Origin of the sequence: Paenibacillus sp. TAB_01, from assembly GCF_043945595.1 — a bacterium.
Taxonomy (GTDB): domain Bacteria; phylum Bacillota; class Bacilli; order Paenibacillales; family NBRC-103111; genus Paenibacillus_S.
In genome coordinates, this window is record NZ_JBIFNP010000001.1 from 6,475,172 (window position 1) to 6,589,499 (window position 114,328).

General features: G+C 55.4%; 100 protein-coding genes and 10 pseudogenes (2 of these 110 cut by a window edge). 40 read left to right on the top strand and 70 right to left on the bottom strand.

Features of this window, described 5'->3' with window-relative positions; translation table 11 throughout:
• From ACHHV8_RS31620 to ACHHV8_RS31635, 4 genes are all read left to right on the top strand, one after another.
• Positions 1-800 carry the final stretch of a hypothetical protein gene (locus ACHHV8_RS31620; RefSeq protein ID WP_395163166.1) on the top strand. The gene continues 802 nt to the left of window position 1, outside the view, so only the last 800 of its 1,602 coding nucleotides appear in the window; its start codon lies beyond the left edge, outside the window; it ends in the stop codon at positions 798-800.
• Positions 797-2,419 (top strand): SNF2 helicase-associated domain-containing protein, encoded by a 1,623-nt coding sequence (locus tag ACHHV8_RS31625; RefSeq protein ID WP_395163167.1) that lies wholly within the window; start codon positions 797-799, stop codon positions 2,417-2,419. Before ACHHV8_RS31620 ends, ACHHV8_RS31625 begins: the two co-directional genes overlap by 4 nt.
• A complete protein-coding gene (locus ACHHV8_RS31630) occupies positions 2,343-4,034 on the top strand; it encodes a DEAD/DEAH box helicase (protein WP_395163677.1) in 1,692 nt (563 codons plus the stop codon). The genes ACHHV8_RS31625 and ACHHV8_RS31630 overlap by 77 nt, the downstream gene beginning before the upstream one ends.
• A 70-nt stretch (positions 4,035-4,104) precedes the next feature.
• Positions 4,105-4,902 (top strand): ABC transporter ATP-binding protein, encoded by a 798-nt coding sequence (locus tag ACHHV8_RS31635; protein WP_395163168.1) that lies wholly within the window; start codon positions 4,105-4,107, stop codon positions 4,900-4,902.
• Here ACHHV8_RS31635 and ACHHV8_RS31640 read toward each other — a convergent pair.
• Positions 4,899-6,095, bottom strand: coding sequence for an EAL domain-containing protein (locus tag ACHHV8_RS31640; protein ID WP_395163169.1), 1,197 nt, complete (start codon positions 6,093-6,095; stop codon positions 4,899-4,901). The two genes, ACHHV8_RS31635 and ACHHV8_RS31640, sit on opposite strands and share 4 nt — an antisense overlap.
• 111 nt (positions 6,096-6,206) lie before the next feature.
• On the bottom strand, positions 6,207-7,688 hold the full coding sequence (locus tag ACHHV8_RS31645) for a SulP family inorganic anion transporter (RefSeq protein WP_395163170.1): 1,482 nt from the start codon (positions 7,686-7,688) through the stop codon (positions 6,207-6,209).
• A 260-nt stretch (positions 7,689-7,948) separates the two neighbouring features.
• Between ACHHV8_RS31645 and ACHHV8_RS31650 the strand changes: the two genes are divergently transcribed.
• Together ACHHV8_RS31650 and ACHHV8_RS31655 are read left to right on the top strand one after the other, a co-directional pair.
• Entirely contained in the window at positions 7,949-10,294 is a 2,346-nt protein-coding gene (locus ACHHV8_RS31650) for a histidine kinase dimerization/phospho-acceptor domain-containing protein (protein ID WP_395163171.1), read from the top strand.
• The gene (locus ACHHV8_RS31655; protein ID WP_395163678.1) at positions 10,222-10,830 is read left to right on the top strand and encodes a response regulator; all 609 of its coding nucleotides are present in this window, start codon (positions 10,222-10,224) and stop codon (positions 10,828-10,830) included. The genes ACHHV8_RS31650 and ACHHV8_RS31655 overlap by 73 nt, the downstream gene beginning before the upstream one ends.
• A 331-nt stretch (positions 10,831-11,161) precedes the next feature.
• Here the strand turns inward: ACHHV8_RS31655 and ACHHV8_RS31660 are convergent, their stop codons facing one another.
• From ACHHV8_RS31660 to ACHHV8_RS31690, 7 genes and pseudogenes are all read right to left on the bottom strand, one after another.
• Positions 11,162-12,025: a transglutaminase family protein gene (locus tag ACHHV8_RS31660; RefSeq protein ID WP_395163172.1), complete on the bottom strand. Its 864-nt coding sequence runs from the start codon at positions 12,023-12,025 to the stop codon at positions 11,162-11,164.
• A complete protein-coding gene (locus tag ACHHV8_RS31665) occupies positions 12,022-12,975 on the bottom strand; it encodes an alpha-E domain-containing protein (protein ID WP_395163173.1) in 954 nt (317 codons plus the stop codon). The genes ACHHV8_RS31660 and ACHHV8_RS31665 overlap by 4 nt, the downstream gene beginning before the upstream one ends.
• Positions 12,976-13,024: 49 nt before the next feature.
• A complete protein-coding gene (locus tag ACHHV8_RS31670; protein ID WP_395163679.1) occupies positions 13,025-14,482 on the bottom strand; it encodes a circularly permuted type 2 ATP-grasp protein in 1,458 nt (485 codons plus the stop codon).
• Positions 14,483-14,988: 506 nt separating this feature from the next.
• Positions 14,989-17,195 (bottom strand): annotated as a pseudogene (locus ACHHV8_RS31675) (methyl-accepting chemotaxis protein).
• Positions 17,196-17,360: 165 nt separating this feature from the next.
• A complete protein-coding gene (locus tag ACHHV8_RS31680; protein ID WP_395163174.1) occupies positions 17,361-18,965 on the bottom strand; it encodes a UDP-glucose--hexose-1-phosphate uridylyltransferase in 1,605 nt (534 codons plus the stop codon).
• Between the two features lie 144 nt (positions 18,966-19,109).
• Entirely contained in the window at positions 19,110-20,096 is a 987-nt protein-coding gene (gene galE / locus ACHHV8_RS31685) for a UDP-glucose 4-epimerase GalE (RefSeq protein ID WP_395163175.1), read from the bottom strand.
• A 70-nt stretch (positions 20,097-20,166) separates the two neighbouring features.
• A complete protein-coding gene (locus ACHHV8_RS31690) occupies positions 20,167-21,342 on the bottom strand; it encodes a galactokinase (RefSeq protein ID WP_395163176.1) in 1,176 nt (391 codons plus the stop codon).
• A 208-nt stretch (positions 21,343-21,550) separates the two neighbouring features.
• On the opposite strand from ACHHV8_RS31690, the gene ACHHV8_RS31695 reads away from it, so the two are divergent.
• Positions 21,551-22,420 (top strand): AraC family transcriptional regulator, encoded by an 870-nt coding sequence (locus ACHHV8_RS31695; protein WP_395163177.1) that lies wholly within the window; start codon positions 21,551-21,553, stop codon positions 22,418-22,420.
• Positions 22,421-22,629: 209 nt separating this feature from the next.
• Here ACHHV8_RS31695 and ACHHV8_RS31700 read toward each other — a convergent pair whose 3' ends face one another.
• On the bottom strand, positions 22,630-22,752 hold the full coding sequence (locus ACHHV8_RS31700) for a hypothetical protein (RefSeq protein ID WP_395163680.1): 123 nt from the start codon (positions 22,750-22,752) through the stop codon (positions 22,630-22,632).
• A complete protein-coding gene (locus ACHHV8_RS31705) occupies positions 22,694-24,700 on the bottom strand; it encodes a sensor histidine kinase (RefSeq protein WP_395163178.1) in 2,007 nt (668 codons plus the stop codon). The genes ACHHV8_RS31700 and ACHHV8_RS31705 overlap by 59 nt, the downstream gene beginning before the upstream one ends.
• 170 nt (positions 24,701-24,870) lie before the next feature.
• Between ACHHV8_RS31705 and ACHHV8_RS31710 the strand changes: the two genes are divergently transcribed.
• Complete coding sequence (locus tag ACHHV8_RS31710; protein WP_395163179.1) at positions 24,871-25,572, top strand: response regulator transcription factor; 702 nt, start codon at positions 24,871-24,873, stop codon at positions 25,570-25,572.
• Positions 25,573-25,713: 141 nt separating this feature from the next.
• Here ACHHV8_RS31710 and rluF read toward each other — a convergent pair whose 3' ends face one another.
• Positions 25,714-26,412 carry a 23S rRNA pseudouridine(2604) synthase RluF gene (gene rluF, locus ACHHV8_RS31715; RefSeq protein WP_395163180.1) on the bottom strand — a complete coding sequence of 233 codons (699 nt, stop codon included), beginning with the start codon at positions 26,410-26,412 and terminating at the stop codon, positions 25,714-25,716.
• A gap of 179 nt (positions 26,413-26,591) precedes the next feature.
• Between rluF and ACHHV8_RS31720 the strand changes: the two genes are divergently transcribed.
• On the top strand, positions 26,592-26,984 hold the full coding sequence (locus ACHHV8_RS31720) for a hypothetical protein (protein ID WP_395163181.1): 393 nt from the start codon (positions 26,592-26,594) through the stop codon (positions 26,982-26,984).
• On the opposite strand, the gene ACHHV8_RS31725 is transcribed toward ACHHV8_RS31720, so the two are convergent.
• Positions 26,970-27,131, bottom strand: coding sequence for a hypothetical protein (locus tag ACHHV8_RS31725; RefSeq protein WP_395163182.1), 162 nt, complete (start codon positions 27,129-27,131; stop codon positions 26,970-26,972). The two genes, ACHHV8_RS31720 and ACHHV8_RS31725, sit on opposite strands and share 15 nt — an antisense overlap.
• A 150-nt stretch (positions 27,132-27,281) precedes the next feature.
• Between ACHHV8_RS31725 and ACHHV8_RS31730 the strand changes: the two genes are divergently transcribed.
• From ACHHV8_RS31730 to ACHHV8_RS31745, 4 genes are all read left to right on the top strand, one after another.
• A complete protein-coding gene (locus ACHHV8_RS31730) occupies positions 27,282-27,740 on the top strand; it encodes a hypothetical protein (protein ID WP_395163183.1) in 459 nt (152 codons plus the stop codon).
• 301 nt (positions 27,741-28,041) lie between these two features.
• Positions 28,042-28,560: a transglycosylase domain-containing protein gene (locus tag ACHHV8_RS31735; RefSeq protein ID WP_395163184.1), complete on the top strand. Its 519-nt coding sequence runs from the start codon at positions 28,042-28,044 to the stop codon at positions 28,558-28,560.
• Positions 28,484-29,269: a transglycosylase domain-containing protein gene (locus ACHHV8_RS31740; protein WP_395163185.1), complete on the top strand. Its 786-nt coding sequence runs from the start codon at positions 28,484-28,486 to the stop codon at positions 29,267-29,269. The genes ACHHV8_RS31735 and ACHHV8_RS31740 overlap by 77 nt, the downstream gene beginning before the upstream one ends.
• Complete coding sequence (locus ACHHV8_RS31745) at positions 29,193-30,275, top strand: transglycosylase domain-containing protein (RefSeq protein WP_395163186.1); 1,083 nt, start codon at positions 29,193-29,195, stop codon at positions 30,273-30,275. The genes ACHHV8_RS31740 and ACHHV8_RS31745 overlap by 77 nt, the downstream gene beginning before the upstream one ends.
• Before the next feature lie 189 nt (positions 30,276-30,464).
• Here the strand turns inward: ACHHV8_RS31745 and ACHHV8_RS31750 are convergent, their stop codons facing one another.
• The 4 genes from ACHHV8_RS31750 to ACHHV8_RS31765 form a co-directional block, all read right to left on the bottom strand.
• A complete protein-coding gene (locus tag ACHHV8_RS31750) occupies positions 30,465-30,800 on the bottom strand; it encodes a hypothetical protein (RefSeq protein WP_395163187.1) in 336 nt (111 codons plus the stop codon).
• Positions 30,801-30,904: 104 nt separating this feature from the next.
• Positions 30,905-31,426 carry an alpha/beta fold hydrolase gene (locus tag ACHHV8_RS31755; RefSeq protein ID WP_395163188.1) on the bottom strand — a complete coding sequence of 174 codons (522 nt, stop codon included), beginning with the start codon at positions 31,424-31,426 and terminating at the stop codon, positions 30,905-30,907.
• A gap of 218 nt (positions 31,427-31,644) precedes the next feature.
• Positions 31,645-32,670 carry a hypothetical protein gene (locus ACHHV8_RS31760; RefSeq protein WP_395163189.1) on the bottom strand — a complete coding sequence of 342 codons (1,026 nt, stop codon included), beginning with the start codon at positions 32,668-32,670 and terminating at the stop codon, positions 31,645-31,647.
• 94 nt (positions 32,671-32,764) lie between these two features.
• A complete protein-coding gene (locus tag ACHHV8_RS31765) occupies positions 32,765-33,325 on the bottom strand; it encodes a hypothetical protein (RefSeq protein WP_395163190.1) in 561 nt (186 codons plus the stop codon).
• A 235-nt stretch (positions 33,326-33,560) separates the two neighbouring features.
• On the opposite strand from ACHHV8_RS31765, the gene ACHHV8_RS31770 reads away from it, so the two are divergent.
• The gene (locus tag ACHHV8_RS31770; RefSeq protein WP_395163191.1) at positions 33,561-33,710 is read left to right on the top strand and encodes a hypothetical protein; all 150 of its coding nucleotides are present in this window, start codon (positions 33,561-33,563) and stop codon (positions 33,708-33,710) included.
• A 306-nt stretch (positions 33,711-34,016) separates the two neighbouring features.
• Here the strand turns inward: ACHHV8_RS31770 and ACHHV8_RS31775 are convergent, their stop codons facing one another.
• The 16 genes and pseudogenes from ACHHV8_RS31775 to ACHHV8_RS31850 all read right to left on the bottom strand — a co-directional run bounded on the left by ACHHV8_RS31775 (position 34,017) and on the right by ACHHV8_RS31850 (position 49,792).
• The gene (locus ACHHV8_RS31775; RefSeq protein ID WP_395163192.1) at positions 34,017-34,673 is read right to left on the bottom strand and encodes a DNA-deoxyinosine glycosylase; all 657 of its coding nucleotides are present in this window, start codon (positions 34,671-34,673) and stop codon (positions 34,017-34,019) included.
• A gap of 69 nt (positions 34,674-34,742) precedes the next feature.
• A complete protein-coding gene (locus ACHHV8_RS31780) occupies positions 34,743-35,642 on the bottom strand; it encodes a DMT family transporter (RefSeq protein ID WP_395163193.1) in 900 nt (299 codons plus the stop codon).
• Positions 35,643-35,687: 45 nt separating this feature from the next.
• On the bottom strand, positions 35,688-36,623 hold the full coding sequence (locus ACHHV8_RS31785; RefSeq protein WP_395163194.1) for a hypothetical protein: 936 nt from the start codon (positions 36,621-36,623) through the stop codon (positions 35,688-35,690).
• A gap of 10 nt (positions 36,624-36,633) precedes the next feature.
• Entirely contained in the window at positions 36,634-36,852 is a 219-nt protein-coding gene (locus ACHHV8_RS31790) for a glycosyltransferase (RefSeq protein ID WP_395163195.1), read from the bottom strand.
• Between the two features lie 4 nt (positions 36,853-36,856).
• Positions 36,857-37,150 carry a hypothetical protein gene (locus ACHHV8_RS31795; RefSeq protein ID WP_395163196.1) on the bottom strand — a complete coding sequence of 98 codons (294 nt, stop codon included), beginning with the start codon at positions 37,148-37,150 and terminating at the stop codon, positions 36,857-36,859.
• Positions 37,147-39,012, bottom strand: a complete 1,866-nt coding sequence (locus ACHHV8_RS31800) for a hypothetical protein (protein WP_395163197.1) — start codon at positions 39,010-39,012, stop codon at positions 37,147-37,149. The genes ACHHV8_RS31795 and ACHHV8_RS31800 overlap by 4 nt, the downstream gene beginning before the upstream one ends.
• 440 nt (positions 39,013-39,452) lie before the next feature.
• Complete coding sequence (locus ACHHV8_RS31805) at positions 39,453-40,274, bottom strand: SDR family oxidoreductase (RefSeq protein WP_395163198.1); 822 nt, start codon at positions 40,272-40,274, stop codon at positions 39,453-39,455.
• 25 nt (positions 40,275-40,299) lie between these two features.
• A complete protein-coding gene (locus tag ACHHV8_RS31810) occupies positions 40,300-41,517 on the bottom strand; it encodes a glucose-1-phosphate adenylyltransferase (RefSeq protein ID WP_395163199.1) in 1,218 nt (405 codons plus the stop codon).
• A gap of 409 nt (positions 41,518-41,926) precedes the next feature.
• Positions 41,927-42,505 carry a DUF1003 domain-containing protein gene (locus tag ACHHV8_RS31815; RefSeq protein ID WP_395163200.1) on the bottom strand — a complete coding sequence of 193 codons (579 nt, stop codon included), beginning with the start codon at positions 42,503-42,505 and terminating at the stop codon, positions 41,927-41,929.
• Between the two features lie 120 nt (positions 42,506-42,625).
• Positions 42,626-44,390 (bottom strand): annotated as a pseudogene (locus ACHHV8_RS31820) (alpha-glycosidase).
• A gap of 339 nt (positions 44,391-44,729) precedes the next feature.
• Positions 44,730-45,936 (bottom strand): annotated as a pseudogene (locus tag ACHHV8_RS31825) (class I SAM-dependent methyltransferase).
• Between the two features lie 141 nt (positions 45,937-46,077).
• A complete protein-coding gene (locus ACHHV8_RS31830; protein WP_395163201.1) occupies positions 46,078-46,515 on the bottom strand; it encodes a Dps family protein in 438 nt (145 codons plus the stop codon).
• 239 nt (positions 46,516-46,754) lie between these two features.
• Positions 46,755-47,531: a sporulation protein gene (locus ACHHV8_RS31835; protein ID WP_395163202.1), complete on the bottom strand. Its 777-nt coding sequence runs from the start codon at positions 47,529-47,531 to the stop codon at positions 46,755-46,757.
• An 88-nt stretch (positions 47,532-47,619) separates the two neighbouring features.
• Entirely contained in the window at positions 47,620-48,297 is a 678-nt protein-coding gene (locus ACHHV8_RS31840) for a serine/threonine-protein kinase (RefSeq protein ID WP_395163203.1), read from the bottom strand.
• Between the two features lie 263 nt (positions 48,298-48,560).
• On the bottom strand, positions 48,561-48,839 hold the full coding sequence (locus tag ACHHV8_RS31845; protein WP_395163204.1) for a hypothetical protein: 279 nt from the start codon (positions 48,837-48,839) through the stop codon (positions 48,561-48,563).
• 107 nt (positions 48,840-48,946) lie between these two features.
• Positions 48,947-49,792: a DUF72 domain-containing protein gene (locus ACHHV8_RS31850; protein WP_395163681.1), complete on the bottom strand. Its 846-nt coding sequence runs from the start codon at positions 49,790-49,792 to the stop codon at positions 48,947-48,949.
• 237 nt (positions 49,793-50,029) lie between these two features.
• Here ACHHV8_RS31850 and ACHHV8_RS31855 point away from each other — a divergent pair, with 237 nt between their 5' ends.
• Positions 50,030-51,847, top strand: coding sequence for an APC family permease (locus ACHHV8_RS31855; protein WP_395163205.1), 1,818 nt, complete (start codon positions 50,030-50,032; stop codon positions 51,845-51,847).
• Between the two features lie 211 nt (positions 51,848-52,058).
• On the opposite strand, the gene cls is transcribed toward ACHHV8_RS31855, so the two are convergent.
• A complete protein-coding gene (cls, locus tag ACHHV8_RS31860; protein ID WP_395163206.1) occupies positions 52,059-53,519 on the bottom strand; it encodes a cardiolipin synthase in 1,461 nt (486 codons plus the stop codon).
• A 217-nt stretch (positions 53,520-53,736) separates the two neighbouring features.
• On the opposite strand from cls, the gene ACHHV8_RS31865 reads away from it, so the two are divergent.
• Both ACHHV8_RS31865 and ACHHV8_RS31870 read left to right on the top strand, forming a co-directional pair.
• Positions 53,737-54,012, top strand: a complete 276-nt coding sequence (locus ACHHV8_RS31865) for a hypothetical protein (protein ID WP_395163207.1) — start codon at positions 53,737-53,739, stop codon at positions 54,010-54,012.
• Positions 54,013-54,284: 272 nt separating this feature from the next.
• Positions 54,285-55,010, top strand: a complete 726-nt coding sequence (locus ACHHV8_RS31870) for a 3D domain-containing protein (protein ID WP_395163208.1) — start codon at positions 54,285-54,287, stop codon at positions 55,008-55,010.
• 71 nt (positions 55,011-55,081) lie between these two features.
• On the opposite strand, the gene ACHHV8_RS31875 is transcribed toward ACHHV8_RS31870, so the two are convergent.
• Positions 55,082-55,282: a hypothetical protein gene (locus ACHHV8_RS31875; protein ID WP_395163209.1), complete on the bottom strand. Its 201-nt coding sequence runs from the start codon at positions 55,280-55,282 to the stop codon at positions 55,082-55,084.
• A gap of 213 nt (positions 55,283-55,495) precedes the next feature.
• Between ACHHV8_RS31875 and ACHHV8_RS31880 the strand changes: the two are divergent.
• Positions 55,496-57,176, top strand: a pseudogene (locus ACHHV8_RS31880) (glutamine--tRNA ligase/YqeY domain fusion protein).
• 442 nt (positions 57,177-57,618) lie between these two features.
• On the opposite strand, the gene ACHHV8_RS31885 reads toward ACHHV8_RS31880, so the two are convergent.
• The 5 genes and pseudogenes from ACHHV8_RS31885 to ACHHV8_RS31905 form a co-directional block, all read right to left on the bottom strand.
• Complete coding sequence (locus ACHHV8_RS31885) at positions 57,619-58,791, bottom strand: response regulator (RefSeq protein ID WP_395163210.1); 1,173 nt, start codon at positions 58,789-58,791, stop codon at positions 57,619-57,621.
• Complete coding sequence (locus ACHHV8_RS31890; protein ID WP_395163211.1) at positions 58,788-60,746, bottom strand: cache domain-containing sensor histidine kinase; 1,959 nt, start codon at positions 60,744-60,746, stop codon at positions 58,788-58,790. Before ACHHV8_RS31890 ends, ACHHV8_RS31885 begins: the two co-directional genes overlap by 4 nt.
• Positions 60,747-60,859: 113 nt before the next feature.
• A complete protein-coding gene (locus ACHHV8_RS31895; protein WP_395163212.1) occupies positions 60,860-61,744 on the bottom strand; it encodes a carbohydrate ABC transporter permease in 885 nt (294 codons plus the stop codon).
• A 36-nt stretch (positions 61,745-61,780) separates the two neighbouring features.
• Positions 61,781-62,671: pseudogene (locus ACHHV8_RS31900) on the bottom strand (carbohydrate ABC transporter permease).
• A gap of 180 nt (positions 62,672-62,851) precedes the next feature.
• Positions 62,852-64,044: pseudogene (locus ACHHV8_RS31905) on the bottom strand (extracellular solute-binding protein); the annotation flags it as partial.
• Positions 64,045-64,431: 387 nt separating this feature from the next.
• Here ACHHV8_RS31905 and ACHHV8_RS31910 point away from each other — a divergent pair.
• Together ACHHV8_RS31910 and ACHHV8_RS31915 are read left to right on the top strand one after the other, a co-directional pair.
• Complete coding sequence (locus ACHHV8_RS31910; RefSeq protein ID WP_395163213.1) at positions 64,432-65,205, top strand: DODA-type extradiol aromatic ring-opening family dioxygenase; 774 nt, start codon at positions 64,432-64,434, stop codon at positions 65,203-65,205.
• Between the two features lie 95 nt (positions 65,206-65,300).
• Entirely contained in the window at positions 65,301-65,555 is a 255-nt protein-coding gene (locus ACHHV8_RS31915; RefSeq protein ID WP_395163214.1) for a hypothetical protein, read from the top strand.
• Positions 65,556-65,700: 145 nt separating this feature from the next.
• Here ACHHV8_RS31915 and ACHHV8_RS31920 read toward each other — a convergent pair whose 3' ends face one another.
• Positions 65,701-66,117 (bottom strand): winged helix-turn-helix transcriptional regulator, encoded by a 417-nt coding sequence (locus tag ACHHV8_RS31920; protein ID WP_395163215.1) that lies wholly within the window; start codon positions 66,115-66,117, stop codon positions 65,701-65,703.
• 135 nt (positions 66,118-66,252) lie between these two features.
• Between ACHHV8_RS31920 and ACHHV8_RS31925 the strand changes: the two genes are divergently transcribed.
• From ACHHV8_RS31925 to ACHHV8_RS31935, 3 genes and pseudogenes are all read left to right on the top strand, one after another.
• Positions 66,253-67,473: an MFS transporter gene (locus ACHHV8_RS31925; protein ID WP_395163216.1), complete on the top strand. Its 1,221-nt coding sequence runs from the start codon at positions 66,253-66,255 to the stop codon at positions 67,471-67,473.
• 118 nt (positions 67,474-67,591) lie between these two features.
• A pseudogene (locus ACHHV8_RS31930) lies at positions 67,592-68,435 on the top strand (aldo/keto reductase).
• 289 nt (positions 68,436-68,724) lie between these two features.
• Positions 68,725-70,131 carry a discoidin domain-containing protein gene (locus ACHHV8_RS31935; protein WP_395163217.1) on the top strand — a complete coding sequence of 469 codons (1,407 nt, stop codon included), beginning with the start codon at positions 68,725-68,727 and terminating at the stop codon, positions 70,129-70,131.
• Positions 70,132-70,300: 169 nt separating this feature from the next.
• On the opposite strand, the gene ACHHV8_RS31940 is transcribed toward ACHHV8_RS31935, so the two are convergent.
• From ACHHV8_RS31940 to ACHHV8_RS32020, 17 genes and pseudogenes are all read right to left on the bottom strand, one after another.
• The gene (locus ACHHV8_RS31940) at positions 70,301-71,158 is read right to left on the bottom strand and encodes a carbohydrate ABC transporter permease (RefSeq protein WP_395163682.1); all 858 of its coding nucleotides are present in this window, start codon (positions 71,156-71,158) and stop codon (positions 70,301-70,303) included.
• A 56-nt stretch (positions 71,159-71,214) separates the two neighbouring features.
• Positions 71,215-72,112, bottom strand: a pseudogene (locus ACHHV8_RS31945) (carbohydrate ABC transporter permease).
• A gap of 164 nt (positions 72,113-72,276) precedes the next feature.
• Positions 72,277-73,638 (bottom strand): ABC transporter substrate-binding protein, encoded by a 1,362-nt coding sequence (locus ACHHV8_RS31950; RefSeq protein ID WP_395163218.1) that lies wholly within the window; start codon positions 73,636-73,638, stop codon positions 72,277-72,279.
• 418 nt (positions 73,639-74,056) lie between these two features.
• Entirely contained in the window at positions 74,057-75,361 is a 1,305-nt protein-coding gene (locus ACHHV8_RS31955) for a helix-turn-helix domain-containing protein (protein ID WP_395163219.1), read from the bottom strand.
• Positions 75,362-75,379: 18 nt separating this feature from the next.
• Positions 75,380-75,460: pseudogene (locus ACHHV8_RS31960) on the bottom strand (hypothetical protein); the annotation flags it as partial.
• Positions 75,435-75,680: a response regulator gene (locus ACHHV8_RS31965; RefSeq protein ID WP_395163220.1), complete on the bottom strand. Its 246-nt coding sequence runs from the start codon at positions 75,678-75,680 to the stop codon at positions 75,435-75,437. The gene ACHHV8_RS31965 and the pseudogene ACHHV8_RS31960, both read right to left, overlap by 26 nt.
• Complete coding sequence (locus tag ACHHV8_RS31970; protein WP_395163221.1) at positions 75,667-77,118, bottom strand: sensor histidine kinase; 1,452 nt, start codon at positions 77,116-77,118, stop codon at positions 75,667-75,669. The genes ACHHV8_RS31965 and ACHHV8_RS31970 overlap by 14 nt, the downstream gene beginning before the upstream one ends.
• Positions 77,115-77,444, bottom strand: coding sequence for a hypothetical protein (locus ACHHV8_RS31975; protein WP_395163222.1), 330 nt, complete (start codon positions 77,442-77,444; stop codon positions 77,115-77,117). Before ACHHV8_RS31975 ends, ACHHV8_RS31970 begins: the two co-directional genes overlap by 4 nt.
• Before the next feature lie 378 nt (positions 77,445-77,822).
• The gene (locus ACHHV8_RS31980) at positions 77,823-78,368 is read right to left on the bottom strand and encodes a glutathione peroxidase (protein WP_395163223.1); all 546 of its coding nucleotides are present in this window, start codon (positions 78,366-78,368) and stop codon (positions 77,823-77,825) included.
• Positions 78,369-78,372: 4 nt separating this feature from the next.
• Positions 78,373-78,822 (bottom strand): MarR family winged helix-turn-helix transcriptional regulator, encoded by a 450-nt coding sequence (locus ACHHV8_RS31985; protein WP_395163224.1) that lies wholly within the window; start codon positions 78,820-78,822, stop codon positions 78,373-78,375.
• A 408-nt stretch (positions 78,823-79,230) separates the two neighbouring features.
• Entirely contained in the window at positions 79,231-80,058 is an 828-nt protein-coding gene (locus tag ACHHV8_RS31990; protein WP_395163225.1) for a sugar phosphate isomerase/epimerase family protein, read from the bottom strand.
• A 1-nt stretch (position 80,059) separates the two neighbouring features.
• Positions 80,060-81,055 carry an ABC transporter substrate-binding protein gene (locus ACHHV8_RS31995; RefSeq protein WP_395163683.1) on the bottom strand — a complete coding sequence of 332 codons (996 nt, stop codon included), beginning with the start codon at positions 81,053-81,055 and terminating at the stop codon, positions 80,060-80,062.
• Positions 80,937-81,371, bottom strand: coding sequence for an extracellular solute-binding protein (locus ACHHV8_RS32000; RefSeq protein WP_395163226.1), 435 nt, complete (start codon positions 81,369-81,371; stop codon positions 80,937-80,939). The genes ACHHV8_RS31995 and ACHHV8_RS32000 overlap by 119 nt, the downstream gene beginning before the upstream one ends.
• A 231-nt stretch (positions 81,372-81,602) precedes the next feature.
• Entirely contained in the window at positions 81,603-83,207 is a 1,605-nt protein-coding gene (locus ACHHV8_RS32005; protein ID WP_395163227.1) for a response regulator, read from the bottom strand.
• Entirely contained in the window at positions 83,185-84,948 is a 1,764-nt protein-coding gene (locus ACHHV8_RS32010; protein ID WP_395163228.1) for a sensor histidine kinase, read from the bottom strand. The genes ACHHV8_RS32005 and ACHHV8_RS32010 overlap by 23 nt, the downstream gene beginning before the upstream one ends.
• 132 nt (positions 84,949-85,080) lie before the next feature.
• Positions 85,081-85,927: pseudogene (locus ACHHV8_RS32015) on the bottom strand (carbohydrate ABC transporter permease).
• Complete coding sequence (locus ACHHV8_RS32020) at positions 85,924-86,883, bottom strand: carbohydrate ABC transporter permease (protein WP_395163229.1); 960 nt, start codon at positions 86,881-86,883, stop codon at positions 85,924-85,926. Before ACHHV8_RS32020 ends, ACHHV8_RS32015 begins: the two are co-directional and overlap by 4 nt.
• A 260-nt stretch (positions 86,884-87,143) precedes the next feature.
• Here ACHHV8_RS32020 and ACHHV8_RS32025 point away from each other — a divergent pair, with 260 nt between their 5' ends.
• The 3 genes from ACHHV8_RS32025 (at position 87,144) to argC (ending at position 88,803) form a co-directional block, all read left to right on the top strand.
• Positions 87,144-87,734: a MerR family transcriptional regulator gene (locus ACHHV8_RS32025; RefSeq protein ID WP_395163230.1), complete on the top strand. Its 591-nt coding sequence runs from the start codon at positions 87,144-87,146 to the stop codon at positions 87,732-87,734.
• The gene (locus tag ACHHV8_RS32030) at positions 87,694-87,855 is read left to right on the top strand and encodes a hypothetical protein (RefSeq protein WP_395163231.1); all 162 of its coding nucleotides are present in this window, start codon (positions 87,694-87,696) and stop codon (positions 87,853-87,855) included. The genes ACHHV8_RS32025 and ACHHV8_RS32030 overlap by 41 nt, the downstream gene beginning before the upstream one ends.
• Before the next feature lie 93 nt (positions 87,856-87,948).
• The gene (gene argC, locus ACHHV8_RS32035; RefSeq protein ID WP_395163232.1) at positions 87,949-88,803 is read left to right on the top strand and encodes an N-acetyl-gamma-glutamyl-phosphate reductase; all 855 of its coding nucleotides are present in this window, start codon (positions 87,949-87,951) and stop codon (positions 88,801-88,803) included.
• Between the two features lie 364 nt (positions 88,804-89,167).
• Here argC and ACHHV8_RS32040 read toward each other — a convergent pair whose 3' ends face one another.
• On the bottom strand, positions 89,168-89,500 hold the full coding sequence (locus ACHHV8_RS32040; protein ID WP_395163233.1) for a hypothetical protein: 333 nt from the start codon (positions 89,498-89,500) through the stop codon (positions 89,168-89,170).
• A complete protein-coding gene (locus ACHHV8_RS32045) occupies positions 89,497-90,531 on the bottom strand; it encodes an LLM class flavin-dependent oxidoreductase (RefSeq protein WP_395163684.1) in 1,035 nt (344 codons plus the stop codon). Before ACHHV8_RS32045 ends, ACHHV8_RS32040 begins: the two co-directional genes overlap by 4 nt.
• Before the next feature lie 400 nt (positions 90,532-90,931).
• Between ACHHV8_RS32045 and ACHHV8_RS32050 the strand changes: the two genes are divergently transcribed.
• From ACHHV8_RS32050 to ACHHV8_RS32085, 8 genes are all read left to right on the top strand, one after another.
• Positions 90,932-91,243 carry a copper amine oxidase N-terminal domain-containing protein gene (locus tag ACHHV8_RS32050; protein WP_395163234.1) on the top strand — a complete coding sequence of 104 codons (312 nt, stop codon included), beginning with the start codon at positions 90,932-90,934 and terminating at the stop codon, positions 91,241-91,243.
• 2 nt (positions 91,244-91,245) lie between these two features.
• Entirely contained in the window at positions 91,246-91,689 is a 444-nt protein-coding gene (locus tag ACHHV8_RS32055) for a DL-endopeptidase inhibitor IseA family protein (protein WP_395163235.1), read from the top strand.
• A gap of 105 nt (positions 91,690-91,794) precedes the next feature.
• Positions 91,795-92,154, top strand: coding sequence for a polysaccharide deacetylase family protein (locus ACHHV8_RS32060; protein WP_395163236.1), 360 nt, complete (start codon positions 91,795-91,797; stop codon positions 92,152-92,154).
• A complete protein-coding gene (locus ACHHV8_RS32065; RefSeq protein ID WP_395163237.1) occupies positions 92,072-93,391 on the top strand; it encodes a PdaC/SigV domain-containing protein in 1,320 nt (439 codons plus the stop codon). The genes ACHHV8_RS32060 and ACHHV8_RS32065 overlap by 83 nt, the downstream gene beginning before the upstream one ends.
• Before the next feature lie 22 nt (positions 93,392-93,413).
• Positions 93,414-93,551, top strand: coding sequence for a hypothetical protein (locus ACHHV8_RS32070; RefSeq protein ID WP_395163238.1), 138 nt, complete (start codon positions 93,414-93,416; stop codon positions 93,549-93,551).
• A gap of 300 nt (positions 93,552-93,851) precedes the next feature.
• Entirely contained in the window at positions 93,852-94,328 is a 477-nt protein-coding gene (locus ACHHV8_RS32075; protein ID WP_395163239.1) for a MarR family winged helix-turn-helix transcriptional regulator, read from the top strand.
• Between the two features lie 60 nt (positions 94,329-94,388).
• Positions 94,389-96,122: an ABC transporter ATP-binding protein gene (locus ACHHV8_RS32080; protein ID WP_395163240.1), complete on the top strand. Its 1,734-nt coding sequence runs from the start codon at positions 94,389-94,391 to the stop codon at positions 96,120-96,122.
• Positions 96,123-96,232: 110 nt separating this feature from the next.
• Entirely contained in the window at positions 96,233-97,990 is a 1,758-nt protein-coding gene (locus tag ACHHV8_RS32085) for an ABC transporter ATP-binding protein (RefSeq protein WP_483874899.1), read from the top strand.
• A 496-nt stretch (positions 97,991-98,486) separates the two neighbouring features.
• On the opposite strand, the gene ACHHV8_RS32090 is transcribed toward ACHHV8_RS32085, so the two are convergent.
• A complete protein-coding gene (locus ACHHV8_RS32090; RefSeq protein WP_395163242.1) occupies positions 98,487-99,254 on the bottom strand; it encodes a sugar phosphate isomerase/epimerase family protein in 768 nt (255 codons plus the stop codon).
• A 102-nt stretch (positions 99,255-99,356) separates the two neighbouring features.
• The gene (locus tag ACHHV8_RS32095) at positions 99,357-101,150 is read right to left on the bottom strand and encodes a glycoside hydrolase family 36 protein (protein WP_395163243.1); all 1,794 of its coding nucleotides are present in this window, start codon (positions 101,148-101,150) and stop codon (positions 99,357-99,359) included.
• Positions 101,151-101,390: 240 nt separating this feature from the next.
• On the opposite strand from ACHHV8_RS32095, the gene ACHHV8_RS32100 reads away from it, so the two are divergent.
• The 3 genes from ACHHV8_RS32100 (at position 101,391) to ACHHV8_RS32110 (ending at position 103,420) form a co-directional block, all read left to right on the top strand.
• Positions 101,391-102,281: an AraC family transcriptional regulator gene (locus ACHHV8_RS32100; protein ID WP_395163244.1), complete on the top strand. Its 891-nt coding sequence runs from the start codon at positions 101,391-101,393 to the stop codon at positions 102,279-102,281.
• Between the two features lie 114 nt (positions 102,282-102,395).
• On the top strand, positions 102,396-102,884 hold the full coding sequence (locus ACHHV8_RS32105; RefSeq protein WP_395163245.1) for a hypothetical protein: 489 nt from the start codon (positions 102,396-102,398) through the stop codon (positions 102,882-102,884).
• Complete coding sequence (locus tag ACHHV8_RS32110) at positions 102,881-103,420, top strand: hypothetical protein (protein WP_395163246.1); 540 nt, start codon at positions 102,881-102,883, stop codon at positions 103,418-103,420. Before ACHHV8_RS32105 ends, ACHHV8_RS32110 begins: the two co-directional genes overlap by 4 nt.
• 44 nt (positions 103,421-103,464) lie before the next feature.
• Here the strand turns inward: ACHHV8_RS32110 and ACHHV8_RS32115 are convergent, their stop codons facing one another.
• The 7 genes from ACHHV8_RS32115 to ACHHV8_RS32145 form a co-directional block, all read right to left on the bottom strand.
• The gene (locus ACHHV8_RS32115; protein ID WP_395163247.1) at positions 103,465-103,662 is read right to left on the bottom strand and encodes a hypothetical protein; all 198 of its coding nucleotides are present in this window, start codon (positions 103,660-103,662) and stop codon (positions 103,465-103,467) included.
• A 150-nt stretch (positions 103,663-103,812) separates the two neighbouring features.
• Positions 103,813-104,700, bottom strand: coding sequence for a carbohydrate ABC transporter permease (locus ACHHV8_RS32120; RefSeq protein WP_395163248.1), 888 nt, complete (start codon positions 104,698-104,700; stop codon positions 103,813-103,815).
• A gap of 21 nt (positions 104,701-104,721) precedes the next feature.
• Positions 104,722-105,600, bottom strand: coding sequence for a carbohydrate ABC transporter permease (locus ACHHV8_RS32125; protein ID WP_395163249.1), 879 nt, complete (start codon positions 105,598-105,600; stop codon positions 104,722-104,724).
• Positions 105,601-105,717: 117 nt separating this feature from the next.
• Positions 105,718-106,881: an ABC transporter substrate-binding protein gene (locus ACHHV8_RS32130; protein ID WP_395163685.1), complete on the bottom strand. Its 1,164-nt coding sequence runs from the start codon at positions 106,879-106,881 to the stop codon at positions 105,718-105,720.
• The gene (locus ACHHV8_RS32135; protein WP_395163250.1) at positions 106,799-107,068 is read right to left on the bottom strand and encodes a hypothetical protein; all 270 of its coding nucleotides are present in this window, start codon (positions 107,066-107,068) and stop codon (positions 106,799-106,801) included. The genes ACHHV8_RS32130 and ACHHV8_RS32135 overlap by 83 nt, the downstream gene beginning before the upstream one ends.
• A gap of 81 nt (positions 107,069-107,149) precedes the next feature.
• Positions 107,150-108,730 carry a response regulator transcription factor gene (locus tag ACHHV8_RS32140; protein WP_395163251.1) on the bottom strand — a complete coding sequence of 527 codons (1,581 nt, stop codon included), beginning with the start codon at positions 108,728-108,730 and terminating at the stop codon, positions 107,150-107,152.
• On the bottom strand, positions 108,705-110,516 hold the full coding sequence (locus ACHHV8_RS32145; RefSeq protein ID WP_395163252.1) for a cache domain-containing sensor histidine kinase: 1,812 nt from the start codon (positions 110,514-110,516) through the stop codon (positions 108,705-108,707). The genes ACHHV8_RS32140 and ACHHV8_RS32145 overlap by 26 nt, the downstream gene beginning before the upstream one ends.
• A gap of 161 nt (positions 110,517-110,677) precedes the next feature.
• Between ACHHV8_RS32145 and ACHHV8_RS32150 the strand changes: the two genes are divergently transcribed.
• The 3 genes from ACHHV8_RS32150 (at position 110,678) to ACHHV8_RS32160 (ending at position 113,071) form a co-directional block, all read left to right on the top strand.
• Positions 110,678-111,175: an AraC family ligand binding domain-containing protein gene (locus tag ACHHV8_RS32150; RefSeq protein WP_395163253.1), complete on the top strand. Its 498-nt coding sequence runs from the start codon at positions 110,678-110,680 to the stop codon at positions 111,173-111,175.
• Entirely contained in the window at positions 111,060-111,674 is a 615-nt protein-coding gene (locus ACHHV8_RS32155) for a helix-turn-helix domain-containing protein (RefSeq protein ID WP_395163254.1), read from the top strand. Before ACHHV8_RS32150 ends, ACHHV8_RS32155 begins: the two co-directional genes overlap by 116 nt.
• 134 nt (positions 111,675-111,808) lie before the next feature.
• On the top strand, positions 111,809-113,071 hold the full coding sequence (locus tag ACHHV8_RS32160; protein ID WP_395163255.1) for a hypothetical protein: 1,263 nt from the start codon (positions 111,809-111,811) through the stop codon (positions 113,069-113,071).
• A 565-nt stretch (positions 113,072-113,636) separates the two neighbouring features.
• Here ACHHV8_RS32160 and ACHHV8_RS32165 read toward each other — a convergent pair.
• Positions 113,637-114,328, bottom strand: the 3' portion of a protein-coding gene (locus ACHHV8_RS32165) for a mandelate racemase/muconate lactonizing enzyme family protein (RefSeq protein WP_395163256.1). It continues 478 nt past the right edge of the window; 692 of the gene's 1,170 nt are visible here — the last part of the coding sequence; its start codon lies beyond the right edge, outside the window; it ends in the stop codon at positions 113,637-113,639.

Consider the following 114,328-nt stretch of genomic DNA (forward strand, 5'->3'; position numbering starts at 1 on the left):
GGAAAGATTCTCCTCTCGATTGGCTGCTCGCCTACCGCAGTATTTGGTGGCGCCTTGGCGGCGACCCGCAGCGCGTGCAGAAGGAACGGTCACGGCTGCTCCGGCTGGCCGACAGAGCTTCGATGATGCCGCGCAAGCGGGATGCGCTCCTGGTGGCTCTCGCCCATTTTGATGTGATGGACGGGAACGACGAGGCGGCAAGAGAACGGCTGGAGCAGCTCTCCAAGCGCGAGGCACGCGATTATTTCCTATATTTGAACCACTGCTACGAACAGCGGCAGTGGGCCCGGATGCTGGCTTGGCTGCGCTGGATGCTGCCGTCCATGCAGCGGGCCCAGCAGGATGAGCTGTGCACCTTCTGCACTTACTGGATGGAGGCGGTGAGCCGCCAGCCGGATGACGGGGAATGGGTCGATGTGATGATCGCGCTGCTGCCCCGCACCTACTATTTCTATACCGGCTATTTGCTGAAAGCGCACCGGTTTAAGGCATGGATCGATCTGCAGCTGTCCAATCGGGTTTCGCCTCTCGATCTGTACACGCTGAACCTGAAAACGGTGGAGGAGTACGATCCCTCGCTGCTGCTGCCGCTGTATCATCAGGCGGTGGAGCGAAGCATCGCCGAGAAGAACCGCAACGCTTATCAGATGGCCGTCCGTCTCCTGAAAAAATTGCAATCCTACTACAAAAAGCTCGGTCAAACGGACACGTGGGAGGATTACATCTACCGCCTGTCGGCACGCTATTCCCGCTTGCGCGCACTGCAAGAGGAGCTGAGGAAAGGGAAGTGGATTCCATGATCGAACCGTCTGCGATAACCATCCATGCCCGATGGACCGCTCCGGGCTGCTTCTTCTTGTGGGGTACGCGCCACAAGGGCGGCGTGTGCGACGCATACGACTTAAAAAGCCTGCTGTTTGCCTGGCATCAGCCTTCTTTCTACGGTACGTTCATCGAGGTCACCGAATCGCTGAACGTGGAAGGGCTTCAGCTCGCCGCGCTGGAGGCGCTGGACTACTTCTGCGCTCCCGGCGCGGTCGAGCATACGAAGCTGGAATGGGACGCTGAAGTGCAGGAGCTGCTTCGCCTCGCGCCACAGATGAAAGAGGCGCTGGTGCAAGGGCGCTGCATGCCCGATTTCGCCAAATGGAAAGCGGGCGAGCTCGGCTGGAAGCTTCAGCTGCCGGAGGCCGTGACGGCGCGGGGCCTTTCGCCCTTGGCGCAGCAGTGGATGCACCGGCTCATTCCGGAATGGGCTGAGGAAGACGGTACGCTGCGCCAAAGCATCCGCCAGCTGGAGCTGACCTATCCGCTCATAGCGCGCGGCAAGCTGCCGACCGACCTGTGGATGGACGAAGAGGATTGGCTCGTCTCGATCGGCTGGCAGACGGACGGCACGCCGTTCCGTACGTGCCTGCAGCTGAGCGAGCCGCCGCAGGGCCGCGGCAGCTGGCCGCTGCGCGTCGTCCTGCAGGACCGCGCCGACAAAGCGCAGCTGCATGAGCTCGACCCCCGCGCGGTCGCATCGCTGGCCGCTCTTGCCGAGCGCAGCGATGCTGCAGTGCAGGCCGCGGACGGCCACCCAGCGCAGGCTGGCAGCGGCCTGACGGCCGAAACGGCGGGCGGCGACGCACCGGCGGCAGCGCCCGAGGACGCCCTGCTGGCCGCGGAGCCGCAGCCTGCCGCAGCTCCAGCCGTAGGCGGGCCCGCCGCGGCAGCTGCGAGCACGCCGGAGGCGACAGCCGCGAGCGCACTAGCTGCGGCGGACGTACCCGAGGCGCTCGCCGGACTGCCTGCCGCATGGCAGCCGCAGCTGCTGCGCGCTGCGCGGGACCTCGCCAAGTGGGAGCGCATCCTGCCTTGGCTGGCCGGCAGCAGCGGCGGGCTGCGCAGCGAGCTGACCGCCGACGAGGCGTGGCGGCTGATGAGCGACGGCAGCCTCCGCCTGATGGAGGCAGGCTATTCCGTGTTCCTGCCCGCCTGGTGGGAACGGCTGCGCCGCACGAAGCCCCGCTTGAAGGCGAAGATCAAATCGTCCGTCGGCTCCACTCCGCAGGCCATGTTCGGCCTGCAGCAGCTGATGGAATTCGATTGGAAGGTCGCGCTCGGCGATATTGAGCTGACCGAGGAGGAATTCCGCGCGCTGCTGGAGGAGAACCGCCGGCTCGTGCAGATCCAGGGGCAGTGGGTTCAGCTCGGACCCGGATCAGCTGCTTCAGCTGCAGCAGGTCATCGCGCAGGTTCAGAAAAAAGAAGGCCTGTCCCTGCGGGACGTCCTGGAACTTCATCTGTTGGGTTCCTCCGAAGGGGAGGACGAATTCGGCTTCGAACGCTCCCTGCAGATGGAGGTCGAGCTGAACGAGCAGCTGCAGGATATGGTCGATCTTCTGAACCATACCAAGCAGGTGCCTATTATTGAACCGCCGGCTTCGTTCCTCGGCACGCTGCGGCCTTACCAGGTGGAGGGCATCTCCTGGCTGCTCTTCCTTCGCGGCGCCGGACTCGGCGGCTGTCTGGCCGATGACATGGGGCTCGGAAAAACGATTCAAATGATTACTTACCTGCTCTGTATCCGGGAGCAGGCACTCTCTGCTCAAGGGGGCCGCGATGCTCGTCCGCCCCTGCTTCGTTCGGGCGATGCGCAGGAGACGGCTCTCAAGGAGCCGCCTGCCGCAACAGTCAGAGCACGCGGCCTAAAACCGGCCGAGACGGCACGGCAGAGCGAAGCGCCGACGCCCCCTTCCCTGCTTATTTGCCCGACGTCCGTGCTCGGCAACTGGCAGAAGGAGCTGGAGCGTTTTGCGCCTCTGCTCAACATTTATTTGCATTACGGTCCGAACCGGGCCAAGGGCGATGCGTTCCGCGATGCCGTCCAAGGCTATGATTTGGTGCTCACCACTTATACGCTCTCGCATCTGGACGAGACAGAATTTACTTCCGTGGAGTGGAACGCCATCTGTCTGGATGAGGCGCAGAACATCAAGAACGCTTATACGAAGCAGGCGACCTCTATCCGCAGCTTCCGCGGACGTCACCGCATCGCGATGACCGGGACGCCGATCGAGAACCGGCTGACCGAGCTGTGGTCGATCTTCGATTTTCTCAACCCGGGTTATCTCGGCACACTGCGCGATTTTACGCACCGGTACGTGAGTGCTATCGAGCGGTCGAACGATCCCGAGCTCGTCTCGAAGGTGCAGCGCCTGATTCGGCCGTTTCTGCTGCGCCGGGTGAAAAAAGATCCGGCTATCCAGCTGGATTTGCCGGATAAGTATGAATACAAAACCTTCGTCTCGCTTACAGCCGAGCAAGGCATCCTGTACGAGAACTACATTAAAGACATGTTCGAGCGGCTGGACCGCTTGAGCGTCATGGAGCGCCGCGGGCTGATTCTTGCCGCGCTGACGAAGCTGAAGCAGATTTGCAATCATCCTTCGCTGATGCTGAAGGAATCGGCCGGCGCCCCTTGGCAGCAGCGTTCGAATAAAGTAGAACGGCTGCTCGAAATGGTGCACGAGCTGCGCCAGGAAGGCGACAAGTGTCTGATCTTCACCCAGTTCGTGGAGACGGGCCATCTGCTGCAGCGCATTCTGGAGCAGGAGCTCGGGTCGCCTGTAGCCTTCCTGCACGGCGGTACGCCGAAGCTTGCCCGCGACCGCATGATCTCCCACTTTCAGGATGAAACGCTGCCTGCGGAGGAGCAGACCGGTATTTTCCTGCTGTCGCTGAAGGCCGGCGGTACCGGATTGAATTTGACAGCTGCCAATCACGTATTTCACTTCGACCGCTGGTGGAATCCCGCCGTCGAGAACCAGGCTACGGACCGGGCTTTCCGGATCGGCCAAACCCGCCACGTGCAGGTGCATAAGTTCGTTACGCTCGGTACGCTGGAGGAACGGATTGACGAGATGATCGATAAGAAGCAAGGCTTGAGCCAGCAAATTGTCGGCAATGGGGAGCAATGGATTACGGAGCTGTCGACGGAGGACTTAAAAGAATTGTTCGCGCTCCGCAACGAATGGGTAGAGACGTAAGGGCCGGGGCCTGTTTCTTCGGGCCCTTGCGTGCAGTTCACATTAAACTGAGGAACCGAGGTTATCTGCGATGAATCCAGTCATTGAAATCGAAAACGTATCCTTTCGGCGCGGCACGCTGGAGCTGCTGCACCAGATCAATTGGACCATCCGTAAAGGGGAGCATTGGGCTCTACTTGGTCTGAACGGTTCAGGGAAAACAACCCTGCTCAACATCATTACAGGCTACCAATGGCCGACGTCCGGCAAAATCTCCGTGCTGGGCCACCCGTTCGGCGAAACCGATTTGCGCGAGCTGCGCCAATCCATCGGCTGGGTCAGCTCCTCGCTGCAGGAGAAGCTTTACGCCGGAGATGCTGCCCAATCGGTCGTCATCAGCGGCAAATTCGCTACGATCGGTCTTTACGATAAACCGACCGACGAAGATTTCAGCATGGCCCGCCATCATATGGAATCATTAAATTGTCTGCATTTATGGGATCGCGAATACCGGACGTGCTCCCAAGGAGAGAAGCAGAAGCTGCTGATCGCCAGAGCGCTGATGAGCCGCCCGGCTCTGCTCATTTTGGATGAGCCGTGCAACGGTCTCGATCTGTTCTCGCGGGAAAAGCTGCTGCAGAGCATCCAGGATCTGGCCCGTCGCGAAGACAGCCCTACACTGATTTACGTCACGCATCATACGGAAGAAATCGTGCCGATGTTTAGTCACACCCTGCTCCTGCGCAGCGGCGCCATATTTGAGTCGGGTCAAACAAAAGAACTGCTGAGTACCGATAAGCTAAGCTCATTTTTTGGCCATCCGGTCTTTGTAAATTGGAATCGAGGCCGCGCTTGGACGCAATTGGAGGAAGAAGGCTGGGAGGCTTAAACGCTCAAATCCAAAAACAAGTAGTTCGATCCGCCGATGGGGCAGGAATACGTCTGCATCAGCCGGGAAGTATCCAGGTCCGTATATTCCTGAGAGATCATGCCCTGCTGCTGGCTGCTCATGCGGAGCATGTTGGGGATGAAATAGGGCCGCCAAATCCAATTGGACCCTTGATACCGGCTATCCCGCTGCCAGCCCCCGTCGGCGGAACGAACATAGTTGGACGAAATTTGGCAGCCGTCCTCACTGCAGATATAAACGCGCTCCACACTGCCCGTCACCCCCGAGAGAAGACTTTCAATCACGGCATCCGCTTCATGGGCTGAGGAAACGTTCACATCCGATGTAACAAGTCCGCTCAGGCTGTCCTGAATGGAGAACAGCGAACGGTAACGCGTTACCTCCTGCTCGGTGTAATGGCGGATCTCCTCCTTGAGCAGCCGCTCATAGGCTCCCGGGTCCTGCAAGCCCGGCTGCGCCTCCGAGAACAAGAAGCCTTGAACATATCTGGCCCCCGCCTTCATCGCATAATAAAGATCCTGCTTTGTCTCCACCCCTTCCACAAGCAGCGATGAGCCCATTTGTGAGGAGAGGATGGAGAACGAATTCAGCAGCGCTTTGTATCCGTCATGCAGCGCGCTTTGTTTTAACAGCTTCAAATCTATCTTCAATATATTCGGTTTAATAGAAGCAATCCTGTCATAGTTGCTGTAGCCGCTGCCAATATCGTCGATCGCAACCAGACACCCCCGCTCCCGGTATACGTTAATAATGGCGGACAGCTCGTCCAGACGTCCGTGGAACTCTTCCTCCGTAATTTCGATGACGACCCTCGACGGGTCCAGTCCATGCTTCTCTAAAAGCTGCAATGTCGGCAGCTGTCCTGTTTTTTTATACATGCGGTAAATCCAGGAAGGCTTCAAATTAAGGAACAGCAGCGCCTCCGATTCCTTCTGTACCTGTGCCATGACGGCAATAGCCTTCTCTCTGAGCAAACGATCGACATTCAGGTGCTGCTCCTCCCCGATCGTATGATCGTGAAAAAACGGCCCCAGGCTATAAACGCGCCCCCCATCGATTCTCCGGCCCAAGGCTTCGTAGCCCAGAATGCTTTGTGTCTGCAACGACAAAATAGGCTGGAAATAAGGTTCCAGCCTATGCTCCTGCGATGTTTGTCGCGCTTCTGTATTCATACCCGCTCGCCTCCTGATGACAACCACGTAAGGTCAATGGAAAATTTCCTGACATTCATTACGCTTATTGTAAGTCAGATTCGGAAAACAGGCAATTCTTTTCATCGAAAATTAGTGCGACGATACAAAAGAGAATCCGGCCTTGTCCACAACCGTCTGGCTTTCCTGATTCAAGCCGATGATCGTTACCTTTTTGCCGGCCTCGGCATATTTCTGCACGACCTTGGCAATCGCGTTGGCGCCCGACTGATCCCATACATGGGATGAAGCCAAATCAACCGTGATATGCTCGGGATCCCGCTGTACATCGAATAGTTGGATAAAGTGCGACATCGTCCCGAAGAACAGCGGTCCGCTCACGGTATACCGTTTGCCGCCGGTATCGCTTGCCGTCGTGTGGACCTGCAGCTTCGCCATTTTCCACGCAAAGCTGACCGCGCTCATCAGAATGCCTGCTACAACCCCGATCGCCAGGTCGGAGGTAATAACTACAATAATAACCGTAACTACCATCACAACCGCATCCCCGCGAGGCACTTTGTGCAGGGTGCGCAGGGAGCTCCAATCGAACGTCCCGAACGAAACCATGAACATAACGCCGACCAGCGCGCCCATCGGAATTTGCTTGACGACATCGCCCAGCACCAGAATAAGGAAAAGCAGAAACACGCCTGCAATCAGCGTAGACAGCCGTTTCCGTCCGCCCGATTTGACGTTGATTACCGTTTGCCCGATCATTGCGCAGCCCGCCATCCCGCCAAAAAAGCCGTTGATCACGTTCGCAATGCCCTGCCCCCGGATCTCGCGGTTTTTATCGCTTTTCGTATCCGTCAATTCATCTACAAGCGTAGCCGTAAGCAGCGATTCGGTGATGCCGACAATCGACAGCGCCAGCGAGTACGGCAGAATCGTCAGCAGCATGTCCCAGGACAGCGGCACTTGCGGCCAATGAAAGAACGGCGGCGTCTGGCTGATCTCCCCCATATCGCCTACCGTGCGCACATCGGCTCCGGTGATCGCCGCAATGATCGTCATGACGATAATGGCCACCAGCGCGGAAGGCACGGCCTTGGTCAACCGGGGCAGCCCGTAAATGATGAGCAGCGAGCCTGCCAGAATCAAATACATCGGCCAGGACTCTCCGCGGAAATTCGGCAGCTGCGCCATGAAGATGACAATGGCCAGTGCATTGACAAAGCCGATAATGACCGAGTGAGGCACGAAGGTAATGAAGCGGCCGAATTTGCAGATGCCGAGAATCCACTGCAGCACGCCCGTCAGCACTGTTGCCGCGAATAAATATTCTACGCCGTACTTGGCTACGATCGGACCCATCAGTGAGGCCATGGCTCCAGTTGCTGCGGAGATCATGCCCGGGCGCCCGCCAAAGAACGATATCGTCACCGCAATCGTGAAGGAGGCGTACAGCCCGACCATCGGGTCTACTCCCGCCATAATGGAAAAAGCGATCGCTTCGGGAATAAGCGCGAACGCGACGGTCAGTCCCGAAAGCACGTCTTTTCGGACATTGCCAAAAAAGCCTTGCTTCAAATATTGAAAAAACAAGATGAATCCACTCCTATTCTTTTTCATTGACGCTCCACTCTCAGGATTGTCGGGGCCGATAGTCACTGTTTTTGATTATAAGCGGAACAACTCCTAATTTCTACCCTTCTGTGCATATTTGTAAAAAAGGAGCCCCGTTCTAAAAGGGTTTGTCCCGATTTTGTCGAAATATGTTATAGCGTTAGCCTTTTTTTAAAAATCATAGCACCCGACCGGTTGCCTGCATGCTTTGAGCGAAATGACAGGGCACTCCATATGTTTTTCAATATCCAACAAGGTGGTTAGGTATGCATTTATCCCGTTCCCGTATTTCATTGATTTATGTTTCTCTAATTATCTTCCTGCTCGCTGCCGTAAGTATCTCAAGCTATGTGGCCTCTACTCACGTCGAAGCTGAATTGAACAGCGTCGTCAAAGAGGTTATCCCCTTATCCGAGGTTGCCGAAAATATATTAGCCGATACCGTCAACATGGAGACGGGCGTCCGCGGACTGGAGCTTACGAACGACAACCGGTTCCTCGAGCCTTACGATCTGGGGAAAGCCCAGCTCACCAGCGATCTGAATGAGATGGCCGCCTATCAGCAGATGTATCCGAGCTTGAAAAGCTTGATGGAAGGAGATATTCTCCCCCAGATCAAACGGCTGGATGCGTTTTATACGACTCAGATCAGTCTGCTTCGTTCGGGTCAGTTGGAGGAAGCCCGCAAACGCAGCGACTCGGGCAAAGCTTTGATGGACCGCTTCCGTCAGCTTCATCTTAAGATTCGTACCGAGATCGAGGTTATCACTTCCGAAGCATATAATAAAGCCTCCCTCTCCGGGCAGAGAACCCGGATCATCATCGGTACCGGCGGCGCGCTCGCCATCCTTATAGGCGGGCTTGCCATCTTCATCTTCCGCCGGGCCAACGATGCCGAGAGCGCGCTGAGGAAGAGCGAGGAAACGTACCGTTTCATGGCCGAGAGCCTGGAGGCGCAGAACGAAGAAATTATCGCCCAGCAGGAAGAGCAGGAGCAGACGCTGGAGAAGCTCTCCCAGCGCGAGCATGAGCTCGAAGCGATCAGCAATTACCAGGAAAAGCTGACCGGCTCGCTCGATATGCACGCTTTTTTGAATGCGGCCATTCCCGCGCTCCTGGCTTCGCTCCAATTGGATGCCGCACTGCTTGCGGTCAAGGCCGCGCCGCCGGACGAAGCTTCTCAAGCCGCTCCTGCCGCTTTCGAGGTGCTGTATGCATCCGGTTATCCCGCGGAGCTTCCGCAGCGCCTTGAGCAGGCGCTGTACGGCCCTGCGCTTCGCGTCTTTACGGAGAAACAGCCGATCGAGTGCCGGCGCGATCTTTCTCCTTCCGAACGAAGCCTGCATCAGCTCGACGCCGCGGTACTGGATCAATATTTCCCGCTGTTCGACGACCACCAGGAAGTGATCGGCTTCCTCCTGCTGACAGGATACTTGACAACGCAGAACGAACAGAGACAGCGGGTTGCCAAAGGATTAGCCCGCCAGTTCAGCCTCGCTTTTCTCGCGCAGCATATAAATGAGGAAAGACTGCACCAGTCCTACCGGCTGGCCGAGCTGAACGAGCAGCTGACCAAGGAAAAGATGCTGATCGGCAACATTCTGGAAGCTACTCACGAAGGCATGATGTACTGCGATTTATCGGGCGTCATTCAATTTACGAACCACAGAATGAACGAAAAATTCCGCCTCAGCCGCCATGTCGGAGAAAACTGGCTCGAGCTCTGCTCGGTCATCGAGCAAAGGAACCCGTCGTTCCTGCCCGTACGCCAGTCCATAGCCAGTTTGCTGCAGGACTCGCTTGACCAGCTGAACGAACGCTTTACTTTAATCGGCGAGGACGAGCAGCTTCACTTCATTGAGCTTTATGCCACGAAGGTCAGAAGCAGCGATGCCGGAGAGCAGGGCTATCTGTTCGTCTTCCGCGACCGAACCGAGGAAGAAAAAGCCGATGAGATGAAGAATGAATTCATCAGCATCGTTTCCCATGAGCTGCGGACTCCGCTGGCCAGCGTGCTCGGTTTTATCGAGATCCTGCTGCACCGGGAGCTGTCTCCAGACAAGCAGCAAAGGTACCTGCAGACGATTTATAAAGAAGCCAACCGCCTGTCGGCATTGATTAACGACTTTCTGGATCTTCAGCGCATGGAGTCCGGGAAGCAGGCCTACCACTTCGCTCCCGTCGAGATGACCCAAGTAGTCAGGGAGGTCGCCGACCAGTGGAGGGAGAAGCAGAGCCACGATATCCGGCTGTTCGCTCCGAACGACGATCTGTGGGTGCGTGCCGATGTCGACCGGCTCAAGCAGGTGGTTCATAACCTGTTAAGCAATGCCATTAAGTACTCGCCCCAATCGAATCAGGTCGATGTATTTATTGATCGGGTCGGCACAGACCGGATTGCGCTGAAAGTAAAGGACTATGGATTAGGCATTCCCGAAGAGGCCAAGGATAAGCTGTTCACCAAGTTTTACCGGGTCGATAATTCGACCGCCGTCAGATCGGCGGTACCGGACTGGGTCTTGCGATCGTCAGAGAAATTATCGAGGCGCACAACGGAACCATCTCTTTCGAATCCGCTATGGGCGCAGGCACCACGTTCAAGGTTGAATTAAGCTCCTACCAGGTTCCGGATGCAGAAGGAAGCATCCTCGTGCTGGAGGACGATGACAATTTGGCTAAGCTGATTCAAATTGCGCTCAGCAAGCTGAATCTGCCTACCGTACACCTTCGCTCCGCCGAGGAAGCAACGCTGGCTCTTCAGCGCATACGGAGCCTGCCTCCGCGGCTGTGCATCGTCGATATTCATTTAGAGGGGAGTAAGAGCGGCTGGGATTTCATGGCCGAGCTGTACAGCCACCCGGAATTTTTCCGGACGCCGATCATCGTCTCTACAGCACTGGAGCCGCCGCTCGATTACCACGAGAAGGATATCGAGAAATTTTTGCGTAAGCCGTTCTCGATGGACAAGCTGCTTCAGGTTGCGGAACAGCTGCTGTTCCATACGGAGCACAATCCGTCCTACGTCTTCCCCGCTCAAGACGAGGGATTTCTGACGTCGACCCTGAAGAAGAACGGCATGGAAGTCTGCGACATCACCCGTGATGAGGATACCATCCAGGTCGAGCTGAAGCCGAAGACCGACAGTTGACTGACGGCGTCGAGCCACCAGCCCTGCAAGCTGCCGAGGGTTCAACCGGTTCGCAGGACCCGCGCAACACCTTCTCACAAGGAAAAAAGCGCCTATCGGCGTCCTTTTCATGGACGCTCGACCGCGGCGTTCGGCTGCGGTTTTTCTCAGCAGCGGGATTTGTTCCTGACCCTGCCGACCTATGATGACATAGCAGGAAGCCTAATCTTTCCTATACAGTTACAGTCGAAAAAAACCGCTGCAGTTCCGATCTATTCGATCGGGGCTGTGGCGGTTTTTCTATGCTGCGGGACGGACGCCGGCAAGCGGCAGCCGAACGGGACGCAAGCCGTTAATCGTCGAGCCGGCGCACATCGACCGTGACTGTCAGCTTCTGGCTGCCGGCTCCTCGATAGACTCCCTTCACGGGCACAATATCCTTATAATCGCGCCCGTGGCCCAGCTTCACATATCTCCAGCCGACCTCCGTATTGTTGGTCGGATCAAAGCCAAGCCAGCCGGTGCCCGGGATATGCACCTCGACCCAAGCGTGCGAAGCCTGCTCGAAATCGGCGCTGCCTCCCTGCAGATCACCGACGAAATGGTACCCGCTCACATAGCGGGCCGGCAGCCCGATGCTGCGGCAGACGGCGATCATCAGATGCGCATAATCCTGGCATACCCCGCGGCGCAGCTTTAAGGTATCGCTTACCGTCGTATGTACATGGGTCGCGTCGGGATCATAGGTGAAGTCCTTGTAGATTCCCTCGGACAGCTGCTGTGCCCATACATACAATCCGTCCTCCGTTATCGGATACCGGGCCGCATACGCGAGCAGCCCTTCCGTCAGCTCCGTATAGGCGGTCGGAAGCATAAATTCGATATAGCGGTTCTGCAGCTTCTCGCTCTGCAGCAGCTCAAGCTGCTCCTTCATCGGCAGACCCTGCTGGGACGCATAGCTTTGATCGCGCGTCACCACCGTCGCCTTCGTTCTGATCACAAGCTCACGGTGAGGCTTGCTGACCGAGAACGAATGAACCCGGTTGCCGAAATAGTCTTCATAGGTGAACAACGAAGCCACAGGCTCGATCCATACTTCATGGTGGTAGCAGGACTGCCGGTAATTCGTACGGGGCGTCAGCCGAAGCTCATTGACACTGTCCGTCACCGCGTCCTCGTAGGTGTATCGGGTTACGTGGCTGATTTCGATCTTCATGCGCTGGCCTCCTCGAATTGAAAAAAGGCCGCGGCCATCGACCTCCCAAGCCTCTGGCACGATGCGTTCAAATGCTCCAACAGAAGCGATACCTGCGAAAGGCTGAAATCCTCCCGCTCCAGGCAGGCCAGCTCCGCCTTCACCTTGCCGGCCTGCCGGATCGCCTTCTCATGGGGAATATGGTATTCCGGTGTCTGCAGCTCGATGCCCCTCAGATGCTCCTCCAGCTCCATAAAGGAGAAATGAACGGAACGCGGGAAGCTCTCGCTGCCGATCATGAACTCCATAATGTGCTCCACAGACATCCCGTCGGCATAGAACCGGCGGAACGCCTGATAGCCGCTCACCGATTTCAGCACAGCCAGCATATTCGGATAAGGCGTCGCCTGCTCCTCGATCAAGGTCCGGCAGACGGACTGAAGAATGCGGACCGTATTCTCAGCCCTCTCCAGGAAACGCCCGCTCTCGATAAAGTGCCATTCATTGTGCCGCACCATCACCGAATGCTCTACGCCTTGAAACATCGACATCCGCTCTCTGATCTGTTTATAGAAATTATGCGGAGAGTCCTTCATAATATCGTCAACCTTCTTTTCCCCCAGCCACAAATAAAAGGAATTCATCATATCCCACATCTCGCTGGGCAGCTTTTCCCGCAGGGTACGAAGATTGTTGCGCGCTTGGCTGACGCAGGAAAACAAGGAGTTGGCATACCCGCGGTCGAGTGTAATAAAGGAGAGCACATCCTTTTCGGTAAATGCCTCGAACTGCAGCTCATACGCTTCTCTGGCGCTGAGCGCATCGATCAAACGCGACCATTTGTGCTCCTCGTGCTTGAAATCCGCTTCCTGTTGAATGTGATAGTGCACATCAATCAGTCTCGCGTGATTTTCCGCCCGTTCCGCATACCGGCCCACCCAAAATAAAGCTTCTGCATTTCGGTTCAGCATGGACACCCCTCCTAAATTTGAGATCAGCCGTATTCCGGCTCCCTAAGCATCAAGCCATAACCCAAGTATCCTTGCAGCCGCCTCCCTGTGAGGAGTTGACGACCAGCGAGCCCTCCTTCAGCGCCACGCGGGTCAGACCGCCCGGAATAATATGAGCGCCCCCCTCCCCCATGAGCACAAAAGCGCGCAGATCGATATGCCGCGGCGCCAGCTGTCCGTCGATCAGCACCGGCGCTCTGGACAATTGCATCGTCGGCTGGGCGATATAGCGGTCGGGGTGCAGCCGGATTTGTTCCGCAAAGGCGGCGATTTCCTCCGCCGCGGCCGCAGGGCCGACCAGCATACCGTATCCGCCGGACAACGACGTTTCCTTCACCACCATCTCCGGCAGCCTCTCTAATACATATTCCCTCTCCTCTTTGCGCGATAACAGATAGGTAGGCACATTTTCCAGAATAGGTTCTTCCTTCAGATAATATCGGATCATCTCCGGCACGTAAGCATAGATGGCCTTATCATCCGCAATGCCGGTACCCGGAGCATTCGCAATAGCAATATTGCCTGCCCGGTAAGCATTCATAATTCCGGCGACGCCGAGCAAGGAGTCGGGCTCAAAGGCAAGCGGATCCAGGAAGTCGTCGTCAATCCGGCGGTACAGCACATCTACCTGCGTAAGCCCCTTCATCCCGCGGATATAGATTTTATGATCGATAGCGACCAGATCGCGGCCTTCGACCAAATGAATCCCCATCTGCTGAGCCAAAAACGCATGCTCGAAATAAGCGGAATTAAATTCGCCGGGCGTCAGCAGTGCAATGACCGGTTCGGCCTTACGGTTCGGGGACAAGCTGCGGAGTGCCGAAAGGAAGCGGTTCAGGCTGTGCTCCACATCGCGGATCGAGCAGGAAAGCGTCAGCTCCGGGAAGAGCTGATTCATAATCGAGCGGCCTTTAAATAAGTAAGAGAAGCCTGAGGGGGAGCGCAAGTTATCTTCAAGCACGTAATACCGGCCGTCGGAATTGCGGATCAGATCGATGCCCGAGGTCGTAATATATACACCGCCGGGAACATCCACATGCATCATCTCCGGCCGGAAGTAGCGGTTGCCGACAATCATTTTGCGAGGGATCAGTCCATCCAGCACCATCTTTTGCTCATGGTACATATCGTGAAGGAACCGGTTCAATGCTTCGACCCGCTGCAGGAGCCCCTGCTCGACGACAGCCCATTCTTCAGCCGGGATGATGCGGGGGATCATATCGAACGGGATCGTTCGCTCCAGCGGCATGGATTGCTCAGGGTGATACAGCGTGAACGTAATCCCCTCCTCCAGCATCCGGCGGTTCATCGCTCTCTGTTTGGCATCGAGCTCTTCCTTGCTCATCTTGGAAAAAGTCGTATGCACCTGCAGGTAATGAGAACGTACAGTGGACTCCCGTGTAAACATTTCGTCATAAAAAGCTTCTAACGGATACGGAGCATTGCCGGAGTGTCTGATCATCGCCATACGCTGTCCCGGTTTCACAGGCTGATATAAAGTAAGCCCTTCGAACCAGTTCCTCCCCACTTTTTCAATCATTTATGTTATATTTTATAACATTAATTTCATAAAACTCTTAAAAAAACCGAATGTTTCATGCTTTTATACTATTTATCATATGCTTCTAGGCATTTAATGTCAATATTAATGACAATTATTTAACAAAGCTTGTCCCTCGGTTTTTCGGTTCCGGTCCTATCTTATTTTTACACGGCATGGCCGGTTAAAATGACATCGCTGCCGGTCTGGAGGAAGGAACATTTCCGGTGCCGACGTAACCGAACTACGGCTGCAAGCGCCGCTCAGGGCATGGATGTTTAATATAAACAGCCGCGGTGTCGCCCAGGGTATCGATGCCTAACATAAACAGCTGTTCCGGTACCGCCCAGGCCGTGGCACGTATCTAACACAAACAGCCGCCCGTCCCGAAATCGGGATTGGCGGCTGTGTTACTTTTTTTGCCCGCAGACGAATTATCTTCTTCTGGTTTCCGTAAGCTGGAACTGCTCGACCAGCTGCTGCAAAAATCCGGTGATTCCTTCGACGTGATGGGAGGTATGACGCACGTTAACGATATCCGTCAATAGCTCCTGCACCTTACCTTCCACTTCCGTAGAAATTTTCCGGTTTTCCATACTGACCGCGGCAATCTTCTCCATCAGGCCGACAACCTCGTCGACCACCTGCGTCTTCTGCGAATCGGCGCCGGCTCCGCTTAACGTTTCCGACGCGGCTGCAACCAGCTGATTCCCTTCGGTGACAACCTGGGTGCCTTCTTCCATAGAAGCGAACGCTTCCTGCGCATTGCTGTAAATTAAGTGTACGGTATCGCTGATCTCTTCCGTCGATTTGCGGGTCAGCTCCGCCAGCTTGCGGATTTCCCCGGCGACCACCGCAAAGCCTTTGCCGTGCTCGCCCACGCGGGCCGCTTCAATAGAAGCGTTAAGCGCCAGCAGGTTCGTCCGGTTCGAAATCTCTTCAATGACCTGCAGCACACTCCGAATCTGCTGGGTCGTTTCCATAAAGGTCAGAATCGTTTTGTTCGTTTCCGCCACCTTCGTGGAAATTTGATTCATTTTCTCCCCGATCCGTCCGACTTCCGACTGAGCGACGGAAATTTGCTCCATAGCCTTGTCTTCGAGCACACGCAGCGTTCCCTGCATTTCGCCTACGGCGTCCTTGGCGACATCAATGTCCTTCAGCTGGCTGCGAATACTGCGGATCATATCGTGGATTCTGCCGCTCACCCTCTCGGTCGAGCCTTCCGTGCTTACCGCCGACTGATTCAGCTGCTGCTGGCTTATCATAACATCCGCCGCAGCCTGCTTCACCTGAAGCATGATACCCTCGAGCGAATCGATCATGTTGTTGATCCACTTGGCCAGCTCCCGCGTCTCATCCTGTTCGAACTGCGCGCAGTCGATCCGCTGCGTTAAATCTCCCTTGCCTTCCGCATTGATGCGGATGAACCGGTTGATCTTGTGCAGGTTCTCCACAACCGGCCGGGAGCCTTTGGCATGCAGCGTCCAGGCTACCACTAAGCCGTACAGCAGATTGAACGCAAGAATAATTCCCGCCATCCCGAGCGTCGGAACGCGATTCATCAGGAAGTAGACCAACAGCGCGGACAATACGCCGAACAATCCGATCAAAGGGAGCTGCAGCTTGGTCAGCTTCCAGCCGATACCGCGAATCCGGTATACCTCCTCCAGGTCGCCCTCGCACATCATCCCCCATACGTCCGGACAGTGCGGCAGCTGAAAGGTGACCCCTTTCCCGATAACAGGAATATGCCGGTAGTCGGAATACCCCGGAAAGGCAACGAACAGATTACTGCCGTTCGCAATCGTATTGGCTACCCCGGGATGCAGCTCCCCTGTTGCCGGATCCGTGAACATGATCTCCAGCTCGGTATGCTCTTTGACCGATACGATCCCCCAATCCGTCGTCACACCATCCTTCAGGTTCTCCCCGTGGGTAAAGGCTCGGCCCTCAAACCGGCTGCGCGACAGCGCCGTGCCGGGTGCGATGTGCGTATTCAGAGCCGGGCGGGCCATGAAAATATAGTTGTCGCCGGAATCGGGATACACATGCCCGGATTCGCGCTGGATCAAATCACCGATCACATCGTTGGGCACCCGTCCGCACAGCGCGCCCTTCCATACGCCCTGCTCCATCAGCGGAACCATAAATAACAGCGTCATTTTATCGTGAAAAGCCGAGGTGCTGGGCCCGATCTCCAAGGTCAGCGGATCGGCATACGGTCCGAACAAGCACTTGTCCCCTTTGCCCGAATAGTCGAGTCCTTTGGACAGAAGGCTTTTGCCGGCGTACTTTGTTCCTACATGCTTAGCATACGAGGAAAATACGACTTCCGCATGCTCGTCCAGCAAAAAGATTTCCGAAAAATCGGAAGCACGGTTTCTTGTTCCGGCCAACAGCTTGGCCAATGCAGCGGACAGGTACTCCGAGGATTCTCCCGTTCGTCTTCCAAGGAGACGATCTGGGCCAGCAGCCGGTCCAAATGCCCCCAATATTCATTCGTCCAGCTCTTGAGAAGCTCCATCCGGGTGCTTGCAATACCTTCAAAAATGTCTTCCACATCGTCCTTCAAATTCCGATTTAAGCGGTATGACCTCCACAACGGCCAACCTTTTCTAAAACCTATCCAATCAAACATCTGCCTCTCCCCCCATGCCATAGCAAACAGTATGACTATGTTAACAATTATAACACATACTTCCATTTGGCGTGAGACAAATTTCCTATTTCACGTAAGAAAATAGGCATTTTTTTGTGAATGGAAACAAAAAAACCTGCCTATATTCGACAGGTCTTGACAAAACTATAAATTATTTCTGGAAAAACCGAACGATTGAAGGAAGGTATCGAATCCGCTGGCACCATGCTCTGTCCGTTTGTACACGCCAGCGTCGCGTAGCACGTCAGCAAATTTGCCACCAACCGCCTGCCGCAGCACCTCTGCGGCCTGTTCCGCCGACAGGCTCGTACCATGCTCCTTGATCAGCTCGCCAATCCAGGTCCAATGCTTGTGCAGCGGATGGTCCGGATTCGCCGCCCCGTTATCTTCGAACGGCTGTTCTCCTGTCAGCAAAGGCACGATAAGCTCCAGCTCGTCCTTGAGCCTTCCCGGCAGCACCGCCAGCCCCATGACTTCAATCAAGCCGATATTCTCCTTCTTGATATGATGCAGCTCCTGATGCGGGTGAAAAATGCCGTCCGGATGCTCCGCGCTCGTCCGGTTGTTGCGCAGCACCAGATCCAGCTCATATTCGCCGGAGGCGTTATTGCGGGCAATCGGGGTGATCGTATTGTGAGGGACTTGAACGCCCTCCCGCTCGCTGAAGGCCACAATATCGTGAGCCTCGTCGCTGTACCCTTTCCATGCCTGCAGCAGAAGGTTCGCCAGCTTCAGCAGCAGCGATTTGTTATGGCTGGAGATCCGGATGACCGACATCGGCCACCGGACCATACCGATCTTCACATTCGGAAAGTCCGGGTGCGTAAAGGTACGCTCCACCGGCGCCTTTTCCATCGGGAACCGGTGCTTCCCTCCTTGAAAGTGGTCATGGTTAAGGATGGATCCGCCGACAATCGGCAGATCGGCATTCGAACCGATAAAGTAGTGCGGAAACTGGTCGATAAAATCCAGAAGCCGGTAAAACGTCGAAGTAGACGTCTTCATCGGACGGTGCTGTTTATCGAAAATGATGCTGTGCTCGTTATAGTACACGTAAGGCGAGTACTGGAAAAACCACGGGTCGCCGTCAAGCTCAAGCGGGATGACCCGCAGGTTTTGCCGGGCCGGATGATTCAGGCGGCCTGCATACCCCACATTTTCGATGCACAGCAGACATTTGGGGTAGTTGCTTTGCGGCGCGTTTTTCAGCAGCGCAATTTCCTTCGGGTCTTTCTCCGGCTTGGACAGGTTTACGGTAATTTCCAAATCGCCGTATTCCGTCGGGGCCAGCCAATACTGGTTTTTGGCGATACGGTCCATGCGGATATAGTTGGAATCGATGCACAGCCGGTAAAAATCGTTCGTCGCATGCTCGACCCCCTCCTGCTTCGCCTTCCGCCAGAAGCGGTCGGCAACCTCGGACTGCCGGGGCATGAGACAGCCCATCAGCTTCGCGTCCAGCAGGTCGCGCAGCGTCGTATTGTCAGCCTCCAAAATGCCCGCCTCGGCGGCGTAATCCAGCAGCGATTCCAGCAGCGGTACCGGGCTGTCCGCATGCGTATCCAGCTCGCCCTCGTACGGCTCGCCGATCCGCAGCAGCTCCAGCAGCGCGTTGCGCGAAGCATAGCTGTCGATCGGCTCGATCAGCTTATGCCGGATGCCGAACTGCACCAGCTCCTCGACTGACCTTGCCGCCGCTGCCCGTTTTTCCCGGGCAAGCTCCGTTTCGTTCACGGTTAATTCGTTCATAAGGGTCGTCCCTCCTTCTGTACCCTACCGATGCCTGTATCCTGCCATGCACCCTAGGCGGTAGCGCCCAAGCTTTTCCGCCACTCAGGGCATCCGCACCGCAGGGACGCTATCTATACTTTGTACAGCGCTATAGTCAATTCGTTATTCGGCGTAGCCGTTCGGATGCGCTTGATGCCACGCCCATGCCGTCTCGATGATTTTCTCCAGGCTGTCCCGCTGCGGCTTCCAGCCGAGCTCCGCTTTCGTGCGGTCGGACGAAGCGATCAGTACGGCAGGATCTCCCGCCCGGCGCGCCTCAACGACAGCCGGAATCGGGTGGCCGGTCACCTTGCGGGCAATCTCGATGACTTCCTTCACCGAGAAGCCTTTGCCGTTGCCGAGGTTGTAAATGCTGCTCTCGCCGCCGCTGCGCAGCTTCTCTACAGCCAGAATGTGCGCGTCGGACAAGTCCGTCACATGAATGTAGTCGCGGATGCAAGTACCGTCCGGCGTGGCGTAATCCTCGCCGAAGATCGAAATGTGCGGCCGCTGCCCAAGCGCAACCTGCAGTATAATCGGAATCAGATGCGTTTCCGGCGAATGGTCTTCGCCGATCTTTCCGCTCTCGTGCGCGCCCGCCGCATTGAAGTAGCGCAGCGATACGTACTTGATGCCGTGCGCGGTGTCGAACCAGCGCATCATTTTTTCCATAGCCAGCTTGGTCTCGCCGTAGGCGTTGGTCGGCAAGGTGCGGTCGCTTTCCACGATCGGCACGTTCTCCGGCTCGCCATACGTAGCTGCCGTCGAAGAGAATACAATCTTCTTCACGCCGTATTCGTTCATCTTCTCCAGCAGGCACAGCGTGCCGTATACGTTGTTATGATAATATTTCCCGGGATTTTGCATGCTTTCGCCAACCAGCGAATTGGCCGCAAAATGAATCACCGCTTCAATGTTATTTTCCTTGAATACCGTATCCATACATGCCGCGTCGCGCAGATCTCCGACATAAAGCTTGCCGCCCAGCACCGCTTCCCGGTGTCCTTGCTGAAGGTTATCGACGACGATAACCTCTTCGTTTCTTGCCAGCAGCTCCGCTACCGTATGCGAGCCGATATAGCCCGCTCCCCCCGTTACCATAATTGCCATCTTGTTTCCCTCCCATAGCTTTATAAATCTACCCGCTGTACAGCGTATTTTTTGATTCGTTATGCTTTCTTTAAGCTTCGATTTCCTTTACGCCGTCGCCAATATCGCACACATAAAAATCGGCGGTCAGGCCTGTTTTTTCGTTATACACACGTCCTACCTGCTCAATAAGCTGCGCTACAGCATCCTCATGCACCAGTGAAACCGTGCAGCCGCCAAAGCCGGCACCCGTCATCCGCGATCCGAGCACGCCGGGAATTTTCAATATTTCCTCAACCATGACGTCAAGCTCCAGGCAGGTAACCTCGTACAAGTCGCGCAGCGATTCGTGGGAAGCGACCATCAGCCGGCCGAAGGCTTCAAGATCGTTCTTCTCCAGCACGTTCATCGATTGCAGCACACGGTCGATTTCCTCGACGACATGCTTCGCGCGCTTGCGCACAACCTCATCCTTGATCAGATGCTGATAGGTACTGAACTGCTCCAGCGTAAGCTGTCCCAGCAGCGAAAGCTCGGGGAACTGCGCCTGTAGATCGCGGACCGCCCGCTCGCACTGCGCGCGTCTTTCGTTGTAAGCGGAATCGACCAAGCCGCGTTTCTTGTTCGTATTGCCGATAACAAGCTTGTAAGCTCCGCCTTGGAAAGGTACATGCTTATATTCCAGCGTATCGCACATCAGCAGAATCGCATGATCCTTCTTGCCCATCGCTACGGCAAACTGGTCCATGATTCCGCACTTGACGCCGATGAATTCATTTTCCACCTTTTGCGATAAAAGCGCGATGTCGACCTTATCCGTCGGCTGTCCTTCCATCGTCAGCAGACCGAAGGCCGTGACTACCTCAAGCGATGCCGAGGAGGACAAGCCCGAGCCGTTCGGAATGGCCCCGCTGAACAAAATATCATAGCCGCCGACAGACAAGCCTCGCTGCTGCAGCTCGTGAATGATGCCCTTCGGATAATTCATCCAATCGTCAGCCGGATCAAAAGTCAGATTGCTGATGGAAATATGTTTGCGCAATGGAAAGTTCGTGGAAGCCAGTCCAACCTGTCCGTCATCGCGTTTGCGAATCAGCATCATGGTTCCGAAGGTCAGCGCAGCCGGAAACACGTAGCCGCCGTTATAGTCGGTATGCTCACCGATCAGATTGACGCGCCCCGGCGCGTGAAATATGCGGATCGGCACCGCGCCTTCCTCTCCGTACCATTCCTTGAACTGCTGCTGCAATGCCTGTAAGTCTGCCATGAATACACCGCCTCTATTGGTTTTGCGCGGCGCCGTCCGGATCGGACCTGCACCGCTGTATCTTGTTTTCAGTATACTGCCGGCACCATGTTTCCACTATGGAACGATGTCAGTATCACATGGAAAAATGTTAGATTACATACTTCCCTCTTGATCTTACTATGATATACTTTCTGTAATGAAATTCAAAGCAAAGGGGCCGTCCGCCATGTCTACCCCGATCAAAAGAACCGACAGCTACTATGTGGTATCCAATCCGCAGCCCGAATCGGACAGCGACTTGAGCGTGCTGTTCACCGGCAGCAGCCAAACAAAGCCCGGGCATAAGCCCGGGCCTAAAGTCGTTGATTATTATTTGCTCCACCATGTGCAGTCCGGCTCCGGCACGTTCACCTGCCAAGGCGCCACCTACCGGCTAGGGGCCGGGGACAGCTTTCTGATCGAGCCGGGAAAGCTGATTCATTATCAGGCGGATGAGCACGATCCCTGGTTCTACCGCTGGATTGCGTTCGAGGGAGACCGCGCCGCCCGGCTCCTGCAGCAGATCGGCCTGTCCTCGCAGCAGCCGATTGTGCGCACCGGTCGCAAAAGAACCATCCCCGTGCTGTACCACCACGTGCAGACCGTGTTCCAGACCCGTGCGCCATACGCCGGACTGAAGGCCAACGGCTATCTCCACCTGCTGCTGGCGGAGTACGCGGAAGCGCTGAAGCCGCAGCAGGCGGACGACCCCCACCCGTCCGGAAGCGGCGAGCATATCGTGCAGCAGGCGCTGCACTACTTGTCGACGCAGTACGCGGAGCCGATTACGATCGAGCTGATGGCCGAAGCGCTCGGCTATAACCGCGCCTACTTGTCGACCCTGTTCAAGAAGCACACCGGGCTGACCCCGGTGACCTTCCTGCTGCGGCTGCGGATCGACAAGGCCCGCCTGCTGCTGAGAGAACGGGCGGAGCTGACCGTCGAGCAGATCGCCTCCTCGGTCGGCTTCCAGGACCCGCTGTACTTCTCGAAGCAGTTCAAGCGCCTGTATGGCATGTCGCCGTCCGATTACCGGAGCGCGATGAAGCGGCTGTAGTCTTCGGACAATGACTGTTGGCGGCAGCTGCGGACTTAAGTTATGGAATGCAGCTGTAGACTGCCACTGTGAGAAGTAGCTGTAACTGCGGGCCGCAGCTATGGATCACGGCTGTAAACCATGGTTGTGACAGCTGGCCGAGCTGTGATCCATGAACTGGCTGCAAAGGGGTACTGTCGCTGACAATCGCGGCAGGGGTTTCTGCTCCCTTATTCCGGGAGCTTGACGCGCGCCTCCCTTAACGGCAGAGCAAAGGACAGGCAGGCGCCCTGGTTAAGCCTGCTTTCCGCCCAGATGCGTCCGCCGTGGAATTCGACGATTTCCTTGGCGATAGCGAGCCCAAGCCCGCTGCCGCCTTCGGCGGAATTGCGGGACTTGTCCTTTTTGTAGAAGCGGTCGAAGATGTAGGGAAAGCTCATCCGGGTCGATACCGCTGCCGTTATCCTGCACCTTCATAACGAGCGAGGCGCGGTCGACCAAAATCTGCAAAGCGATGGATCCTCCGGCTGGCGTATGCTTGATGGCATTGTAGATGATGTTCGTCAGCACCTGGTCAATCCGGTCGATATCGATATAGACCGCGTATTTTTGCCCCGCCGCCGCGCTTGTCTGGATATGCGCCTGCATGCTGAAAGTGAGCCCCGCGTTTCTCACCTCAATCTCATAGCGGTCGCGATAATACTGCACGAATTCCTCGACGCCCATTTCCTGCATCGCGAAATCGATCTGTCTTGCTTCCAGCTTGGACAGCTGAAACAAATCGGTAATGAGCCGGTTCAAGCCGTTAATTCGCGTCAGAATCAGCCGCAAATATTTCTCCTGCTGCTCGGGAGCTACAACTACTTTATCAATGAGCGCCTCGACATAGCCTTGGATCAAGGTCATCGGCGTGCCCAGGTCGTGGGAAATATTGCTCAGCAGATGACGCCTCGATTTCTCCAGACGTCCCAGATCCTCATTCATTTTCTCCAGGCTGCGGTTCGACCTCTCCAGCTCCGCCGTCCGTTCCTTGATCCGGTGCTCCAGACCCATATTCAGCTCGCGCAGCTGACGGGACAAGGTTTCCACCGCGGCAAAGGCGCGGAACGATTTTAAGCTGATAATAAACGAAATCATAAATATGCAATAAAATAAGCCGAACATGGAAATATTCCCTTTGGCGATATATTCGTTCAAATACATCATGTCGATCACGACCGTAACGGCATACACGATCACGCCGGTCAGAACGTACAAGGCGCCGTCCCTCTTATTGCGGACGGTTTCCACCACGCACCGGATGCAGAACAGGCAAACCGCAAGCGTAATCGCCTGATAGACCGGAATAGTATAGGAGAACAAGGAGGCCGGGGTACATAAAACGAACAGCGCAAATAGCAGTCCTGTCCATTGAATCCACCTCACATACCGGAGCTTGAATTCCTGCGGATAAATCCCCCGGAAAAACATGATAATGAGCGGCACGGACAAATAATAGCACAGGTACTCGATTCGGATGCCTGTCAGCCAAGGCAGGTGCGGCAGCAGCAAAAACACGGTGCCTTCCCCCACAAACATCGCCCGGACACCGGACATGAGGCAAAACAGCGCGAAATACAGCGCCCCGGATTCCTTGAAGCGCATGAGAAACAATCCCAAATGGTATAAGCCCATAAACAGCAGGCTGCCGATGAACAGCGCGTCCAGAATCAGCTGCCGGTGATAGGATTCCGTCAGTTTCTGCGCATCGCCGAGCCAAATCTGCTTCCAAATGCCCCCTGACCGGTGGTCGAAATTGGATACTTGAAGGGTAATATCCGCTGCAGACTCTTCCGTATGAAAATACACGACCCGTGGAAAATAGCCCGGGGCAGACGATTGCTTATCCATTCCCACCGTACCGCTGCTCCCCATCTCCTGTCCGTTGATCCACAGCTTGTAGGCTGTCCTGATCGTCGGTATCTCCAAAGCGAGCAGTCCGGAATCGGACGGCAGCATGACCTTCAAATGAAATGTGGCACACCCGAAGCCCGACAGCTGACGGCCGTTCACTAGATATCCGTTCCATGTATGCGGAAGCTGAATCCTCTCCTGATCCGGCTTCAAAGCGGCCTCCACTTGCCCCGGATCCAGCAGCTGTTCCCAGAAAAAATCCCAGTCTCCGTTCAATGCCACATTCCCATCGCTCCGAAACTGCCATCCGCTCAAATCCAATACGCCCCGCTTCGCCGCAGCCGAAGCCTCGGAAGGAAGTCCGCGCAGGCTGCAGCCCGATAAAAATCCCAATAAAAGGATAGCCATTAGCGTTGGAATCCATATATAATAGAGATAGTTTCTGGAAATCAGTACCACTTTCTTTCTTAATTGATAGTTTCCTTCATCGTATCGTAATTTTTAGGTTTTGGGAACTACAAGTGACGCGGTAAATTGCCTTTATTGCCATATCGAGATAGGAAATAAGGAGGAGCACCATGGCAGGGGAGAAAATCTTAATTGTTGATGATGAGCCTGAAATTGTCGAACTCATCCGGTTGTATTTATCAAAGGAAGGTTATGAGGTGCTGGCTACCGATAACGGCCCCAGCGCCTTTGAGTATATGGAACTGCATTTGCCGGATATGGTCATACTGGATATCCAGCTGCCGGGGATGGACGGTATCGAGATCTGCCGTCAGCTGCGCCGGTCCTATCACGTGCCGATTCTTTTCATCAGCTGCCGCAGCGAGGATATGGACATCATTTTGGGTCTGAGCATCGGCGGAGACGATTATATGACCAAACCGTTCAGCCCAAGCCAGCTCGTCGCCCGGGTGAAGGCCCACCTGCGCCGCAAGCAGCTGCTGGAGCAGCAGAAGGAGGACTCGCAGCAGCTCTCGTTCCCCGGGCTGGAGATTGACCTGCTGAGCCGCAATGTGTGGGTCAAAGGAGAGCTAACGCCCTTGTCCTCCAAAGAGTTCGATCTGCTGGCGCTCCTCGCCCGCAAGCCGAACAAAGTCGTACCGATCGAACAGCTGTACAAAATGGCATGGGGCGTCGACAGTAACGGAGATACACGGACGCTGCTCGTACATATAAGCAACCTGCGCAAAAAAATCGAGGCCAACCCGACAGAGCCCGCCTTCATCCAGACGGTTCGCGGAGTCGGCTATAAATTCAACGTCACCGAGGCATAAAAGCCAGGGCAGGACATGGCGGCAGATAATTCGCGGAAATTCCGGAGATCATCTGCCGCCGTTCCTGCCCTGCTTTTTTGTTATGGGAAGCGCAGCCGTCCTGCGCTGCTTCTTTGCACCAAAGTTCCTGAATCTGCCCCGCTAGCTGTCATGGGAGATGCGCTTCAGCAGCTCGTCCATTTCCCGCTCCGTCAAATCCCGCCACTGCCCTCTGCCCAGCTTCCCCAGCTGAATGTTCATGATGCGCAGCCGCTTCAACTGCCGCACCTCATAGCCGAAGGCCGCGCACATCCGCCGGATTTGCCGGTTCAGCCCCTGCGTCAATATAATACGGAACGTTCGTTCATCCGTCTGATACACCTCGCAGGGCTTGGTCATTGTCCCAAGGATGCGAACGCCGCCGGCCATTCCCTGGAGAAACATCCGGGTCAGAGGCTTATCGACCGTAACGATATATTCCTTTTCGTGATTATTCTCGGCCCGCAAAATCTTGTTGACGATATCCCCGTCATTCGTAAGCAGAATCAAGCCCTCCGAATCTTTATCGAGCCGTCCAATCGGGAAAATCCGTTCCGGATGGCCCACGAAGTCGATAATATTGCCGCGCACATGCCGTTCCGTTGTGCTTGTAATGCCTACGGGCTTGTTCAAGGCAATGTAGACATGCGGCTTTTTGTCCTGAATCGGTTTTCCATCGACCCGCACATCGTCCCCCGGCTCCGCCTGGCTGCCCAATTCGGCAACCTGGCCGTTAATGCGCACGCGCCCCGCTTCCACCAGCTTGTCCGCTTCCCGGCGCGAGCAGAAGCCGGTCTCACTTATGAATTTATTAATTCGCATCTCTTCACTCCACTTATCATTTCAATTCCCTCTATTATACCACGCGCCGCCGCTGCACAAAAAACTCGTATTCTTACACTCTCCCCTATTTACATAAAATCCCGGATTAGGTACGATAGACCTATATATAAAATGGCATTTTTTGATAAAATCTGCAGAAAATGAGGTGCTATGTACCCGTGTCTTACGCAGCAAAAACCGTATTTTATTTCAGCCTGTACATGTTCGTCCTCAGCTTGACCCTGCTGATCCGACCGCAGCTGCTTGCCTCCCTGCTCGGTTATACCGCCGAGAGTGAAATCTGGATACGGCTGATCGGTATGTTCCTGTTGTTTCTTGCCTTCGACTACTGCGTTTCCGCATGGGAAGGAATCACGCGATTTTTCTACTTAACCGTGTACACCCGAGCCTCCATTATCGTGTTCATGTCCACCTTCGTCGTTCTCGGTATGCTGAAGCCGATATTTATTCCCCTCAGTCTCATTGATTTCTGCGGAGCGATGTGGACGCTTCATGCGTTAGAAAGAGCGCGCCGCCACAGAAAGAGCGCCTTGGTTTCAAAAGCCCAGTAATAAAGGCGCAATCATATTAGATGCGGCATAACCGCCTTGTTGCATGTCAGATGTCAGTGTGGCACAGCGCTTCATGAGGCGGAAACCGGCTTTTGCACTTTGCACAATAAAACACCCTTCCTTGGCCCTGAGGAGCGCTTCTTCCAACAGATTGCTCCTGCGGCCCGGTAAGGGTGTTTTGATTTTGGGACAAACGGGTAATAGAGCGAGTATACCCAATACAAGAAGGGCCTGGGACAGCTGTGCCATGTTTTCCGGCTTGCCGTTCCCCTAAATCTTGCAAGGAGTGTGATAGCTATGACACGTAAGAAACAGACTCATTTGATTACGAGACCGTTTGCTCACGTCCATGACACATTAACCGCACTGGGATTTAGCGAGATTCCAAACAAGGACGGGAGCGTTTATGAGCTGACCTTCCGTGATCCCCTCACACTGAAGGAGTATATATACCGGATTCCGACACACACTGCCCCAAACGGGCTGACCGTTGTCCATATGCACAACGCCTGCTTTGTGAATAAAGAAGATATCCCTTTAGGCGCGATCGAAGCGGCCGCACAAATGATGCGGGAAGTCGAGCAATATTTATCGAGCCATGAGCCGAAGGTGGCCAGCACACCGATCGATAAAGCGATGAACGGGCGGATGGCCAATAACGAGAAGGAAATGAAACGGCTGGGCAATGAAATGGCCAAGATGCCGACCAATTCACAGCTTCTGGAGAACGGACAAGTCCCCGATCCGATTCAATAACGGACAAAGCCGGCGATTTGCCGAGAGTGAAGAGCCAGCTTACCGTCCGATTCAAGTATTCCAAGCCAAACCGGTCAACCCCACCCCGACGGAGTGCTGCGCGTGCAGCTTCGCGGGGTTTTTCTTCGTCATGGAGATCCGGAGAACGGGAACCTGCCGAAAAAGCAGCTGTACTGCGAATACATATAAAGCAAGTCACCGTAAAATTACTGGTATCAGGAACGGTCAATTCCCCTTTCGCATGTTAGGGAATGGCCGTCATCCTTGGTTTCAGGATTGAATGCATTGTGGAGGAATTTACATGGGGTCACCGAGATTCATAAAAAACATTCGAAAGCGGCTTGCCGCCTGGCTTCTCAAAGGCGCGGACACACCGGCAAAAACCGGCGGTGCGGCAAGAGCCTATCGTCCTGAAAGCAGGCAGACCGTTGTACCTCCTGCGCAGGAGACCAAAGAAAAGAAATCGCCGGCACGGCGAACCGTCCGCTGGCGGCCAATCCTTATCGGAAGCGGCCTTCTTATGCTGGCATGCTTGCTGATCGGAGGAACGGCGGCTGCGATGTGGGTGCGCGGCCTCGACGTCAGCAAGCTGGAGCGTCCGCTGCCCGAGCCTACGCTGATCATCGACCGCAGCGGCCAGCCGGCTTCTCAGCTGTCTTCCTCGAAGATCGTGCCGGTACCGCTGGAGCAAATTCCGCTGAACCTGCGCAATGCCATCATTGCCGTAGAAGACCGCCGGTTCTATGAGCATGCGGGGATCGACGTCTGGTTCGATTTTCCGCGCGCTGGCAGTCGACCTGAAATCCGGCTCCATGGCTGAGGGTGGCAGCACACTGACGCAGCAGCTCGCCAAAAATATGTTCCTGCAATCGGATAAAACGATCAGCCGGAAGCTGAAGGAAGCCGGCTACGCGCTGAAAATTAATTTGAGCTACAGTAAGGACGAAATATTGGAGCTGTATTTGAACAGCATTTATTTCGGGGAAGGACGCTGGGGCGTGGAAGGGGCGGCCCAGGAATATTTTGCGAAGCCGGTACAGCAGCTGACGCTCGAAGAAGCCGCCCTGCTGGCCGCGCTGCCCAAAGCGCCCACAACGTATTCTCCGGCTAAAAATAAGGATAAAGCGCTGGAGCGGCGCAACCTGGTGCTCTCCTTGATGAAAGAACAAAATTTCATCACCGACGCCGCCTATAAGGAAGCGTCTGCCAAGCCCATCGTGCTGAAGCAGAACAGCCAGGAATCACTCAAGGGCAAATATCCTTCCTACGTCGATTACGTCATCCAGGAGGCCGAGGATCTTTATGGTTTTACGGAGGAGCAGATTTTGACGACCGGGCTGCGGATCTACACTTACTTGGACCCGAAGCTGCAGCAAACGGCCCAAGAGGTCTACGCGCAGGATAATTTGTTTCCTGCCGGTCCAGGGCGACCAGCTGATCCAAAGCGGCGCCGTGTTCCTGGATCATCATACCGGCGGCATTCAGGCGCTGGTCGGAACCCGCGGTCCGCAGGTATACCGCGGCTTTAACCACGCGACCCAGCTGAAACGGCAGCCGGGGTCGTCCTTCAAGCCTTTGGCCGTCTACGGGCCCGCTCTGGAGCAGGGCTACACGCCGGGCTCCTCCCTGTATGACGGCCCGCTTGATATCGCGGGCTACCAGCCGCAGGACTGGGACGGCCAAAACCGCGGCCATGTTTCGCTACAGGAAGCGATCGTCAATTCCTGGAACATCCCTGCCGTCTGGCTGCTTAACGAGATCGGCCTTGACGAAGGGCTGAGCTTCGTCCGCAGAGCGGGCATTCCGCTCAGCCAGGCCGACCGCAGCCTGAGCATGGCCCTCGGCGGCTTGTCCGAGGGCGTCTCGCCCCTGCAGATGGCCCAGGCGTACAGCGCCATCGCCAACCTCGGCGTGCTGCAGCCGGCGCACGCCATTGCCAAGGTCACGACCAAGGACGGCATCCCCTTGGTCGAGGCCAACCCGCAGCCGGTCCATGTAACCCGGCCGGCCGTGGCTTACACCCTGACTTTACTGCTGCAGGAGGCAGTCAAGTCAGGTACGGGTCAGGCCGCCTCGCTCGGGCGGCCGACGGCGGGCAAGACGGGCACGACGCAGCTGCCCGACACGGCGGAGTTCGCCGACATCGGCAAAAACGGCGCCAAGGACGCCTGGTTCGCCGGCTTCACCCCCGAGCTGACCGCCGCCATCTGGCTCGGCTACGATCAGACCGACAAAACGCACTATCTCACCAGCGGGGGCGGCTCGGTTCCCTCCGTGCTGTTTAAAGAAATCATGAGCCGGGTGCTGAACGGCGTACCGGCTTCCGAATTCCCTATGCCGGAAGAATACCGGGAGCAGCTGCTTCAGCAGCAGGAGGCCGAGCGTGCGGCGGCCCAGAAAGCCGCTCAGGAGGCTGCGCAGGAGGCAGCCCGGAAGCAGGCCGAGGAGAAGCTGAAGCACCCGTTCGGCGAGCTGCCTAAAGCGAATAATGCATTCCATGGCCGGCCAACTAAAGATAAAGAAAAAAAGAGGTAATCCTGAGCAAGGCCGGGATAAGGCAAAGAAATTCGGGGACAACAGCTGTGCGTTTGCAAGCAAGCGGCCTTCGAAAGCCTAAGCTCGGAACAACGCTCCGCACGCGCAGCGATGACTTTTTCAGCGGCCTTCCCCAGGCCGCTTTTTTCTTTAGACTCGCGGGATGCTAATCTGATACTGCCGCCCGGTCTAATCCCTGCCCGCCTCATAAAGCCGCTGTGCCAAGCGGGCGGGCTCTTCCTTGGCGGTCGACATATGATCGCCTCTGTCCTTGATGAGGCGGAACAAGCCTAGCCGGCCCGACATGTGCGGATGCCAGCCGAAGCCGCCGCCCTGGGGAAGCACATTGTCCTCCGTCAGATAGACATAGCTTTTCGGCAGCTCAAGGCTGTAGAACTTGGTCAAATCGAGCTTTTCGAACAGCGGCTTGGCAGGCTCCGGCGTAATCTGATTGTACATTTGCCGTGCCGTACGCAGGCCGGTCAAATTAACGAACCCGTCCCGGTACAGCGGAAACGGCAGCATCAGCGTATGGTTACCCGATTGAGCTGCAAGCTGCTCAAACTGGTGCCGAACTTGCGGCGGAAGCTCGTCAGCCGTGCTTTGCCCGTCCTTTAATACGAAGGCATTTAGAAAAACAAGCCGCTTGATCCGCTCGGGGCCAGCTCCGCCACCTTCTGGACCAGCGTACCTCCGAAGCTGTGCCCTACCAGCACAATATCGCGCAGCCGGTTGGACATAATGTAGTTCGCCAGAAACCGGGTGATCATGGCATGGGTAACATCCTTGTTCGGGTCCTTCCCGTGGCCCGGATATTCGGGCGCATAGACGGTATGTCCCTTCCGGCGCAGCTCGGCGGCGATCCCGTTCCAAAAGGCCGCATCCGCCCAAGAGCCGTGGATCAGCACAAAGGTCAACGGCTGCTGCAAGCGCGGGTCTTCTTCTGCCTGCCGGTAGAAGGACTCGGGAGCGAAGGTCTGGGGAGCGTGGGGACTGTAAGGGCGGCCTAAGCCCAGCCACAGTCCATTCATTGAATAGGTGTGCGGCACAGGAGCAACCGACCAGGGATTCTGTTGAAAATAGGGACGGGGATACGGCGGGGCGGGAAAATCGTAATAATGACCAGCCCCTCTGAAATCAACATACGGCATAATTCATGTTCCTTTCAATAATGGGTTGATTCACTATATGCCCAGAACGCCCATAAAGTTAATCGGCCGGAGCTTTCCTTACACGTACCGCTGCGTTTTCAAACGATTCCTAACATGAGCCCGGCCCCTTAGTTAGGGACAGCTCGCCCTTTTAGATTGTTGAGGCTATAAAAAAGAAGCCGCCGGAACCTTTTAACCGGTTCCGGCAGCCTCAATCTTTAATCCTCATCCCTATCATTCTTATGGGAGTGGTCCTTTCCCTTCTCTTTCTCCTCTTCTTTGCCGCTCTTGCCTTTAGCTTTGTCCTTCGGCTCCGCTTTTTCCCTCTCCTTATCCAATCCTTGGGCCTTGCCTTGCGGGTCCGGAGGATACACGGCCGGCTTTGCGGACGCGGGGCTGGACGCTTCCTTCCATTTGACATCCAGCTTCCACTCCGGCGAGACGTCCTTGAGCTGAAATTCTGCGGCGATCTTCTGCTTCAGCGCCTTTTCGAAGGCGGCATGATCGGCAGGCAGCCCCTTCAGAAACAGCTGAATCATGGCTGCGGCCGCTTCCCCGTTCAAATGAACGACGGAGCGGTCGTTTCTTTTCAAATACAGCTCGCTCCCTTTGGACGGATCCGCCGCCTCCTGTTTAACCTCCAGCACCAAATCGCGGCTTTTCCACTCGAACGACAGCTTCTCCCATCCGGAGTCGGAGGCTTTAGGTGCATTCCCCGGCTCGGCCGGCGCCACGCTTTTGCCGGCAGCGGCCACGCTTCCAGCCGAGGACGAAGCTGGTGCCTCCGCTTCGGCGGAAACGACAGGCGGGAGGCTTGGGCCCGCCAACGGTGCAGCGGCGCCTTCTGCGGGCGTCTGCGGCTCTGCTGCCGTCTCGGCTGCCGTTCCCTCTGCTGCGGCAGGCGCAGGAGATGCTTTCACCTCAGGCGAAATCGCCTTGACGTAAGCCGCCTGATCCTTGCTGTTCAGTATGATGTCCAGCGAATCTCCCGCCTTCAGCTGGGACATGTCGGATTTTTGCATATTGCGGTACACCCATACGGTCGAGGAAGCCGGAAATGCCGTTTCGCTGCCGCCCATGCTGACGACCAGCTTTTTTCCGTTATCGTCCAATCGCACGAAGGTGCCTTGCGTCTGCTGCGAAAGCTCCGCAGAAACCGTACCGCTGTCCAAACCAAGCACGGCAAAGGAAATCAGCCCTAATCCCAAGCATACGGCGATCAGCCATGCTGCTTTTTTTCTCATGTTCCCAGTCCCCTCTCTATTTGAAACTTTAACCAGGTACTATAGAGATTCGCAGCACTGCTTGAATTTCAGGCCTTCCTGCCGCCATAGGCTATTAGGAAATCGGATCCCAGCGATGCTCATAAGCCTGCAGCCGCGGATGCAGCCGTCCATGGGCTTCACTTCCCGCGGCCGCGGAGCTCTCCATATGGATCCACAGCCTGATCTTCTTGATCCAGGGCTCGAAGGAATCGAATGCCGCCAGCTTGTTGGCGGTCGCCTCCGTCACCGCTGCAAAATGGGGCCCGGCATATTTATCCGCCAAATAGCGAAAAGCGGTGTCCATCGGCGTATACTTTTTCCGTTTGCCCTCAAATCGGTCGATCGTCGTATCCATCCGGGAAGAGGCCGCCTCCAGAAGCTCCTCCAAGCCGTCCACGCGCCGGTAAAAGGGTTCAGCATCCCGCTCGTCCATTCGTCTCAGCGTCTCTTCATGCAGGGGATAAAATACGATTCGCTTCACGCCCTTCTGCTGAGCAAAAGCAAGCAGCCGCGCCAGCTGCTGCCCCTTGTAGCCCTCAAAGCTGTCATACACCCAGACCGTTCCTTTGGCTTTCTTGCTCTCATCCTCAGGTTCGTACCCGTAGGGCACCTGCCCTGCTTCTCTTGCCGCCATCCTTGTTCCTCCCGTCGTTCTAAAATCTTCATTTACGAGTAGTATACCAAGCAGACCTGGAAGCTCATTCCCGGACTCCGTGAATGAATAATCAGCCCTCCGGCTGGTCATTTTATACAAGAAGCCGATTGCGCGGAAATGCGGCCGTAAACGGGCTGACCTGCAGTTCAGCCTCTCCCCGGACATTCCGCCGTGCCGTGCTTACACCTAATTTACCCGAAGGAGCGATCCAGCCGTGTCTGAAAATAAAAAACATCAAGGAAATTATGAAGGAACCGCCTCTATGAAGGCCGAGAATCAAGATATGGAGTTCGTCAACGATACCGTCGAAGACGTAAAAACAACGAAAAACTTGAACGGTGCAATCACTAAAGAAAAACAATAAAGAGGGCCGAAAGCCCTCTTCAGGCTGTCGAGAAACCCGCCTAAGTGAAAAAGGAGCACAGACGCAGGTGGGGTATCTTCCGGAAGAGTTTACGTCCGCCTTTGAAATCGGTGAAAATACCTTTAAATTTAATCCAATTCACGGGTTTCAACAGCGGCTGGAGGAGGATACCCCACCGGAGTATCACACAAATTCTGGGTTTCTAGACAAGCTCAAGAGGGCCGAAAGCCCTCTTTTATATTATATATCGATACACGGTTAGCTGGCGTCGTTCGTTCCTCGAGCCGGCGTACCGGTTGCCTGTCGTCAGCTGCGGATTTGCCGCCAAGCCTCGAGCTTCGCCTCGAAGCTCAGCGTTCTCGCAGGACTGGAAGAAGGCAGCACGCCGAGCTGGACCGAGCGGTCTAAGCCCTGCGCCGCCAAAGCGGGCAGTACCTGCCTGCGGAAAAGCTGCGCTGCGGCTTGTCCGTTGAACCAGATCCGCTCCACAGTAGGAAAGCTGCGCAGCAAAGCGGCAAAATCGTTAACCTCCGGCTTGCGGATATCGGCATCCAGGCTCCCTTCCCGCTCGCAGGCTGCCAGCACATCCCACAGCCCCACACCATGCTCCAGGGCGAACCGGAGCCGTTCCTTGTAATCCGCGCTGGGCACCGGATAAGCAGAGCCAGCAGAGCCCGCTCCCGCCAGCGGACGGGACGTCCCGGTTTCTTGAACGCTGGGAGCCCCCTGCGGCAGCTGCTCCGCTTCACCACCGGCTTGACCGGCTCCCTTATCGGAAACACCTTCGCCCCAAACCGCATAAAGCAGCCGCCAAAAATGATTGCGGGGATTCCCGTAATACTCCTGCTTGACCAAAGACTGCATGCCCGGCATCGAGCCGAGCACCAGAATCCGAGAGCTCCCGTCGATGACCGGCGGCAGCCCTTGAAGCCGGAGCGACAGTTCGAATTCATCCGACATCATGCTGCGCCTCCTTTCTCTTGTCACAGAACAGTATCCGAGCAGCGGGGAGATAAAGAGTTCCCTCTCGGCTCAAGCTTCCGCCGCGCTGCCTGCCCGGGTTTTCGGCAGCCTTGCCTGCCGAAGCGGCCAGTTGAGCAGCAGCAAGCCGCCTATGAATAAACCGGCCCCGCTCAAAATATAGACGGTAATCCGGTCATGGAAAAACAGATACGACCATAAAATCGTGAACAGCGCTCCGCTGTTGCTGATAATGACGGCTGCGGCAAAGCTGACCCGCTTGAGCGCTTCCGCGAACCAGTTAAAGCTGAGGCCCGTGATCAGCCCCAAGCCGATCAGCGCGCCAATGCCCCATAGGCTGACCGGTCCTGTCAAGTGCGCCTGGAATGGCAGCGGCAGCGCCATCATGATCGAGCACAGCAGAAAAATAGAATAGTTCATCGGCCCGGATTCCATCGATTGGACGAGCATTTTTTGGCTGAGCACATGGAAGGCCGTCCCGATCGCCGAGAGCACGAATAACAGCGTCGTGATCCCGTTGCTGGCCAGCATCAGGCTAAACGGCAGCCCGTTCCAGCTGATGCACAGCACCCCCATAATACAAAGAGCCCCGGCGATCCAGCCTCTGGCCGCCACCCGCTCCTTAAATATCCAGACGGAAACGAATAGCAGAATAACCGTTTGAATCGGGCCTACCAATATGTTTCCGTAGGAATACCCGATGGAAATAGCCATATTTTCAAAAAAATAGTTGCAGCTTTTGCCGATCGCTCCGATCCACACCCAGCGCGTATCCAGCTTCGTCCCGAGCTTTCCCCGCTGAATCCAGAGCAGAATCCCCAGAAATACGATGCCAAGCGAAAACCGGGCGAACGTAATGGTCGTGCTGTCTACCATGGACGCTGCGGCTTTTACGAAAATACCGACAAAGCTCCAAGATAATGTCGTCAATAAAAGTAAGAAATATCCCATGCTGTCTCCATCCTGCCTGCTTCTCTACTGCATTCTTATTTATCGCTAACGCGGCTTGCCGTCGTTCAATTCGTTCTGCTGCCTGTCGATAAAGGCCAGGCGCGCTTCCAACCCCGCGCGCTCGCGCTGCGGCAGACGGCTGCGCACGCCCCTGTACAGCTCCCGCGCCTTGGAGAGCTCTCCCCGCTGGCGCATCGCATCGCCAAGCAGCAGCTCCACCCTGCCGTCAAGCAGGGTATAGTCCGGCGACACCGAGCCGCGGTAGGAGCGGAAGCCCTGCCGCGCCTGCTGCAGCCGCTGCTCGGCCTCCTGCGTCAGCATCTCCGCCTGGCGAAGCCGGATATGCGCCAGCAGGAAGCCGGCATCGGGGTAGTCCGGCTGCAGCTCCAGCGCTTTCAGGCAGTAGCCGGCCGCTTCCTCCAAGCGGCTGCGTCCTTCCCCCAGCTGCCAGGCGAGCTGGGCGAGCAGCCTGCAAATCTCCAGACGCCGCCCGAAGCGCGGCGTGTGCAGAGCTGTTTCTTCGGCCTTCAGCAGGTGCCGGAACGCCTCCTGAAGCCTGCCCGCGCTCATCGATTCGCGGCCGTAATACAGCCAGACGCCGGGATTGTCCGGCTCCTCGGCGGCTTGCAGCGACAGGAGCCGCAGATTGCGCTCCAGCGTTCTTTTGCCGCGCTGGATGCGTGGGTCATAGCCGTCATGGCGCAGCCTCAAGCGCACGATGCGGCGGAGCGTCTCCTGCTCGTATAGGCCGACGCCCTTCACGGCGATCTGCTCGTGAATGCGCCCCCGGTATTCCAAGCCTCTCCGCGCAGGGAACAGCCGGGTCTGGGAAAAATCGTGCCGGAGCTCGTTCCCGTGCTTGTGCAGATGCCATACATGCAGTACCGCTGGAAACTCCGTCTCATGGAAAAGTCCGGCGATCTGCCGGACATAGGCTGCATCGTCGGATTCCAATTCCTCATCCGCGTCAATCATCAGCACCCAGTCGCTCTTAACGTGCTCCAGGGCAAGATTGCGCTGCCGGGCGAAATCGGCCCGGCCAGTCGGCGCGGACGATTCTAACGAGCGGGAACTGCTGCGCAATCGCCGTTGTGCCGTCGGAGGACGAGTCGATCAGTACGATCTCGTCGACCGCTCCGGCCAGGCTTTCCAGGCAGCGCGCAATGCAGCGGGCCTCATTGCCCGCGATAATCGCCGCAGCGACAGTCACGGGCTTAACGTGCAGCAGCGCCCCGATGCCGCTTCTTGCGGGCCCATCGGGCGTCTTTTGCAGCGCCGCCTGCACGCGCGTGATCCAAGAAGCCTCCGGGTCCGAACAGCCAGGCCCGGTCGAATACGGCTCTCGCCGCATGGCCGAAGCCTTGATGCAGCAGCGCTTCGCCGAGCATCAGCCAGAGCTGCCCGTCCAGCCGGGACAGCTGCAGCGCCGCAGCTGCCAGCCGCTCGGCCTCGGGATATTTTTGCCGAAGCAGCGCATCCTGGATAACCGTTACATCCGCGGCATTCATAGCTGAGGTACATGAGGGAAGAAGCGGATTTTATAAGTCACTGCCGGAGAATCCGTGTCCCGCTCACGCTCGCGGTCTCTTCCGTCGTATTCTTCGTATGCACGCACCGTGACTCTGCCATACGTCCCGTAAGTCCACCCGATCCCCAGCATGGAGCCGGACACCGCATACCCCGGATCGTAGAAGAATCTGCCGGAGACCGTGTAGTCACCGATGCTCTCGGAGGACGTCAAGTGGCTGCCCAAATAGAGGCCATAGCCGGTGGAAGCCAAATCTTCAACTCGCAGATCAAAGCCATCGACCATTTCCCAGGCGTCTTCTTCCCCGTCGTCGAAGCGTCCGATCACTTTGTAATGATCTGCGTTAGCCCTCTCCCCGTCGCCATAGCCGCTTGCCTCCGTGCCCTCGATAATCAGCTTGTTGCCTTCAATATGGGCATTGGAGTACAGGCCTTCCGCAGCCGTGGACCCTTCGGTCTCCAAGTAATAGTGATACGTCGCGCCCGACACGTTATCGTCGTAATAAAACTTTTGATGCAGATCGATTTCCATTCTTGCATGGTTGAACAGAGTCCGGTCTTGAAGCCTGTCCCCATAGAAAAAAGATCCAGGGAAAATATGTACGGTCCTTGTCACAGGCTCATTGGGGAAATGCGCATCCGTCGCCGTCACTTCTATGGTCGTAGGAGCGAAATAATAGGGGTCGCGGCTCTCGATTTCAAGGCGGTTGTCTATTCTAGTCACAACCACACCATAGTCCGACGGCTCTTCGTTATTGGTCGCCGGTACATTCAACGATCGCATGACCGGCTCGTAAACCGACTCGCTGACGGACGCATGCATAGAAGGCGGCTCCGCACCGGCTGCCGATAAGCTTAAAGGGCCTTCATCATTCGGATTCAAAAACGTTCTTGTATATTGATAAGTCAGCGTGTCGCCGTCAGGATCCTGGAACAGTTTATCCATAGCAATGCTTAGCTTTTCCTGCGGATCGAGCACATAGCTGGTCACCGCATCGGACAGCTGTGGAGCATGGTTGATATCCGGAGGCGCCAGCACGGTTATCGGAATCGCTGCCGCAGCCGTTCCTCCCGAAGGGTCTGCAGCCTGGATGGTAATCAGAGCCGTACCGGAATGACGCCCTTCGATCCCAATTCCGCCGTCCGTCCATACGGCCGTCACCACGTCCGAATTGCTCGATTCTACGGAGAAGGTCAGCTCGTCTCCTTCCGGATCGGTGAAATAACTGCGAAGCACCTCACCCGGGATAAAATCGGTTTGCTCCACCTGCAGCGTGAGCGCCTCGATGCCGCCCTCCACCGCAGCAGGCCTGCCGTTTACGCGCGCCGCATCAATCAGATGAAGCATTCTTTCGATATCCGTCTCGCTTTGAACGGCTGCCGGATAAGCGGAGATCAGCTTGCCGATATCGGAAATATCGACCTTCTGGTCCGCACCGGGATCGACCAGCGTGACGGTCAACTGCTTCGGCGTCAGATCGGGCCCGGATATCGGGGTAATCGTAAAGGTGGCCGCCCCCGGCCCATGCGGGGTGATATACAGCGTGCTGGAGCTGGTCAGGACAAGCCCGGTCGCCACCTCCGGGTGATCCGATACGACATTGGAGCCCGTCGTATTCGGAAACAGCGTATCCAGCTGGATTCGAACCTCGTCCGGCGCATATTTCATGATGATATTCGATGCGGCCGCGCCGCCTGAATCATACACCGTTCCCGCTGCGGACACGCTCGCGCCTGCAAAAGGCTGCAGCAGCAGCGGAATTGCGGCCAGCGCGCTGCCGGCGTGCCGCGCCCAGCGACGGGCGCGTGTTCGTCCGATCGATTGATTTTGTTTTTTTGACACGACGCCACCTCTTAGCTTACATTTTTCGCCATGTTGCCTTAAGCCTATTGTAACATAGCTTTTTAGCGCGCATCATGGAAAATTAGATGAACCCTAAACCGGTTTTGCCGCGTATACACGATGAGCATGTTTTTGTTACATTGGAAATCAAATCGGAGGCTAGCTGATGAACGAATATTACATCGTGTATAAAAAGAAAATTCTCCACGGTCCCGATGTCCAAAGAAGAGGCTATTGCCAAGCTGTTTGAGCTCAGCTCGATGCTGAAAGGACTCCGCGTACGCTCGTTTTACGGCAAATCGAAAACGGTTTCACGTTGAGATGCCCCTCCGGCGCTCCGATGCCACACAAAAAAGTTCACCCCGGCTGCCGCTCCTATGAGGGAGGACATCAGGGGTGAAGGTCTGCCGAATAATGAATGTATCATTGCTTAAACTATTTTAACCACGGAGCAGAGACTCGGCTCCGTCCACGTAGACTTCCGTTCCCGTGACGTGCGAGGATTCTCCCGACGCGAGGAACAATACGAGCTGGGCCACCTGCTCTGCCGAACCCGGCCGCCGCTCTAACGGATGATCCCCTTCGGGAAATTCTACGGGAATCTCGATTTCTTCCAGCTCCGGCGTCCGCTCCGTACTTTGGTCGATGTTCGTAGCGATAGCCCCGGGACATATCGCGTTGACGCGAATCCGGTACTGCGCCAGCTCCAGCGCCGCCATTTTCATCATGGCTACCTGACCGGCTTTGGTTGTACTGTAGGCGCTGAACCCCAAATTGGAGAACACCCGGTTGCCGTTGATCGAGCTTGTAATAATGATGCTCCCCCCACCGGCATCCCGGAGATGAGGCACGGCATACTTGAGAGTAAGAAACGTTCCCTTCAGATTGATGTCGACCGTCCGCTCCCAATCCTGAACCGCCATATGCTCGATAGGGGCAAGAACTCCATTCACCCCGGCATTGGCGAATACGATATCGACCGAGCCGTGCCGGCCGAATACGTCCCGGAACGCACGCTCCATGCTTTCAGGAACCGAAATGTCCGCGTCAATGGCGACAGCTTGTCCACCTGCTTGTTCAATTTCCCTGCATACTTGATTCACTCGCTCCCCGTCCCGGTCCAGCAGACACACCTTGGCGCCATGACGCGCCATCAGAAGCGCCGATGCTTTCCCGATGCCCGAGCCGCCGCCGGTCACTACGGCTACCTTCCCTCTCAGCCGCTGCTGCTCCGCCGGGTATACCGCTTGATGATGCTCCATCTCCCGTTCCTCCCCCAGGCTAAGATTAATGGTACAGCTCCGACGCGCTCAGCGACGACACGGCATGCGCTCCCTCGTACAAGCCCGATTCCTCCGACGTTTCGGCAAAGGGCCGGCGTGTAACGAGAGCATACGGCGCAATGACCGCAATCTCATCCTCGTGTCCTTCAATGACCGCTCCATCCTCGATCACGGCACCTTCCCCGATAATCGCGTAGGAAATCCGCGCATGGCGGCCCACGGTCACATTCGGCATCAGTACGCTGTCGCTCACCCGGCTGCCGTCGCCGACCTGAACGCCCGAGAAGACTACCGAGCGCCTCAGGCTTCCCTGCACCGAGCACAGCTTATGCGCCAGCGATTCCTGCATGTCCTTGCAGGTGTAGATAGAGCGCAGGCTGTCCACATGCGGATCGCGGCTGTACATCGGCCAGCTTTTTTGCTTCAGATTCAGCTGGGGTTGTCCGCCAAGCAGGTCCATGTGGGCATCCCAGAGGCTTTTTACCGTACCGACATCCCGCCAGTAGCCGTCGAAGCGGTAGGAGAACAGCCGACCGTCCATCCGCAGCATCCGGGGAATAAGGTCTTTACCGAAGTCGTGGCTGGAACGAGGATTGTTCGCGTCCTCGATCAAGTGCTCTCTTAAATCGGACCACTTGAACATATAGATGCCCATCGAAGCGAGATTGCTCTGCGGCCGCTTCGGCTTTTCCACAAAATCAATGATGGAGCCGCGCTCGTCCGTGTTCATAATGCCGAAACGATGCGCTTCCGCCCAAGGAACCTCCATCACGGAGATCGTCGCTTCCGCGCCGTTCGCCTTATGGTGCTCCAGCAGCTCCCGGTAATCCATCGAATAAATATGGTCACCCGACAAAATAAGCACATGCTCGGGATTATGCTGATCGATAAACGAAATATTTTTGTATATAGCATCGGCTGTTCCGAGATAGCCTTCGGCATCGTGCTTCGCAGCCGAGAGTAAAGATACGCCCTCATGCTGCCCATCCAGCCCCCAAGGCTCCCCTCCGCCGATATGCGAATGTAGGGATTCGGAGGCATACTGGGTCAGAACGCCGACCGTACGGATGTTGGAATTCGCGCAGTTGCTGAGTGGAAAATCAATAATGCGGTAATGGCCCCCGAAAGGAACCGCGGGCTTGGCCAATGTATTGGTTAAAGGGGATAGTCTTCGACCTTCTCCTCCGGCTAACAGCATGGCAATGCACTCTTTTTTGTTCAAGTTGATCGCCTCCCATGACAAGTATGTACTTCTTCTTTAACCTTCAGACATTGGGCTGAAACAGCATTTCTCCCAGTTCCAGGCAATGCGCGGGAGGCCTTCGGATAATTCTCAGCGTTCGGCTGCTTTGGCGAGACCCACTACTTAGTGTAAACCATTCCGATGTCGAGACATGCACTGTCCGCAAAATAAAAAAAGCCCCGGTTGAAACCGAGGCCACTGAAAAAGTCATTGCTGCGAGTACGGAATATTCTTCCGATCGCTGTTGTCCCTGTATTTCTCTGATTATATTCTGCTTTTAGCGGTTGAAATCCAGGGACAAAGGCGAACGCTTACGCTTCTACAGAATATTTCCGTACCCTCCGTAAGTGTTTCAGTGACCTCGTTGAAACCGAGGCCGTTGAAAAAGTCATTGCTGCGAATATGGATCATTCTTTCGATCGTTGTCAGGCTCTGCCGGAAGACGCTGCATAAGCAGCTCCAGCTGCCGCTCAATACGGGACAGATGCTCTTGGATTTCGATGTTCTCCTGTTCCGCCTTATAGTTGATCGCAAAGCTCAGCACGGATTCCTGCTTGTCCCTCGCAGCCTGCCGGTTCTGGCTCATCAAAATAATCGGCGCCTGAAAAGCCGCCAAACAAGATAGGATCAGGTTCAACAAAATAAACGGAGGCTCATCGAAACGCAGCCGCCAGGCAAATACGTTCCAGATCATCCATCCCCCCAAAAATAGGATAAACCATATAATGAAGGCCCAGCTTCCCCCGAAGCATGCGATTTGATCGGCAAGCCGTTCGGACCATCGCGTCCGCTGCTCCTGCTGCTCATTCAAATGGGTTTTAATGCGTCCCTTGTAGTCGCTGACCATCTGGGTTACGCGCTTCAGCTGCTCGGCGCTAAGCGTTTTGTCCGGCTCCGTCTCCAGCTCGTCCACCAGCTTGGCCTGATTCTTCCGTTTGATCTCCTCTTGTCTTTCCTCTTCCGTCATAAGAGACACCTCCTTCTCGGATGAAGCCGCTGAAAAGTCATCACAACGAGTACGAGCCCTGCTCCGGTCGCTGTCGTTCTATATTTGCCCGGATATTCATTCAGCGGTATCTGGTTCGGATTAGGCTCCCCCGTTCACCTTCAGGGTCCGGTGAAGAATGCGGTAGCCCAGGCCTTCCAGCTCCACATGCATAATACCGTCCACAGGCTGCACCTCTTCGCCGCTCAAGGCATCGCACCAATCCTCCGTCTCTATCGGATGCGATAAGGTTACCGGTTCCTCGGTATTATTCATCCAGATAATAAAATGCTCCCGCGCGTCCAGCCGTTCATAAATAATGCACCGCTCTCCCTGCTCCGCCTTCAGGAAACGGAACTTCCCTTTAATTAAAGCAGGATGGTCCCGGCGCAGCCCGATCAGCAGCTTGTAAAAGTCATACAACTCCCGGTCACTGCTTCTCCGGATCCCACTCCATGCATTTACGGCAATCGGGATCCTCTCCTCCCGTCAGACCGACTTCATCGCCGTAATAAATACACGGTGTCCCCATGTAGGTAAGCAAAAAGACAACGCACAGCTTCAGTCTCCGCTTATCCTCTCCGACACGGGTCAGCACTCTCGGCGTATCGTGGCTGCCGAGCAAATTGAAAATAACTTCATTCGTCTGCTGGGGATACCTGATCAAGAGGGCGCTGATGCCATTCGAGAACGTAAACCCGTCAATGTCGGAATCCGAAAAGAACTCCAGCACCTTATTCGAGAAAGGATAGTTCATGACCGAATCGAATTGGTCGCCAAGCAGCCACTTGATCGAGTCGTTCCATACCTCGCCCACGATATAGGCTTCAGGGTTAGCCTGCTTCACGACCTTGCGGAAGTCCCGCCAAAAATGATGGTTCACCTCGTTGGCGACATCGAGCCTCCACCCGTCGATCTGAACCTCTTTGACCCAATACTCCGCTACGCCCAGCAAATACCGCTTAACCTCGGGATTGGCCGTGTTCAGCTTCGGCATATTGCCGTAAAAGCCGAACGTATCATAATTCGGAATACCGTCTCTCACTTCAAGCGGAAAGTCGTGAATATGAAACCACTCGGCATAGGCCGAACGCTCCCCATGCTTCAATACATCCTGAAAAGGAGGAAACTGCTCGCCTGCATGGTTGAACACGGCATCAAGCATCACACGGATGCCCTTATCGTGACATTGGCGGACCAGTTCCCGCATCAGATCGTTATCTCCCAAGTGCGGGTCGATATTCTGATAATCGACGGTATCGTATTTATGGTTCGAAGGAGACGTGAACACAGGTGTCAAATACAGCGCATTGACGCCCATGTCGACAAGATGGTCGAGATGGTCGATAATGCCTTGAAGATCGCCGCCGAACGCATTATCCAGCGTAGGCGCCTCTCCCCAGACAGCCGTATTCTCGGGATCGTTGGACGGATCGCCGTTCGCGAACCTTTCGGGCACGATCTGATAAAACACCGCCGACTTGGCCCATTCCGGAACAGTGTTCAAGTCGATCTCATGAATATAAGGGTAGTCAAAATAGCCTCCGGTAGGCATCGGCCGCTCGTTATGGATGCCGTTCTCCGTCATCCACAGCGTCTCCGTGCCGGCCCGAAGCCGGAAGCCGTATGAGGCTCGGCCGAAGGCGGGCTTCACCGCCGCTTCCCAGTAGTCGAACATCATATCCGACGCCATTTTGAGCATCGGATACTCCGCCTGCGTGCGGCCCCAGTCGTATTTGTCCCCTGTTTCCGCTACTACCTCTTCCACGTCGTCGCGCTTCGTGCGGACCCGAAGGTGAAGCGTTTCTTTATCGTAAGCGTATGCCCAGCTTCCTTGGGCCACATGGTAAAAGCTTTCCCACTGCATCCCTTCAGCCCCCTCGTCCGTTATAATGGCAATGATCTCATGAAGTCATTAACCAAACAGGAACGGCTTTAAACAGAAAAGCAGGACCGTTCTGAGGGGCCCCAAGCAGCCTGAGAATTTGTTCTAAAAATGCCTGCAGCAAAAAATCCAGCGGACGGAGACTTGCTTCTCCATTCGCTGGATTGAATTTCAGTGCAGCAGGGCTGCACCGTTGTTAAAGCTTATCCCCGCCGCGCGTGAAGCCCAGACGCGGGCGGCGGCTCCGCACGGCGCTCACTCAGGCGGCCCCTGCACGCAGCGTACGCGAACGCGCAGGGTTGCCGAAGGGCCGCCCTTCGCCTAGCTGCGCAGGCCGTCAGCCGCAGCAAACAGCGGCTCCAGCTCTGCTTGCAAGGCCCGCTCCAAATAAGGCTCAACCTGCAAAAAGCGGCGGAAGTCCAAGTAGCTGCGGGTCAGCTTCGGCAAGTCTCCGTCGGCGGCCTGCTTCCCTTTCACCGCCCGGATCAGCACATTCTTCGGCGTATGCTCCATATCGATAAACTCCAGCAGCTGCGTCTTGTAGCCCATGATCTCGAGCAGCTTGGCACGGATGGCATCCGTCGCGAGCGCCGAGAAGCGTTCCTTCAAGATGCCGTGCTCCAGCAGCGGGGAGAGCACCTCGCTCTGCAGCTGGCGAAACAGCTCATGCTGGCAGCACGGCACCGACAGGATGACGTCCGCCTGCCAGCGGACCGCTTTCTCCAGCGCCGCATCCGTAGCCGTATCGCAGGCGTGCAGCGTGACGACCATGTCCACACGGTCAAGGCCGTTATACTGCGCGATATCGCCTACGAGAAATTGCAGGCGGTCATAGCCGAAACGGGCGGCCAGCTCGCTGCAGTGGCGGATCACGTCCTCCTTCAGATCCAGGCCGATAACCCGGATATCGAGCCCTTGGACTTCTTTCAGGTAATGATACAGCACGAAGGTCAGGTACGATTTGCCGCAGCCGAAATCGACGATGTTCAGCGTGCGGTCTTTGGCCAAATGAGGCACGACGTCGGCGATCATCTCAACGAACCGGTTAATCTGGCGGAACTTATCGTATTTCTTCGCCAGCACCTTGCCCTCCGTGTTCATGATGCCAAGCTCGACCAGGAACGGCACCGGGGTGCCTTCCTCGATCACATAATTTTTTTTGCGGTTGTGCGACAGCTCGACGGCCGCCTGCTTGGTCGGCGGTTTTTTCAATATGCCGACCTTGCCTTTTTTGCTGATCAGAATATGGTAGTCCGCTTCAGCGGTCTGCAGCAGCGCCTGACGGAAATGCTCCGTCAGCAGAGGACTCATCTTTGCCGCGGCTTCGGCCGGCGGCAGGTTGTCATGCAGCACCTTGGGACCGATAAAGGAGCTGAACTGGTAGCACAGCTCTCCTTTAAGCATAACGGGCTTCACCGTTACTTTGGAAGGCAGCGCCGGGTTCGTTTTTCCGTACCTGACTGAACGTGCCCTGGATCAGCTCTTGGCGGTCCATCAGCTCACCCAGCAGTGTTACTAAAGATTGCATAAAGTCATTCTCCGTTCTCTATTCTTTCTGCTGCCCGGCAGCACAATCGCGGGGATCGCCAATCCGCTTTCTCTCTCCGTACTAAAAAAGAGGCGCTGCCGACGCAGTGCCTCTTCCTGGCTGGTGCTAAGTAAATGCCTGTTAGCCAAGGAACGAATTGAGCATCCATACGTGCTTTTCCAAGCTGGCATGGATAGCCAACAGCATGTCCCCTGTCGTTTCGTCGCCGGCTTTCTCGGCAATCTCCATACCTTCCTTCAACTGGCCGATCACCAGGTTGAAATCTTCCACGAGGTTGGCGACCATCGCCTCCGCTTTCTCCGAACCGTCCGCTTCTTTAATAGAAGACAACGACAGCATTTCCTTCATTGTAGCGACAGGTTGTCCGCCCAAAGTAAGAAGACGCTCGGCTACCGCATCGAAATGCAGTGTAGCTTCGTTATACAGCTCTTCGAACTTCAGATGAAGCGTGAAAAACTGGGAGCCTTTAACAAACCAATGGAAATTGTGCAGCTTGATATACAAAACCCCAAAATTGGCAACCTGCTCATTTAATACCTTATCGAGTTCTTTAGACATGGACATACACGCTCCTCTAAATAAAATATAAATGCTTCATTGTATATAATATAACATGCTTGCGAAGAGATCGACAGATCAGACGGATCCGTGTGCCCGCTGCACATCTAGTTCATAGTTTGGGGTCATTCCACCCCAATCTATACAAGGCGGGGGAAGAAAAATAAAGGATAGCCTGCCGCCGATAGCCTCTCTCCTTTATTTTTACCCGCCCAGACAGCAAGTGAATCGCGCCGCGGCTATACGAACTTCCGGATCAGCGCTTCCAGCTTACCGGCCACGGAATCGGCTCCCTGTGCCAGCTCGTTTTCCGGAAGGCTGATTCTCACAAAGCTCTCATCCAGATTCAGCGCTTCGGAGAACAGCCCCCTCAGCCCGCGTGCGCGGCGGTCGACTTGAAGGAACAGCTCAAGCTCCCGTCCCCCGATGAAGAACAGCACCTCCAGCTCATCCAGCATGCCTCTGAACGGGCCTGACGCAGGAACGAATTCAAATTCCTGCACAAAAGGCAGCTCGCCCCCAAAATGGGGAGCATAATCGTTCGTCACCTCTCGCAGTCTGAATCCGAGACGATCCAGCGCTTCAAGCACCGTTCCGGCATACCGGTGCGGCAGCACTTCAATGTAATCGCGGTCCTTCGGATCGATAGCCATAGGGATATCAAGCCCGGTCTCGATCCAGACCGGCGCTTTGCGCAGCGTCACCGGCATATTGGCGGGCAGCGTGAAAACGAATGGAATCTCCTTCACTTCGTCTGCCAGGATAGTTAGGGCCCGAGATACGGGCACGCGCTGGATGACAGCCTCCCGCGTCACTTTCCGGTCGTTCTCTTCCTTCTGATACAGCGTCTTGATGTATAAATAAAGACTGTCGATATGCTGCTCCAGCTGCCCCCCGGTAATGATCACGACGCCGCTGACTTCTTCCCCTGCCGCGATTTGTTCGGTGTCCAGCTGCGTATCCGCCTTAGCCGAGCCGATTCCGACGCTGGCCAGCATTTTTTTGAAAAAGGACATCTTCCCTCTCCGCCTTTCCCCTGACTCGATTTCGTTTCCTTCTATGTACGGATTCCGGAACGGCCCGTTTCAAGAAATGGACTCTGGCCTAGAGACGCGGTCCCAGCCATCGGTAGCCCTTGCGTACCGCGGTAAGCAAAGGCTCCGGAATCGGAAGGCGGCGGAGAAAAGGGAAATAAAAACGGTTATACGCTTTTTTGAGATCATCCCACATTAAGCAGGGCTCCTGCTTCAAAAAGTCCGAAACATCGACTACCATACCGCGCCCGTCCTGCAGCATGACATTTTTGCCGTGGACATCGTGCGGATTGAGCCCTCTCTGTCTGGCATAGTCGAGCGCCGCATCGATATCTTCAATGACCCGCCGCGGAATCGGGATGCCGCGAAGCAGGCATTGATACAAGGTGACGCCGCTTAATCTCCGCAGGATGAGATAGTTCGCCCCTGCGTGATAGCACTCGGAATAAGCCTCATGCCGGCCCAGACGGCGGTATACCTCGACCTCGTCCTCGATACCGGGGCGGCCGGGGGCGTATACCTTGACGACGAGCCGGGGCGCGTCGGGATGGGCCAGCACCGCCGCATAGTTTCCGGCGCCGATCAGCTTCCAGGGCTTCGGCAGCCTCGTGACGACAACAGGATCATGCGGCGCCACGCTCGCAAGCTCCAGTCCGGGCAGGAGCTCCCGTTCCACCCGCCCGGCCAGCGCGGCTATCTCCGCCGCCGGAACATCCTGGCGCTCTTCACGGCGTCGGCTATCCGCCATACCGGTATGCAGGAAGACCGGCTGCGCTCGGCTGCACCCAAAACGGGCTGCCCGCTTCCCGGCGATGCCCCCCGCCCGCCGCGGCCCTGGTCTTTCTTTCTGATACTGTTTGCAGCTTCGCCATCCCCTTCCCGCCGGTTCGCCGTTAAGGGCGGATCGCTCATCTTTTCCACATTGTAGCACATGGCCATCCGCATCAAAAGAAAAAGACCTTTGCTCTCCTCAATATCGGAGACAAAGGTCCGTGGTACATCAGTATGAGCTCATTGGGAAGAGCCTTCGTTTTCGAGACTCGCCAGCGCGGCCTGGTCATCCGCGAGATCCGCCCGCGCTTCGTTAACTGCCTTCTGATTATAGCTGAGTCCCGCTTGCTCTACAGCGTGCTCGGCACGCTCCACCGCCGTTTCGGCCTGCTGAATCAGCTGTTCGCTCGGATGGCTCTGCGCTTGAGTCACCGCATTGTGAGCATTGTGCACGGAATTCTGGGCTTGTGAAATCGGATTTTGCGATTGCAAGCTGGAATCGGTTCTTGCTCTTGTCATGGGATGCGCCTCCTTAAGAATGTGAAGATTGCATTCCCGTTTACTATGGGACAATTGCAGCCGTTTTATGCCCGGCATCTTCTCTTCCGAGCGCCGGCTTTCCCTGTCTAAAACAAATCCAGCTGCCGCGGCGCAGGTCCCTCATATTCGATGCCAAGCAGGCCCATCATCTGCTTGGCGTTGGCGGCTGCATCGCCGCCGGAGTTGTTGTTGAAGATGACGGCAATATGGGCCGTCTCCTTCTCCAGCAGGCGCAGGCGCTCCGCCCATTCCGCGAGCTCCGGCTCGCTGTAGCGGTACAGGTAGCGCACATCGCGCCAGTTCGGCTGGCCGCCGCTGTTCCACCCGGCGGCGTTGCGCCCGTGCATCCGCACCACCGTCTGCCCGGGGTGCGTCGCCTTCAGCACGGCCGGCACGCTGCCGTCGCCGGCCTGCGGCTCATCGCAGATGCTGTGGATCCACCCTTCCTTGTGCAGGAAGGTGAGGGTCCGCTCCCGCATCTGGGGGGTGAACCAGCTCTGGTGGCGGAATTCGAGCGCCACCGGCAGATCCCCCATCGCTTCCTTCGCCCAGCGAAGCGATGTGACGTTCTCCCGCGTGCAGTCGAACCACGACGGGTACTGGAACAGCACGCTCTGCAGCTTGCCGGCCTCCACGGCGGGCTGCACCGCATCGCGGAAAGCATTAAACATCGTTTCCCGATCCGGAAACGGGTTTTTGTCCCTGAGATGCCCCGTCATCCCCTGGTATGCTTTGACAACGAATAAAAAGTCGTCCGGCGTCTCTTTGACCCAGCGCTCGAATGTCGTCAAGGCCGGAACCGCATAGAACGAGCTGTCCACCTCCACCACATTGAAGTGCTGGCTGTAGGCCTTGAGCTTGTCCCTCGCGGCCACGCCCTGCGTATACAAATCGTCATGATCTCCCCAGCCGGCCAGCCCGATGCGGATCATCGTTCTCCCCCCTCCCAAAGGATAAAAACAGTTATTTACGGATGCTGCAATGGGTGATACAATTCTACCGTTAACCCGTCATTCAACGGTTCTCTCAATGAGATCATTATAAATGAACTGTCCACGCAAACGCTAGGAATGAGCCTTCCGCCGCCGTACTTGCCGGAAGCCTGTCCTGGCTTTTTTCGTGGTGCCGCCATGCGTTTTTTATTTACTAGAAAGAGAAAGAGGGTCTATATGGTAAGCAAGCTCAAGCGTTACTTGATTGGAAAGCCAATGAAGTCCACTGCGCTGGAGGATGAAAAACTATCCAAACTAAAGGCGTTGGCCGTTCTCTCCTCCGATGCCTTATCTTCCGTTGCCTATGGAACGGAGCAAATTTTACTTGTCTTGATGACGGTCGGCGCAGCCGCTTTATGGTACTCGCTTCCGATCTCCGTTGCCGTACTGGGGCTGCTGACCATCCTGATCCTGTCTTACCGTCAGACCATCTTCTCCTACCCGACAGGCGGGGGCGCGTATATCGTGGCCAAGGACAATATCGGCGTGCCTTCCGGACTTATGGCCGGCGGTTCGCTGCTGGTCGATTATATCCTGACGGTGGCGGTCAGCTCCTCCGCCGGAACGGACGCCATCACTTCGGCATTCCCTCAGCTGCACGATCACCGGGTGCTCATTTCGTTAACCATGATTACCTTCCTGACGCTGATGAATCTGCGCGGGATTACCGAGTCGGCTTCCGTGCTCGCCCTGCCTGTCTATTTGTTCGTCATCTCCATCTTCGTTCTGATTGTTTGCGGTATCGTCCATTACGCTGCAGGGGGCATTCATGCCGCTGCGCCTCACTATGGCGCCACCCTGTCGAGCGTCAGCATCTTTTTGCTGCTGAAAGCGTTCAGCTCCGGCTGTTCCGCACTGACCGGCGTCGAGGCGGTTTCCAATGCCATTCCAAATTTCAAACAGCCTGCGGAGAAGAACGCCGCGGCGACTCTGATCATGATGGGCGTCATCCTCGGTGCCATGTTTATCGGCATCAGCCTGCTCGCTTACGGATACGGCATCCAGCCCAATGAAAAAGAGACCGTCGTCTCCCAAATCGCCAACGCCACCTTCGGCCGCGGCACGATCTATTTCATCATCCAGGGGGTCACCGCCCTCATCCTTTTTCTGGCGGCCAATACAGCGTATTCCGCGTTCCCGCTGCTGGCGTTCATGCTGGCCAAGGACAAGTTTATGCCCCATATGTTTATGGTTCGCGGCGACCGGCTCGGCTTTTCCAATGGGATCATTATTCTGGGCGTGCTCTCCGCGCTGCTCGTCATCGCCTTTCACGGCGATACCGAAAACCTGATTCCCCTGTATGCGGTCGGCGTGTTTATTCCGTTCACGCTGTCCCAGCTCGGCATGATGCTCCGGTGGATCCGCAAGAAGCCTTCCGGATGGATAGGAAAGCTGTTAATCAATACGGTCGGAATGCTAACCACGCTATCTATTACCCTGATTTTCATCATTACCAAATTTGCGCAGGTTTGGATGATCTTCATCTTCCTGCCCCTGGTTATGCTCATGTTCCACCGGATTTACCGGCATTATGAAAATACGGCCAACGAGCTTCGCATTCAACTGGCGGTCGACAAGCCCGTCATTAAAGGCAGCACGATGGTCATACCGGTTGCGGGCATTACCCGTGTCGTGCTCCATACCATCAGCTACGCCAAGTCGGTTACGGACAATGCGGTCGCCGTCTACATCGGCTTTGACGAGGAAGAGATTCAAAAGATGGAGGCGAAGTGGGCCGAATGGAATCCGGGCGTGCGTCTGATCGTCCTTCGTTCCCGCTACCGCAGCGTGATGAAGCCGCTCGTCAAATTTATCGAAACCGTCGAGTGGAAAACCGCGGAATCCGATCATATTACTATATTAATCCCTCAATTTATAACCAAGCACTGGTGGCACAACATTCTGCATAATCAGACCAGCCTGCTGATCCGCGCTTACTTGTTCACGCAGAAGAACATCGTCATTGCCACGGTGCCGTACCATCTGAACCGGTAGTACCGGCTTCCTGTCCCTGTCCAAGCATGCCATGCGTGCCTTCAGAGCTGTACGCCAAACAAGACGCTTCCAGCGCCGCGTATATCGCGGGTGGAGGCGTCTCTTCACATCAGGGGACAAGCCGCACGCAAATGGGGTCTAGACTTTGGCTCAGCGTCTCCATCCGACGGCGTAAAGCCGGCTGCCGATGCTGTTGTCCGTTACGACACCGCTACAGGATCGGCGACAGCAGCCGGGCCATCGATTCCGCCGCCCGGGTCAGCAGCCTGCGCTTGCCGTACTGCTCCCAGGTGAGCAGCTCGCTGTTTTTCATATCCTCCTCGAAAATGTCCGCAAGCTGGTGCGCCACGTCCTCGCCGTACAGGAAGGCCGTAACTTCAAAGTTCAGCTCGAAGCTCCGGTGGTCAAGATTCGCCGTTCCGACTGAGGCGACCTCCCCGTCGACAATAATCGTTTTGGCATGCAAAAAGCCGTGGCTGTACAAATAGCATTTGGCCCCCGCCTGCAGCAGGTCCCTCAAATAAGAGTAGGACGCATAATGGACGAGCAGATGGTCCGCCTTCTTCGGGATCATAATCCGGACGTCGATGCCTGACAGCACGGCGATTTTGAGCGCGTTGAACATGCTGTCGTCCGGTACGAAATAGGGGGTTTGCACGTAGATGCTTCTTTGCGCCTGAAAAATCATTTTGATATACCCGTTCTTGATTTGCTGCTTCTCCGAATTCGGACCGCTGGATACGATTTGTACCGCGGTTTTGGGCGCATGGCTCATCCGCGGGAAAAGCGCGTTAGGCTCAAGGGACAGCATCTCATTGGAAGCAATGCCCCAATCGAGCAAAAACTGCACCTGCAGCCGGTGAACCGCATCGCCGTACAGCATCAGGTGCGTATCCCGCCAGTAGCCGAAGGCCGGATTCATGCCCAAATACTCGTTGCCGATATTAAAACCGCCGATAAAACCGACTTTGCCGTCAATAACGGCAATTTTACGATGATTTCGGTAATTTAGCCGAAAATTGAGGAATGGGATTTTGGACGGGAAAAACCGGTGAACGGCGCCGCCCGCCGCCTTCAGTTCCTTGAACAGCCCGTGGCCTACGCCGAACGAGCCGATATCGTCGTACAGCAGGCGCACCTTGACGCCTTCCTCCGCTTTCCGTTTTAATGCGTGCACCAGACGGCGGCCCGTCTCGTCATTGCCGATTTTGTAGTACAAGATGTGGATGTGCTGCTCGGCCTCGGCAATCTGCTCCAGCAGCGCCTCGAATTTGCGCACCCCGTCGGTGAATACCGTCACCTCGTTATTTTGCGTGAGCGGCGAATAGCTGCTGAACAGGTTCATATAAATCAAATGCCGGAAATGCCCGATCGACGGCTCGTTGTAGGCAAACGTCCCGCGCAGGAGCTGCTCTCCCTGCAGAGCGATCTCTTCTCTCACCCGCTCCTGCATGCGCGGCCGCATCCGGTACACCTTCTGCCTCGCCAGATTCTGCCCGAGGAAAATATAGATGATGAAGCCGACAATCGGCAGTAACAGCAGCAGCATGAGCCAGGCCCACGTCACCCCGACATTCCGCCGCTCCAGAAAAATAATAGCTATAGCAAACAGCAGGCTGATGACCGGAATCCACACGTTCATGGTCTTCCATAAGTCGCTCCACATCTGCATTGATCTCACCCCAACCCTAATGCTTTCCTGATACTACCATACACGAAAATAAGCGCTATGCAAAACATGTCATTTCATAGGTTAGATAAAATCATAAAGCGACAAGCTTCTTCGTTGAAACATCCACTGTTTTCTCGTTACAATAAGATTACAGCACTTGACCGTACAGCCGGCAAACCCGCCTTGTTCTTGTTATTAACAAAGGAGGTTCCAGCGCATGCAGTCTCCCAGAGAATGCGAGCAGGTAAAGGAATTGTCGTCCTTGCATCAAGAACTATGGGACCGTCTGCAGGAGCAGGACGAGCAGACTGCGGCCTATAACCTGCGAAAATATTTAAGAGCACTGGATAAGCAGCAGCGCGTACGGGAACGCCTGGATTGGCTCGCCGAATACTGCAGAGAGCACTGGCTGCTGCTGTCCATCCTGACAGGTCTCGTATCGGGCCCTCTGCTCGTCTGTCTGTTTATCTGGATCGCCTTGTGGGTAGAGTAGTTTCCCGCCCGCTTCATGCTTCATTTCTATGAAAATAGCAACCGGCCTGTCCGATAACGGCCCGCGCTCTTTGGAGTGCGGACCGTTTTTTTGCGTGCCGTCTTCCGCTTCAAACCCCTTTTGCCACAGCTCTTTCGGCCTGCTGATATTCACCTGTTTCGACTCCTGAGAAGCCTCCTCTTTCGTGCCGGATGTTTAGAATCTAGCAAAACAGGTAAATCTATTACTAGCATTTATGATATTTTGCAGGAACGAAAAGGAGGATACCGTCCATGGCCGGTTACCGAACGAAACTAGCAATAACCATCACGCTTGCACTGCTGCTGAATGCAGCTCTTGGCCTGTCCGTTCAGGCCTATTCCGGAGGCGAGGACGCCTACGAATCCGCCGTCGCATACGGCCCTGTATACACAGTTTACGATCAGCCCGAGCTGGGGCCGCTCTTCGGCCCGCAGCTGCCTGCGGAAGAGCCAGAGCCGCTGCCTGCCCCGCTGCAGTACAAGGTGGCCTCCGGAGACACGCTGTATCAAATTGCGCGCGATTTCAACATCTCGGTCGCCTCGCTGATGGCGGAGAACGATCTGCTCAATCCGAAGGCTCTATCGGTCGGGCAGCAGCTGACGATTCCTGCTGCCGAAGCCGTCGTGCCATTACCCGACGGAAACCGCCAGGTCATCAGGCAGGTGCTCAGCTCCACGCTGACCGCCTACACCGCAGGCGCGGAATCGACGGGAAAAACCTCGTCCCATTCCGCCTACGGCATTACTTACAGCGGCAGCAAAGCCGAGGAAGGCCGGACGATCGCCGTTGACCCGGCAGTCATCCCGATAGGCTCTACCGTCTTTATTGACGGCATCGGCATCCGCAAAGCGGAGGATACCGGCTCTGCCGTCCGCGGAGCTCGGATCGACGTCTTCATGAACGATCTCGATCAGGCGATCCATTTTGGCGTCAAACGAAATGTGAAGGTTTATGTACTCTCCGGAGAGAATGTGTGAGTGGATGAGAGAGTTGGCAAACTATGAAAAAGAGCCGCGGACCCAAGGCCCGCAGCTCTTTTTTTCATAGATTAGAATGTGACGGCTTCCACCTTGCGCAGAGGAATGTAAACGTTGATGCCAGCGCTTGTAGTGATAACTACGTTGCCGTTTTGGATGCCTTGGTATTTACCAGTACGGAAAGCACTGTCGAAATAAACCGTAATACGAGTACCTAGGCTGACTCTGTCCAGAATACCAAGAATGGTGGAGTTGGAGTTATTGTTATGCATACGATGCAACCCCCTTTCCGCTGCTAGGATAAGATATTATATGCCGCAGGTACATAAAGTAACTAGATTAATATAATAGGAGAAAAACATATTTTAACGGACAACCCACCCTAGAAAGGAGCGAAACCCGCCGTCCTAAGGCAAAAAATCACATTTTCGAAACACGGACCATTATATTTCTTACCGTTTTTGTGTATTATATTAAGATAAACTATGAAGGAAGAAAGGTTGATTGTGTTGGAGAACCCGTCTGCATCATCTCATTTTATTAGAAACATTGTCATCGACGATCTGAAATCGGGCAAAGTGAGCGAAGTCGTGACCCGCTTCCCGCCAGAGCCGAACGGTTATCTGCATATCGGGCACTCCAAGTCGATCTGCCTCAATTTCGAGCTGGCCGACGAGTTCAAAGGACGCACGAACCTGCGGTTCGACGACACCAACCCGTCCAAGGAAGATACCGAATTTGTCGAAGCGATCAAAGAAGACGTCCGCTGGCTCGGCTTCGAGTGGGACGGCTTGTTCTTCGCCTCCGATTATTTCGAGGAAATGTATCAGCGCGCCGTGCTGCTTATCAACAAGGGCAAAGCTTACGTGGACGATTTGAGCGCGGAGGAAATCCGTCTCACCCGCGGTACGCTGACCCAGCCCGGAGAGAACAGCCCTCACCGCAGCCGCAGCGTCGAAGAGAACCTGGAGCTGTTTGACCGGATGCGCAAGGGCGAGTTCAAGGACGGAGAAAAGGTGCTGCGCGCCAAAATCGACATGTCCTCGCCGAATATGAACCTGCGCGATCCGGTGCTTTACCGTATCTCCCATACGAAGCATCACAATACGGGAGATCAATGGTGCATCTATCCGATGTACGATTACGCCCACCCGCTCGGCGACGCGATTGAAGGCGTCACCCACTCGATCTGTACGCTCGAGTTCGAGGAACCACCGTCCGTTATACGACTGGGTTATTGAAGAATGCGAGCTGGAATCCAAACCGAAGCAGTATGAATTCGCACGCCTGAATCTGACGAATACGGTCATGAGCAAGCGCTTCTTGAAGCAGCTGGTCGACCAGGGCATCGTCGACGGCTGGGACGATCCGCGGATGCCGACGATCTCGGGCCTGCGCCGCAAAGGCTTCACGCCGGAGGCGATCCGCAATTTCGCGCGCGAGACCGGCGTATCCCGCAGCTACAGCATCGTCGACGAGCGGATGCTGGACTATTTTATCCGCGAGGATCTGAAGCTGAAGGTGCCGCGCACGATGGGCGTCCTGCGTCCGCTGAAGGTCGTGATTACGAACTATCCGGAGGGTCAAACCGAAGAGCTTGAGGCGGAGATCAACCCGGAAAATCCGGAGATGGGCAATCGCAAAATTACATTCTCCCGCGAGATTTATATCGAGCAGGACGATTTTATGGAGAACCCTCCGAGCAAATATTTCCGTTTGTTCCCGGGCAACGAAGTTCGCTTGAAGAATGCCTATTTTATTAAGTGCAACGATTTTGTTAAGGATGCCGAAGGCAATGTGGTGGAAATCCACTGCACCTACGATCCCGAAACCAAGAGCGGCAGCGGCTTTACCGGACGTAAGGTGAAAGGAACGATTCATTGGGTCGATGCTTCCAATGCCGTACCGGCCGAGTTCCGCCTGTACGAGCCGTTGATTCTTGACGAAGAGCGCGGCGACAGCGACAATTTCCTTGAATTTATCAACCCGAATTCGCTGGAAACTATACAAGGGTTCGTGGATCCTGACATGAACGAGGCGAAGCCGCAGGATAAATTCCAGTTCTTCCGCCACGGTTATTTCAGTATCGATCCGAAGCTGACTACACCGGAGAAGCTTGTGTTTAACCGGGTCGTTTCCCTGAAAAGCTCCTTTGAAATTAAATAAACAGCTTATGATTATCCCCCAGGTGATGCTTTCCACATCCCTCGGGGATTTTTTATGCTTGTCCGCCTGGCGGGCCTATGCCGGCACAAAGAAAGAGACCCGCAGCAACGGGCTGCGGGTCTGACAAGTTATATATATTAAAAAGGGGGTCGAGATTTAGTATAGGCCGTTTACCTTAAGAGGAGATGAAAAACAGATTACAGTTTCGTTACATTACTTCTCTGTTTGATTGCAGCGGTCGGCAGCAGATGGAGAGACCTGCCGTTCCTTCCGGACAGGCTCCCCGTACCGGGGAAGCTGTTCTGTTCGGATATGCCTATACTTAACAGACAAACCTTCCCTATTCCCGCCAGCCTAAACGTGGGGTTCGACCGGCCGCCACACAGCGCTGCAACGCGCCTGGGATTGGCGCGCATTGGAAGCGTATCCTCCAGGTTACTTCCTACTGCTCATCCTCCCACTGCCGCCGGTATTCGGTCGGCGTTAAAGCGTGCTTTTTGCGGAATACCTGCGTAAAATGACGCATGTCCTGGTAACCGACCCGCTCGGCAATGTCGGCTATCTTCAGATAAGGGTCCTGCAGCAGCTCCTTCGCCCGTTCCAGCCGAAGCTGAATAATATATTCCTTGAAGCCTTGGCCCGTCTTCTGCTTGAACAGCTGACTGAAGTACGCCGGATTCAGGTAAACAACCGACGCCACCTTCTCCAGCGACAAATCCTCGTGATAATGCGTGCGGATATACTGCAGAGCCACCTCGATGGCGCCCTCATTTTTGTGCTCATACAGTCCCGTTGAAGCCAGAGTGCCGGACTGCTTGAGCCTTTTTACCTCCTGGGGAATGACCTGAAAATCATACAGCAGGCCGCTCGCACCGAGGTGGAACGGAATTTTCAAATACTGGTTCAAATGGCTTCGCAGCTCCACCAGGAAGCTGTCCAGCCCCGTCCCCTCCTGCAGCGTAACCAGCCCGAGCAGGCTGTGGCTCTCGAAGCTGGATACGAACCCATGCCCCTTCTGCTCGATCAGCTCGGACAGCACATTGTCAACGATGAAATGCTCCAGATGAATCGGATTGGCGCTCTCCAGCCGGACCAGAATCAAATAAAAATCCGGGTGGCTCCCCATCTCCGACGCCATATCGAAGCGGCCGATATCCAAGCCGGAAGCCCAGCGCTGGAAGACCGCCTCCCGCAAATATTTCAGATTGGAGCGAAGCACCTGGTTCTCCATCGTCAGCCGGTTTTCCCGGCGCAGCTCCTCCTCCAGCGTCCCAATCAGCTTCAGCAGCTTTTCCTTGCCGATCGGCTTAAGCAAATAATCTCTGGCGCCGAGCCGCATCGCTTCCTGTGCGTAAGCGAATTCGGAATAGGCGGAGATGACGATCCATTTCACGTGCGGGTGTCTGCGCCGGGTCAGCTTCATCAGCTCCAGCCCCGTCATGCCGGGCATGAGAATATCGGTGAACACGATATCGATATGGCTGTTGCGCAGCGTTTCAATCGCTTCCTCCGGGGAAGCCGCCGTGAAAATACGCATGCCGGGATGCGAGGTTTGCAGCGTACGCCGCACCCCTTCGCGGATAATTTTCTCATCGTCGACGACCAGAATGTTCATCGTCCCGTTCCCTCCCTTCCGTTCCAAGCCGCCTGCTGCGCCGGAACGGACAAGCAGACGGTCGTACCGCGGCCCGATACGCTGCGAATATCCAGCCCGTAGCCTTCACCGAACATCAGCTGCAGCCGCCGGTGCACATTTTGCAGCCCGATGCCCTGCCTCAGCCGGGCGGCTTCACCGGTGCCCGCTTCCGGCGCAATCGGCGCCGCTGTGCCGGCGCCGGTATCCGCAGCCGCCAGCGGCATCCCTTTACCTCCACTGTCGGCTGCAGCGCCCTGCTGCATCGGGGCGGCTTCCGGGCCGCTGAAGCCGCCCTGTGCGGGATCGGGCTCGGTCCGGCTGACGTCAGCAAGCGAGGCCTGTAGACGGGAGAGAGCACCCGCCTCCATGCCCGGCCCGTTGTCCTCGACAAACAGGCGCAGGCGGGCTCCGTCGGCTTCCGCATACACCCGCAGCACGCCCGCTTCCTGCCGGCGCTCCAGCCCATGCTTCACCGCATTCTCGATGATCGGCTGCAGCGTCATTTTGGGCAGCCGGATGCGAAGCCATTGCGGATCGACATCGATCTCCACCTGGAGCCTGCCGTCCAGCCGCAGTTGAATGATGGTTAAATAATGCTGAATCTGCTCCAGCTCCTCCTCCAGCGACACGTTCGAATCCGCTTCCCAGTGGGAGCTGTAGCGAAACATATTGGACAGCGCCAGCACGACCGAGCCCAGCTTATCCTGCTCCTGCTCGTCAAGCATCCAATAGATCATATCCAAGGTATTATAGAGGAAATGGGGGTTAACCTGCGACTGAAGCGCCTGCAGTTGAGCGTTCTTTTCGCTGGTCGAGACGGACTTGACCCGCTCGATCAGCTCATCCATCCGTCCGACCATCTGGTTGAACGAGGAGACCAGGCTGTTGATTTCCTCATACGAATTTACCGTCACCGGCTCGCCGCGGAAGTTCCCCATCTCGACCTGCTTCATCTCTTGAATCAGCCGCTTGAGCGGAGATGCGAACGAACGGGATACGAGCGTCGCCAATATCGTCGATACCACGACCAGAATGGATCCGACATAAAGCAAGTAATGCTTCATCCGGTCCAGCTCCACATTCAAATCAGCCTCCGGCGTGACGCTGATGAACTGCCAATCGGCCAAGGACGGCCTGGAGCCGACGATCAGATAGCCTGCTTTTTCCTCCACAAGCACCTCATGCTCCTGCAGCAGCCGCGGCTGCTCCCCCAGGGCGTTCCGTAAACGCGGTTCGTCCAAGCTCGCCGCCATGATCTCGCCTTGGGCGGACAACATGTAGACCTCGCTCCGCTCGCCGAGCCGCAGGTTGGCCAGCGCGTCAAGAATTTGCTGCGGATCGGTCTCTACAATAACCATACCGACAGGCTGATGCGTATGAAGATCATACATTTGCCGTCCGAAGGTGAATACCGGGCGCGGCTCGTTCTGATCGATCACCGAATGCTCATGGACGCCGATCCAGACCAGCTCGCCTGTCGAACGGCTGACCTTTCTATACCAGTCCGACTGTTGAAAGTTCGGATCGATCACATTCATATAGTTGCCGTAGCTGTAGAGAACCCCGTCCTTGGAAACCACATGGATACCGATGATATCTTCTCTGGAGTAATAGTTCGCCCCAAGAATGTTGACGATCGTCCGTTCGTTGATCGCCCGGACCGCCGCATCCTTGCGGGTATCGTCCGGCAGCAGCCGCTGAAGATCAAAGTTGCCTGTAACGGATTTAGTCAGCGTATCGTATCCGCCCAGCAGCAGATCGAACAGCTCGCTGGTCTGGTACACGTTTTTTTGCGCGATATCGCTGATTTTCTGGTGCACCTGATCGGTCGACCGCTTGTAATAAAGCCCGCTGACCACGATCAGCAGGCTTAACATGCAGATGAGAAATAAGATAAATAACCGACTGTAAATGGAATGAAAGCCGCGCCGCACTTCTTCCGGTCTCCTTTCTTCCTGCCTGTCCCTACTATACAACACGACGGAGGATCGGCACCAGCTTCCTCGCAACGCTGCATGAAACATCCATGCGTCCGTGCGGTTCAAGCTTAACCCTTCACCGCTCCGGCAACCATCCCTTTCGTAATTTTCTCCGACAGCACGAAGTAGATGAAGATAACCGGCAGCGCGCCAAGCACGAGGAAGGCTCCGATCGCTCCGTAATTGACCGAATATTGGCTGACGAAGCTGTACACGCCGAACGGCAGCGTCTTCAAGCTTTGTGAAGAAATGAACGTGGACGCCATAATATACTCGTTCCAGATCGAGATGAAGGTCAAAATGCTGACCGTCATGATCGGGGGCACCGATATCGGCAAAATAATGCTGCGGAATGTCCGCGTAATGCTCGCTCCGTCCATAACAGCCGATTCCTCGATCTCCAGCGGAATCGTCCGCATAAAGCCCGACAGCACGAAGACCGCAAGCGGGGTGGAGAACGAAATGTAAGGCAGAATGAGCGCCAAATAAGTATTTAGGATGCCCATGTGCTTAAATATAATCATGAGCGGAAGCAGCGTCGCCTGCAGCGGGATCATAATGCCGACAAGGAAAACGAGCATCACGGCCGAGGCGTATTTAAAACGAAAACGGGTGATCGCGTACGCTACCATCGAGCATAAAACAATGACGACCGCCATCGTCGATGCCGTTACGAAAAAGCTGTTGAACAAATATTTCAGGTACGTGCCCGACACATAAGCCTCTTTATAATTGACCCACTGGAGCGCATGCGGCAGCGAAAAGAAGCTTCCCGATAAAATTTCTTCATTCGTCTTCAGCGAATAAATCACAAGCCACAGCAGCGGATAGACCTGCGTCACGAACAGAACCGACAAGAAGCCGAGCACCAGCCCTCTGCCTCTGACCCTGCTGGCACGCTGCCGAGGCACCGCCCGGACCGGAGCGGAAGTAACGCCGGGTAATGAACTCATCCTGATCTCTCCCTTTCCCTAAACAAGCTGACCAGCCTACGCATACTTGCTTTCCAATTTTTTAAACACCGCATTCAGCAGCAGTGTCACGGCCAGACATTCCATGACGAGGAATGAGGCCATAGCGCTTCCGTAGCCATACCTCATGGAGAGGAACGACATGTTGTACATATGGGTCGAGATTACGTCCGTCGCATGCGCCGGGCCGCCTCCGGTCATGACCATGATCATGTCGAACGCTTGCAGCGAACCGATAACGGACAGCACAATCGATATTTTAAAAATCGGCAATACCATAGGCAGCGTAATATACCTGTCGGCGGTGAGCCCTTCGGCCCCGTCGATTTTTGCCGCTTCATAAATTTCCGAAGGAATGTTTTGAATACCCGTAAATTGAATGAGCACATGATAGCCTAAATACTGCCACAGCGATACGAAGAATAACGCGAAGATCGCTACCTTGGGATCGGTGAGCCAAGGCTTGGTCCAATGCTCCAGACCGACGGCCATCAGCAGCTGATTCAGCATACCGCCGAGCGAAGCCGGGTTATAGATCGTTTTCCAGAGCTGGCCGATCACAACGACCGATAAAATGACAGGAAGAAAGTAGCTCGATACGAGAAAATTCGGCTTCCGCACATAGCGGCCGATAAGGATTGCTACGAACAGGGCAAAAGGGATCTCCGCCATGGAGAATAAGGCAAACAGCAGCGTCCGGCCGACCGAAGGCCAGAACACGGGTCACTTCGTAAAAAGCTCCTTAAAATTGCCGAGCCCGATAAAGCGCGACGCGCCGATGCCGTTCCAATCCAGCGTTGACGTATAAAACGACACTAAGATAGGAATGAACACAAGCAGGATGTAAAGAAGCAAACAAGGGAGCACAAACAAAGCAATCGTTCGCTTCGGGACGTTTAATGCGTTCACGGTGAACCGCCTCCATGAGAAAAACGCCATTCCGACGTTCTTCGATGTGTGACCGCTATTGCGGAAATATTGGGATGCCGCTAAATAAGCGCAGCAAAAATAAGGAAGGGAGCGCGCGGAGACCCGGTTGACCTCTCTTTCCGGCCGTCAATGCCTCCGGTTCCCTTCCTGGTGTACGTCTTATTTATTGTTCGTTTCAAAAGCGGCTTGATGTTCCTTCGCAACATCCTTCGGATCTTTCTTCTGTACGAACAGGTTTTGGATACTGGTCAGGTGCGCCTGGGCCGTGCCCGGATTCATCGTATTATCGAAGGCCAGATCGCCGCCCTGCACGTTCTTGAACAGCTCCATAACCTCCATCGACAAATCGGAGTAGCCTGCGGCCTTGAAGTCGCCCTCCACCTTCTGTGCAATACCTACCGCATTCTTCATTTCGAAGGATACCTTCGGGAAATTCACCATAAAGTAGTTCAGGAAATCCTTCGTTTCTTTCAGATGCTTGCTGTTGGCCGAGATCGCGAAGCCGCTTCCCGGCGCAAGCATAAATTGATCCGGGTTCCCTTTGCCGCCGACCGTCGGGAATTTGAACGCGCCGACCTTCCCTTTGACCGAGGAATCGTCGATGGCTCCCGTCGCCCATGTTCCCATGTAATACATAGCCGCTTTGCCTGTTTTAAATAAGTTCTCTCCTGCCGTCAGGTCGAACGAAGTCGCCCCTTCCTGGAAGGCGCCGGCTTGAACCAGGTCCTGCAGCTTCGAAACCGCCTCGACAAAGGCCGGGTCTTCAAACGTTTTCTTCTTATCCAGGACATCCTTCAGAAAGTTCGGCCCGTTGTTCGTTCTCAGCACCATGTTCATGAACAGGAAGGAGCCGGTCACGTATCTTTCTCCGGAATCGCCATCGGAATAATTCCTTTGGCCTTCAGCTTCTTCGCCGCTTCCACCATATCCTCGAATGTTTTAGGCACTTCCACGCCGGCTTGGCTGAACAGCTCTTTGTTGTAGTACACGACGCCCAAGTTGTTCCCGTCCGGCAGCGCATACACATTATTATTGAACGTATAATAATCGAGAATCCCTTTCTGGAACGTATCCTTCAGGCCGTTCTGATCCAGCATATCGTTCAGCGGCGCCAGCAGGCCCGCATCGACGAACGGTTTCATCTGGGCGCTCGGATTGACGATCGTAATATCCGGCACTTCTTTGGAAGCCGCCTGCGTTTTCAGCTTCATCTTTTGCTGGTCGGTATTCAGCGAATCCAGCTCAATCTTGACGTTCGGATGCGCTGCCGTGTAATCGGCTACAATTTTCTTCATAATTTTGTTGTTCGGGGCGGTCGGGTCGGGATAAATATTTTGGAACGTAATCGTTACCGGTCCCGGATTACTTTTATTCGAGGCATCGCCTGCGGCTCCGCTTTGCGCGGAGGGCGCCGTATCGGCAGCGCCGCCTCCACAGGCCGTAAGACCGATTGCCATTGTTCCTGCCAATGCCAGATGAACCAAGCGGTTTGTTCTCATTGCTTTGCTTCCCCCTCGTATTTCTTGTTCTGATCACATGCTTATTATGCTATAGGGCCATCCTTTCAACAATGAACAAACTTAAGGGATTAGGTTTGTTTTTTCTATATGGCCATTGACGAAGGCCCGTCCTCATGATAAATTATTTATAGTAACTAACTTACTAATTATAAGTTTTTTTGGATCAGGAACCTATATCCTGCTAAATACGAACCATGACCCTTGAAGGAGGAATTAACTATGGGAGCTTCTTATTTTATTGGACACGGCTCGCCTATGCTGGCGATTCAAGATATTCCCTATACGCAAGAACTGAACAAGCTGGGGGCTTCGCTCGGCAAGCCCGAGGCGGTCGTCGTCTTTACGGCGCACTGGGCGGCGCGGGAGCTGTCCGTGACCTCAACGGATGCAGTGTATGAAACGATTTATGATTTCGGCGGCTTCCCCGATGAGCTGTACCGCGTCGTCTATCCCGCACGGGGCTCCAAGAAGCTCGCCGACGAAGTGATCGGCTTATTCGCAGCCGCAGGCCTGGCAGCCCGGCCTGAAGAAAAGCGCGGGCTTGACCACGGCGTCTGGGTGCTGCTGCGCCACCTGTTCCCCGAGGCGGATGTCCCGGTCATCGCCGTCTCCGTGAACCCGCTGCTGCCGCCCGAGCAGCAGTATAAGATCGGGCAGGCGCTCGCGCCGCTGCTCGAGCGTAACATCGTCGTGATCGGCAGCGGCGCGACGATTCACAACTTCCGCGAGATGAACTTTCACGCGGAGAACCGCGCGGACGACTGGGCGAAGGAGTTTGACGACTGGCTGATCGAGCATATGCAGTCGTGGGACACCGCCTCCCTGTTCGGCTACAAACAGCTGGCTCCGCACGCCGTGCGGGCTACGCCGGATTACGAGCATTTCCTGCCCTTGTTTCTCGCGATGGGCGCGGGCGATGCAAGACGCCGGATGGAGCTGCTGACACAAATTTATTTGTACGGCTCCTTGAGCCATTTGATCGTGAAGTTTTAAGCGCCTATTTTTCTTCCGCTTCGTTCATTCGCCGCCACTGGAATGCACCTATCGGCTTCATGGACATATGGTATGGGTATGGAGGGGATTTACCTATGCCATGGAGCCAAAAAGTGCCCTACCTGCTCGGCAAGCCGGTAGGCGTTTCGTTCACCAATGGTCAAGGGACCAGCGGGATTTTATGCAGCGTACATGGGGGCCAGGTATACCTGATGGAGTATTTGTACCATACCCAGTTTGCCACCAAGCACTACCCTGTCAACCAGATTCAAGACATCCATATGTTCCCTGGGTGTCACGTGCCTTCGCCGCCGCTCTTCCATACGCAGCCTCTACCGGCGCGCCGTTGAACGTCCGCGGCGGGCTGCACACGGTTCTCGCCGGCAAACAAAGAAGCCTTGCAGCACACGTTGTTTCGTGTCGCTGCAAGGCTTCTTTGTTTGTTCTATATGAATTGGGCGAGACCTCCGGCGCTGCCGCGGGCTCCTGCCGCCGCTACACCGGCACATCCTGCTCTTCGTCAGCCGTCTGTTCTTCCGTTCCCGGCTGATTCAAGATGTTATCCTCCAATACGGCAAACTTATCCCCGTATTCTTTAATAATGTGCCGTTCTCCCCAGGCGCACAGCGAATCCAGAATCGACTTGAGGCTCCAGCCGTACTCGCTCAGCTCGTACTCCACCTTGGGCGGTACCTGATTGTAGCTGATCCGGTTTACGATGCCGTCCTCCTCCAGCTCCCTGAGCTGTTGTGTCAGCATCTTCTGCGTAATGCCGGGCATCAGCCGCTTCAGGTCGCTGGTCCGCTTCTTCCCGTGAGTCAAATGACAAAGAATCACGCATTTCCATTTGCCTCCGATAACCTCTAACGTCGCCTCAACGGAAATATTATATTTCTTTTTAACTAACGTCACTGTCTGTCCCTCCTGCCGGCCCATAGGCACTTTTTAGTACCTATAGTACTTCAAAGTACGTACTGTTATTTTTTATCCTCATAGCTCATAATAGCATTTGCCGGCCGGCGATTCTACAGGATAGGAGCGAAACGCATGTCACTAGATAAAAAAAGAAGCACCTTGGCGCTTCTGGCCTTGGCCATCAGCGCCTTCGCGATTGGAACAACCGAGTTTATCAGCGTAGGGCTCCTGCCGCTTATCGCTGAAGACCTGCATATATCCGTAACCACAGCGGGATTAACTGTCACCTTATATGCTCTGGGCGTCACTTTCGGCGCTCCCGTGCTCACGGCGCTGACCTCCAGCATATCCCGTAAAACGCTGCTGTTCTGGATTATGATCGTGTTTATTCTGGGCAACAGCCTGGCGGCGGTGTCGAGCGGTATCGGCCTCCTGCTGACCGCACGGGTTATTTCCGCCTTATCCCACGGAATTTTCATGTCCATCGGCTCCACCATTGCAGCCGACCTGGTGCCTGAAAACCGCCGGGCAAGCGCCATAGCCATGATGTTCTCGGGGCTTACCGTGGCGACGGTAACCGGCGTGCCCCTCGGTACCTACCTTGGTCAGCAGTGGGGCTGGCGCGCCGCCTTTATAGCCATCGTCGCTGTCGGTATCGTGGCTTTGATAGCGAATATGATTTTGGTTCCTTCCCAGCTGCGCAAAGGAGCCAAAATCATGCTGCGGGATCAAGTCAAGCTTGTTACGAACGGGCGGCTGCTGCTTGTATTTGCCATTACAGCTCTGGGCTATGGGGGAACCTTTGTCGTTTTTACTTATTTATCCCCTCTGCTCCATGACATAACCGGATTTCAGGAAAAAACCGTGGCGGCCATCCTGCTGCTGTATGGGATTGCCATTGCGATAGGCAATGCCATCGGCGGGAAGGCGGCGAACCGCAAGCCGGTGAACGCTTTGTTCTATATGTTTGCCGTTCAAGCGCTCGTGCTGCTGATCCTGGCCTTCACCGCACCGTTTAAGACGGCCGGGCTGATCACCATCTTTTTCATGGGGCTGCTGGCTTTCATGAACGTGCCCGGACTGCAGGTTTATGTCGTTATGCTGGCGGAACGATACACCCCTAAATCGGTGGATGTCGCTTCTGCCATCAATATCGCCGCTTTTAATGCGGGAATCGCCATCGGCGCTTACCTGGGCGGTGTCGTTACCGATACAATAGGCCTCATTCATACCACATGGGTGGGCGCACTTATGGTGCTCGGAGCGGTCGTGCTGACGGGCTGGAGCCGGGCTTTGGAGAAAAAGACTCCTGCTGCTGCATCCGCCGGAGATGCCGAGCCGGCTTACCGCTGATTCGCTTTACTTGCAGACAGGGTCTACATGTGCGCACATCCTATTGTTTCGGACCATTCTCAATTTCAAGTATTCCAAACAAAACCATTAAATGAAACCATTCAGGAGGAACATCATCATGAAACAAAACCTGCAATCGATAACTGTACTTCATAACGGAATTCATATGCCTTGGTTCGGCCTTGGCGTATTTAAAGTAGAGGAAGGCGAAGAATTGGTTCAGGCCATCCGCTCGGCGGTTCGCCACGGCTATCGCAGCATCGATACGGCCGCTATCTACGGCAACGAAAAAAGCGTAGGCCAAGGCATTCGCGAAGCGCTTGAAGAAACCGGTCTTGCCAGAGAAGATCTGTTCGTTACCTCTAAAGTATGGAACGCCGATCTTGGCTATGAAGCAACCTTGGCAGCTTACGAAGCCAGCCTGGAGAAATTAGGCTTGGACTATCTGGATCTGTATCTGATTCATTGGCCGGTTGCTGGGAAATATAAAGAGGCATGGCGAGCTCTGGAGTCGTTGTACCGGGATGGCCGCGTCAAAGCGATCGGCGTGAGCAACTTCCAAATTCACCATCTGGAAGATTTGATGAAAGACGCAGCCGTGAAGCCGATGGTAAACCAGGTGGAGTACCATCCCCAGCTGACGCAAGAGGAGCTGCTGCGCTTCTGTCAGGCGAACGGCATCCAAATGGAAGCCTGGTCGCCGCTTATGCAGGGTCAGCTGCTGGATCATTCCGTACTGCAGGAGATTGCGGGCCGTTACGGAAAATCGGTGCCTCAGATCATTCTCCGCTGGGATCTTCAGCATGGCGTTGTGACGATTCCGAAGTCGACCAAAGAACATCGCATAATCGAGAATGCCTCCATCTTCGATTTCGAGCTGACGGCCGAAGATATGGCCAGCATCGACGCTTTGAACAAAAATCTTCGGGTCGGACCTGGACCCGGACAACTTTGATTTTTAATAGATTGGCTTGCCGCAGACCGTTTCTCGATGGAGAGACGGTCTTTTTTGCTTTGCTACCTAAAAATAAAACAACCGCCCATAGAAATTTTACAAGATTTTGAAAATAATTCTAATTTACTATAAGAAGTGAAAGCGTTATCAAATAAGCGGATACTTTAAACCCATGAGGCGCTGACAACGGCGAAACAGACGAAAGCGTTCTTATAGAAGCGCAAGCGTTCGGAAGAAGATTCCGTCTCTTTACGCCGAGCTTTCCGGCGGCCTCAAACCCTAAGGAGGAATTTACAATGATTCAAGCTGCAATGGTATGGCATGACAAGCCCAGCCCGCTTTATCTGTTAGCGGCCTTTGCTTTGACGCTCCTCTGCACAGTACTGTTCCTGCCTCAACCGTCCCTCGCCGCCTCCGTCAGCTGCAGCACCGCTTCCTGCCTGCAAACCGCTCTCTCGAATGCCCAGCCCGGCGATACGATTACTCTTGCCGCAGGTACCACGTTCACGGGCAATTTCGTCATGGCTGCCAACGGCACGGCATCCCAGCCTATTACGCTGCAAAGCGCGAGCGCCAGCAATAAAGCTATCCTGAACGGAGGCGGAACCGGCAGCGGCTATACCCTTTATATCACAGGCGATTACTGGGTGGTCAAAGACGTAAAGGTAACGAACGCCAAGAAAGGCATCATGCTCGATAACGCTAACTATACGTTAATCGATGGCGCCGAGGTGTACAATATCGGTGAGGAAGGCGTACATTACCGCGACGGGAGCTCCTACAATACGATCCAGAATTCATCCGTTCATGATACGGGCAAAGTAACGGCCGACTATGGAGAAGGCGTCTATGTCGGGTCCGATCAGGGCAAATGGGGAACTTATATAAAAGAAACGAACTACAACAAAATCACCAATGTGGCTATCGGCCCCAACGTTACGGCAGAGCATGTCGATATTAAGGAAGGCTCGTCCGGAACCCTCGTAGAAAACTGCACGTTCAACGGCACCGGCATCAGCGGCGCCAATGCGGCGGACAGCTTCATCGACGTCAAAGGAAACAACGATATCATACGCAACAATACCGGATACCGCAACAATAACAGCATCATCGTCGATGCCTTCCAGGTGCACCAGCGGGCGAGCGGCTGGGGGCTCAATGCCTCCTTCACAGGCAATACCGTCTACCTTGATACGGCTGTGCCTTACGTAGTCACGACGGATGCCAATGCGACGGCAACGGTGTCGGGCAACACCCGCAGCCCATCCGGCAATATGTACAGCGGCAACGTCACCGTCAGCGGAGGGGCCTCCTCCAAATTATCCGTACCCGCGGCAAGCGTCACGGCAAGCAGCGATGACGGCAACGTTCCGGCGAATGCGGTCGACGGAAGCTTAAGTACCCGCTGGTTCGCCAACGGGGACGGGCAATGGATTCGTTGTGACCTCGGATCCGCCAAAACGGTCCAATCCGTTCGCATCGCCTGGCACCAGGGAAACGTACGGACCACCTCGTTTGAGATTCAAGTTTCTTCCAACGGAACCTCTTGGACGCAGGTTTACAGCGGCGCCAGCAGCGGCTCTTCCCTAAATCTGGAGACCTACGCTATTCCCTCGCAAAGCGCCCGCTATGTAAGAATTGTCGGGCACGGCAATACGGTGAATACATGGAACAGCATTACTGAAGCCGAAATTTGGGGTTAGTCCCTGAACCCCTCCGCTTCGCCTAGCAGGTTTGCAATGCTGCAAGGACAGCTTCATAAAAATAAGCAAGGACGCCCAGCTTTTTCCCTGAGGGAAGGCTGGCGTCCTTTTTTTTAGTTTAGCAGGATAACTGCTGGAAAAACCTCGCTCCCCCTCAAGGGGTGGCCTCTTATCCCTTCAACGAGCCGGCCGACATCTGCATAAACGATTTGTTGGCCAATGCGTACACAACCAGAATCGGCAGGATGGACAAGCATGCGCCGGCAAGCATCAGGTTCAGCTGGGCGGCATCGCCGGTACCATAGCGCAGATTCGCCAGACCGACCGTCAGCGGCTGCAGCTTCGGCGTGCTCATCGTAAATACGAGCGGCAGGATGTACTCGTTCCAGCCATGGCGGAAAGCGAACAAGGCGGAGACGCCAAGCCCCGGCGCGACAAGCGGCAGGATGATCTGCCAGTAAATGCGGAACGGTCCGCAGCCGTCCAGCATCGCCGCTTCGTCCAACTCCTTCGGAATGCCCCGGAAAAATCCGAGCAGAATAAAGAAGGTGGACGCATGGGCGGCAATCAGTATAATGATGACGCCCCACAGCGATTTGTTAAGCCCCAGCTTAACCATAATATCGTACTGCGGGCGCAGCACGACCGCACCGATAGAGATAAACATCGTCGCCGATTGAATGAACACGACGAATTTACGGCCCGGGAATTCGATCCGGTCTACGGCATACGCCGCCATCGAAGCGACGACCAGGGTACCGATCGTTGAAACGATCGAAATATATAAGCTGTTCCAGGTAAAGGTGCTGAAGTTCCCCTTTTCCCATGCGGTGGTGAAATTGCTGAACTGCCATGTTTTCGGCAGAAGAGTATCGCCAAGGTTGATTTCGATATTCGTTTTGAAGGCGTTGATGACCGCCATGACGACAGGAAAAACGGTGACCAGCATGACAATCAGCAGAAAAGCCCAGAGCACGATCGAGTTTGTCCACCGGGCCGCCGCCGTCGATTTGCGGGCTCCCGCCATGGCCGTGTTTGCCGCTGCAGATGCGCTATTCATTCTCTCATCCGCTCCTTTCTCGATTAGTAGACTTTATTGAGGCGTTTGGAAATGTAGAAATACAGTCCTGTAATGATCCCGACAATGACTGCCGTCACGAAGCCCGCTGCGCTGCCGTAACCGAACTGCTGCTGTACGCCTGAGCCCGTAGATACCGGGAAGAACAATTTGTACACGTACAGGAACATGACCTCCGTCTTCCCTACCGGTCCGCCCTCGGTTACGGACCATAATGCTCTCGTAGCCTTTGAGCGAGTTAATAATCGCGTACATAATAATGATTTGAAGCACCGGCCCCAGCATCGGGATCGTAATGTACCAAAACTTCTGAGCCTCATTGGCTCCGTCCAGCGAGGCGCTCTCGTACACATCGTTCGGGATGCTTTGCAAGCCCGCAATAAACAGCAGCATATAGTTGCCGAACGCGCCCCAGGCGGCGATCAGAATGACGGTCAGCATCGCGTATTTCTGGCCGAGCCAATCGATCGGGTGATCGATGAGATGCAGATTAATCAGCATCTTGTTCAAAATCCCGTTATACGAGTTGAAAATAATGAAGAAGACAACCGCCATAACCGCAGAGCTGATAACCGTAGGCATAAAATAAACGGCCCGCAAGAACTGTCTCCCCCGGATCGCCCGGTTCAGAATCACCGCCAGCAGCAGCGACAGGGGCAGCGTCAGAATCAATTTCCCGCCCGCGTAGATCAGCGTATTCCATACGGAATCCCAGTACATTTCGTCGTGAAATAACTGTTTAAAGTTGTCCAGCCCGATAAAGATTTCCTTGCCGTAGCCCTTATAATCGTAAAACATATAGCGGATCGCCCAGCCGATCGGATAGACGGAAAAGACCAGCGTAAGGAACAGACTCGGGATCACGAACATGGCCGCCGTCCCGTAAAGTCTGGATTTATTCATCATATTCCCTCCTCAACCCATGATTATGGCAAAAGAAAGGGCCTCCCCCTGAGGGAGACCGCCGAACAAGTTATCGCAGCACGATTCCATACACGCACTCTCCGCTGCTTGTTCAGCAGCCTCCTCTCAGGCCAGGTCCCTTTTGATGGATGCCTGTCGATCTATTACTTCAATGTCATCGGATCGAAATTCGGATTCGGGCTGACCTTCACGTCGCCTGCTTTGGCCGCCTTATCCAGAGCTTCGTTATACCGCTTCGTCAGGTCGGCAATAAGCGCATCCAGGTCGCCGCTGCCGTCCAGAATGTATTTCCAGAAAGCGTCCGCGTACTTCAGCCCGGTCAAGGAGCTGTCCACATTCGGTTTGATCGGCCAGATCGCATCCGATTTCGTCGGAACGAACTCTTTATAGCCGTAAATATCCGGCGTTTTCATTTTGTCGGCAACCGCTTGAAGCACCGGCATGCCTAGACCCGTCTCAGCGTATTTCACCAGGTTGTCCTCGCTGTACATGTACTCTACAAATTTCCATGCCGCTTCCTTCACCTTGGAGCTGCTGCTGACCGACAGCCATTGGGCTCCGTTCATGCCGTTCAAACCTTTAACCGTACCGTCGATGGAAGGCACCGGCGCTGCCGACCACTTGATTTTGGTCGGGAACTGCGTTTGGTAGACGCCGACTTCCGCCGAGTAGGACAAGTACATCCCGATCTTCCCTGCCGCGAATTGCGCACGCAGCGGGTCGATATCCATCGACTCTACGCCTGGCAGCATGCTGCCGTCGTCCTTGATTTTCTTCAGTGCGGTAATGATCTCTTTGTAGCCTGCAAAGTCATATTTGCCTGTTTTGAAATTGAAGCCGTCCACGCCGTAGCCGCTCACCTGCAAAATGTTACGTACGGAGCGCTCCATCGCGCTGGTCGGATTTTTGAAATTTTCGGCAAAGCCGTAGATACCGTCTTTTTTGCCGGCATCCGTAATTTTCTTCGCATCCGCTACCAGCTCGTCAAGCGACTTTGGAGGCGCGGCAATGCCGGCTTTTTCGAACAATTCCTGGTTGTAGACCAAGCGGATGGTTGTCCCGTAGTTAGGCAGCGTATAAATTTTGCCGTCGTACGTGTTAGCGCTGTCCCGGAGCGTGCTTTCGAAGCGCTTTTTCATATCGTCCTTCATGTATCCGTCCAGCGGCTCGAAATAGTTCTTGCGCGCCATATTCACAAAGTCGAATTTCGCATTCAATACGTCCGGTGCTTGTCCGCTGGCGAAGGCCAGATCGACAGACTGCACATAGTTCTCGGACATGACGCTCATTTCCACTTCAATGTTATCCGTGTTCGTTTTATTAAAATTGTCCACGACGCCCTTGATATAATCCGCATCATGACGGTCCGCCGTCCAGAACAATACTTTCGTCTTGCCGTTGGCCCCGCTTGCCGCCCCTTGGCCGGCGTCGTCTTCCTTGGCGCCGCAGCCCGCAGCCGTAACCGCCAGAGAAGCGCAAAGCAGCGCAATCATCGATTTTTTCATTATCGTGTACCTCCCGTTAGTGAGTAGCTTAACCGTATGAATTAAGGATATGCGATTTTTGTCGAAAAGGGAGTGCGGTGAAACGATTGCAAAGGGATAAAATCCGACTGAGGGGGAGAAAGCGAATGGCTGCCCTTGAAAACACGGGGTTAAATCCCCTGGACAAAGAAAAAGCCCCAACCGCAGAAGAAGGGCTTGAGCTTCATAGACTGGTGAGAGGGATACCCGCACCGCAGGAGGTTTAGCCGCCGTTAAAGCTTAGTTCAGCGAATACAAGGTGAAACACCGCAACCCCGGATTTTTAAAAAGTGACCGCCGTTCCTCCGCCCTGCCTCACGATATCGCGTGTCTCGCCAATGCAAGGCGGCTCTTCGCAGCCCGCGGTCTGCTGTCCGTAGTCAAAAAAGCTGCAGGCTGCTTACTCGCCCAAGCCTGCATTTTGCCGGAACTCCGATGGCGTCATGCCGGTTACTTTCTTGAAGACGTCGCTGAAATAGCGCCGCTCCTCGTAGCCGAGCGCCGAGGCTACCTCCTGAATCTGATGATTCTGGAGGAGCATCTCCTTCGCCTTCTCCATCCTCACCGCCGTAACGTACTGGCTGAAGCTCATGCCGGTCACCTTCTTGAACAGGTTGGCAAAATAGCTCCCGCTCAAATGCACCTGCGCGGCGCAGTGAGCCACCGTCAGGTCGGCGGCCAGATGCTGCTTGATGTATGCAATTGCCCGGTCGATGACGAGGTGCGCCATCGAAGCGCTGCGCGTCTCAATGATGGTACAGCCCTTCTCGCAAATTTGGCGCAGCAGCGCATAAATGTCGCCCACCGTCCTGCCGCCGCTCAGCTCCATCTCCTGGAGCAGTCCCTCGAGCGGTTGCACATCCTCGTAAGGCAGCTTCTCCAGCAGCACGCGAATCAGCATGTTGGCAAGCCCGTGCAGCAGCAGCGACAGGTAGCGCGGCTGAGGGCGCGGCTGATAATGGATCAGCTCCTCGTAGATTTCATCGAGAATGCGGATCGTCTCCTCCCGGTTGCCGGACTGCAGCGCGAACGCCGCGGTCTGTACCTTTTCCGCCGGATATTTCGGCTTGCTCTGCTGGGCATCCTCCAGCACGTCCCCGTAGCAGACGACGCCGTTGCCTCCGGTATAGAAATGATACGACATCGCCGTCGTCGCCTGCTGGTAGGAGACCGGCAGGTCGTGCACTTTTTTGACGGGCTGGCCTACGCCTACCGACAAGGTATACTTCGCATATTTCTGTATATTTGCACAGCAGCGCTCAGCCAGCACCGCCGCACCTTCCGAGGAAAAGGCGTTATAGATAAGAACGAACCGCCCGCCCGATTCGCGGAAAATAACGCCCTGCGTGAAAGCCTGCACCGTCTCCTCGATGATGTTCTGCAGCGTGAACCGCAGCAGCTCAATTTCGCTTGCAGGCCAGTCCTTGCTGATTTCCGCGAACCGGTCAATCTCCATTACCATGACGACGAAATCCTCGCGCGCCAGGCCGATCTGCAGAAACTCCCATCGGTCCCATACTTTCGGCTCCTGCATCCGGTGGCGGATCAGCACGTCGAAAAACTCCTGCCGCAGCACCGGCAGGCTCTCCTTCACCCTCAGCTCCATCTCGCGGATGCGGGCACGCTGCTCATGAGCTTCCATGACAGCCTGCCTCGCCTTGATTACCGTCTCCAAAATTTCCTCCAGCGAGAACGGCTTCGTCACAAAATCAAACGCGCCGAGCCGGACGGCCTCCTGCGCATATTCGAAGTCGCTGTAGCCGCTGATGAGAATGATTTTACATTGCGGATGCGACTGGATAATCGGACCGTGTCATAGCAAGGCCGTCCAGCTTCGGCATCCTTATATCCGTGACGATAATATCGGGGCGCAGCTTCAGCGCCAGCTCCAGTCCTTCCTCCCCGTTCAGACTTGAACCCGCGATCGTAATGCCGTGCTCCTGCCACGGAATTTCGTGGACCAGCCCGTCTACCACGTCCTTGATGTCGTCAATCACCATCATGCTTGCCTCAAAGCGATTCATGCCGTTCTCCCCCGCTCCATGGTATGGTCAGCGTCACCGTCGTTCCCTTCCCGGGAACGCTGCTCAGCCGCAGATCCGCCTGATCCTCGTAATACAGCCGCAGCCGTTGAAAAATATTGCGCAGCGCGTAGCTGTCCGTCGCTTCCGTCAAAGTGCGGAACCGCCGCTCGGCCTCCTGCGCATCCGTGCCGTGCCCGTTGTCTTCTACCGTAATGATCAGCAGGTCCTCCTGCTTGTCCAGGCGAATCCGAATAAAGCCCCCCGATTGCTTGTCCTTGAAGCCGTGCAGGATCGAGTTTTCCACCAGCGGCTGCAGCAGCACCTTCAAAATCGGATGCTGTTGAAACTCGTCATCCTGCGGCGCCTCCACCCTGTATTCAAACAAATTATCGTAGCATTTCTGCTGGATCGACAAATATTGCTCCACGTGCAACAATTCTTTCTTGATCGTTGTCATTTCTTGTCCGTTATTCAGACCGAGCTGAAACAGCTTCGAAAGGGCCATAACCATCTGGCCGACCTCCTCGGATTTCTTCAGCTTCGTCTTCCAGTAGATCGTATTCAGCGTATTGTACAGGAAGTGCGGATCGATCTGCGCCTGCAGCGCCTTGATCTCCGCACGGTGCTTCTCCTTCTGGACATGCCGGTTGTCTTCCATCAGCCCGGTTATTTGCTCGAGCATCCGGTTGAACTGCATCCCGACCTGGGTGACTTCATTGTTCCCCCCGCTGTGAAACCGCACCGCCAGGTCATTCTCTCCCGCACGGCGCATCAGCTTCTGCAGCTGGGTTAGCGGTTTGGCGACAAGCGCCGTCATGCCGTTCGATACGAAGAACGCCACGACAATACAAGCGAGCGTGACGGCAATCGTCGCCCACTTGATGCTCGTCGCCTGGCTCAGCACCTCGGCCTTCGGCTTCACGCTAAGGTAAATCCACCGCTCGTCCAGCGTCGACTGCACATAATTGACAAGGAATTCTTCATCCTTGTATTCATAGTTGAATGCTCCGTAATCGGCAGACTTCAGCTTCGCGACAAATTCGGGCTCCTGAAGCATGCCGGCGTAGCGGTAAGACACATTCTCGAAGATCGGTGTCCCGTCTTCTTTCACGATCGTCACGCCTTCCTTCCACTCCCGGATATTATCCGTCAGGAAATGCCGCAAGCCCTCTTCCTTCAAATTCACAACGATATAGGAGTCCGGCACGGTCAGCAGGGAAATTGCGTTCAATACGAGCGATACGACCGGCTCATTTCCCGAAAAGAAAGGATCCGGGTGTCCTTCCACCCAGATCGCGCGCCGTTCCTTTTGGATCCGCTCGTACATTTCGCTGCCCTTAAACGGGTTCAACGTTTGCCGCAGCGCATCCGTCGGATAAAAATCCCCGATCGGCGTCGACACCAGCATCGATTGCATGAGCGGTTCATTCAGCTTCATCTGCATGAAGGGCGTCTGGAGCGCCGAGTAATGCTTGAAATAGGTGGACGGGCCCCTGCCACCACATCCTTCATCGCTTCGTCGAAGGCGCTGCTAATGAACAGCGTCATCAAGGAGACTGCGACATGCCTCAGCTTCTCGTCGAATGCCTGCGACGACTTGTTCAGCGCATCCTGGCTGAGCTTGAGCGCATTATCCTGCACGACGCGTGCGGAAATGTAATAGGAAATGAAGCCGCAAGCCGACACGGAGAGCGCGATCATGACGGCAAAGGCAATACGCAGGCGAAGCTTAAAGGAATAGTTGGTCAAAAAATAGCGGATCATCGGGTTCAGACTCCTTCTCTCCACACCGGCTGTCTGTCGGACCTTGGACAGGGTCACTTTTCAATTGTATTTGATCATACCGAATGTCCTTTATTGAAGTCAATGCAGCCGGACGGCCGGGAAGGAGGCCCCTTCTGCTCTATCCTCCCAGGCGCGCGGTGCAGCGGGCAGTCAAACTTCAAATAGAAAACAGCTCCCGCACGGTATGCGCAGGAGCTATCTTTTGTTTGCAGAAAAACGGCAAGAAATGTTATTCGGGCTCGGCTGTGAACGATTGTATTCAAATGATTGCAGCAGACTGAACTGTGGATACTGAGTATAAGATCGTGATATCAGGAGCCAATATTAGCCCGGCTATTGCTGAAGCATGCCGCTCTTTTACAGAAGCGATTGAATGGTTGGCTCCATGTCCATCGGTTCGTCGGTCGGCTCGAAGCGCGCGGTGACATTGCCTTCCCGGTCAACGATGAACTTGGTGAAGTTCCATTTGACCGAATCGCCGAACAGCTGCTCCGGGTACTTCTCCTGGAGGAAGGCGTGCAGCATTTTGCCGCTAGCATTCGTCTGGTCAAACCCTTGGAACGGTGCACGGCTTATCAGGTATTGAAACAGCGGATGCGCCTGCGGCCCGCGGACATCGGTTTTCTCAAACAGCGGGAAGGTAACGCCGTAATTCATTTTGCAAAATTCCTCTACCTCCGTATGGCTTCCCGGCTCCTGCTCATTGAACTGATTGCTTGGAAAGCCAAGAATCTCCAAGCCTTGGTCATGATACGTCTCATACAGCTTCTGCAGGTCGCTGTACTGCGGGGTAAAGCCGCATTTGCTCGCCGTATTGGCGATAATCAGCACCTTGCCTTTATAGTCGGCCATCGAGCCTTCAACGCCTTTAATGCTGGTTACAGGGATATCATAAATCGACATGGTCTCATTCCTCCGGTTTAAGTAGTTGAATCGTGTGAGCAAGCCCCATCAGCTGCTCACGCCATTGCTTGATCTCTTCAGGGGGCAGGCCCGAATGGCAGAATACTTTGAGCGGAACCTCGTACGCCCGTTCCTGCAGAGCTCTGCCCTGCTCCGTCAATTGAATCAGCACAACGCGTTCATCCTTCGCGTCGCGAACCCGGCGAAGAAGGCCCATCTGCTCCAGCCTCTTCAACAGCGGCGTCAGGGTGCCGGAATCGAGGTAGAGACGGCTGCCAAGCTCCTTCACCGGAACGTTGTCCGTTTCCCAGAGAGCAAGCAGCGTCACATATTGCGTATAGGTGAGGCCAAGCTCCTCCAGATGCGGCCGGTACAGCTTCGTAATTTCACGTGATAAAGCATATACCGCAAAACAAAGCTGGTTGTCCAGCTTCAGCAGCTCTTCCCTTTCCATTCCTTCCCCCTTCAAATCAAATTTCATTCAATTAAATTGTGCGCAATTTATTTATAGCGTTACTTTATCACTGTCTTTTAGCAGATGTCAACTCTATTATGTGCAGCTTCTATTTGTTTCATATGGCGCTAATTCGGGTAATACCAGGAAAATATTGTCATATAAGGAGCGCCGGTTATGTCCAGCTCGTGGTTATTCGTCCTCTTCCTGTGTCTGCTTCCGCTAGGCGCCGTTCTCTTTTACTTATACAACCGCGGACAAAACCGTTGAAATCCAAACAACGAACATGAGCCTCCCCCAGCGTGCGTTACCGCGCAGCGCGGCGGCCGGCCTGGACCCCGCTGCCAAATGAAAGAGCTGTCCTCCTCAAGGCCTCAAGGAAAACAGCTCTTTCATTTGGGTATTACCTTAATTCCATTCGATATCCGCTTCCGCCAGCAGCTTTTTCAAGGCGTCAACCGCTGCGACGAACAGCTCCGGACCGCTGAACCCTTGGAACGTCTCGGCCGCCGACAGGTGCGGCTCCAGCGACATGAACCCGGCATAGCCCCGCTGCTTCAGCGTGCCGATCAGCTCCCTCAGCTCTCCGTCGCCCTCGCCTGCCGGAACGACCTTGCCGCTCTCCATCAATGCATCCTTGATATGGATGTATTCGATGAATGGGGAAACCAGCGGATACGCCTCCGACATCGGCCGCACACCGCATTGAACGAAGTTGGCCGGGTCGAACGCTCCCCTCAGGTTCGGCGAATCGCACGCCTGAAGAATCTCCAGGCAGCGCTCTCCGTTATCGCCGTAAATCTCCTTCTCGTTCTCGTGAAGCAGAACGACATCCTCCTGCTCCGCCAGCCGGGCCAGCTGCATCATGCGGCTGAGCACTTCCTCGCGGTAGCCTGCTGGATCCTCTCCTTCCGGAATAAAGAAGGAGAAGATCCGGATATACGGCGCCTCGAACAGCTTGGCCAGCGCGATAGCCCGGCGGAAGTCGTTCAGATGCGGCTCGAACGCATCGGTAATGTTGATTTTTCCGATCGGGGAACCGATCGAGGAGACGCGGAAGCCGCGTTCCCCGAGCCGCGCCTTGACCGCAGCCGCTTCCTCGTCCGTCAGCTGAAGGACGTTCTTGCCCCATACGCCGCGGAGCTCGAGATGGGAGATGCCGACGGAAGCGAGCACGTCGAGCTGCACTTCCAAATCAGGAGAAATTTCATCTGCAAAGCCGGTTAATGTAATCATCTTATTGATAATCCTTCGCTTTCTTCACGAGTTCGTCATACGCCGCTTCCGGCGTGAGCTTGCCGAACATGATTTTTTCGCCGATATCCTTGAAGTCCTTGGACGTGTAGTTGCTCCAGCCTTTAGCTCCCGGATTGAACGGCTGCGCATCAGGCGCCACGTTCTTGATCAGCTCGATCTGCAGCTTGTCCGCAGCGGTCAGCTTCGGCGTCAAGTAATCCAGCACTTTCTTGGATACGGGCACACCGCGGGTCGTCGTCAAAATATCCGCCGCTTCCGTATCGTTGATGAACCAGTCGATAAACTGCTTCGAGGCTTCGATATTTTTGGAATCTGCGCTGACCGACCAGAACATCGACGGCTTCAGGAAGCCGCTCGACTGCACGCCTTTCGGCTGCGTTACCAGCGTGTACGCGCCTGGCTTCACGCCGTCATAGCCCGGGAACAGCGCCGCAAAGCTGCGCTTCATCAACACGGTATCGTTGTTCATCAAGTCCATTTTCGCATCCGATTCCTTATCGGTCGTTGCGATATCCGGTGGAGGCACGACGCCCTCTTTACGCAGGTCGGCGTACTTGTTTGCAAACGCTACATACGTAGCTTTATCGATGTTGAATTTGCCGTCCTCTGTGACCGGATAGCCTTTGCCCTGACTGATTTGGTAGGAGGAATACACCGTGTAATCGTTCGTCGCATCCATCAGCGCGTATTTATCCTTCTCCAGCTTCGCCTTCGCGTCACGGCCGAATTGGAAGTATTGGCTCCATGTCCAGCCGTTCGCCGGCGGCGTAATGCCCAGCTTGTCGACCGCGTTCTTGTTGAACACCATTCCCGTCGCGTTATTGCCGAGCGGAATCGCGTACAGCTTATCTTTATATTTACCCGAGTCTACCAGCGATTTGTCGATATCGGCTGTGTTGATGCCCTGCGAAAGATCGGCCAGCTGGTTTCTGCCGCTGTATTCGGACAGCCAGGCCGGGTTCGATCTGAATAATATCCGGAGCGTTCTTCGCTGCCGCCTGCGTCGCAAGCTTATCCGCATAGCCGTCGAATCCGGAAAACTCCGGCTCGAACGTAACGTTCGGGTGCTTCTTCGTATAGGCGTCCAGCGCCTTTAACGTAGCGTCGTGTCTCGCCTGCGAGCCCCACCAGACGATCCGCAGCTTAACCGGCTTATCCGCCGAGCCTGCAGCCGCACCGCCGGCTGCGCTTCCGCTCTCCGCTTTGGGAGCCGCTCCGCAAGCCGCCAGGCTTACCGCGGTAAGTGCCGTAACCGATAATAAACCCCATCTTTTTATCTGCTTGTTCATCATTCTTTACCCCTTCCGTATTCAACTCCGTGTTGATGAAAATCCGGGGATGCTGGTTGCTCCCGGAATACCGGTCAAGCAGCAGCGCAAGCAAACGCTTACGTTTCACCGGGAACGGCGGCGAACCCGCCGCTCCCTCCAATCCTTCTCCGGACTTCTGACTCTATTATATAAATGGGCTGCCGTAAGAAAAATAAGAGTAATGAACACATTTATACCACAATCGGGCACAATCTACTTTTTGCCCAGCTCGCTCGGATTCGATCCGTAATGCTTTTTGAAAATCGAACTGAAATAAGCTACATTTTTATAGCCGACCTTCTCGGCAATTTCATAGATCATATGCTTCCCTTCCGCAAGCAGCGCCTTGGCCTTCTCCATCCGGACGCGGATCAAATAGTTCGTGAACGTTTCGCCCGTCGCCTTCTTGAACATCCGGTTCAAGTAATTGCGGGACAAGTACAGCTGCTTGGACAAGTCCTCCAAGCCGATTTCCTCCGCATAGTGCTCATGCGCGTAATGAATCATGAAATCGATCGCTTCCTTATGCTTCGAATGCTCGTTCCACCCGCGGTGCGAGGCAATGCCGTGAATTTTGTGCTCGAGCCACGCCCCCAGCTCTTCTACCGTATGCACCTTGGCAATCTGCTGGCTGACCGGCTGATCCGGAAATAAGTCGTCCAGCACGATCCCCGTGCTGTACAAGGAATAGGCGAGAATCGTCCACAGCTCCGAGCATAAGTACTGCAGATAGGCCGGCGTCACCGAAGGCATGCGGCGAAGCTGCTCCAAATAATCGCCGACAATCTGAAGCGTCGCCTCTTCCTTCGCATAGACGATCGCCTCGGCGAGCTCCTGATAAAACTTGATCGGCCGGATTTGAAAAGGAGACTCGGCCGCCTCCAGCCCCCTGCCCGCAGGCTCCTCCGCCAGCGTTTGCTGCAGCAAATCGAGGAAGGCCTGTTCCGTCGAATCGGACAGCTCCTTCCAGTCTGCCGTCACCCCGCCGAGACCGGTCCGCATGCTCAGCTTGAGGTAGGTCCGGGTACATTCCGCGATTCGCTCTCCTATCCGCCTGATCGAAGCGGCCGCTTCCTTATCCGGCTGATCTATCGGAATATGAAATACGATAGCCGCATGATGGCTGTGCAGCTCGATAAATTCCGAAGCAGGCCAATCTTCCTCCAGTACCTCACAGATGATGTTAGCAAGCGCAAACCGGAACAAGCTCCAATCCGTCAGCGTCAGGTTCGAGACACCGTCCGTTCCCGTCAGCTCGATTCCCATGACCAGATGCTTATGCTTAAGCCAGATGCTGTCCGCAGGTCCCAGCAGGTGGGCTTCCGCCATCGTCCGATCCAAGGTTCCGGTGACCACCGATTTCAGCCATTCCTTCTGCACAAACGGCTCATACATCATCAGCCGGTTCCGGGTCTGCTCCTGCTCCAGCTTCTCCAGTTCTTTCGTCTCCAGCTCCCGGATTACCCGCTCGAGCACCTCTCCAAGCTCCTCCATCGTGACGGGCTTGGATAAATAATCGCTCACCTGAAGCCTCAACGCTTGACGGGCGTATTGAAAGTCGGAATATCCGCTCAAAATGACGATTTCTCCTTGAAATCCGTCCTGCTTCAGCTGCTCGATCATTTCCAGGCCGTTCATGACCGGCATATAAATATCCGTTATAACGATATCCGGACTCGTTTCCCGGATTACCCTAAGCCCTTCCTCCCCGTCCATCGCCTCGCCGACCCATTCCGCCTCCAGCCGCTCCCATGGAATCGACTTCTTCATTCCTTCCAGCACTTGGAAGTCGTCGTCAATAATAAGCACTCTCCACATGAAGCTTCTCCCCCACCTCGAGTTTATTGTGAATCGCCGGCAGCAGCACAACCGCCTCCGTCCCTCCGCCTTCTCTGCTGCGAAGCTGTACTCCGTACGGCTGTCCGAAATAAGCGTCCATCCGGTCGATGACATTCCTTATCCCATAGCCGCCCGTTTTGCGCGGCTTGGGCAGATCCCAGCCCTGCTTCAATCCTACGCCGTTGTCGGTCACGGCAATCTCGATATCCGGGCCGCGGCGGCGGACGGTCACATGGACTTCGCCCGTTCGTCTTCCGTGGAAACCGTGAATAAACGCGTTCTCTACAAACGGCTGGATCGTAAGCCGGGGAATATACAGCTCCTGCAGTTCCTCATCGGCTTCGATCGAGTACACGAGCCGTTCTCCCCAGCGGATATGCTGAATTTGCAAATAATAGTCGACATGCATCAGCTCGTCGCGGATCGGGATAACCGTCTCGCCGTTCGATAGGCCGATACGGAACATTTTGCCCATCAGCGACACGATTTTACTAATCTTCGCCTGTCCCGAATCAATCGCGATCCAGTTCAGCTGATCCAGCGTGTTATATAGAAAATGCGGATTGATCATCGCCTGAAGCGCCAAAATTTCGGCCTCCCGCTGGCGTTTATGCTGGGCCTGCAGCGATTGAAGCAGCTCCTCGATCCGCTCCATTTGTCTGCGGTAGCCGCTAAACAAGCTCCCGAACTCGTTCTTGTAGTCCGTCGGGAGATCGGTCATCGCATTCCTTGCCGGAACCCGCCCCATGATGGAGAGCAGCAGGCGAATCGGCCTCGTAAACTGCCGCGACAGGAACAGCGTGAAGAACGAAGCTACGAAAATAGCCGCCAAGCCAACCGACACCAGGATGTAGGCCAGGCGGACGCTGCCCTGCACGATGTTCTTCCAAGGTGTCAGCTCTACCAGCATCCAGTCGGAGCGCGCTTTGCTCCATACTAACAGAGACTCCTCCCTGTGATCTGCAGACAAATGAATGTAGTTCGATTTCTCCTCTTTGCTGCGGATCAGCTCCAGCTCTTTGTCGCTAAGCGCAGGATTGCCGATCCTGGCGATCGTCTTCCCTCCCGCATCCAGCAGCAGCCGGTTCCGGTCCTTACCGTCATTCTCTCCGCGAACGAGGCCTTCGATAGCCGAAGCCTTCACATTCAGCATCAGCAGACCGTAATATTTATCGGAGTTGTTATACAGCTTTCGGGCGAAGCTGACAAATTGCTGCGGTCCCGTATTGGTGGGCAGCGTATGCTCGCCGATCCAGGTAAAGTCGTTCTGCTGAATTTCCGGGTACCACTTCTCCTCCCGGACGTGCTGCATATCGAGTATTTGAACCGGCGCCTGCGCATCAGTCAGTGACGGATTGTCCAGATACAAGTAAATCGACTGGACCATCGTCGTGCTGTAGGTGATACTCGACAGCATCCGAAGCATGTCTTCCCTGCGCTTCAGCCGTTCAAAGGGATCCTTCTCCGAGGGATCGTAGCCGATCGTGGTCATATTCCTGGAAGCCGCAAGCGACATTTGCTCAATCGACCTGAGCTGAATATCCAGCTGCTTGTTCAGCTCGCTGAGCAGATCCTGCTGGTAGTATGACGTATTGTCCGCCAGCTCCCGGGAGGTGATGCTGTAGCTGACCCAGGTGAACACAAGCAGCAGTAAAGCGATACATGCGGCGAAGCTGCTAAAAAACAAGCGGTCGATCCGGACATTTTTAAATAAGTTCATGGAAGCTCCCCTTCCTTAGGCTGAAGAAACCGGGGTTCTCGCCTGTGCCGGACGATATCTCGGTCCTATAGATCTCGAAACTGCAAAAAAGCTGCATAAAATCGCAGCTTTTTCGCTATAACGTCTATGATTTTACCCTTTCACCGCACCGGAGGCAATGCCGTCCACAAAATGGCGCTGAGCCATGAAGAAGATAATGAGCGAAGGAATGACCGATACGAGAGACATGGCCAGCAGCTGACCCCAAGGCAGTGCGGATTGGCTGTCCACGAACAATTTCAGCGCCAGCCCAACGGTATATTTATCCACTGAGTTGATATACAGCAGGTGGCCGAAGAAATCGTCCCAGTTCCACAGGAAGCAGTAGATGGCAACCGTAACGAGCGCAGGCTTGGTCAAAGGCATAATGATGCGCCAGTAAATGCCGAACCAGCTGCAGCCGTCCATTTTGGCCGATTCGTCCAGGTCGCTTAGGAATTGCCCGGATAAACTGAATGAGCAGAAAAATAAAGAACGGTCCGCCGATGCCGCCCGCCAGTGCGTGCGGTACATAGAACGGTAAATACGAATTAACCCATCCGAATGCGTTGAACATAATGTACTGGGGAACCATCGTCACTTGGCTCGGCAGCATCAGCGTCACCATCAGAATGGAAAACCAGAAGCTTTTGAGCGGAAAATCGAGACGCGCGAAGCCGAAAGCGACGATGCTGCAGGAGAGCACGGAGGTGATCAGAACGCCCAGAATCAGCTCGAACGTGTTGATATAGAAATGCGTGAACGAATATTTCGGCAGCGCATACCATCCGTCGGTGAAGTTGCTCCACAGCCAGTTGGTCGGAAACAGGCTCGGCGAGCTCATCTCGTCATTGGATTTAAAGGCGGCGCCGACCCACCACAGAATCGGATAGACCATGATGACACTGAATACGGTAAGGAAAATATGGGAGCCGATAGAACGGCGCATTGTTGTATTCATTTTTTTCTGCCTCCTTCTGTTTCGTAGAACACCCAGTAACGGGATGACGCGAAGATCAGCGCCGTCGCCAATGCGATAATAATAAGCAGAATCCAGGCCAAAGCGGAGGCATAGCCCATGTCATAGCGGGCAAACGCCCGGTCGTACAGGTAAAGCGCATACATATAGGTCGAATTCACCGGTCCGCCTTTTGTAATAATGAACGCCTGGGTGAACATCTGGAACGAGCCGATCGTTTGCAGCACCAGGTTAAAGAGCAGCACCGGAGAAAGCATAGGCAGCGTGATGCTGAAAAATTGTCTGAGCTTCGAAGCGCCGTCTACGGAAGAAGCTTCATACAGCTCCGTTGGAATTTGCTTGAGTCCCGCCAGGAAAATAACCATGGAGGAGCCGAACTGCCAAGCCACCAGCAAAATTAATGTCCCTAACGCCGTCCCGGGACTGCTGATCCAGCTGATTCCCTTCACGCCGAACACGCTTAGAAATTTATTGATAAAGCCGTCGATCCCGAAAATATTTTTCCACAATACCGCCACCGCAATGCTGCTTCCGATCAGTGAAGGCAGGTAAATCAGCGTCCGGTAGACGGAGATGCCTTTGATCTTCTTATTAAGCAGCATGGCAACCAGCAGCGCGCTTAACAGCTTCAGAGGGACGGACAGAACGACGAACAGCAGCGTTACATAGAGCGAAGTGCGGAACATATCGTCATCGGTAAAAATACGCTCATAGTTGCGCATGCCCACCCATTCGGGAGTATCCAGCAGCGTAAACTTGGTAAACGAATAATAAACGGACCGGATCATCGGCCACAGTGTCAGCAGAAGAAAACCAAGCAGCCAAGGGGAAATGAATAAGTAGCCGGCCCAGGGCGACTCCCAGCGGCCTTTCAGCGTGAAAGCGGCGCTCCTTTTCTGAACCTGCTTCCGGGTGAGGGTAGTCGGTTGTGTGCTCATAACGGGTCCACCTTTTCTTAGAAGAATGACTTGTACCTTCAGTATAAAAGCGGAGGCCCGCAGCGAAAATGAGGGGATTGAACACATCTTCACCAAAATCGAACACAAACCCGCCCTAAGACGACAGTTGTTTCTAAAACCTCCTATTTTTCTATGAAGGATTCGACAACGCCTAAAGCCGAACTAATATATAGAGAGAAAAACGGCAAATCGCACCGTGTTTTTTGTTTTCCTACACTATTCTGGAAGGAGTTGCTTGTATGGAAAGCTTTTGGCAGATCCGGGAATTTTCCAAGATCATCGGCAAGCATCACAATACGGTCGACGGATGGTTCAAACAGCTGGAGGAACGCCGGATCCACTACATTAACCGGGCCGGTCACGAAAAGGTGTATGACGAGCTAGATCTGCAGATCGCTCAATATATTTATGAATGGCGGGAGAAGGGCTGGTCGCTGGAGGGCATCTTCGGCCAGCTGCCGGAGCATTTCGAGCTGCGTCCTTTTCCAAGCGGGTACGACCTGCCTCCCCAGCTGCAGACCCCGCAGTTTGACGTGATCAAGAATCAGCTCGTTTCGGAGATGCGGTCAGCGTTCGAAGAGGTAGCCGCAGCCCAGCTCAAGGAACTGGAACGGATGTTTGAGCAGTGGCATCAGCCGCCGGCAGAGACAGCTCCTCTTCCCTTGTACCCTCCAGGCCAGGAGCTGCGCAAGCAGCGTCTCGCCGATGTAATTACACGCAAGCGGATTGAAATTCAGCTGGAGCAGACGGCCCTTCGCCTGTGGTCCGAACAAGCCGGCCTCCGAACGGATGCGCAGGGTAGGCTTATTCCGCAAGGAGGAGAACCGTGAGCTAAGGGAGCTGTTCATAAAAAATTACGTGAACAAATATTTCGCCGACCGGGTACGGGACGAGCTGGACTGGGTCGAGCTGGATTGGCAGGGGATGAACGAAGAGCAGGAAATACATTAGATATTGTATTTTTATTCATTTTATTGTATAAATATAGACACATATCCTTGCTGCTTCTCTTAGGATATATTCATGGAATGAGGAGTGCCGCATATGACGTACAAAGTATTTGTCGACGGGCAAGATGGAACCACCGGCCTGAAAATCTATGATTACTTATCCCGCCTCTCCGACATCGAGGTTCTGCAGATTCCTCCGGAGCAGCGCAAAGATCCCGAGACACGCCGTCTTCTGCTGAATGCAGCCGACGTCGTGTTTCTTTGTCTGCCGGACGAGGCCGCGCGGGAGTCCGTCTCGCTGATTGAAAACCCACGGACCCAAATCATTAACGCGAGCACCGCGTTCCGTACGGACCCGGCCTGGGCATACGGGCTGCCGGAGCTGAAGCCCGCCCAGAGGGAAGCCATCCGGGAGTCAAGCCGGGTGTCGGTCCCCGGCTGCCATGCAACGGGGTTCATTCTGAGCCTGCATCCGCTCGTAGCGGCGGGCATCGTTCCCCGCGACTACCCGGTAGCCTGCTTCTCTATAACCGGATACAGCGGCGGGGGCAAAAAGCTGATCGCCTTATACGAAGCGCCGCGCGTACCCGGCTCGCCGCTGCATATCCCGCGCCATTATGCGCTGACGCAGGCCCATAAGCATACGCCGGAAATGCAGATGTATGCAGGGCTGGATTACGCCCCCCAGTTCACACCGGTCGTATCCGATTTCTATCAGGGACTCGCGATGTCGTTGCCGTTAGCGCCAAGATGGCTCCACAAACCGGTCCAGGCACGCGAAGTGCATGAGCTGCTGGCGGCCTACTATGCGCACGAGCCTTTCGTCAAGGTCATGCCTTACCAGGCCGAGGCTGAGCTCGACCAGGGCCATTTCAATCTGGGGCCTGTCAGGATACGAACACCGTCGAGCTGTTTGTGTTCGGTCAGGGAGAGCATATCCAGCTGCTGACGCGGTACGATAATTTGGGCAAAGGCGCTGCCGGAGCAGCTATCCAGAATATGAATCTCCTGCTGGGGCGCGATGAAGGTCAAGGGCTGCAGATGGCAAGTCCGATGCATTGCAGCGGTTAAGCGGGTGCGGCAGTGGGGGGTCCATATCGCGGAAGCACCCGATATGTAAAGCAGTCTGATCACACGAAAAGCTTCCGAAGGCACGATGCAAGCGGCCGCCGGAAGCTTCTTTTTCTTTTATTGTAGTTCTATGAATCCGAAGCGGCGTGACCCCGCAGTATAACAAACTGCGGGCCGGGTGAGCCCCTTCCGCCAGCCTGGAGCAACTTCCCTTGTACGGTACGTTATATGTAACCCGCTTCCTATCCTCGGCTGCCCTCCGCTCCCTGCCGCCCAGGCGAGATGCCGGAGCAAGGGCGAAAGAGCCCCTTTTTGACGATGGCATCCGCCAGCTCCGCATCCTTCATCACAATATCCATATCCGGGACCCGGACAATGAAGCTGCGCCGCTGCCGGTCATACACAACCTCCCCCGCGGGCTCCAGCTCATACAGAGGCATCTCGCCCGCAGGCACCTTCTTCATCTCATGCAGCAGCACGAAGACCTCCCCCCAGAAGGGCAAATCTTCATCCCGGCTGCAGACGGCAATCGTTTCCCGCAGACGCTCCGCGAGCGCCTCCTTCCTCGACGTCATAGGCCGCCCCCGCTTCCCGTCCGGGAATCCAGCTGAAATGCCTCCGCCAACAGCTGGTACGACTTCAGCTTCGCCTCCAGGCTGTGGGTGATCGTAATAACCATCAGCTCATCCGCCTCGTACTGAGCGGCGAGCTGAAGCAGACGCTCCTTCACCTGCTCCGGCGTCCCGACGATCATCCGTCTCCGATTGTCCTCGATCCGGCTCCGGTCGTACTCCGAATACGGGAAGTTACGCGCCATCGCCGGCGTCGCCACGCCTGCGGTCTGCCGGTTTTTCTCGCGTAGCAGCAGTGTAAGATCCAGGCTGGAGGCCATCTCCTCCGCCTCCTCCCCGGTCTCGCCGCAGAACGCGTGAATCGCGACCAGCGTCTGCGGCTTATCCCCCTCCGCGGAAGGCTTGAATGCACGCCGGTACGCCCGCATCTCATCGGCGCCCCCGTAGCCGTTAATGAAGTGGGCGAAGGCGAAGCCCGCCCCCCGCTCCGCGGCCAGCTTGGCGCTCTCGCCGCTTGAGCCGAGCAGCCACAGCTGCGGTGCCGTGTCGATCAGCGGCATCGCCCGCAAATCGGCAAGCGGATGCGAGTCGGGCAGCGCATCGTGCAGATAGGCGGCGAGGTCGTCTATCTGCTCCGGGTAGCGGTCAGTCCCCCTGCCCCTCCCCTCTTGAAGCGCCTGTGTAGCAAGCGGCATCCCTCCCGGCGCGCGCCCGATCCCCAAATCGATGCGTCCAGGATACAGCGCCTCGAGCAGACGGAAATTTTCCGCGACCTTGTAGGCGCTGTAATGGGGCAGCATAACCCCTCCGGAGCCGACACGCAGCGTTGTCGTCCGCGCAGCCAGATGGCTGATCAGCACCTCAGGGCTCGACCCTGCCAAGCTCGCCGTAAAATGATGCTCCGATACCCAGAACCGGTAATATCCCAGCTTCTCCGCTTCCTGCGCCAGCTTTGCCGTATTCGCCAGCGCTTCCGCCGCGGTACTGCCCACCGAAACCGGCGATTGATCCAATATGCTTAACCGCAACCTAATTCCCCTCCTAGCTTGTATATGCCTGAGCACGTATATGTTTCGTCTATCTTGTAGTATACATGAAGTTGCAATACAACGCGGCAGACCCCTGGGCTAATTGGCAAAACAGACAGAGAAACGTCCGTATTATCAAGTTCCGACCTGCCTTCACTGGCAGCAGCCCCTTTAGAGCATGCCTGCCGCATGAACTATTTTTCCATAAAATTGGATAGCATATGCTAAAGCCCGCGATTCCGCTCACGCTGGCCGGCCCGGAGCACGAAGCCGTATAGGCCCAGCTGCATACAGCGGCTACCCTCTTCCCATTTCGGCTAAAAAAAACTTTAGATTTCACATGCAACATCATCCCGCCCTCTTGCGTTACTGGATATATCATCCAAATGGGGAGTGGTTTTTTCGCATGGGCAAAAACATCAATTGGAAATCTTTTATCAGCGGGGTCGTAGTCGGCTCTGCCCTTTTCTCTACCGTATCGTTTGCGGCTCCGGCGGCAGTGAAGCTGATGGTCAACGGCAAGGAAGTCGTCTCGGAGGTCCCGCCGCAAATCATCGACGGAACGACCCTCATTCCGGCAAGGGGCTTGGCCGAAGCGCTCGGCGCCAATGTGCAATGGGATGGAAATTCACAGACGGTCACCGTACAAACCGCGCCCTACCGGCAGCTTCATGACGAGGAAACCGGCATACTCAGCCTCAAACCGCCGCTTACCTGACCATGCTCGGCGTACAGCATTACTGGCATACGTCTAATGGAGGCGATGTGCCGGAGGGAGCGATTCAGACTGTGCGGGTTCCCGGCAGTGAGTACGATTACCGTTGGATGGGACGCGATCTGGATACGAAGGCAAAATATATCGCCTACCTGGAGGAGGTCTTTACTCCGGAGCAGGCCGCCGGCTACTATGCGGCACAGATCTCCCACGGCTCCCTTGTCGAAGTCGACGGTAAGCTGGCACAGCCAAATGCAGACGGCGGCAGCCTGTTAAATTGGACTCAAGCTGCCGTCAAGCTGGTGCAGAACGGCGACAATCAAAAGACGTACCATTTCTCCGTTCCTTTAGGGGAAGGCGAAGTGGACTATGAAGAACGGGATATCACACTCCGCCGGATCGACGGAAAGGGCTGGCGGCTCGATGTACCTGTTAACGAACTTCGCTAAAAGGGTAATTTCATCCTAACAGCCTCTGTAACTATTTTGTAAATCTCTCCAGCAGACCCTGCGCTATGATGAACAAGTAAACTACGAACCAGGAGGGAACATACGATGATACGATCTTATCCGCTGCTTACTTTAGGAATCGCAAGCTGTGTACTCGCAGGAGGGACTCCGTTGGCCTGGGCGGCGGAAGCTCCCGTTCAAGCCGTACCCATATCGGCGGTTCTCCAGCAGACACCGCTGTCCACCCTTTCCGTCACCTCGAAAAACATAAATAAAGAGAACGAGCTGGTCAAGGTGAATGTCAGCATTCCCGTGATAAGCGGGATGAAGGACACCCGTTACCAGGCCGAGCTGAACGATAACATCGAACGCCTTGCGACGGATGGACCTCGCCAATCTGGAGAAGCAGGCGCAGGAAGGCGCCGATCAGGCCAAGCAGCAGGGCTTCCCTTACCATCCGTATGAGCTGAGCGTTACCTACAAGCTGACCTCGAACGGAGGAGAGGCCAATGCGGCCCGCATCTCCTTGAAGGTAGATACCTACACCTATACGGGCGGCGCGAACGGTATGCCACGGGTCGATACGTACAACTTTACCGACGGTACGGAGGCTAAGCCGCTGACACTGCAGGACTTGTTCGGCGCCGATTACAAGCAGACCATCGATGCAGCCATCCGGCAGACGATGCAGGCGAACCCGTCGTTTTATTTCCCGGAAATGTTCAAAGGCATTTCGGATACCCAGCCTTTTTATTTGGAGCAGGGGCAGGCTGTGATCGTATTCCAGAAATACGACATCGCGCCGGGCGCAGCCGGTACGCCGGAGTTCCGCATCCCGCTGCCTGGAAGCGCCGCAAGCGGAGTTACCGTTACGGCCAAGACGGTAAATAAAACGACCGAGCTGCTGAAGGCCACGCTGAGCATTCCTGTTTTATCAGGGATGAACGATACGAAGTACCAGGCCCAGGTGAACGAAAGCATCGAGCGTAAAGCCATGGAAGGGTTGACCCTTATGGAGCAGCAAGCGCAAAAGGACTACGACCAATCCAAGCAATCCGGCTATACCTTCCGGCCCTATGAGCTGGATGTGCGCTATGTCTTAAAGTCGGCCGGAGGAGCGGATAACGCAAACCGCATCTCGCTTGAGGTTCAGACTTATACCTATACGGGCGGGGCCAACGGCATGCCCGTAGTCGACACATACAATTTCACCGACGGTACGGAAGCCAAGCCGCTGACGCTGCAGGACTTGTTCGGCGAGAACTACAAGCAGACGATCGACGCAGCGATTCAGCAGCAGATTGCAGCGCACCCGGACGATTACTTCAAGGATGCGTTCCAGGGCATTTCCGACTCTCCTACCTTTTATGTCGAGAATGGCGATGCCGTCATCGTTTTCAGCAAATATGAGGTCGCACCGGGGGCAGCCGGCACGCCGGAATTCCGTATCCCGCTGCCAGGCAGTACTGCCGCGGTAACGCCACCGGAAGCCTCGGCCCCTGTGCCTGCTTCCGGCTTTAACGTCAACGGCCAATCCCTCACGACGGAAGCCGCTCCGGTTTACGTGAACGAAGCCGGGGTACAGCTGGTGCCCCTGCGCGTGATTGCCGATACGCTGGGCTATACGCTGACATGGGATGCGGAGAAGCGGCAGGCCGAGCTGAGCAAAGGCGCTCAATCGAACCGTCGTACAGGAGGGTAAGGACGCTTACATCGTCAATAAGATGGCACCGGTTTCCCTGGGAACGGAGCCGGTCATTCATGACGATAAGCTGTATGTGCCTCTTACGTTTTTTTCGAATATTTTGAAGCAGGAAGTGAAGGATGAGAACGGCATCATCAGCATCCTGTCGCCGAAGTAGAATCACCCGCAAAAAATCCCATTTGCTGAAAAGCAGCTGTGGGCATGGATTCGTTCTTCAGCAGCGCCGGCATTCGCTCGGATTTCGGGCAGCGGCTGTAAAAGGGATCTTCCGCCGGAGGCCGGATCGGAATATCCGACAAATTCAGGTTTCTCAATAATCCAGGGCGGGTCGCGTAGCGGCCCGCCTGTTTAGGTGTCCACACCCTTCCAAACATTTGACACGTCTCCCTATTGACTAATAAATGGCAGCTCTTTACACTAATAGTTAGTCGACTAATTAATTATCAAGGAGGAACGAATGGAACGCCAGGATATTTACGAATCGGAATCCCTCACCTTCATCCTATCGCGAATGATGAAGCTTCGGCGCAGCAACGTCCATCTGCTGCTGCGGGACCAAGAGGTCTATCCGGGCCAGCCGCCGCTCCTCTTCCATTTGTCCCGCCACGAGGGGCAGAGCCAGAAGGAAATCGCGCAGCATCTGCAGCTGACGCCTGCGACCGTGACCGTCATGCTCAAACGGATGGAGAAGACGGGCCACATCGAGCGCCGCGCCGATGCCCGCGATCAGCGTATTTCCCGGGCTTATTTGACGGCCAAGGGCAGGGCGGCGCTTGACGAAGTGAAGGAAGCGATGGACTATTTGGAGATCCAGTGCTTCCAGAACATCTCTTTGGAGGAGAAACAGCTGATGCGCAGACTACTGCTGCGCATGTACGACAATATGAAGGACCTGGAGCAAAGCGTGCTCGAGGAACGCGGGCAGAAGCCCTGAAATGAAAGCGCTATTTCAAGAATGTCACTATACAATCGTTAAATGAGGTGAAGCTCTCGCATGTGGAAACTACGCGGTTATTTGAAGCCGTATTGGAAAGCCTCGCTGCTGGCTCCGCTGTGCATGCTGCTGGAGGTATACATGGACCTGCTGCAGCCGAAGCTGATGGCCAGCATCATCAACAACGGTGTGCTGACCCGAAATTTGCAGCACATTCAGTCTACAGGCCTCGCCATGATCGGAATCGCCCTGGTCGGGCTGCTTGGCGGCATCGGCTGCACGATCTATTCCAGCATCGCTTCCCAATGCTTCGGCACCGACCTGCGGAGAGATCTGTTCAGCAAGGTACAGTCCTTCTCCTTCCGCAACCTGGATCATATCCCTGCCGGCTCCTTGATCACACGGCTGACCAATGACATCGTGCAGCTGCAAAATATGGTGCAGATGACGCTGCGCACTCTTATCCGCTCGCCGTTTCTCGCTATCGGCAGCCTGATTATGGCCGTGACGATCAGTCCGAAGCTGGCCGTCGTACTGGCCGTTGTGCTGCCCGTTCTGTTTCTGGTGCTGTACCTGCTGATCCGGTTCGCCTTCCCCTTGTTCTCTAAGGTTCAGAACAAGCTGGATCAGGTGAACACGGTGCTGCAGGAGAATTTGACGGGCATTCGCGTTGTCAAAGCCTTTGTCCGCGCCCGTTTCGAGAACAAGCGGTTCGATACCGCCAATAACGATTATACCGCCATCGCACTGAAAGCATCCCGGGTCGTCGCCATCAATATGCCCATCATGATGCTCATTCTGAACCTGAGCATCGTAGCGGTCCTCTGGTTCGGCGGCCATCAGGTCTGGGAGGGCTCGCTGCCGGTCGGCGACCTGGTCGCCTTTATCAATTACGTAACACAGGTGCTGATGTCGTTTTCGATGGTCGGCATGATTCTGATGAACGTTTCCCGCGCTAAGGTATCCGCTGACCGCGTCAACGAGGTTATGAGCACCGAATCCGAGATTAAAGACCGTCCGCATGCATCGGAAGCGGCGATCAGTCAAGGCCGCGTCACCTTCGATCAGGTCTCGTTCCGTTACCCGAGTCAGCAGGATCTGGCGCTGCGGGACATCAGCTTCACGGCCGAGCCGGGACAGACGGTCGCCATTCTGGGGGCGACCGGATCGGGCAAATCGACGCTGGTCAATCTGATCCCCCGGCTGTATGACACGACGAAGGGCCATATAAAGATTGACGGCACGGATGTGCGGGACATGGCTTTGCAGCATCTGAGAACATGCATCGGCATGGTGCTGCAGGAGTCGTTCCTGTTCACCGGCTCCATCCGCGACAATATCCGGTTCGGTAAGCCGGAAGCGACCGACGAAGAGGTCGAGGCCGTTGCCAAAGCCGCCCAGGCGCACGATTTCATCATGAAGATGCCGGACGGCTATAATACACGGCTGGGACAGCGGGGCATTAACCTGTCCGGCGGGCAGAAGCAGCGCCTGTCCATCGCCCGGGCGCTGCTCGTGCGGCCTGCCATCCTGATTCTGGACGACAGCACAAGCGCCGTCGATCTCAGCACCGAATCGCGCATCCAGCAGGCGCTGCGGGAGCTGATGCGCACAAGCACCTGCTTCCTTATCGCACAGCGCATTTCGTCCGTATTGGATGCAGACAAAATTCTCGTCATCGACGAGGGGCGCATCGTTGCCGAGGGCACACATGCCGAGCTGTACCGGCACTCCGCCGTGTATCAGGACATTTATCGTTCCCAGCTGGGAAAGGAGGAAGTCGCTCATGGCTGAACAACCATCCAGAGCAGCCGAACCCGGAGGCATGAGAGGCGGGAATATTCCGCCGATAGGCATGCAGATGGGGATGGGCGGAGGGCCGGGAGGTGCCCGGCGCCCGCGGCATGGCCCCCAAGGCGAGGGCGAAGAACACCTCCCTTACCCTGCGGCGCATATGGGGCTATTTGGGCCGTCAGCGGGCCAGCCTGGTCTACGTGCTGATTCTGACGGCGATCAGCTCGCTGCTTTCCCTGGCAGGCCCTTATCTTATCGGCACGGCTATCGATAAATATATTATTCCGAAGGACTATAACGGTCTCGTCTGGCTCTCCTGCAGCCTGGTCGCGGTGTATCTGCTCGGCGCGCTTATGACCTGGTACCAATCCTACGTCATGATCGGGGTTTCCCAGCGGACAGTCCGCGAGCTTCGCAAGGACCTGTTCGCCAGGCTCCAGCTGCTGCCCCTTCCCTTCTTCGACGGTAAGACACACGGAGAGCTGATGAGCCGGACGACGAACGACATTGAGAATGTATCCAATACGCTCAATCAGAGCGTCACCCAGCTTCTGTCGAGCGTACTGACCTTTGTCGGCGCTCTCGTGCTGATGCTGATGCTCGACGTATGGATGACGGTCGTCAGCCTGATTACGATTCCTTTGGTGATGTTCCTTACGGGACAGATCGCCAAGCGGACACGTAAATATTTCACCGCACAGCAGCAGCAGCTCGGCGAGCTGAACGGATTCATACAAGAAACGGTCTCCGGGCAAAAGGTCGTCAAGGTATTCCGCCGCGAAGCGAAAGCCGCCGAGGAATTCGACGTTATCAACCGGAAGCTGAATGAGGTCGGGATCAAAGCGCAAATTTTTTCCGGCACCGTCGGGCCGGCCATGAACGTTATCAATAATATCAACTTTGCTGTGATTGCCGCGGTCGGAGGCTGGCTTGCCTTCAACGGCTTAACGAGCATCGGCATTATCGTCAGCTTCCTGAATTATTCGAAGCAGTTCGGGCGTCCGATCAATGAGCTCGCCAACCAGTTTAATGTGATCCAGTCGGCCGTTGCCGGTGCGGAGCGCGTGTTCGAAATTCTCGATACGGCCTCTGAATACGAAGAGAACAAGGGGCTGAAGGCTTTGACGCAGGTGAAGGGCGAGGTTAGGCTCCGCGACGTCACCTTCAGCTACAAGCAGGGCGTGCCTGTGCTGAAGAACGTTACGCTGACCGCGAAGCCGGGGGAAACGATCGCGCTCGTCGGGCCGACCGGAGCCGGCAAGACGACGATCGTCAACCTGCTGACCCGATTCTACGAAATCGACAGCGGGGAAATTACGGTGGACGGCGAGAACGTCCGAGAGCTGGAGAAGAACAGTCTGCGCAGCCAGCTTGGCATCGTGCTGCAGGACGCCTACCTGTTCTCGGATACGATTCGCGAGAACATCCGGTACGGCCGCCTCGACGCGACCGATGCCGAGATCGAGGCAGCCGCCAGGCTCGCCAATGCGGATGCGTTTATCCGCAGGCTGCCGGAGGACTACGGCACGCAGCTGTCCGCCGAAGGCGCCAACCTGAGCCAAGGGCAGCGGCAGCTGATCACGATCGCCCGCGCGATCTTGGCCGACCCGGCTATCCTTATCCTCGATGAAGCGACGAGCAGCGTCGATACGCGAACCGAAATGCACATTCAGGAAGCGATGAATGTGCTGATGAAGGGACGTACCAGCTTCGTGATCGCCCACCGGCTGAGCACCATCCGCGAGGCTGACCAAATTCTCGTCATCGACGGGGGAGAAATTATCGAGCGGGGGACGCATGAGGAGCTTCTTGCGGAGCAGGGCTTCTATTACCGGCTGTACACCAGCCAGTTCAAACGGGTCGGATGACCCTGTGTTAAGGCAGCAGGCTTACTATTAGAGTATAGGGTTCGTACCATATACCATAATACTATGGTCATACTATGCTGCCGGCTTGTCCGGCTGCATCCAGTTTCGGACTCATTAGGTAACGGGCAGCAGCAAACTATAGACGTACCTGTGAAAGAAACCAGGCGCCTCCGGCCAAGTCTACTAATAAGCAATGGAGCTGATCATCCCGAAGCAAATAAAAGTAGGCCGCCTACTATGCTTGGTCTCCGTCATATCGGGTTTGAACGCTGCGCCGGAAACCGAGTATCCGGACATCCTATGTGATGACCAGCGTCTTACAAACACAAAGGGAGCCTCCCCGCCAGCTGTGCTGTGCGGGAGGCCCCCTGCTTTTTCAACTAAGCTCCTGCCCTCGCTTCCGCAAGGCAGAAACTCCATCAACTAAACTATAAAATAGAATAAGTGCGAAAGCATTTACCCGACAGGCAGAATAAAGCCGCCTAAGTCCTTTGGCTTAGTTGCCGTAACCTCTGCTTTGCAGGTTCCGCAGGCTGATAGCCAGGCTCTCGAACGGATCGCGGCCGTAGCATTGATCCTGCTCTACCGCCCCCCATTCCACGCCGATGTCCTCGCAGGCTTGCAGAATGCGGGTAAAGCTCATGTTACCTTCGCCAACCTCGGCAAATCTCGGTTCACGCGCGCCGGTTACGGTCATATCTTTCAGATGGACAACCTTCATGCGTCCTTCCACCTTCTTGATCCATTCGGCCGGATCGCCGCCGGCGGCTTGCACCCAGTACACGTCCAATTCGAAATCGACGGCAGCCGGATCAGTCTCCTCTAACAAAATATCGATTCCGGTCTTCCCGTCAAACTTCGCGAATTCAAAATCATGATTGTGATAAATAAACGTAAGTCCCGCTTCCTTCAGCCTCCGGCCGATGTCGGTCGCCTGCTTCGCAAAAGAGGCGTAACCTTCGCGGCTGGTGCGGTATTCCTGCGGAAGACCTCCCAAACCGACATATTTGCAGTTCCACAGCAAATGCTTCTCAATGACTTCGTCAAGCTTGTCCGTCAGATCGGCGAACGGAATATGCGTTGCGCAGATCGTTAATTGCTCCTGATCGGCCAAGTCCTTCAGCGCCTGATTGTCAATCGGCCCCACACCGGATACCTGCACCGCGTTATAGCCGATTTGTTTTACTTTTTTCAGCGATGCGGCAATGTCCTCAGGGGTCTTCAAATGTTCTCTCAGCGTGTACAATTGTGCTGCAATTTGCATTGTTCATCTCTCCAATCGACCATGATGGATAGGCCTGCTAAGGTCTTCCTTCCTATCATCTTACTTTTTGGAACAGATTTCAATCCATTTTATGAAAACGCTTCACGAATTCGTATAAACAGCCAGCACCCGGCCTGAATGCGGGGCCATGTCCGCTAGCGACAACACTCCATCGCAGAAGCCATAGGCCTCCCCGCGCCAAAAATCCTCGATCCGTGACGGCCCCGCAAGCTTAACCTCGAGCGTGGAGGGCTCGTCTCCCCAATTGAACAAACAGAGCAGCTCGCGGTCCGGCTCCTGCACGCGGCCGATCCGAAAGCTGTCGTCCTCGAACCGTGCCGCTTGGTTCGAAGCAGTCAGCGCCCGCCGCAGGACGGCAAGGCTCTCCGGTGACAGGGCGCATATATCGTCGCCGGAGAGCACCATGCCGCCGGAAGCAATGATGTATGCGGCGTGAAAGGCGAACTCCTCCGGCGTAATCGAGGAAGGGCCCCGCCGGACCGTTCCGTCCGGATCGACGAGCTTGATATCCCGGTTCTCAAGCACCAGGCAGTCGGGATCGTTCACCCACAGCCGCTGATGCTGCCAGCTGCGGTAAAAGCCCTCGGCGGCCAGCTTTTTGAAAATTGGCCATTTGCGGCTAATATCGCCGGTCACCCGCATGCCGTGCACCGTCCCGAGCGAGGGCCACATCGGCGCGTTGCAGCCGAGCAGGAAGCTATCCGCTCCCGCGCCGTCCAGCACCGCTGCCATACCCATGCGGTATGCCTCCACCTTGGTGGCATCGGACCGATAGCGCCTGCCGCCCGGGAGCGCCCCCCACATATTGGCGTCCAGCTTGAAATAATGGCAGCCCCATGCCTCGCGCATCGTCTTGAATACAGTGCGCAAATAATCCTGTGCCCCGGGATGGGTGCCGTCGAGCATATACCACGGCCCCTGCCGCCAGCCGCCGAACGAAATCCGGTTCGAGGCCAGCGGCTGCTCCTCCTCATCCCGGATAAACCAGTCGGGATGCGAACGGAACAGCGCCGACTCCCGCTGCGCAATAAACGGCGCCACCCAAATCGCCGGCTCGAAGCCCGCTGCCCGGATGCCGCGGCACAGCCGCTCCATATCGCTGAACGAGCGTCCCGGCACAAGCCAGTCGCCCATATACGCCTGGTAGCCGTCGTCGATTTGTATGTAGCGCAGCTGCGGCGCCTGCCTCCCGATCTCATGCAGGTTATCGAAAATATTCCGTTCGGTGACCTCCGGCCCGAAGCAGTACCATGAGCACCAGCCGGTCGGCACGCCGTGCGGCGATACCAGCCGGGGATGGTGCGTCTCAATCCGCTGGGCATAGCGCTCCAGCAGCGTCTCCCTGTCATTCCCCTCCAGCACGGCCAGCTCCTCGAGCTCCCAGCTCTCTCCGGGCGCCAGCGTCAGCCCTTCCCCGTCGAGCACGATTTCATAATGCCCTTCCGCAAGCCGAAGCTCGCCTGTAAATCTGCGGCAGGAGGTGAAGCCAATCAGTACCAGACGCTCCGGCTGAGGAGACAGCAGCACATAGTTATATGCGGTAAAATAACCGTCCGTCTCCGGCAGCTTATAATGCTTATGGTCGTCATAAGCGCCGATCAGCCGGGGCTCGCGGAGCGATCCCGCATACTGTGAGAGCATGCTGTAGCCTTCACCGTAAAAAGCCGTTTCACCGCCGTAGGGCCAAACCCCTTGGCAGAGAACGATCTCTTGAATGGCGGCGGGCGCCTCCCCCTCATTGACCGCACGAAATGTGCCTGTGCCTCCGTTCCAAGAGGGGACGACGCGCACCCTGCCAAGCTCGGCTCCGCCTTGTCCGCGCACGGCGGAGACCGCGCTTTTCAGCCATGCCGGTTCTCTATATCCAGGTTCCATCTATGCAGGCTCCTTCCGGCTCAGTTTGCATTACAGTCGGCTTCAACGTCGGCCGGCCCTTTTGCGCACCGAGCTTATTTTATTGGCTTCATTATAACAGTTCACCTGCATTACGGATTTAGCTTATTGTCCGCCATTTGCACAATTCTAGGATAAAATGGGCTTGCGGCGGTAGTTAAGCCCATGATAGTCTACATGCAGGCCGTATAGGCCGATCCTTCAGCGGAGGTGTCTATGCTTATGCTGCAGCAGCAAGCCGTCTCTTTATCAGAAGTGCGCTCCCGCGTTGTCGGCGCTTCGTTCTACCCCTTCAAGCCAGGACAAGCCGTCCCGACCCGATTCGCCTTTGTGCATACTTTCACTTTTATCGTTTCAGGCCGCGGGCGGATGACCTTGAACGGTGAAGCCTACATGGCAGAAGCGCGGCAGCTTTTCTATATGGAGCCCGGAACGCTTCATTCCTTTCAGGCAGACTCGGAGGAGCCGATGATCCATGCCTCCGTCTATGTCGATCTGCTGTCCCCCTCGACTCCGAAGCAGAAAGGCGACCGGCAGCTTAATACGTACGATTATCTTACCGCCGACCGGAGCTTGTGTGCCGCAGGCGTACAGTTCACTGAGGGCTTCGTTCTGCCCGTCTGCAGCCGTATCCCGCCGAATGCGGAGTGGATAGATTCCTTTTTATCCGTCATCGAGCTGTTTCCCGAGCCGTTCCCGGGTACGGACATTTTACTTCGGGCACGCTTCGAGGCCTTCCTCATCCCTCATATCCGGTATTTACTGCAGCCGACGCCCGATTTCTACGACCCGCGCATCGCCAAGCTAATTCAATGGCTTGGGGAAATTCGCGGGGAGCGCATACCGATTGCAGCGTGGGCCCGCCGCCTTGGCATCAGCACCGCTTATTTGTATGAGCTGTTCCGCAGGCAGACAGGTACCAGCCCCCAGGCCTATGAGCTGCGAGCGAAGCTCGATAAAGCCAAAGCATACCTCAGGGAAACCGACCTGCCGGTTACCGAAATCGCCTGCAGGCTGGGCTTTTCCTCCCTGCACTATTTCACCCGGCAGTTTACGAAGCAGATGCGGGAACCCCCTTCCCATTACCGCAGCCGCTTCCGCAGGCATGGATAATTTTCCCCTCTTCAGGACAAAGCAGGCGCCTGGAAAGTCCCGCCGCCGTATATATACGCCGTTCTTTTCGTATACTACACCTATTCATTCCAACTTATGGGAGCACATAGACGTATGCCAACGGTGTATTTATTCATCTCAATTGCGATATGCATGCTCTGTCTGTCTTCCCTCATGCTGCTGTACAGACGGATGCATCCCCTGATCCTGGTGCACGGATATTTCGTTGGGACGATCCTGATGCAGCAATCCTTTGCCGTGCTATCGCTCAATCTTCATTATGTAAAGCCGGTTCTCGGCTTGCAGGCCTTTTGGGCCTTTAAGCTGCCAGGGCTTTTTGTCCAGCCGATCCTTCTCCTGTGGGGACTGAAGCCTCTATTCTCCAGGAAGCACGGAGCAGGCGCCAAGCTGTGCTTGATACTCATCCCGCTTCTGCTGATGACAGCGGTAGACGCCGGTATGAAATTTACCGGCTTTATCGCCGTCATGCATTGGAACGCGTTCTTCTCCGCACTCCGGTATGCGCTGATTCTGCTTGCCGCCTGGGCTTACCTGAAGCTTCTGCAGCGTTTGATGCGTGCTGAGGAGGTGTCGGGGCTGTGATCCTGTTTCCTCCAGCGGTTTTTGATTCCAATGAATGGTTCATCGTGGCGGCCAGCGTGCTGGTTTGGACGGTTTCGCTTGCGCTGCCCAAGCGGTTCAGCCTGTTCACCGTAGTTTGTATTTGGGTGCTGAATATATATCTGGCGCAAACGACCGATTTTATTATCGGCAAAGTTCCTTACGAGCTGTATCAAGTCAACGACTACTCCGAATATGAGTACTTTGATGTGTTCCTCTATATCATCACTTATCCTCCCGCCGCCTATTTAATGCTGGAAGGCTACGACCGCTGGAGACTGCGGGGGAGCAAAGCGGTTTTCTACGTGCTTGCCTGTGCCCTGGTTACGATCGGGCTGGAAAGAGTATCGGTCGCGTTTCGCGTCTTTACCTATGACAGCTGGCGGCTTGCTTACTCATATCCCACTTATGTTCTGGTGTATAGCCTGAATATCGGCATGCTGCGGCTTGTCCGAAGGTATCATCCCCTCCAGGGGCTGCGGGCAGGCCGCCCGGAACAAAGACAGGGCCGCCTTTGAAGAGGCAGCCCCGTCCAGGTCATTTTATTTTCCCTCCATCCTCTTTACCAAGCCTTTTCCTGGGGAGGACGGCTCTGAAGCTGACCGGCCTCTTTAATGAACTTTCGCAGAAGATCGGCCCGCTCCCAGCTCGCAAAATGATCCTCCCATATAATAATATGGTACAGGTTTTCGTTGATCTCCATGATCATGCCCCGCGCCCCGTCGCGAACAAAAATCACATGATCTCCGATCTTCAACATCCGCGTCACCCCATTCTGAATATGAATTCATGGCCGCCTTTCGGATACTTTATGTATATAGAGCCCGTGCGCATAAAATACCTTCAGAATGAAAGCGCTTGTATAGGTGCCACATAAAAAAACGCAGGTTCGATTAGACCCGCGCTTCCCCTAACCCTTGATCCCGGTTAAGGTCACCCCTTCAATAATATAGCGCTGACCTAGGATATAAACGATCAGCACGGGCACGACCGCAATGGCAGATCCCGCCATCATCAGCGTCCAGTCCGTAATGTACATTCCCCTGAACAGGTTCAGCAGCAGCGGAACCGTGAACTTTTCCGGCGTGTTCAGAAAGATCAGTGGCCCGAAGAAGCTGTTCCACATGCCGAGAAACGTAAAGATGCCGAGCGCCGCAAGAGCAGGCCTGATCAGCGGAAGAATGATGCGCGAATAGATCGTCCAGCGGTTGGCTCCGTCCATAATCGACGCCTCTTCCAATTCATCAGGGATACTCTTCATAAACTGCCGGAGCAAAAACACGCCGAAGGCGTTGAACAAAGCGGCCGGAACAATCAGCGCCAGATGCGTATCCAGCCAGCCGATCGCCTTCATCATCAAATAGAGCGGAATGATCGTCACTTGATGGGGCACCATCATCGTAGCCAGGAACAGTACGAATAACGATTCGCGGAACGGAAAGCGGATCTTGGCAAAGGCATAAGCCGCCATAGAGCAGGTCAGCAGCTGCACGGCTACGGAAATGACGGCGATATAAAAGCTGTTAAAGTAGGCCTGCCCGAACGGCAGCGCTTCCCAAGAGCGCTTATAGTTGCCCCATTCCCAAGGATCGGGTATCCACTTCGGCGGAATGAGGAAGATTTGAGAGAAGGGCTTCAGGGAGCTGAGCACCATCCATAAAAAGGGTCCGGTCATGGCAATGGCCCCGGCAATCAGTACAACGTGCAGCAGCACCGTCGCTACCGGGCTTCCCCCGCTCCGGTCGGCTTTCCATACGCTGACGGCCGCCTTATTGGCGGCATTCACATTCACATCCATAATCGACTCCTCCTGATCCGGTCATTCTCCATAATGCACCCAACGCTTGGCCATGCGCATCTGGAACAAGGTCAAGGCCAAAATGATGACAAACAAGATCACCGATGCCGCTGCGCTCTTGCCGAACGTAAATTCCACAAAAGCCAGCTGATAAATGTGATAAACGATCGTATAGCTGGCCTTGGCCGGGCCGCCGGCCGTCATGACGAAGGACTGGTCGAATACCTGAAAGGAACCGATAATGGACATAATCGTGGCGAAAAAGGTTGTCGGCGACAGCAGCGGAAGCGTAATATGCCAAAACTGGCGGAACTTCGTCGCCCCGTCCATCTGGGCGGCTTCATAGTAGCTGGGCGAGATCCCCTGCAGCCCCGCCAGGAACAGCACCATATTGCCTCCGAGTCCCCACCAGACGCTCAGCATCGCAATCGACGGAATGACGAGGCTGCGGTTCGTCAGCCAATCGGGCCCGTGAATGCCGAACCACTGCATCAAATACACATTGATGATGCCGAATTCCGAATTCAGCAGCCACAGCCATACGATCGACACGGCAATGGAGCTGGTCACGACGGGCATATAGTAGAACAGACGGTAAATTACCTTGCCCCGCACCTTATTCAGCGCTACGGCCACGAGAATGGCCAGGATAATGCCTGCAGGAACGACCAGCAGGGTGTACCATGCGGTATTCCATAAGGCAAGTCTGAAGTCCGGGCTTTGGAACTGCCCGATAAAATTATCCAATCCGACGAACTGCTTCGCTCCGAACCCGTCCCATTTCATCATGCTTAAGGCGAATGCGGAGACCAGCGGAATAAAAGCAAATATCGTCAGTCCTACCAGCTGGGGCAAAATAAACCCGAACCCCCAAAGCCGCTCGGACAATTGCTTGTTCATACGCTCACATCCTTTCCGGCTGCTTGAAGCGGCGGAGGGCTCCCGTCCGTGCAGGCTCCTTCCCGCCGCATCCTCCTTGCTGAGCTGCAGAGCACAATGGCCGTCAATTGACTCAGCTTATTTCCCGGCCTTGTACTCGGCGATTTTCTTATTCGCCTTCTCCGTCACCGTCTTCAAGGTATCGTCCAGCTTGCCGTCCTTCAGCCAGAGCGTCTCCATCTCGTCGGTAATGACTTTGCTCAATCCCGGAACGCCCGCTTCGAAAGGCGTCAGCGCAAAGCCGATGTTGCGCGTATCCAGGAAATATTTAGCATGCTCCGGCAAATTGCCCTCAAGCACGACCTGATCGGCGCCCGATACCGCCGGTACCGCGTTGCCGCCTCCTTGCAGCCGGTAAATCTGCCCTTCCTTCGAGACGAACTCGCTTAAGAACTGGTACGCCTCCTTCGGATGCTTCGTGCTTTTATTTAAAACCATGTAGGCCGTCGCTACGCCTGCCGGTTCGATTTTCTTCCCTGTATTCGTCGGAAACGGAACGATATCGAATTGAAGATCCTTGTTCTGCTTGAAGATGGGGAGATACCAGCGCCCCGCCGATACGAATCCCACCTGGTTGGACATGAACATTGCGTCGCCGCCCTGACCTTTCGGCAGCGTCCCCGCGAACGTTATATTTTTGCTCTGCACATTATCGTACAGGAATTTGTAGGCTTCCTTCGCCTTCGGATCGGTGCCTGCGACAAATTCGCCCTTCTCATTGTACGGCTTGCCGCCATTGCCCGAAATAAAGCTGTAATAGCTTGCCCAGCCGTTATCCAGCACGTAACCGTGCTTACCTCCGGCGCGCAGCTTGGTCAGCATATCTTTGAACGCATCCCAGGTCCATTGCCCTTTCTCGAACAGATCCGCGGGCATTTCGGCGACCCCGGCATCCTTGAGCAGCTTTTTGTTATACCACAAAATAATCGGATTACAGTCTACCGGTACGCCGTAAATTTTGCCGTCCTTCTTGGCGGCGCCCCACAGTCCCTCGAAGACGTCGGTATCTTTGATTTTGCTGTCAGGACTTTGCATCAGCGGCAGCAGCTCCGTCACCGTCTGGTTCTCGATCAGCTTGGAGATCGTGCCGTCGCCGGAGTAGAAAATATCCGGGGCCGTGCCTCCGCTCAGCTGGGTCAATATTTTTTGCTCGTAGCTGTCATTCGGGATCGGGATGAGCTCGACTTCGATGTTCGGATGCTTGGCGTTGAAATCCTTCGTAAATTCCTGAAAACGTCCCAGCTCCCCCGGATTGCCCCAGGTCGGACCACTTCAGCTTGACCTTCTCGCCGGGCTTTGGCGCCGGAGCCGCACCTTCTCCCGTTCCTCCTTGCGCTTCTCCCTGCCCTCCGCTGCTGCATGCCATCAACGGCATGATACCGATTACAACTGTAAGCGCGGTTAACGACACCCTTGTTCTCATTTTCATTAGGCTCATCCCTTTCGATTTGGAATCGAACACGAATTACGTTTTCATTATAAAATGCGAAATTTGTGGATGTAACCGCTTTTATTCCTGAATGGTGTCATGTTTTCCGAATTCGAAAATACCCTTTTCCCTGAACTCGGCCGGTGACATTTTCAGTACTTTGCGGAACAGCTTACTGAAATACTTCACATCGTTGAACCCCGATTTCTCCGCTACCTCATACACCTTCAGCGTCGTGGTAGTCAGCAGCACACGGGCACGCTTCAGACGCAGATGGATCAAATAATCGATAAAGTTCTGGCCGGTCACACGCTTGAACATTTCGCTGAAATAGTTTTTGCTCACCGCCACGTGGTCGGCCACATCCTGCAGGCTGATATTCTGCGTAAAGTTGCCTTTCATATAGTCGATGGCGCTCTCGATAATGCGCTGATGCAGACCGGTTTCCTCCGCTGCGCCGCTCTCCTTGTGCCACAGCTGCTCGAAAGCCGAACGCAGCAGACGTCGCAGCTCCTCCAGCGTCTCCATCGTACGCAAAGCCTCCGTTTGCTCCAGTGACATGTAAAGGCCGGGGCGGCACAGCCGGAACAAAGCAAGTACCTCCTGCGCCTCCCGCACCACCTCCGAAGGGCTGCGCTGCTGGACGGTCCACTGCTGGGCGACATGCTCCAGAACGTTCGCCGCATTTTCCCTGAAGCCTTCCTGGATCGCATTCTTCATAGCATGCTTCCACCCGGCCGCTTCCTTGCGGGGAGTCACATACTCAGGGTTCTCTTCAGCGAAGCGGATCGTTCCAGGACCGTAATAAAACCGCAGCTGCGCGGCCTCGCGCGCCTCCCGGTATGCCTGCTTCAAATGCTCCACGCCCGAGTATACCGTACTGACGCCCAGCGTGAAGGAACGGCCCTTGTCCTTCAGCAGCGTCTGAAGGCTTCGCAGCCGCTCCTCCGATTCCAATGAAGCCCTCTCCGGAGCCGGCAGCAGCAGCAGCAGCTGGTCCATATGAGCGCGGAAAGCAATGCCCTGCTCCAGGAAATCGTAGGCGCATTCCTGAGTCTCATCGATCACGATTTCCAGAAAAATACCCCCTTCCTCCGCCAGCAGCTTGTCGGCTCCGTCCAGCAGACTTACGGCAACACGGTAGCCGGATGCCGTCCAGGGCAGTTCAAGCCCCCAATCCATCCCTGCGGCTTCGCCGGCCATCAGCTTCATAAGCGATTTTTCGAGCTCCTGCCGTTTATCCGATAGCTCCTGCCTGGTGTACAGCTCATTGCGCTTGCGCTCCTCGGCCAGCTCCAGCTTGACCTTGCCCAGCACATTTTCAAGATCGGCTGGCTCCAGCGTCGGCTTCAGCAAATAATCGGAGGCGCCGAGCCGCACCCCTTCCCTCACATATTCAAAGTCGCTGTGGCAGCTGAGCAGAATGACCTTGATCCGGGGACAGCGCTCCCGCGCCCTGCGCATCAGCTCCAGACCGTCCATCACCGGCATCGCAATATCCGTAATGAGAATATCCACCTCGTCGCGTTCGATCCATCTCATCGCTTTTCTTCCGTTCGACTCTTCTCCCACCACCGTCAATCCGTTAGCTTCCCAATCGAATGTCGATTTCACCCCGATACGCGCCAGCGGCTCATCATCTACCAACAGCACTCTGTACATGCTCATCCCCCCTGTTCATTGGAAACGTCAATCTCACATGTGTTCCCTGCTGTTCGCTGCTGCTCACCTGTACGCCGTACGGATTGCCGTAATACAGCTGAAGCGTTTGATGCACATGCAGCAGGCCGATGCGGGTCATTCCGCTCTTGCTCGTACGGCCTTGCCCCGCCAGCAGCTGCGGTATTTTGTGCGCCTCGATGCCGATCCCGTCGTCCCGGATATCAATTACGGCGTTCGGGCCGTCCCTCTGCACGCTGACCTGAATAAGACCGTTATCCTCCTTCGGAGCAATGCCATGGAAGATGGCGTTCTCGACGATCGGCTGCAGCAGCATTCTCGGAATCGGCAGCTCCTTCAGCTCCGGCGGACACCGGACATCGAGCGTAATCCCGTCATTGTAGCGAAACTGCTGAATAATCATGTATTTCTCCAACAAGTCGAGCTCCTCTCCCAACGGAACAAAGGAGCCGCTTCGCTCCAGGCTGGCCTCCAGCAAATAAACGAGTGCCGAAATCGCATTCGCGACATCCTCCGTCCGCTGCAGCTTAGCCATCCACCGGATCGAATTGAGCGTATTGTACAGAAAATGCGGGTTAATCTGATAGCGCAGCGCGCGGATTTCCGCCTTCTTCTTCTCCGCCTCCTCCTCCGCGATCCGGTGAATGAGCACGTCGATCTGGCGGATCATCTTGTTAAAGCTTTGGCCGAGCTGCCCGATTTCGTTGCGTCCGACCATGCTGGCCCGTACGGTTAAATCGCCGGCCTCGCTCTTTTTCATCAGCTTGCTGAGATGGACGAGCGGTCTGCCGATCCGGTGGGCTACATAGTACCCCATCACGACGGCCACCAGCACCGAGGCCAGCGCAATCCAAACGGTCAGGTCGCGGATTTCGATCGAATCGGCCACCAGCTCTTGGATCGGAACAACACCTGCGACCCGCCAATCGTTGTCGAGCGCAGCAGGGATGACCAGCATGTCCTGCCCGTCCCGCTTCATCACCTGGGTATGAGCCGGCAGGATCAGGTCGGACGGCTTGCCGAATAGAGCCGGGTCGTTATGGTACGAAAGCCGGTTGTTCTGATCGACGACAAACGTGTTGCCGGTCTGACCGAACTGGATATCGGCGAGCGCATCCGTCAGCACCTTGCCTCTGACCTCGATAAACATCACGCCTATCGATTTGCCCGTGTCGACATCCTTGACCAGCCTGCCCAATCCGAATACGGGAATGCCCATATCGGTTCCTTTCAGGTAGGAAATATTCGTCAGCCCGAACCAGACGGTTCGCCCGTCGGCCTTGACGACCTGCTTGTACCAGTCCGCTTCCCAAGGATTGATAACGCCTTGAAAGTCGGAGCTGACGACGGAATTTTTTTTGTTAATATCGAGGATATAAATGTCCATAATTTCCGGGGAATTCATAATGAGGGAGAGAATAAAATCTTTGGCCGTCTTGTTCTTCTTGATCGCAAAAGCGGCATCGTCATCCCCTTTCAGCGCTTCATGAATCGATTGATTGCTCAACAAACGCATCGATGTATTATCCAGGCCTTTGAAAATAAAATTCAGCTTGTCGCTGACCTGCTTAATCGTGAGGGAGGCCACATTGCTGACCTGCTCTTCGATCATCCTTGCGGATTTCTCGTAGGAAATATATCCGCCTATCAGAACCGGCACGATGATGCTGATAAAAAACAATAGAAACAGCTGGACGGCAATCGAGTGAATGCGGTTGTACCAAGGACCGGCATACCGGGTAAAGCGAATGCTTTTAAAGCCTGCCATCCTATCCCTCCTCTTTGTTTAGAGTCAACGTGGAATTGAGATGATGTATTCGTTATACGCCCAGAAAATCCCTTCTATGCTTTCAATTGGGATGAATGCGCATTCATGATAAACTAAAGATAGTTTATTGAGCTGAGAACGACTGGAAGGGGAAAGAACTGATGTGCAGCGACAAAGAGTACCCTATGGCTGCCAAGACGCCTGCTGTCGTCATGGCGGGCGACTTTACCGTAAAGGCGGGATGGACGCTCGGACCCCGTCATTTAAACGACTACGAGCTCGTCTATTTTCCCATAGGATCGGACACCCAGTACCGTTTGGCAGACGGCCGGAGCTACAAGCTGGATGAGCCTTGCTTTGTCCTGACCTGCCCGGGGCAGGAGCACACCTATATCTTCGATGAAAAAAAACCTACGCGGCATCTGTTCATTCACTTCGTCATGCAGGGCTCGGTACCGGAAACCGGCGGCGGTCCGATTCGCCGGTCTTCCTTCCTATTCCCCCTATCTGCCTGTCATGTGCGTCCCGCTGCTTCCTTCGCTGATGAAGCACATTCTGCACCTGACCGCCTTCAAGCCGGGGGGATGGCGGCGGCGGACAAGCGCCCACCTGAACTCCATCCTGGCGGAATGGGACACGCTGCCGCCCATTTCCGCTGAAGCTTTAACCGATGCGCCGGGGACGGAGGCGAACGGAGCTTTTCACGAGGCACGGTTGCGGGCCTTCTCCGTGATATCGGGGGAACCCGGGCTCCCGCCCGAAGCCCTGCCGCTGCAAATCGCCCAAGCGCTGCAATACATCGACCGGCACCTGCATCGGCCGCTGTCCATCCCTGCCATTGCGGAGCATACAGGGTGGACGCACGAGCATTTCACCCGGATGTTCAGCCGGCACCTGGGGATGACGCCGCAGCAGGCAATCCTGCAGCGGCGCATCGAGAGAGCCGGCCAGCTGCTCGTACAGACCGAAGCGGCGATCAAGCAGATCGCCTATGAGACGGGCTTCCAGGACGAGCACTATTTTTCCCGGTGCTTCACGAAGCTCAAGGGCATGACCGCCTCTCAATACCGTCGGCGTTTCGCCGACCCGAGAGCCCGTCATCTCGCTCCGACCGATGCCTACCAGGCTGCCTATCCGTTAAATCATTATTTCACCTAAGCCCTAAACGGTGCGTGATGACTATATCAAATCTGTCCACCATTCCACCGCTTCCATTCATTGAGGGGGGGCCAGGATGCTGTAATAATATAGCTAATCGGTTGCTTCGCCATCTCAATCCAGGGGGAATGTTTATGTTAAGCTATGCCGGTATCGCCAATCCGTATGCGTTAGGACAATACAGTGTGGAGCACAATGCCAAGGTGCTTCAGCGCTACCGTTTTATTCACGAGTCGCTTCTTCGGATCTCCGCAGGGCATCTGCCTGCCAGAGAGAATTGGGATCTGAAGGTCGGCCTCGCCAAGCATTTGTATGAGGATGCCGAGGCCGTGGACCAGCTGCGGGTACGGATTACGGAGCTGCGCACTTCTTCCGCCGTGCTTCAGCACGAGCCGGACGCCGCCCTGTCGCTGCTGATGGAGGAGCTGATCCACGCCGGCAGCGATCTCGAATTGGCGGTTGGCATCTACCGTGTTATCAAGCCGGCCCTGCTCGATGTCTATAAACGGCATAAGAGCACAACCCAGCAGATTGTCGACCAGCCCACCATCCGCCTGCTCCGCACCTTGATTCTCGATTTGGAGGAGCAGCTCGCGTGGGGGGAAGAGATGATCGTCCACCTGGAGCAGCTTGGCCTCAGCCAGGACGGCGCCATGCCGTTCGAGAAGCATTTGAGCGCCCTGCTTGCCGCCGCGGGCGGCATTGACGGGACGCAGCCGAAATCGCCCGAGCTGCCGCACCGCCTGCGCTCGCATACGGCCTACCAGCTGCCGCTTAAGTCCGCCCGCGACCCGCGGAGCATGGGGCCGACGACCTGGGCCCGGACCAGCGTAGCGCAGCCCCCGGCCGATCCGGTGCAGCGCGCCCTTCTGGACAAGATGCGGGTACGGCAGGAGGAATTGACTGCCGCCGAGCTGATCGCAGGAGTCCTTTACTCGCAGAAAAACATGCCATGGGAGTTTTACCGCGATCTGGCGCGGCATCTGTGGGATGAGGTGCGGCATGCCTTATTCGGCCAAGCCGCGCTGGAGGAGGAGGGCATCGATTGGATGAGCCGGCCACAGTACACCTCCGATTATGACGTGAACGCCCCCAAAATTCCGGGAGCCCAGTATACATGGCTTTCCATCGGGATAGAAGAAGGGGCGATGAAGCGGCCCGGCAAAGCGGGGGAATATGAATTTTGCCGCGACGAGGCGAAGCATCCGCTGATGGCCCAGTTCCAGGATTACGACTGGGCCGATGAAGTCGTGCATGCGAATCTGGGGCGCAAATGGTCGACCGAGCTGATCGGGGAAGACATCGGCTTTGTGCGGGAAATTGCGAAGAAAGAGCTGGAGCATTTCTGGAAAGAGGTCCGCGCGGCGCAGCAGCAGTGGAACGAGCAGCTGGCTTGAGCGGCTAGGGTAAATGGCTGGGTGAGAGGCTGGGTGAGCAACGGCGGAAGCGGCTATCGGAAGCTGGAGGCAAGAAATCAGCGCGTTGTCCAGCCGGGCTCAGGCTCCGCTAGTTGAAGACGGATACCGGGCATCTCCCCTTTATCATCGGATGCTGTATGGCAATAAAGAAGCACCCTCCAAGCCCGTTCGCATTCGCGGGCCTGGAGGGTCGCAACTATTTTAAGCCTTTGGTTTAGCGGTAGAAAGCTGTTCAACTGGGTCAAAGGGAAGCTGAACAAGCGAAAAAAACCACCGTCGTTAGGTCTGGACCCCTAATACGGTGGCTTTCGCTTGAGTTTTGAAAGATTGCGCGCCGTGGGTGTCCACAGCTTTCGTTATCCAGACCGTCAGGTGCACCACCACCTAACGGTCTTTTTTTAGTGTTACCCATAATACGTTATGCGATATATGTTTCTATATATTCTTAAATTATCATGATACATACGTAAAGGAAAAGTTCATCTTTGTATAAATATTATATGACATTCCGGTAACCTTTACCCCGTACACCACAGCTCCAGCCTTACGCCTTCGTCTGGGCCGTCCGGTCCTGCAGCTGGTGTACCGACACATTGCCCCAGCTCAGGTCCGGCACCCGATACTTCTCAATGGTCTCCCAGTCGAGCTGCATGCCCAGCCCCAGCTCATCCCGGCCCGGCACGATCAAATAGCCGTTCTCGTATTTCACCGGATTCTGGACAATGTCGGCTACGTAGAGTTCAGGTCCGGTCGGATCGGACGTATAGATCAGGTTGGTCAGCGAGCTGCCCAAATGGGCCATCGCCGCTGTGCCGATCGACAGCTCCTGCGTCGTTCCGAGCAGGCAGCCTTTTCCCGCGACCTCGGCGGCCGCCGCAGCTTTGCGGGCGCTTGTGATACCCCCGATAAAGATAGGCGAAATATTGAAAATATCGACGGAATCGTGCTTGATCATCTCATACTGCTGACGGAAGCTCCAGACATGCTCGCTGACCGGATGGTCGACCTTCAGGCGGAAATGGTGCAGCCCCTCAAAATCATTTTGTACCGCCGGACTCTCCACCATCTGAAAGTTGTAGGCAGACAACCGCTTAACCGCCTGCCAAGCCTGCTTCCAATCGAGCAGATGGCTAAAATCGAGCGACTTGATCGTCACCTTGGAGCCGAACTCGGATTGAACTGCATCAAGGAAAGCCTCATCCGCATCCAGATTTTTGCCGACATACAGACGGAACA

What these genes read in the sequence shown, in the direction of transcription:
- ACHHV8_RS31625 (WP_395163167.1), top strand. Translation starts at nt 797, where the DNA reads ATGATCGAACCGTCTGCGATAACCATCCATGCCCGATGGACCGCTCCG.
- ACHHV8_RS31630 (WP_395163677.1), top strand. Translation starts at nt 2,343, where the DNA reads ATGGAGGTCGAGCTGAACGAGCAGCTGCAGGATATGGTCGATCTTCTG.
- ACHHV8_RS31635 (WP_395163168.1), top strand. Translation starts at nt 4,105, where the DNA reads ATGAATCCAGTCATTGAAATCGAAAACGTATCCTTTCGGCGCGGCACG.
- ACHHV8_RS31640 (WP_395163169.1), bottom strand. Translation starts at nt 6,095, where the DNA reads ATGAATACAGAAGCGCGACAAACATCGCAGGAGCATAGGCTGGAACCT.
- ACHHV8_RS31645 (WP_395163170.1), bottom strand. Translation starts at nt 7,688, where the DNA reads ATGAAAAAGAATAGGAGTGGATTCATCTTGTTTTTTCAATATTTGAAG.
- ACHHV8_RS31650 (WP_395163171.1), top strand. Translation starts at nt 7,949, where the DNA reads ATGCATTTATCCCGTTCCCGTATTTCATTGATTTATGTTTCTCTAATT.
- ACHHV8_RS31660 (WP_395163172.1), bottom strand. Translation starts at nt 12,025, where the DNA reads ATGAAGATCGAAATCAGCCACGTAACCCGATACACCTACGAGGACGCG.
- ACHHV8_RS31665 (WP_395163173.1), bottom strand. Translation starts at nt 12,975, where the DNA reads ATGCTGAACCGAAATGCAGAAGCTTTATTTTGGGTGGGCCGGTATGCG.
- ACHHV8_RS31670 (WP_395163679.1), bottom strand. Translation starts at nt 14,482, where the DNA reads ATGGCGATGATCAGACACTCCGGCAATGCTCCGTATCCGTTAGAAGCT.
- ACHHV8_RS31680 (WP_395163174.1), bottom strand. Translation starts at nt 18,965, where the DNA reads ATGAACGAATTAACCGTGAACGAAACGGAGCTTGCCCGGGAAAAACGG.
- galE (WP_395163175.1), bottom strand. Translation starts at nt 20,096, where the DNA reads ATGGCAATTATGGTAACGGGGGGAGCGGGCTATATCGGCTCGCATACG.
- ACHHV8_RS31690 (WP_395163176.1), bottom strand. Translation starts at nt 21,342, where the DNA reads ATGGCAGACTTACAGGCATTGCAGCAGCAGTTCAAGGAATGGTACGGA.
- ACHHV8_RS31695 (WP_395163177.1), top strand. Translation starts at nt 21,551, where the DNA reads ATGTCTACCCCGATCAAAAGAACCGACAGCTACTATGTGGTATCCAAT.
- ACHHV8_RS31705 (WP_395163178.1), bottom strand. Translation starts at nt 24,700, where the DNA reads ATGGCTATCCTTTTATTGGGATTTTTATCGGGCTGCAGCCTGCGCGGA.
- ACHHV8_RS31710 (WP_395163179.1), top strand. Translation starts at nt 24,871, where the DNA reads ATGGCAGGGGAGAAAATCTTAATTGTTGATGATGAGCCTGAAATTGTC.
- rluF (WP_395163180.1), bottom strand. Translation starts at nt 26,412, where the DNA reads ATGCGAATTAATAAATTCATAAGTGAGACCGGCTTCTGCTCGCGCCGG.
- ACHHV8_RS31730 (WP_395163183.1), top strand. Translation starts at nt 27,282, where the DNA reads ATGACACGTAAGAAACAGACTCATTTGATTACGAGACCGTTTGCTCAC.
- ACHHV8_RS31735 (WP_395163184.1), top strand. Translation starts at nt 28,042, where the DNA reads ATGGGGTCACCGAGATTCATAAAAAACATTCGAAAGCGGCTTGCCGCC.
- ACHHV8_RS31740 (WP_395163185.1), top strand. Translation starts at nt 28,484, where the DNA reads ATGAGCATGCGGGGATCGACGTCTGGTTCGATTTTCCGCGCGCTGGCA.
- ACHHV8_RS31750 (WP_395163187.1), bottom strand. Translation starts at nt 30,800, where the DNA reads ATGCTGCCGTTTCCGCTGTACCGGGACGGGTTCGTTAATTTGACCGGC.
- ACHHV8_RS31755 (WP_395163188.1), bottom strand. Translation starts at nt 31,426, where the DNA reads ATGCCGTATGTTGATTTCAGAGGGGCTGGTCATTATTACGATTTTCCC.
- ACHHV8_RS31760 (WP_395163189.1), bottom strand. Translation starts at nt 32,670, where the DNA reads ATGAGAAAAAAAGCAGCATGGCTGATCGCCGTATGCTTGGGATTAGGG.
- ACHHV8_RS31765 (WP_395163190.1), bottom strand. Translation starts at nt 33,325, where the DNA reads ATGGCGGCAAGAGAAGCAGGGCAGGTGCCCTACGGGTACGAACCTGAG.
- ACHHV8_RS31775 (WP_395163192.1), bottom strand. Translation starts at nt 34,673, where the DNA reads ATGATGTCGGATGAATTCGAACTGTCGCTCCGGCTTCAAGGGCTGCCG.
- ACHHV8_RS31780 (WP_395163193.1), bottom strand. Translation starts at nt 35,642, where the DNA reads ATGGGATATTTCTTACTTTTATTGACGACATTATCTTGGAGCTTTGTC.
- ACHHV8_RS31795 (WP_395163196.1), bottom strand. Translation starts at nt 37,150, where the DNA reads ATGAATGCCGCGGATGTAACGGTTATCCAGGATGCGCTGCTTCGGCAA.
- ACHHV8_RS31805 (WP_395163198.1), bottom strand. Translation starts at nt 40,274, where the DNA reads ATGGAGCATCATCAAGCGGTATACCCGGCGGAGCAGCAGCGGCTGAGA.
- ACHHV8_RS31815 (WP_395163200.1), bottom strand. Translation starts at nt 42,505, where the DNA reads ATGACGGAAGAGGAAAGACAAGAGGAGATCAAACGGAAGAATCAGGCC.
- ACHHV8_RS31830 (WP_395163201.1), bottom strand. Translation starts at nt 46,515, where the DNA reads ATGTCTAAAGAACTCGATAAGGTATTAAATGAGCAGGTTGCCAATTTT.
- ACHHV8_RS31835 (WP_395163202.1), bottom strand. Translation starts at nt 47,531, where the DNA reads ATGTCCTTTTTCAAAAAAATGCTGGCCAGCGTCGGAATCGGCTCGGCT.
- ACHHV8_RS31840 (WP_395163203.1), bottom strand. Translation starts at nt 48,297, where the DNA reads ATGGCGGATAGCCGACGCCGTGAAGAGCGCCAGGATGTTCCGGCGGCG.
- ACHHV8_RS31845 (WP_395163204.1), bottom strand. Translation starts at nt 48,839, where the DNA reads ATGACAAGAGCAAGAACCGATTCCAGCTTGCAATCGCAAAATCCGATT.
- ACHHV8_RS31850 (WP_395163681.1), bottom strand. Translation starts at nt 49,792, where the DNA reads ATGATCCGCATCGGGCTGGCCGGCTGGGGAGATCATGACGATTTGTAT.
- ACHHV8_RS31855 (WP_395163205.1), top strand. Translation starts at nt 50,030, where the DNA reads ATGGTAAGCAAGCTCAAGCGTTACTTGATTGGAAAGCCAATGAAGTCC.
- cls (WP_395163206.1), bottom strand. Translation starts at nt 53,519, where the DNA reads ATGCAGATGTGGAGCGACTTATGGAAGACCATGAACGTGTGGATTCCG.
- ACHHV8_RS31865 (WP_395163207.1), top strand. Translation starts at nt 53,737, where the DNA reads ATGCAGTCTCCCAGAGAATGCGAGCAGGTAAAGGAATTGTCGTCCTTG.
- ACHHV8_RS31870 (WP_395163208.1), top strand. Translation starts at nt 54,285, where the DNA reads ATGGCCGGTTACCGAACGAAACTAGCAATAACCATCACGCTTGCACTG.
- ACHHV8_RS31875 (WP_395163209.1), bottom strand. Translation starts at nt 55,282, where the DNA reads ATGCATAACAATAACTCCAACTCCACCATTCTTGGTATTCTGGACAGA.
- ACHHV8_RS31885 (WP_395163210.1), bottom strand. Translation starts at nt 58,791, where the DNA reads ATGAACATTCTGGTCGTCGACGATGAGAAAATTATCCGCGAAGGGGTG.
- ACHHV8_RS31895 (WP_395163212.1), bottom strand. Translation starts at nt 61,744, where the DNA reads ATGAGTTCATTACCCGGCGTTACTTCCGCTCCGGTCCGGGCGGTGCCT.
- ACHHV8_RS31910 (WP_395163213.1), top strand. Translation starts at nt 64,432, where the DNA reads ATGGGAGCTTCTTATTTTATTGGACACGGCTCGCCTATGCTGGCGATT.
- ACHHV8_RS31915 (WP_395163214.1), top strand. Translation starts at nt 65,301, where the DNA reads ATGCCATGGAGCCAAAAAGTGCCCTACCTGCTCGGCAAGCCGGTAGGC.
- ACHHV8_RS31925 (WP_395163216.1), top strand. Translation starts at nt 66,253, where the DNA reads ATGTCACTAGATAAAAAAAGAAGCACCTTGGCGCTTCTGGCCTTGGCC.
- ACHHV8_RS31935 (WP_395163217.1), top strand. Translation starts at nt 68,725, where the DNA reads ATGATTCAAGCTGCAATGGTATGGCATGACAAGCCCAGCCCGCTTTAT.
- ACHHV8_RS31940 (WP_395163682.1), bottom strand. Translation starts at nt 71,158, where the DNA reads ATGGCGGGAGCCCGCAAATCGACGGCGGCGGCCCGGTGGACAAACTCG.
- ACHHV8_RS31950 (WP_395163218.1), bottom strand. Translation starts at nt 73,638, where the DNA reads ATGAAAAAATCGATGATTGCGCTGCTTTGCGCTTCTCTGGCGGTTACG.
- ACHHV8_RS31965 (WP_395163220.1), bottom strand. Translation starts at nt 75,680, where the DNA reads ATGAATCGCTTTGAGGCAAGCATGATGGTGATTGACGACATCAAGGAC.
- ACHHV8_RS31970 (WP_395163221.1), bottom strand. Translation starts at nt 77,118, where the DNA reads ATGAAGCTGAATGAACCGCTCATGCAATCGATGCTGGTGTCGACGCCG.
- ACHHV8_RS31975 (WP_395163222.1), bottom strand. Translation starts at nt 77,444, where the DNA reads ATGATCCGCTATTTTTTGACCAACTATTCCTTTAAGCTTCGCCTGCGT.
- ACHHV8_RS31980 (WP_395163223.1), bottom strand. Translation starts at nt 78,368, where the DNA reads ATGTCGATTTATGATATCCCTGTAACCAGCATTAAAGGCGTTGAAGGC.
- ACHHV8_RS31985 (WP_395163224.1), bottom strand. Translation starts at nt 78,822, where the DNA reads ATGGAAAGGGAAGAGCTGCTGAAGCTGGACAACCAGCTTTGTTTTGCG.
- ACHHV8_RS31990 (WP_395163225.1), bottom strand. Translation starts at nt 80,058, where the DNA reads ATGATTACATTAACCGGCTTTGCAGATGAAATTTCTCCTGATTTGGAA.
- ACHHV8_RS32000 (WP_395163226.1), bottom strand. Translation starts at nt 81,371, where the DNA reads ATGATGAACAAGCAGATAAAAAGATGGGGTTTATTATCGGTTACGGCA.
- ACHHV8_RS32005 (WP_395163227.1), bottom strand. Translation starts at nt 83,207, where the DNA reads ATGTGGAGAGTGCTTATTATTGACGACGACTTCCAAGTGCTGGAAGGA.
- ACHHV8_RS32010 (WP_395163228.1), bottom strand. Translation starts at nt 84,948, where the DNA reads ATGAACTTATTTAAAAATGTCCGGATCGACCGCTTGTTTTTTAGCAGC.
- ACHHV8_RS32020 (WP_395163229.1), bottom strand. Translation starts at nt 86,883, where the DNA reads ATGAGCACACAACCGACTACCCTCACCCGGAAGCAGGTTCAGAAAAGG.
- ACHHV8_RS32025 (WP_395163230.1), top strand. Translation starts at nt 87,144, where the DNA reads ATGGAAAGCTTTTGGCAGATCCGGGAATTTTCCAAGATCATCGGCAAG.
- ACHHV8_RS32030 (WP_395163231.1), top strand. Translation starts at nt 87,694, where the DNA reads ATGCGCAGGGTAGGCTTATTCCGCAAGGAGGAGAACCGTGAGCTAAGG.
- argC (WP_395163232.1), top strand. Translation starts at nt 87,949, where the DNA reads ATGACGTACAAAGTATTTGTCGACGGGCAAGATGGAACCACCGGCCTG.
- ACHHV8_RS32040 (WP_395163233.1), bottom strand. Translation starts at nt 89,500, where the DNA reads ATGACGTCGAGGAAGGAGGCGCTCGCGGAGCGTCTGCGGGAAACGATT.
- ACHHV8_RS32050 (WP_395163234.1), top strand. Translation starts at nt 90,932, where the DNA reads ATGGGCAAAAACATCAATTGGAAATCTTTTATCAGCGGGGTCGTAGTC.
- ACHHV8_RS32055 (WP_395163235.1), top strand. Translation starts at nt 91,246, where the DNA reads ATGCTCGGCGTACAGCATTACTGGCATACGTCTAATGGAGGCGATGTG.
- ACHHV8_RS32060 (WP_395163236.1), top strand. Translation starts at nt 91,795, where the DNA reads ATGATACGATCTTATCCGCTGCTTACTTTAGGAATCGCAAGCTGTGTA.
- ACHHV8_RS32065 (WP_395163237.1), top strand. Translation starts at nt 92,072, where the DNA reads ATGGACCTCGCCAATCTGGAGAAGCAGGCGCAGGAAGGCGCCGATCAG.
- ACHHV8_RS32070 (WP_395163238.1), top strand. Translation starts at nt 93,414, where the DNA reads ATGGCACCGGTTTCCCTGGGAACGGAGCCGGTCATTCATGACGATAAG.
- ACHHV8_RS32075 (WP_395163239.1), top strand. Translation starts at nt 93,852, where the DNA reads ATGGAACGCCAGGATATTTACGAATCGGAATCCCTCACCTTCATCCTA.
- ACHHV8_RS32080 (WP_395163240.1), top strand. Translation starts at nt 94,389, where the DNA reads ATGTGGAAACTACGCGGTTATTTGAAGCCGTATTGGAAAGCCTCGCTG.
- ACHHV8_RS32085 (WP_483874899.1), top strand. Translation starts at nt 96,233, where the DNA reads ATGGCCCCCAAGGCGAGGGCGAAGAACACCTCCCTTACCCTGCGGCGC.
- ACHHV8_RS32090 (WP_395163242.1), bottom strand. Translation starts at nt 99,254, where the DNA reads ATGCAAATTGCAGCACAATTGTACACGCTGAGAGAACATTTGAAGACC.
- ACHHV8_RS32095 (WP_395163243.1), bottom strand. Translation starts at nt 101,150, where the DNA reads ATGGAACCTGGATATAGAGAACCGGCATGGCTGAAAAGCGCGGTCTCC.
- ACHHV8_RS32100 (WP_395163244.1), top strand. Translation starts at nt 101,391, where the DNA reads ATGCTGCAGCAGCAAGCCGTCTCTTTATCAGAAGTGCGCTCCCGCGTT.
- ACHHV8_RS32105 (WP_395163245.1), top strand. Translation starts at nt 102,396, where the DNA reads ATGCCAACGGTGTATTTATTCATCTCAATTGCGATATGCATGCTCTGT.
- ACHHV8_RS32115 (WP_395163247.1), bottom strand. Translation starts at nt 103,662, where the DNA reads ATGTTGAAGATCGGAGATCATGTGATTTTTGTTCGCGACGGGGCGCGG.
- ACHHV8_RS32120 (WP_395163248.1), bottom strand. Translation starts at nt 104,700, where the DNA reads ATGGATGTGAATGTGAATGCCGCCAATAAGGCGGCCGTCAGCGTATGG.
- ACHHV8_RS32125 (WP_395163249.1), bottom strand. Translation starts at nt 105,600, where the DNA reads ATGAACAAGCAATTGTCCGAGCGGCTTTGGGGGTTCGGGTTTATTTTG.
- ACHHV8_RS32135 (WP_395163250.1), bottom strand. Translation starts at nt 107,068, where the DNA reads ATGAAAATGAGAACAAGGGTGTCGTTAACCGCGCTTACAGTTGTAATC.
- ACHHV8_RS32140 (WP_395163251.1), bottom strand. Translation starts at nt 108,730, where the DNA reads ATGTACAGAGTGCTGTTGGTAGATGATGAGCCGCTGGCGCGTATCGGG.
- ACHHV8_RS32145 (WP_395163252.1), bottom strand. Translation starts at nt 110,516, where the DNA reads ATGGCAGGCTTTAAAAGCATTCGCTTTACCCGGTATGCCGGTCCTTGG.
- ACHHV8_RS32150 (WP_395163253.1), top strand. Translation starts at nt 110,678, where the DNA reads ATGTGCAGCGACAAAGAGTACCCTATGGCTGCCAAGACGCCTGCTGTC.
- ACHHV8_RS32155 (WP_395163254.1), top strand. Translation starts at nt 111,060, where the DNA reads ATGAAGCACATTCTGCACCTGACCGCCTTCAAGCCGGGGGGATGGCGG.
- ACHHV8_RS32160 (WP_395163255.1), top strand. Translation starts at nt 111,809, where the DNA reads ATGTTAAGCTATGCCGGTATCGCCAATCCGTATGCGTTAGGACAATAC.